Origin of the sequence: Sphingomonas sp. (assembly GCF_025353885.1) — a bacterium.
Classification (GTDB): Bacteria; Pseudomonadota; Alphaproteobacteria; order Sphingomonadales; family Sphingomonadaceae; genus Sphingomonas_O.
Genome location: NZ_JANXNX010000113.1, coordinates 1 through 82,950 on the forward strand (window position 1 = coordinate 1; position 82,950 = coordinate 82,950).

At 60.8% G+C, this 82,950-nt stretch carries 69 protein-coding genes and 1 other RNA gene; 32 read left to right on the plus strand and 38 right to left on the minus strand.

Features of this window, described 5'->3' with window-relative positions; genetic code table 11:
- Nucleotides 1-167: 167 nt before the first annotated feature.
- Nucleotides 168-4,877, plus strand: a complete 4,710-nt coding sequence (locus tag Q0R02_RS12550) for an NAD-glutamate dehydrogenase domain-containing protein (RefSeq protein WP_293883996.1) — start codon at nucleotides 168-170, stop codon at nucleotides 4,875-4,877.
- On the opposite strand, the gene Q0R02_RS12555 is transcribed toward Q0R02_RS12550, so the two are convergent.
- Genes Q0R02_RS12555 through Q0R02_RS12565 form a run of 3 tightly spaced genes read right to left on the minus strand, consistent with a single transcriptional unit; the run spans nucleotide 4,874 to nucleotide 9,734 of the window.
- Nucleotides 4,874-6,049 carry an acyl-CoA dehydrogenase gene (locus Q0R02_RS12555; RefSeq protein ID WP_293883998.1) on the minus strand — a complete coding sequence of 392 codons (1,176 nt, stop codon included), beginning with the start codon at nucleotides 6,047-6,049 and terminating at the stop codon, nucleotides 4,874-4,876. The genes Q0R02_RS12550 and Q0R02_RS12555 overlap by 4 nt on opposite strands.
- A 60-nt stretch (nucleotides 6,050-6,109) precedes the next feature.
- Nucleotides 6,110-7,387, minus strand: a complete 1,278-nt coding sequence (locus Q0R02_RS12560) for a glycoside hydrolase family 130 protein (RefSeq protein ID WP_293884000.1) — start codon at nucleotides 7,385-7,387, stop codon at nucleotides 6,110-6,112.
- Nucleotides 7,287-9,734, minus strand: a complete 2,448-nt coding sequence (locus tag Q0R02_RS12565) for a glycosyltransferase family 4 protein (RefSeq protein WP_293884002.1) — start codon at nucleotides 9,732-9,734, stop codon at nucleotides 7,287-7,289. The genes Q0R02_RS12560 and Q0R02_RS12565 overlap by 101 nt, the downstream gene beginning before the upstream one ends.
- Before the next feature lie 240 nt (nucleotides 9,735-9,974).
- Here Q0R02_RS12565 and Q0R02_RS12570 point away from each other — a divergent pair, with 240 nt between their 5' ends.
- The 9 genes from Q0R02_RS12570 (at nucleotide 9,975) to Q0R02_RS12610 (ending at nucleotide 22,245) form a co-directional block, all read left to right on the plus strand.
- The gene (locus Q0R02_RS12570) at nucleotides 9,975-11,282 is read left to right on the plus strand and encodes a 3-methyl-2-oxobutanoate dehydrogenase (2-methylpropanoyl-transferring) subunit alpha (RefSeq protein WP_293884004.1); all 1,308 of its coding nucleotides are present in this window, start codon (nucleotides 9,975-9,977) and stop codon (nucleotides 11,280-11,282) included.
- Nucleotides 11,283-11,290: 8 nt separating this feature from the next.
- Nucleotides 11,291-12,295 carry an alpha-ketoacid dehydrogenase subunit beta gene (locus Q0R02_RS12575; RefSeq protein WP_293884100.1) on the plus strand — a complete coding sequence of 335 codons (1,005 nt, stop codon included), beginning with the start codon at nucleotides 11,291-11,293 and terminating at the stop codon, nucleotides 12,293-12,295.
- A 2-nt stretch (nucleotides 12,296-12,297) separates the two neighbouring features.
- Nucleotides 12,298-13,587, plus strand: a complete 1,290-nt coding sequence (locus Q0R02_RS12580) for a dihydrolipoamide acetyltransferase family protein (RefSeq protein WP_293884006.1) — start codon at nucleotides 12,298-12,300, stop codon at nucleotides 13,585-13,587.
- 32 nt (nucleotides 13,588-13,619) lie between these two features.
- Complete coding sequence (locus Q0R02_RS12585) at nucleotides 13,620-14,840, plus strand: multidrug effflux MFS transporter (protein ID WP_293884008.1); 1,221 nt, start codon at nucleotides 13,620-13,622, stop codon at nucleotides 14,838-14,840.
- A 10-nt stretch (nucleotides 14,841-14,850) separates the two neighbouring features.
- Nucleotides 14,851-15,261, plus strand: a complete 411-nt coding sequence (locus Q0R02_RS12590; protein WP_293884010.1) for an EVE domain-containing protein — start codon at nucleotides 14,851-14,853, stop codon at nucleotides 15,259-15,261.
- 49 nt (nucleotides 15,262-15,310) lie between these two features.
- Complete coding sequence (locus tag Q0R02_RS12595) at nucleotides 15,311-16,489, plus strand: efflux RND transporter periplasmic adaptor subunit (protein ID WP_293884012.1); 1,179 nt, start codon at nucleotides 15,311-15,313, stop codon at nucleotides 16,487-16,489.
- A 6-nt stretch (nucleotides 16,490-16,495) separates the two neighbouring features.
- Nucleotides 16,496-19,666 (plus strand): efflux RND transporter permease subunit, encoded by a 3,171-nt coding sequence (locus tag Q0R02_RS12600; RefSeq protein WP_293884014.1) that lies wholly within the window; start codon nucleotides 16,496-16,498, stop codon nucleotides 19,664-19,666.
- On the plus strand, nucleotides 19,663-21,123 hold the full coding sequence (locus Q0R02_RS12605) for an efflux transporter outer membrane subunit (protein ID WP_293884016.1): 1,461 nt from the start codon (nucleotides 19,663-19,665) through the stop codon (nucleotides 21,121-21,123). The genes Q0R02_RS12600 and Q0R02_RS12605 overlap by 4 nt, the downstream gene beginning before the upstream one ends.
- A 102-nt stretch (nucleotides 21,124-21,225) precedes the next feature.
- The gene (locus Q0R02_RS12610; RefSeq protein ID WP_293884018.1) at nucleotides 21,226-22,245 is read left to right on the plus strand and encodes a phosphatase PAP2 family protein; all 1,020 of its coding nucleotides are present in this window, start codon (nucleotides 21,226-21,228) and stop codon (nucleotides 22,243-22,245) included.
- A gap of 10 nt (nucleotides 22,246-22,255) precedes the next feature.
- Here Q0R02_RS12610 and Q0R02_RS12615 read toward each other — a convergent pair whose 3' ends face one another.
- Nucleotides 22,256-24,043 (minus strand): ABC-F family ATP-binding cassette domain-containing protein, encoded by a 1,788-nt coding sequence (locus Q0R02_RS12615; protein WP_293884020.1) that lies wholly within the window; start codon nucleotides 24,041-24,043, stop codon nucleotides 22,256-22,258.
- Nucleotides 24,044-24,197: 154 nt separating this feature from the next.
- Here Q0R02_RS12615 and Q0R02_RS12620 point away from each other — a divergent pair, with 154 nt between their 5' ends.
- The 4 genes from Q0R02_RS12620 to Q0R02_RS12635 all read left to right on the plus strand — a co-directional run bounded on the left by Q0R02_RS12620 (nucleotide 24,198) and on the right by Q0R02_RS12635 (nucleotide 28,807).
- On the plus strand, nucleotides 24,198-24,512 hold the full coding sequence (locus Q0R02_RS12620; RefSeq protein WP_293884022.1) for a hypothetical protein: 315 nt from the start codon (nucleotides 24,198-24,200) through the stop codon (nucleotides 24,510-24,512).
- Nucleotides 24,513-24,529: 17 nt separating this feature from the next.
- Nucleotides 24,530-25,195: a response regulator transcription factor gene (locus Q0R02_RS12625; protein ID WP_293884024.1), complete on the plus strand. Its 666-nt coding sequence runs from the start codon at nucleotides 24,530-24,532 to the stop codon at nucleotides 25,193-25,195.
- A 148-nt stretch (nucleotides 25,196-25,343) separates the two neighbouring features.
- Entirely contained in the window at nucleotides 25,344-26,654 is a 1,311-nt protein-coding gene (locus Q0R02_RS12630) for a sensor histidine kinase (RefSeq protein WP_293884025.1), read from the plus strand.
- Between the two features lie 71 nt (nucleotides 26,655-26,725).
- The gene (locus Q0R02_RS12635; protein WP_293884027.1) at nucleotides 26,726-28,807 is read left to right on the plus strand and encodes a M13-type metalloendopeptidase; all 2,082 of its coding nucleotides are present in this window, start codon (nucleotides 26,726-26,728) and stop codon (nucleotides 28,805-28,807) included.
- A gap of 43 nt (nucleotides 28,808-28,850) precedes the next feature.
- On the opposite strand, the gene Q0R02_RS12640 is transcribed toward Q0R02_RS12635, so the two are convergent.
- Complete coding sequence (locus Q0R02_RS12640; protein WP_293884029.1) at nucleotides 28,851-29,129, minus strand: chorismate mutase; 279 nt, start codon at nucleotides 29,127-29,129, stop codon at nucleotides 28,851-28,853.
- A gap of 63 nt (nucleotides 29,130-29,192) precedes the next feature.
- On the opposite strand from Q0R02_RS12640, the gene Q0R02_RS12645 reads away from it, so the two are divergent.
- Genes Q0R02_RS12645 through Q0R02_RS12655 form a run of 3 tightly spaced genes read left to right on the plus strand, consistent with a single transcriptional unit; the run spans nucleotide 29,193 to nucleotide 32,929 of the window.
- Entirely contained in the window at nucleotides 29,193-30,224 is a 1,032-nt protein-coding gene (locus Q0R02_RS12645; RefSeq protein WP_293884031.1) for a polyprenyl synthetase family protein, read from the plus strand.
- Nucleotides 30,225-30,230: 6 nt separating this feature from the next.
- Complete coding sequence (gene hrpB, locus Q0R02_RS12650; RefSeq protein ID WP_293884032.1) at nucleotides 30,231-32,627, plus strand: ATP-dependent helicase HrpB; 2,397 nt, start codon at nucleotides 30,231-30,233, stop codon at nucleotides 32,625-32,627.
- Between the two features lie 20 nt (nucleotides 32,628-32,647).
- On the plus strand, nucleotides 32,648-32,929 hold the full coding sequence (locus Q0R02_RS12655) for an ETC complex I subunit (RefSeq protein ID WP_293884033.1): 282 nt from the start codon (nucleotides 32,648-32,650) through the stop codon (nucleotides 32,927-32,929).
- 35 nt (nucleotides 32,930-32,964) lie between these two features.
- On the opposite strand, the gene Q0R02_RS12660 is transcribed toward Q0R02_RS12655, so the two are convergent.
- Genes Q0R02_RS12660 through Q0R02_RS12675 form a run of 4 tightly spaced genes read right to left on the minus strand, consistent with a single transcriptional unit; the run spans nucleotide 32,965 to nucleotide 35,629 of the window.
- Complete coding sequence (locus Q0R02_RS12660) at nucleotides 32,965-33,456, minus strand: NUDIX hydrolase (protein ID WP_293884102.1); 492 nt, start codon at nucleotides 33,454-33,456, stop codon at nucleotides 32,965-32,967.
- 17 nt (nucleotides 33,457-33,473) lie between these two features.
- The gene (locus tag Q0R02_RS12665) at nucleotides 33,474-34,148 is read right to left on the minus strand and encodes a hypothetical protein (RefSeq protein WP_293884034.1); all 675 of its coding nucleotides are present in this window, start codon (nucleotides 34,146-34,148) and stop codon (nucleotides 33,474-33,476) included.
- Complete coding sequence (locus tag Q0R02_RS12670) at nucleotides 34,148-34,993, minus strand: TPM domain-containing protein (RefSeq protein ID WP_293884036.1); 846 nt, start codon at nucleotides 34,991-34,993, stop codon at nucleotides 34,148-34,150. Before Q0R02_RS12670 ends, Q0R02_RS12665 begins: the two co-directional genes overlap by 1 nt.
- 42 nt (nucleotides 34,994-35,035) lie before the next feature.
- On the minus strand, nucleotides 35,036-35,629 hold the full coding sequence (locus Q0R02_RS12675) for a LemA family protein (RefSeq protein WP_293884038.1): 594 nt from the start codon (nucleotides 35,627-35,629) through the stop codon (nucleotides 35,036-35,038).
- A gap of 173 nt (nucleotides 35,630-35,802) precedes the next feature.
- Between Q0R02_RS12675 and mscL the strand changes: the two genes are divergently transcribed.
- Complete coding sequence (gene mscL / locus Q0R02_RS12680) at nucleotides 35,803-36,234, plus strand: large conductance mechanosensitive channel protein MscL (protein ID WP_293884040.1); 432 nt, start codon at nucleotides 35,803-35,805, stop codon at nucleotides 36,232-36,234.
- Nucleotides 36,235-36,266: 32 nt separating this feature from the next.
- Here mscL and Q0R02_RS12685 read toward each other — a convergent pair whose 3' ends face one another.
- On the minus strand, nucleotides 36,267-36,698 hold the full coding sequence (locus Q0R02_RS12685) for an Rrf2 family transcriptional regulator (protein ID WP_293884042.1): 432 nt from the start codon (nucleotides 36,696-36,698) through the stop codon (nucleotides 36,267-36,269).
- A gap of 68 nt (nucleotides 36,699-36,766) precedes the next feature.
- Here Q0R02_RS12685 and ssrA point away from each other — a divergent pair.
- Together ssrA and Q0R02_RS12695 are read left to right on the plus strand one after the other, a co-directional pair.
- Nucleotides 36,767-37,112: a transfer-messenger RNA gene (ssrA, locus tag Q0R02_RS12690) on the plus strand.
- Between the two features lie 142 nt (nucleotides 37,113-37,254).
- On the plus strand, nucleotides 37,255-37,509 hold the full coding sequence (locus Q0R02_RS12695; protein ID WP_293884044.1) for a hypothetical protein: 255 nt from the start codon (nucleotides 37,255-37,257) through the stop codon (nucleotides 37,507-37,509).
- A gap of 106 nt (nucleotides 37,510-37,615) precedes the next feature.
- Here Q0R02_RS12695 and Q0R02_RS12700 read toward each other — a convergent pair whose 3' ends face one another.
- The 11 genes from Q0R02_RS12700 to rimP form a co-directional block, all read right to left on the minus strand.
- Entirely contained in the window at nucleotides 37,616-38,563 is a 948-nt protein-coding gene (locus Q0R02_RS12700) for a histidine kinase dimerization/phosphoacceptor domain -containing protein (RefSeq protein WP_293884046.1), read from the minus strand.
- 236 nt (nucleotides 38,564-38,799) lie between these two features.
- On the minus strand, nucleotides 38,800-41,193 hold the full coding sequence (gene pnp, locus Q0R02_RS12705) for a polyribonucleotide nucleotidyltransferase (RefSeq protein ID WP_293884047.1): 2,394 nt from the start codon (nucleotides 41,191-41,193) through the stop codon (nucleotides 38,800-38,802).
- Between the two features lie 182 nt (nucleotides 41,194-41,375).
- The gene (gene rpsO, locus Q0R02_RS12710) at nucleotides 41,376-41,645 is read right to left on the minus strand and encodes a 30S ribosomal protein S15 (RefSeq protein ID WP_293884049.1); all 270 of its coding nucleotides are present in this window, start codon (nucleotides 41,643-41,645) and stop codon (nucleotides 41,376-41,378) included.
- The gene (gene truB / locus Q0R02_RS12715) at nucleotides 41,642-42,565 is read right to left on the minus strand and encodes a tRNA pseudouridine(55) synthase TruB (protein ID WP_293884050.1); all 924 of its coding nucleotides are present in this window, start codon (nucleotides 42,563-42,565) and stop codon (nucleotides 41,642-41,644) included. Before truB ends, rpsO begins: the two co-directional genes overlap by 4 nt.
- 106 nt (nucleotides 42,566-42,671) lie before the next feature.
- Nucleotides 42,672-42,947 carry a hypothetical protein gene (locus tag Q0R02_RS12720; protein ID WP_293884051.1) on the minus strand — a complete coding sequence of 92 codons (276 nt, stop codon included), beginning with the start codon at nucleotides 42,945-42,947 and terminating at the stop codon, nucleotides 42,672-42,674.
- Between the two features lie 48 nt (nucleotides 42,948-42,995).
- Nucleotides 42,996-43,316, minus strand: a complete 321-nt coding sequence (locus Q0R02_RS12725; RefSeq protein WP_293884052.1) for an AbrB/MazE/SpoVT family DNA-binding domain-containing protein — start codon at nucleotides 43,314-43,316, stop codon at nucleotides 42,996-42,998.
- Nucleotides 43,300-43,704, minus strand: coding sequence for a 30S ribosome-binding factor RbfA (gene rbfA / locus Q0R02_RS12730; protein ID WP_293884104.1), 405 nt, complete (start codon nucleotides 43,702-43,704; stop codon nucleotides 43,300-43,302). Before rbfA ends, Q0R02_RS12725 begins: the two co-directional genes overlap by 17 nt.
- A gap of 42 nt (nucleotides 43,705-43,746) precedes the next feature.
- Nucleotides 43,747-46,434: a translation initiation factor IF-2 gene (gene infB / locus Q0R02_RS12735; protein ID WP_293884053.1), complete on the minus strand. Its 2,688-nt coding sequence runs from the start codon at nucleotides 46,432-46,434 to the stop codon at nucleotides 43,747-43,749.
- The gene (locus tag Q0R02_RS12740) at nucleotides 46,434-47,258 is read right to left on the minus strand and encodes a DUF448 domain-containing protein (protein ID WP_293884054.1); all 825 of its coding nucleotides are present in this window, start codon (nucleotides 47,256-47,258) and stop codon (nucleotides 46,434-46,436) included. The genes infB and Q0R02_RS12740 overlap by 1 nt, the downstream gene beginning before the upstream one ends.
- Nucleotides 47,239-48,846 carry a transcription termination factor NusA gene (nusA, locus tag Q0R02_RS12745; RefSeq protein WP_293884055.1) on the minus strand — a complete coding sequence of 536 codons (1,608 nt, stop codon included), beginning with the start codon at nucleotides 48,844-48,846 and terminating at the stop codon, nucleotides 47,239-47,241. The genes Q0R02_RS12740 and nusA overlap by 20 nt, the downstream gene beginning before the upstream one ends.
- Before the next feature lie 6 nt (nucleotides 48,847-48,852).
- Nucleotides 48,853-49,374 (minus strand): ribosome maturation protein RimP, encoded by a 522-nt coding sequence (rimP, locus tag Q0R02_RS12750; protein WP_293884056.1) that lies wholly within the window; start codon nucleotides 49,372-49,374, stop codon nucleotides 48,853-48,855.
- A 680-nt stretch (nucleotides 49,375-50,054) separates the two neighbouring features.
- On the opposite strand from rimP, the gene Q0R02_RS12755 reads away from it, so the two are divergent.
- From Q0R02_RS12755 to Q0R02_RS12770, 4 genes are all read left to right on the plus strand, one after another.
- Nucleotides 50,055-50,453 (plus strand): hypothetical protein, encoded by a 399-nt coding sequence (locus tag Q0R02_RS12755; RefSeq protein ID WP_293884057.1) that lies wholly within the window; start codon nucleotides 50,055-50,057, stop codon nucleotides 50,451-50,453.
- A 435-nt stretch (nucleotides 50,454-50,888) separates the two neighbouring features.
- Nucleotides 50,889-51,575 (plus strand): PilZ domain-containing protein, encoded by a 687-nt coding sequence (locus Q0R02_RS12760; protein WP_293884106.1) that lies wholly within the window; start codon nucleotides 50,889-50,891, stop codon nucleotides 51,573-51,575.
- A gap of 426 nt (nucleotides 51,576-52,001) precedes the next feature.
- On the plus strand, nucleotides 52,002-52,403 hold the full coding sequence (locus Q0R02_RS12765) for a hypothetical protein (protein WP_293884058.1): 402 nt from the start codon (nucleotides 52,002-52,004) through the stop codon (nucleotides 52,401-52,403).
- A 493-nt stretch (nucleotides 52,404-52,896) separates the two neighbouring features.
- A complete protein-coding gene (locus Q0R02_RS12770) occupies nucleotides 52,897-53,427 on the plus strand; it encodes a GNAT family N-acetyltransferase (protein ID WP_293884059.1) in 531 nt (176 codons plus the stop codon).
- Nucleotides 53,428-53,787: 360 nt separating this feature from the next.
- Here Q0R02_RS12770 and Q0R02_RS12775 read toward each other — a convergent pair whose 3' ends face one another.
- The 7 genes from Q0R02_RS12775 to Q0R02_RS12805 all read right to left on the minus strand — a co-directional run bounded on the left by Q0R02_RS12775 (nucleotide 53,788) and on the right by Q0R02_RS12805 (nucleotide 64,116).
- The gene (locus tag Q0R02_RS12775) at nucleotides 53,788-55,353 is read right to left on the minus strand and encodes a carboxylesterase family protein (RefSeq protein ID WP_293884060.1); all 1,566 of its coding nucleotides are present in this window, start codon (nucleotides 55,351-55,353) and stop codon (nucleotides 53,788-53,790) included.
- A 108-nt stretch (nucleotides 55,354-55,461) separates the two neighbouring features.
- Nucleotides 55,462-57,501 carry a pyrroloquinoline quinone-dependent dehydrogenase gene (locus Q0R02_RS12780; protein WP_293884061.1) on the minus strand — a complete coding sequence of 680 codons (2,040 nt, stop codon included), beginning with the start codon at nucleotides 57,499-57,501 and terminating at the stop codon, nucleotides 55,462-55,464.
- Nucleotides 57,502-57,564: 63 nt separating this feature from the next.
- Nucleotides 57,565-59,220, minus strand: coding sequence for a hypothetical protein (locus Q0R02_RS12785; RefSeq protein WP_293884063.1), 1,656 nt, complete (start codon nucleotides 59,218-59,220; stop codon nucleotides 57,565-57,567).
- A gap of 129 nt (nucleotides 59,221-59,349) precedes the next feature.
- A complete protein-coding gene (locus Q0R02_RS12790; protein WP_293884065.1) occupies nucleotides 59,350-61,842 on the minus strand; it encodes a TonB-dependent receptor in 2,493 nt (830 codons plus the stop codon).
- Between the two features lie 368 nt (nucleotides 61,843-62,210).
- Entirely contained in the window at nucleotides 62,211-62,843 is a 633-nt protein-coding gene (locus Q0R02_RS12795) for a TetR/AcrR family transcriptional regulator (RefSeq protein WP_293884067.1), read from the minus strand.
- A gap of 147 nt (nucleotides 62,844-62,990) precedes the next feature.
- Entirely contained in the window at nucleotides 62,991-63,389 is a 399-nt protein-coding gene (locus Q0R02_RS12800) for a RidA family protein (RefSeq protein ID WP_293884069.1), read from the minus strand.
- 49 nt (nucleotides 63,390-63,438) lie between these two features.
- Nucleotides 63,439-64,116: a tRNA (guanosine(46)-N(7))-methyltransferase TrmB gene (locus tag Q0R02_RS12805; RefSeq protein ID WP_293884071.1), complete on the minus strand. Its 678-nt coding sequence runs from the start codon at nucleotides 64,114-64,116 to the stop codon at nucleotides 63,439-63,441.
- 122 nt (nucleotides 64,117-64,238) lie between these two features.
- On the opposite strand from Q0R02_RS12805, the gene Q0R02_RS12810 reads away from it, so the two are divergent.
- On the plus strand, nucleotides 64,239-66,335 hold the full coding sequence (locus Q0R02_RS12810; RefSeq protein ID WP_293884073.1) for a catalase: 2,097 nt from the start codon (nucleotides 64,239-64,241) through the stop codon (nucleotides 66,333-66,335).
- A gap of 347 nt (nucleotides 66,336-66,682) precedes the next feature.
- Here the strand turns inward: Q0R02_RS12810 and metK are convergent, their stop codons facing one another.
- Nucleotides 66,683-67,918 carry a methionine adenosyltransferase gene (gene metK / locus Q0R02_RS12815; RefSeq protein ID WP_293884075.1) on the minus strand — a complete coding sequence of 412 codons (1,236 nt, stop codon included), beginning with the start codon at nucleotides 67,916-67,918 and terminating at the stop codon, nucleotides 66,683-66,685.
- Nucleotides 67,919-67,962: 44 nt separating this feature from the next.
- The gene (lnt, locus tag Q0R02_RS12820) at nucleotides 67,963-69,450 is read right to left on the minus strand and encodes an apolipoprotein N-acyltransferase (RefSeq protein WP_293884076.1); all 1,488 of its coding nucleotides are present in this window, start codon (nucleotides 69,448-69,450) and stop codon (nucleotides 67,963-67,965) included.
- Between the two features lie 67 nt (nucleotides 69,451-69,517).
- Here lnt and Q0R02_RS12825 point away from each other — a divergent pair, with 67 nt between their 5' ends.
- Nucleotides 69,518-70,117, plus strand: coding sequence for a hypothetical protein (locus Q0R02_RS12825; RefSeq protein ID WP_293884077.1), 600 nt, complete (start codon nucleotides 69,518-69,520; stop codon nucleotides 70,115-70,117).
- Here the strand turns inward: Q0R02_RS12825 and Q0R02_RS12830 are convergent.
- A complete protein-coding gene (locus Q0R02_RS12830; RefSeq protein WP_293884079.1) occupies nucleotides 70,114-71,034 on the minus strand; it encodes a transglutaminase-like cysteine peptidase in 921 nt (306 codons plus the stop codon). The two genes, Q0R02_RS12825 and Q0R02_RS12830, sit on opposite strands and share 4 nt — an antisense overlap.
- A 159-nt stretch (nucleotides 71,035-71,193) precedes the next feature.
- Between Q0R02_RS12830 and Q0R02_RS12835 the strand changes: the two genes are divergently transcribed.
- The gene (locus Q0R02_RS12835; RefSeq protein WP_293884081.1) at nucleotides 71,194-72,576 is read left to right on the plus strand and encodes an O-antigen ligase; all 1,383 of its coding nucleotides are present in this window, start codon (nucleotides 71,194-71,196) and stop codon (nucleotides 72,574-72,576) included.
- Here Q0R02_RS12835 and Q0R02_RS12840 read toward each other — a convergent pair.
- From Q0R02_RS12840 to Q0R02_RS12860, 5 genes are all read right to left on the minus strand, one after another.
- Nucleotides 72,487-73,113: a hypothetical protein gene (locus tag Q0R02_RS12840; protein ID WP_293884082.1), complete on the minus strand. Its 627-nt coding sequence runs from the start codon at nucleotides 73,111-73,113 to the stop codon at nucleotides 72,487-72,489. The genes Q0R02_RS12835 and Q0R02_RS12840 overlap by 90 nt on opposite strands.
- Before the next feature lie 103 nt (nucleotides 73,114-73,216).
- Nucleotides 73,217-75,343, minus strand: coding sequence for a polysaccharide biosynthesis tyrosine autokinase (locus Q0R02_RS12845; protein WP_293884083.1), 2,127 nt, complete (start codon nucleotides 75,341-75,343; stop codon nucleotides 73,217-73,219).
- Nucleotides 75,344-75,384: 41 nt separating this feature from the next.
- Complete coding sequence (locus tag Q0R02_RS12850; protein ID WP_293884084.1) at nucleotides 75,385-76,749, minus strand: outer membrane beta-barrel protein; 1,365 nt, start codon at nucleotides 76,747-76,749, stop codon at nucleotides 75,385-75,387.
- Nucleotides 76,750-76,751: 2 nt separating this feature from the next.
- Complete coding sequence (locus tag Q0R02_RS12855; protein ID WP_293884086.1) at nucleotides 76,752-77,237, minus strand: hypothetical protein; 486 nt, start codon at nucleotides 77,235-77,237, stop codon at nucleotides 76,752-76,754.
- Between the two features lie 43 nt (nucleotides 77,238-77,280).
- Entirely contained in the window at nucleotides 77,281-77,781 is a 501-nt protein-coding gene (locus Q0R02_RS12860; RefSeq protein ID WP_293884087.1) for a polysaccharide biosynthesis/export family protein, read from the minus strand.
- A 628-nt stretch (nucleotides 77,782-78,409) separates the two neighbouring features.
- Between Q0R02_RS12860 and Q0R02_RS12865 the strand changes: the two genes are divergently transcribed.
- A complete protein-coding gene (locus Q0R02_RS12865; RefSeq protein WP_293884088.1) occupies nucleotides 78,410-79,156 on the plus strand; it encodes a metallophosphoesterase family protein in 747 nt (248 codons plus the stop codon).
- A 102-nt stretch (nucleotides 79,157-79,258) separates the two neighbouring features.
- Complete coding sequence (locus Q0R02_RS12870; protein ID WP_293884090.1) at nucleotides 79,259-79,552, plus strand: hypothetical protein; 294 nt, start codon at nucleotides 79,259-79,261, stop codon at nucleotides 79,550-79,552.
- An 11-nt stretch (nucleotides 79,553-79,563) separates the two neighbouring features.
- Here Q0R02_RS12870 and Q0R02_RS12875 read toward each other — a convergent pair whose 3' ends face one another.
- Nucleotides 79,564-79,971 carry a Rap1a/Tai family immunity protein gene (locus Q0R02_RS12875; RefSeq protein ID WP_293884092.1) on the minus strand — a complete coding sequence of 136 codons (408 nt, stop codon included), beginning with the start codon at nucleotides 79,969-79,971 and terminating at the stop codon, nucleotides 79,564-79,566.
- Between the two features lie 174 nt (nucleotides 79,972-80,145).
- Between Q0R02_RS12875 and Q0R02_RS12880 the strand changes: the two genes are divergently transcribed.
- Nucleotides 80,146-81,168, plus strand: a complete 1,023-nt coding sequence (locus Q0R02_RS12880; RefSeq protein ID WP_293884094.1) for a cell wall hydrolase — start codon at nucleotides 80,146-80,148, stop codon at nucleotides 81,166-81,168.
- Between the two features lie 9 nt (nucleotides 81,169-81,177).
- Here Q0R02_RS12880 and Q0R02_RS12885 read toward each other — a convergent pair whose 3' ends face one another.
- Nucleotides 81,178-81,570, minus strand: coding sequence for a hypothetical protein (locus Q0R02_RS12885; protein ID WP_293884096.1), 393 nt, complete (start codon nucleotides 81,568-81,570; stop codon nucleotides 81,178-81,180).
- A gap of 123 nt (nucleotides 81,571-81,693) precedes the next feature.
- On the opposite strand from Q0R02_RS12885, the gene Q0R02_RS12890 reads away from it, so the two are divergent.
- Nucleotides 81,694-82,800: an S-(hydroxymethyl)glutathione dehydrogenase/class III alcohol dehydrogenase gene (locus tag Q0R02_RS12890; RefSeq protein ID WP_293884098.1), complete on the plus strand. Its 1,107-nt coding sequence runs from the start codon at nucleotides 81,694-81,696 to the stop codon at nucleotides 82,798-82,800.
- A 37-nt stretch (nucleotides 82,801-82,837) separates the two neighbouring features.
- Nucleotides 82,838-82,950 (plus strand): CoA transferase (locus Q0R02_RS12895; protein WP_293884108.1); only part of this gene is annotated, 113 nt, incomplete at its 3' end.

The window sequence follows — 82,950 nt, forward strand, 5'->3', positions numbered from 1 at the left end:
TTTCAGCAACGGGCGCCCGCGACCCGACAGCCGTATAGGCCCCGGCCTCCGCCGGGGTGACGACGGCGATTTTGCAAAGCAACGCCGCTTGAGGTTGTCATTTACCCGGCGCATACACGTCCGGGTTGCGGGACCATCGTCCCGATATGCAAATTCAGGCAGATTTTATGGCGACCGCGCGCGCGCAAGACACTGTGCAAGACAGCAAATCCTCCAAATCCCCTAAGTCGATCGACAAAAAGCTGGTCGACGCGATCGCCCGCGCATTGGTCGCGGGCGCGCTGCCCGGCGAAACCGATGGCTTTGAAAAGGGCGACCGGACGGCGGCGGCGACGCTGGCGCTTGCGGCGCTGGCCGAACGCGCGCCGGGCCGGGTTGCGATGGCATCCGAAACCGGCAATGACGCCAGCGGACGGCGGCTGATGCGCCTCGCGATCGTCAACGACGACATGCCATTCCTGGTCGATTCGATCGCGGCGACGGTGGCGGCGCACGACCTCGACATTTACCGCGTGCTCCATCCCGTACTGGAAGTGAAACGCGACGGCGCGGCGCTGGTTGGCCTGGGGGGAACTGGGGCGAGAGCAGGTTCTGGCAGCAATGCGCGCGAATCGCTCGTCTATCTGGACATCGAACGTGCCGATGCGCGCGGACGTCGCGATCTGCTGGCGGCGGTCGAAACCAATCTGGGCCATGTCCGCGCGGCGGTGCGCGACTGGTCGGCGATGAAGGACGCGATGGCGCGCGACATTGCCGCGCTTGAACACGATGGTGATATTCAGGAGGGCGCGGCGCTGCTGGCGTGGATGCTCGATCGCAACCTGACCCAGCTCGGCCATGTGCGCTTTGCCGCCGATGGGACGATGTCCGACGCGCTTGGCCTGGCATCGCTGATCGGTGATGCCGCGCTTGCTCCCCACTCGCGTCAAAAGGCCATCGACTGGCTGAAGACGCACGACGCGCCCTTGCTCGTCAAATCCAACTTTATCTCGACGGTGCATCGCCGCGCGCCGCTCGACCTCATCATCTTGCCGACCCTCGATGCGAAGGGTCGCGACGGGCTTTCGATCCACATGGGCCTGTGGACCAGTGCGGCCCTGTCCGCGGCACCCGACGAGATTCCCGTGCTGCGCCAGCGGCTTGCCGCGCTCGAGGCGAAATACGGGTTCGATCCCGCGGGCCATGCCGGAAAGGCGCTGACCCATGCGCTGACCGCGCTGCCGCACGACCTGTTGATCGGGATCGGGGCGGACTCGCTTGAAGAGGTCTCGCTGACCGCCATGTCGCTGGCCGACCGTCCGCGCCCCCGGCTGTTGCTCGCACGCGACGCGCTCGACCGCCAGATGTTCGCCTTCGTTTGGCTGCCGCGCGATGAATTGTCGACCGCGCGCCGGGTCGCCATCGGCGATATGCTGGCAGAGGCATGTGGCGGCACGATGCTGAACTGGTCGATCGACCTCGGCGACAGCGGCGTCGCGCTGATCCGCTACACATTCGACCGTCGCGGGTCGCAACTGCGTGCCAATGGCCAGGCGCTCGACCGCCAGCTTGAAACGATGGTGCGCGGCTGGGGACCGTCGGTAGAGGCGAGCCTTGGCGAACGCGGCGATGCCGGTCGGGCGGCGCGGCTTGCCATTCGCTATGCCGGGGCGTTTCCCTTGCCGTATCGGCTCGGTGCCGGGCCGGCAGAGGCGGCGCTCGACATCGAACGGCTGCACGCACTGGCCGACGCGGACCAGCGCGGCGTCCGCATTTACCGTAACGCGGGGGACGCGCCCGACCGGCTGCGGCTGAAACTCTACAGCCTGACGCCGGTCATGCTGTCCGATGCCGTGCCCGCGCTGGAAAATTTCGGGTTTCGCGTGGTGGAAGAGGTTTCGACCGCGCTGGCCGACGACCTGGGCCATATGCACCGCTTTGTCCTCGACCTGGCTGCAGACGTCGCCGCCGATGTCCTGACGCGCGCCGCCATCGTCGAGGTTACCGTTGCGTCGGTGCTGGAGGGGGCGGCGGAGGACGACCGTTTCAACGAGTTGCTGATCGCGGTAGCGCTCGCGCCGAAATCGGTGATCCTGTTCCGCGCGCTGTTCCGCTACCTGCGCCAGACCGGGCTGACCTATGGCCTGTCCACCGTCGCCGATGCGCTGCTTCATGAACCCGATATCGCGCGCGCCATCGTCGACCTGTTCGACGCGCGCCACGATCCCGCGTCGGGCGGCAAAAAGGCTGCGGCTGCCGCAGACGCTGCCGATGCGGTGATCGAGGCTAAGCTGGCGCAGGTCGCCGCCATCGACGAGGATCGCATCCTGCGGCTGTTCCGTGCGGTTGTCATGGCGACGCTGCGAACCAATTTCTTTGCGCCTGCCGCCGCCGAGGCGATTGCCTTCAAGTTCGACAGCGCGCTGGTCCCGGGGTTGCCGGCGCCGGTGCCATGGCGTGAAATCTTTGTCTATTCGCCGCGGGTCGAGGGCATTCACCTGCGCGCCGGGCCGGTCGCGCGCGGCGGCCTGCGCTGGTCCGACCGGCGCGACGATTTCCGCACCGAAATCCTCGGTCTGATGAAGGCGCAGCGCGTCAAGAACGCGGTGATCGTGCCTACGGGTGCGAAGGGCGGCTTTTTCCCGAAGGCGCTGCCCGACCCCTCGACCAATCGCGAACTCTGGATGGCCGAGGGGACCGAAACCTACCGGATTTTCATCCGCACCTTGCTCTCGATCACCGATAACATCGTCGAAAACGTCGTGATTCACCCTGAATCGGTCGTGATATTGGACGGCGAAGACCCTTATTTCGTGGTCGCAGCGGACAAGGGCACCGCCAGTTTCTCCGATGTGGCCAACGCCATCGCCCTCGAACGCAACTTCTGGCTGGGCGATGCCTTCGCCAGCGGAGGCTCGGTCGGCTATGATCACAAGGCAATGGCGATCACCGCGAAGGGGGCGTGGATTTCGGTCCAGCGCCACTTCGCCGAACTGGGCGTCGACGTGCAATCCGAACCCGTTCGCGTGGTCGGCTGCGGCGATATGTCGGGCGATGTCTTTGGAAACGGGATGCTTTTGTCGCACTCGTTAAAAATCGTCGCGGCGTTCGACCACCGCCATATCTTTCTCGATCCCGACCCCGGCCCCGCCGTCAGTTGGAAAGAACGCGCCCGGATGTTCGCGTTGCCGCGCTCGTCATGGGCCGACTATGATGCAAAGCTGATCTCGAAGGGGGGCGGCGTTTTCGCGCGTTCGCTGAAATCAATCAGGATTAGCGAACAAATGCAGAAAGTGCTGGGCGTGACGACTGCGTCGTTCGACCCCGCCGCGCTGATCGTCGCGATCCTGAAAAGCCCGGTCGACCTGATCTGGTTCGGCGGCATCGGCACCTACCTGAAGGCGGCCAGTGAACCCAACAGCACGGTGGGCGATCCTGCCAATGATTCCAATAGGATAAACGCCGAAGACGTCCGCGCGCGGGTAGTCGGGGAGGGGGCAAATCTGGGCGTGACCCAGGCCGCGCGCATCGCATTTTCGCTGAACGGCGGGCGCATCAATACCGATTTCATCGACAATTCGGCGGGCGTCGACTGCTCGGATCATGAGGTGAACATAAAGATCGCGCTCAACGGAGAGGTCGCAAGTGGAGACCTTACCATGCCGCGGCGCAACGCCCTGCTGGTCAAGATGACCGACCAGGTGGCGGGGTTGGTGTTGGAAGATAACCGTTTGCAAACATTGGCACTTTCCATCGCCGAACGCGGCGGGGCAGCGGCGATTCCCTCGCTGATCCGGCTGGTCGAAACCTTCGAATCTTCCGGCCGCCTCGACCGCGCGGTCGAGGGATTGCCTGTCAACGAGATACTCAACCGCCGCGCCCAGGACGGCCACGGCCTCACCCGCCCCGAACTCGCGGTGTTGCTGGCAACCGCGAAACTGGCGTTGCAGGCTGCCATCGAAAACAGCGATGTCGCACTTGATCCCGCGATGATCCCCGAACTGCTCTCGGCCTTCCCGGTCCAGATGCGTAAAGGCGCGCATGCCGTCGCGATCGAACATCATCGCCTGCGCGGTGAAATCGTCGCGACCAAGATCGCCAACCGCCTGATCAATCGCCTCGGCCTGACGCATCCGTTCGAGCTGGCGGAAGAAGAGGGCGCGGCGCTGGGCGACATTGCCGCCGCGTTCGTCGTGGTCGAGCAATTGTACAAGCTGGGTGACCTGTGGTCCGCAATCGATGCCGCCGACACCACCGAAAGCGCGCGCCTGATGCTGTTCGAACAGGTTGCGGTGGAGGTCCGCGCGCAGATGGCCGACCTGTTGCGCAATGCCATCGTCGGTCGCTCAATCGGTGAGGCCGTTACCGCGCTGACCCCGGGTATCGCGCTGCTGGACAAAGGCACCGGCGACCTGATCCGCGACGAACTTCGCACCCAGTCACGCGATTTCGAACGGCGACTAACCGAGGCTGGTGCGCCAAAGAAACTGGTCGATCGCGTCGTCCACCTGGCCGAACTGGATGGGGCGATCGGCCTCGCGTCGCTTGCCAGCCGGGCAGGTGTCGAGACGGTCGCGCTGACGCAGGCCTTCACGCAATTGGGTGCGGCGCTCGGTCTCGACTGGGCGCAGGGGACCGCTATGCGCCTGCAACCGATCGACCCGTGGGAGCGGCTGCTGATCGCGGGGCTCGCGCGTGACTTCCAGCAGATGCGGCTCGAGTTCCTCGCACGCGACACCGGCAATCCGCAGCAGCGGGTCACCGACTGGCTCGCCACCCAGGCTAACCGCGTCCAGCAGTTCAGCCACCTGATCGACCGTGCCCGCATTGTCGCTGCCCCTTCGGCCGCGATGCTTGCCCAGATTGCTGGCCAGGCACGGGTTCTGCTCGGCCGCTAGGAGAAAGCCTGTATTCCGGTGATCGCGCGGCCGAGGATCAGCGCGTGGATGTCATGCGTCCCCTCATAGGTGTTCACCGTTTCCAGGTTTATCATGTGGCGGATCACGTGATATTCGTCGGCGATCCCGTTGCCGCCGTGCATGTCGCGAGCCACGCGCGCAATCGCTAGCGCCTTGCCGCAATTGTTGCGCTTGATCAGGCTGACCTGTTCGGGCGACCAGGTTTCCGCGTCGATGTTGCGACCGACGGCAAGCGCCGCCTGTAGCCCCAGCGCGATCTCTGTCGCTATGTCGGCAAGCTTCAACTGGACAAGCTGGTTGGCGGCTAGAGGCCGACCGAACTGATGCCGGTCCAGCGTATATTGTCGGGCGCGTGCAAAACAATCCTCCGCCGCACCCATCGACCCCCATGCAATACCATAGCGCGCCTTGTTCAGGCAGCCGAACGGCCCGGCCAGACCGCGTACATTGGGCAGGATATTGGCCTCAGGAATGAACACGTCTTCAAGCACGATCTCACCGGTGACCGAAGCCCGCAGGCTCAATTTGCCCTCGATCTTGGGTGTCGAGAAACCGTCCATCCCGCGCTGGACGATGAAGCCGCGAATAACACCGTCCAGCTTTCCCCAAACGATCGCGACGTCGGCAATCGGTGAATTGGTGATCCACATTTTCGCGCCGGTCAGTCGGTAGCCACCATCGGCCACAACCGCACGGGTCTTCATGCCTGCCGGGTCGGAGCCAGCGTCGGGTTCGGTCAGTCCGAAACAGCCAACCAGGTCACCGCTGGCGAGGCCGGGCAGGAACCGTTCGCGCTGCTCGGGCGACCCATAGGCATGAATGGGGTGCATCACGAGGCTCGACTGGACGCTCATCGCCGAGCGATACCCCGAATCGACGCGCTCGACCGCGCGCGCGATCAGGCCATAGGCGACGTGGCTGACCCCGGCACAGCCGTAGCCATCGATGGTCGCACCGAGAAAGCCGAGTGCGCCCAGTTCGCGCATGATCTCCCGATCAAAGCGTTCCTCACGGTTCGCCATCAGGATGCGCGTCTGCAGCTTTTCCTGCGCATATTGTTCCGCCGTGTCGCGGATCATACGCTCATCATCGGTAAGTTGTGCGTCGAGCAGGAACGGGTCGTCCCAGCGAAAGGGTGTGAAATTAGCCATTTCAGGCGTTTAGCAAAGTCCAACGCGTCTCGCTAGGGAGCAGAGCCACGATGCGAGAGGCTAGGACATCGAGGAGAGCAGCCCCTTGATCGGCACAAACGCGAAGGCCACCGACGAATCGGCAACACCATAAGGCATGAACAGGTCGGCCCCGGCACGAATCGCGCCGCAGGTGTAGACCACGTTGGGGACATAGCCCTCGCGGTCCTCGTCGTTGGCAGACAGGATGGGCTGGACCGAACGTCCCAGAACCTTCGATGGATCGTCCTTGTCCAGCAGGACCGCGCCGATCGAATATTTGCGCATCGCGCCGACGCCGTGGGTTAGCAGCAGCCAGCCTTCGTCGATTTCGACCGGAGGGCCGCAATTGCCGATCTGGACCAGTTCCCAGGGATAACGCGGCTGAAGCAGCATTTCGCCCTCGTCCCAATGGCCGAGCGTCTCCGATTTCAGCAGGAACAGGTTTTGCCCATCCTGACGCCCGATCATCATGTATTGGCCGCTCACCTTGCGCGGGAAGAGCGCCATGCCCTTGTTGCGCGCGGCCACCCCTTCGATGGGAACCAGGTCGAAACTCTGGAAATCACTGGTCCGCAACATCTCGGACTGGATCTGGGTGCCCGAATAGGCGGTATAGGTCCCGATCCATTCCTCGCTGCCATCATCGTTGCAGAAATGCGTGATGCGCAGGTCCTCGAGCCCGTTGCGCTGTGCGGCCGTAATCGGAAAAAGCACGGTGCCGGACAGCGAACTATCGGGATGGCGCTGGATCGTCACGGTGCCCTTTTCGCGGTCCGCGCCGACTTGAGACGAATTGGCGGCGGTGGCGAACGGCGGTTCGGGCATTAGCATGATTTCGCGCCCGGCAATGATGCCCTCACGAAACGCGATCGATGAGATATGCCCCTCTCCGACCGCGCGCAGCGACATCACGACGCGGACCGAACCCTTTGCCAGGCCCGACTGATCAGGATGGCGGGTCACACTGGGGTTCATCAGCGCGGCGGCGGCGTAGCTGTATTCGTGGCAGAAATAGGCGCCGATCAGGATTTTCTTTTCCTCACGAATACGACGCCCGTCGAGACCCAATTGTGCCTCGACCTCGTCATAGCGTTGCAGGAAAACCTTGCGGGTCTGCCAGTGGCGCGCCTCAAAATCGCGAAACACCAGCGCCAGTTCGGTGCGCGCCGTTCGCATGTCCATCGCCCTGACCTCATCGACCAGGCGCTGGGCACGGCTAGACGGCTCTTGGCTGTTCCAGGCGAGATGGAATGGACGGACCACGACGCGCGAGGGGTCGGCGTGGAGCTTGAGCGGAGATTGGTGAAGCGATAACATCCAGCGCCTGATGCCTCATTATAGAGAACTCGCCTAGGGTTCGCGTTTCGCTATCGAAACTTTCTGCGAGCAACTGGTTGATCGCATAAGTCGCTATGTGAAACGACAAAACCGACTCCGCCCCCTGATTGCGGTTGATGCCGGTTGGCATCAGTCCATCGCAGCACTCACCCGTTGCCGAATCGGCGATTGCGAGGCCGAGATCGTTTTCACCGAGAAACCAGCGATACGCTTTGATCGCGATGGTCTTCCAATGGTCATCATGGGTCGCCGCGAACGCAGCCTCGCAGGCATCGACCATCGCCCATGCCTCGAGCGGTTGCTGGTCGTAACGGAGCGGCGGGGCGAAGGGGCGGCCGAAACTGTCCGAACCAACGGCGCGAAAATGCCCCTCCGTGGCAGTCTGGCGATCCGAAATCCAGGTCAGCGTTTCCAGACCGCGAACCACGAAATCATTGCGGTCGAGCGCCAGCCCCGCCCGGAGCAGCGCCTCGGGCAGGCGAGCGTTGTCATAAGCAAGCACGGTTTCAAACCAGCACCAGTCGGCGCGCCGTGATCCTTCGAGCTGGGCAATCAGGTCTTCGCCGAATTCGGTCAGGAGAGCCGTCAGCTGGGCATCGCCCGACCGGATCGTCAGCATCGCCGAAGCCGCCAGCATCAGGAAGGCGCGTGTGCGAAGCGACGTGCGCTCGGCAGTTGCCGGCAATGTGGTGTCGAACAGGCCACGTGCCCACTGCCGGATTGCGGGATCTGAGGCTTCGGTGGCGGCAATCGCGAGCGACCACACGGTCCGCGCGCGACTGTCGCACGAGCCGGTGTCTTCAAGCCAAGTCCGGTCGAATCCCATGAAATTGCGGAATGCCTGGGTGTCAGGGTTCCATGCATGCTGAACGAACGCGGCATAGGTGCCAGTCCAACGGGCACGATCGGGTGCCGAAAACCCCGTGTTCCGGCACATCAGGATCAGGGCGCGGGCGTTGTCGTCCACACAATAGCCATGCGCGCGATCGGGGATCGAGAAGACGCTATGCTGCAACATGCCCGTCGCGTCGCTCATCCGTTCGATGGCAGTCAGCGGCAGACGTGCGGGGATCGGGCGCGACCGCGACGGCAGCGGGCGAGGAGTCCGGAGCGCGGGCATCCTGCTAAACTGCGCCAGCGAAACCTCGGCAAAACGCGGCCAGATCATCGTCCGGCCCAAAGCGTAGGTCCGTTCACGCAGCGCCTCCAGCGTGTTCCGGTCGGAAAGCAGGTCGACGATCGCCTTCGCAAAACCGGCACTGTCGCCAAACCCGACGAGGCGTCCATGATCATCGGCCAGCAATTCGCGCGCGTGGACATAGGGTGTGGAAACCACCGGTTTGCCGAGGCCAACGGCATAGGCAAGCGTTCCCGACGTAATCTGCGCGGGATTCAGATAGGGCGTTGCATAAATATCGGCGGCCTCAAGATAGTCGAGTACTTCCGACGTCTCGACGAATGAATCCACCCAGCGGATGTTTGCGCCGACACCGAGCAGTTCGGCTTGTGCCTTCAACTGGTCGCGATAGGACTCACCATCATTGGCGATCGTATGTGGGTGGGTTGCGCCGAGCACGACATACAAAGTCTTTGGAAACTTTGCGACGATGGCGGGCATCGCCTCAATCATCGTCTCAATGCCCTTGCCCTTTGACAGCAGGCCAAACGTCAGGACCACATCGTGACCGGTCAGGCCAAGGCGCTCCTTCATCGGCGCGGTGGGACCGAAGGCACGGTCGGGGATGCCGTGCGGGATGACCGATACGCGCACCGGGTCGGCACCGTAAGTGTCGATCAGGATGCGACGGCCTTCTTCGGCCATGACGATCAACGACTGGCAGCGTTCCACCAGTGCATCCATGACCCGGCGCTGGTCGGCGTCCGGTTCGCTGAGAATGGTATGGAGCGTGACCGCGATCGGGCAGGTCATCCGGTCTAGCAGCGGTAACAGATAATCGCCCGCCGACCCGCCAAAGATACCGAATTCGTGCTGGATCCATAAAAGATCGGCATCGCTTCCCTCGATCTCGCGTGCGGCAGCGCGGTATGATTCGGGATCATTGGCGTTGATGGAGCCACGCACAGCTTCGGGATAAGCATACCGGTTGTCGCCGTCGTTCATCGCCCAGACGTCAACAGCGATATCCGGAAAACGCGATTCAAAGGCATGGTAGATGTCGGTCGTGAATGTGGCGATCCCGCAGCGTCGCGGAAGGAAGTTACCCAGCAAGGCAATCCGTTCGATCAAAGCTGGCGCCGCGTCGGTCCCGGTCGCAGCCTGAGGCGCACCGCGCACGTCATCGTGACTTTGAAACGAGAAATCCATCTACGCGATCCTTGCTGGTGTCGTTCCAGAACGCCCGACTGTCTTAAAAGTTCACTAACCCGCATATTGTGCATCGCAACAAGATGCTGCGTTGCACAAGAGAATGGTGCGTGGTTTGCCAGAAGTCAAATCGCCAGAAAGTGCATCGAGACCAGAGATTGCATTAGTGCGGCCCGTTGAAATATTATAACAACGATCAGGGCGTCAGCATGGGCGCGAATCAGCAGAGGAAGTTCCTAAATGACCAGCGAAACGGAGCGCCGCAATCTGCCGCCGCTATCGCTGCACATCCCCGAGCCTAATTATCGCCCGGGCGATACTGCTGATTTTTCGAACATTGAAATTCCGGCTGCCGGAATAACCCCGCGTCCGGATAGCGCGGCTCCTGCGGGCACAATGCGCGAGATGGTCTACGGACTCGTACGTGTGCTTGATGACGATGGGGTGGCAGTTGGACCGTGGGACCCACGCCTGAAGCCGGAGCGCCTGCGGGCCATGCTGCGCGCATTGGCGCTGACCCGGGCGTTCGATGAGCGGATGTTTCGTGCGCAGCGTCAGGGCAAGACAAGCTTTTATATGAAGTCGACCGGAGAAGAGGCCGTTGCGGTGGCGGCGACGTTCGCGCTCGATCGGGAGGACATGTGCTTTCCGTCGTACCGGCAGCAGGGGATATTGATCGCCCGCGACTGGTCGCTGGTCGATATGATGAACCAGATTTATTCAAACAAGGCCGACCGGTTAAAGGGTCGTCAGATGCCGATCATGTATTCGACGCGGGAGGGGGCGTTCTTTTCGATCTCCGGCAACCTTGCAACGCAATATCCGCAGGCGGTCGGCTGGGCGATGGCGAGCGCGGCCAAGGGCGACACCAAGATTGCAGCAACCTGGTGCGGAGAGGGGTCGACGGCAGAGGGCGATTTCCACTCGGCCTGTATGTTCGCGACCGTCTATCGCGCGCCAGTGGTTCTCAACGTGGTGAACAACCAATGGGCGATTTCGTCGTTTGCCGGTTTCGCGGGCGGCGATGAGACGACCTTTGCCGCGCGTGCCGTGGGCTATGGCATGGCCGGGTTGCGGGTCGACGGGAACGATCCGCTTGCCGTCTATGCCGCAACGGCTTGGGCCGCCGAACGTGCGCGAACCAATCATGGACCAACGCTCATTGAGCATTTCACGTTTCGGGCAGAGGGTCACTCGACCTCCGATGATCCGTCGCAATATCGCTCCGCCGATGAAGGCGCGCACTGGCCCCTGGGCGATCCGATCGCGCGGTTGAAACTGCACCTGATCGGTCTGGGCGAGTGGTCGGAGGAGCAGCACAGCGCACAGGACCTTGAACTGGCCGAACTGGTGAAAGCTTCGGCTAAGGAAGCCGAAAAAAACGGTGTGCTGGGGCACGGGATGCATCAGCCTTTCGAGACGATGTTTGAGGATGTGTTCGAAGAAATGCCGTGGCACCTAAAGGAACAGTCGGCTCAGATGGCGGCTGAACGCACTCGCAAATGGCCTGACAAACAATCTCGGCCAGAGTCGGGGACATCGGTCTGATGGCGCGCATGAATATGATCGAGGCGATCAACTCGGCGATGGACGTTGCGCTGGCGCGTGATGCCAACGTGACGGTGCTGGGCGAGGATGTCGGTTTCTTTGGCGGCGTGTTCCGCGCGACGGCCGGCCTGCAGGCCAAGCATGGCAAAACCCGCGTCTTCGACACGCCGATCACCGAGTGCGGCATTATTGGTGTCGCGGTCGGGATGGCGGCTTACGGCCTGCGCCCGATCCCCGAGATCCAGTTTGCCGACTATATCTACCCTGCGCTCGATCAGCTGGTGAGCGAGGCGGCGCGGCTGCGCTATCGCTCAGCGGGGGAGTTCCCGATGCCGATCACGGTGCGCTCCCCGTTCGGTGGCGGTATCTTCGGCGGGCAGACTCACAGCCAGTCGCCCGAGGCTATTTTTACCCACGTCTCGGGGCTGAAGACGGTGGTGCCGTCCACGCCCTATGACGCAAAGGGTCTGTTGCTCGCTAGTATCGAGGACAATGATCCGACGATCTTTTTCGAACCGAAACGCATCTACAACGGGCCATTCGACGGTCATTACGACCGCCCGGTTTCGCCCTGGGCCAAGCATGAGGGGTCCGAAGTTCCGGAGGGTTATTACACTATCCCGCTGGGTAAGGCGGCCATCGTACGCGAAGGGGCCGATGTCACTATCCTGACCTATGGCACCATGGTCCACGTCGCGCGCGCGGCGGTCGAGGAACTGGGTGTCGATGCCGAAGTGATCGACCTGCGTACACTGGTGCCGCTCGATATCGAAACGATCGAGGCGAGCGTTAAAAAGACCGGGCGTTGCCTGATCGTGCATGAGGCGACGCGGACTTCGGGCTTTGGTGCCGAGCTGGCAGCGATGGTGCAGGAACGGTGCTTCTACCATCTGGAAGCCCCGGTCGAGCGCGTCACCGGGTTCGACACCCCCTATCCGCACAGCCTGGAATGGGCATATTTCCCGGGGCCGATCCGAATCGGCATGGCGCTCGAAAAAGTTATGAAGGACTAGATATGGCGCGCTTTATTTTCCGCCTGCCCGACATTGGCGAGGGCATTGCCGAGGCCGAGATCGTCGCATGGCACGTCAAGGTCGGTGACCGTGTCGAAGAAGACGCGGGCCTGGCCGACATGATGACTGACAAGGCCACGGTCGAGATGGAATCTCCGGTATCGGGCGTGGTCGTCGAGATCGCGGGCGAAGTCGGTGACATGATCGCGATCGGCTCGGCCCTTGCAGTGATTGAGGTCGATGATGAGGGAGCCGGGGACGACGGAGCCAGTGACCTTGGTGCGCAAGCGCCGGTTGAAGAGCAGACCGACGCTGAAAATCCCGATGCCGCGACCGCCGACCGCTTGGATGCTGCTTCCGAACCCGTTGCCCCGGCACCGCGTCCGGCAGCGGCGGCCCCGATCGAGGTCCAGCAGACGTCACGTCCTGGTGAACACGAGTCCGTGTTGGCCTCTCCGGCAGTCCGCGCGCGGGCCAAGGACCTTGCGGTTGACCTGCGCCAGATCAAGGCGCGCGAAGGCGGCCGGGTTCGCCACAGCGATCTGGACGCTTACCTCAGCTACACGCAGGGCTATCGTGCAGGCGCAGCAGCGGTGCGTGCCGACAAGCCGATCAAGGTCATCGGTATGCGCCGCCGCATCGCCGAGAACATGGCGGCGTCCAAGCGCAACATTCCGCACTTCACCTACGTCGACGAATTCGACGTTACCGCACTGGAGGCAATGCGGAGCGACCTGAATGCCAATCGCGGTACGCGACCCAAGCTGACCATGCTGCCTTTGCTGATCGTTGCCATTTGCAAGGCCATCCCCGATTTCCCAATGATCAATGCGCGCTACGATGACGAGGCGGGCGTGGTGACGCGGTATGGGGCGGTGGATCTTGGAATGGCGACCCAGACCGATGCTGGACTGATGGTTCCAGTGATCCGGGGCGCGCAGAGCTTGAACGTCTGGCAATTGGCGGGCGAGATCGTCCGACTGGCGGAGGCAGCCCGTTCGGGAAAGGCCCGATCCGAAGAGCTGTCGGGATCGACATTAACGGTGACATCGCTCGGCCCACTTGGCGGGATAGCGACAACGCCCGTCATCAATCGCCCCGAGGTTGCGATCATCGGTCCAAACAAGATCGTCGAGCGCCCTGTCATCCGCGACGGGGAAATCGCAATTGCAAAATTGATGAATCTGTCGATCAGCTGCGATCACCGGGTTGTCGACGGTTGGGACGCCGCCAATTTCGTGCAGGCCCTCAGGAAATACGTCGAAACACCGGTTTTGCTGTTCGCGGACTAGTGTTTTTGCGCGTTGCAGCATAAAGATTGTTAATGTCTGCTCCTGTCAGGGCGCCCGGGCGCGTCGAGTTCATTACGTTGGTCGCCGGGATCATGATGGTCGTGGCGTTCGCTATTGATTCCATGCTGCCCGCCCTCCCGGCGATTGCCCATACGCTGGGCGTGACGATCCCCAACCATCAGCAGTTCGTAATTACCGCGTTCATGATCGGTTTTGGCATATCGCAGTTTTTCGTGGGGACGCTGTCGGACCTATATGGCCGTCGCGGCCTAATGCTCGGCTCGCTGATCGGCTATTCGATCTTCAGCCTTGCGGCCGCGATTGCGCCGACGTTCGAACTGCTGCTCTTGGCCAGATTTGCCCAGGGGACAGCCGCGGCCGGTGCGCGCGTGCTTGTCGTTTCCGTCGTCCGCGACCAGTTTGAGGGCAGGGCAATGGCGCAGGTGATGAGCCTGGCATCTGTCGTGTTCATGGCCGCGCCCATCCTGGCCCCGACCATGGGTGCACTCATCATCTCCATCGCACCTTGGCGCTGGATATTTATCGTACTGGCGGTCGTTGGCGTGATCCTGTGGACCTGGGTTTTTCTCCGCCTCCCCGAAACGCAGGACGTACAGAATCGTAAGGCGATTTCTCGCGCCCAAGTCTTCGAGAGTTTTGGCACCGTCCTTTCGGATCGCCAGTCGATTGGATACACGATTGCCATGACATTCATGACCGGCGCGGTTTTTGGTTTCCTGAATTCGGTCCAGCAGATATTCGACCAGGTTTTCAGGCATCCGCAATTTCTGGCGGGCGGCTTCGCCGTTATGGCCAGCACTATGGCGGTTGCTTCACTGGTGAACTCGCGGATTGTCATGCGCTGGGGAATGCGGCCGATCGGGCATTATGCGCTGGTCGGGTTTACCTTGGTCGCGGGCATGCATGGATTGGTGGCGCTCTCGGGCCATGAGACGCTGGTCGGTTTCATCGTTATGCAGGCGACCATGATGGGGTGTTTCGCACTGGTGGTGGGTAACTTCGGGGCTCTGGCGATGGAACATGTTGGCGAAGTTGCTGGTACGGCCAGTTCGGTACAGGGCTCATTCTCGACGATATTGGGGGCGGCTGGCGGCGGTTTGGTCGGTCAGTTCTTCAATGGCTCGACCGTTCCGCTCTATCTTGCCTCGACATTGTTCGGGGCGGCAGCGTTGGCCGCCGTCTATATCGCCGAACGGGGCAAGTTGTTCACGTCGCACGTCGTCGCGGCGTAAGGGACAGGTCATGGCATATTGGTTGATCAAGTCCGAACCGCATAAATACTCCTGGCAGGATTTGATGCGCGATGGCCGGACGGTCTGGGACGGCGTCCGTAATCATACTGCAGCGATCAACCTGCGCACGATGAAAGTCGGCGACCAGGCGCTGTTTTATCACAGTAATGAGGGCAAAGAGGCGGTAGGGATCGTCGGGATCGTCCGAGAACATTATCTCGATCCAAGCGATGAAGCCAAACGGTTCCCTGCGGTCGACGTTACACCGGTGAAGACGCTGGCGAACCCGGTCACTTTGGCAGCGATCAAAGCCGACCCATTTTTTGTCGAGTTCGATCTGGTTCGCCAATCCCGGCTTTCGGTGGCATCAGTCGGTCAGGCTCATTGGGACAGGATGATGAAGATGGCCGATGATGTTTGATCGGGACAATCCGATTGAAATCGATGCTGCATCACGGCAAAGGTCGTCGATGCGTTTCCTTCTTCTTGCAAATGTCCTCATGCTCGCGGCGTGCTCAAAGGCTGCTCCGCCGCCGCCGCAAACCCCGCAGGTATCGGTCGTTGCGCCCCTGCAACGGGACGTGGTCGACTGGGACGATTATGTCGGTCGCTTCGAAGCCGTCCAGGATGTCGAGGTTCGCCCGCGAATTTCGGGGAACGTCCAGAGCGTATTGTTCAGGGAAGGGGTCGAGGTTCACAAGGGCCAGGCGCTGTTCGTGATTGACCCGCGCCCGTATCAGGCAGCGCTCCAGCAGGCCCGTGCCGATCTAGCCAAGGCGCAAGCGCTGGTTACCAACAACCGCTCCGAGCTCGCGCGTGCCCAGAAATTGATCGATGCCCAAGCCATCAGCCGCGAGGAGTTTGAGACCAAGCAGGCCAATCTTCGTAGCGGTTCGGCCGACGTCGCGGCCGCGCGTGCGAATGTCGATTCGAAGGCGCTCGATGTTTCGTTCACGATCGTGCGTTCGCCGATCGATGGCCGCATTTCCGACAAGAAAGTATCCACCGGCACCTATGTTGCGGGTGGCACGACTGTCCTGACTCGGATTGTATCGGTTAGCCCGATCCGCTTCGCCTTTGACGGGGCGGAAAGCTTTTATCTAAAGTATATCCGGCAGGCGCGCGAGGGCGAGCGCAAGTCTTCGCGCTACGCTCCCAATCCCGTCGATATCCAGCTTGCCGATGAAAAAGGGTATCGCTGGCACGGCCGGATGCAGTTTGTCGATAATGCCATCGACCCGCAGTCCGGCACCATTCGGGCCCATGCGCTCGTGACAAACCCGGATGGTTTCCTAGTGCCCGGGATGTTCGGGCGCGCACGCCTGCTCGGTTCGGGCAGTTATCACGCGATGCTGGTTCCCGACGAGGCTATCGTGACCGACCAGACCCGCAGGTTTGTTTATGTCATCGGGCGTGACGGCAAGACGGTGCAGCGCCCTGTCGAAACCGGGCCGTTGGTCGAGGGGTTGCGGGTCATTCGCGAAGGCATCGCGCCGACCGATAAGGTAGTGATCGATGGACTGGCACAGTTGCGACCAGGCGTCGCCGTGAAGGCCAACACCGTCAAACTGAAGCCGCGCGCCACCGACGACGCGCCGACGTCGACGCCCCTCAGCACGCCGCCGGCGTCCGAAGCGACGGCGCGTTAAAGCGCCATGAAGTTTCCGCATTTCTTTATCGACCGCCCCATATTTGCGGCGGTGCTGTCGATCCTGATCGTAATCGTCGGCGCGATCGCATACCCCTCGCTGCCGGTATCTCAATACCCGGAAATCGCGCCACCGACGGTCGTGGTGTCGGCGACATATCCTGGCGCAACCGCGGAAACACTGGCCGAAACGATCGCCGCGCCGCTCGAGGAATCGATCAACGGTGTCGAGAACATGATTTATATGCAGTCGTCGTCGACCGGCGATGGCAATGTGGCGATCACTGTCACGTTCAAGGCGGGGACCAACGTCGATCAGGCGCAAGTCCTGGTGCAGAACCGTGTCGCCACCGCAGAGCCCCGGCTGCCTGCAGAAGTCCGCCTGGTCGGCGTTACAGTGCGTAAGAACTCGCCCGACCTGCTGATGGTCATGAACATGTATTCGCCCGATAAGTCGCTGACCCAGCAATATGTCGCAAACTATGCCACGCTTCAGGTTGTCGATCGCCTGAGCCGCGTGCCCGGTGTCGGCGGCGTGCGGATCATCGGCGGACGTGATTATAACATGCGGATCTGGATCGATCCGGATTCCGCGGCGGCGCATGACCTGACCGTCGACGAGATTATCGCCGCTGTTCGCGCGCAGAATGTCCAGGTCGCGGCGGGATCGATCGGGCAGGCTCCCTTCAACCAAGGCGGAACCGCTTTCCAGCTCGGTATCCAGACCCAGGGGCGTTTGACCACGCCCAAGCAATTCGGCGAAATTGTCCTGAAGCGCGACGACCAGAGCCGGATGACGCGACTGCGCGACGTTGCGCGCATCGAACTGGGAGCGCAGGATTATGGTACCAACGCCTATTCCAACGCGTTTCCGTCGGCGGGCATTGCGATTACGCAGTTGCCGGGTTCGAATGCGCTGACGACCGCCGATGCAGTCCAAGAGGAAATGGTCGAAATCGGCAAGAGCTTCCCGCCGGGACTGATTTACAAGATTCCGTACAATCCGACCGAGTATATCAGCGCTTCGATCGATGCCGTCGAGCATACTTTGTTCGAGGCTATCGTGCTGGTGGCGCTCGTCGTTCTTTTGTTTCTGCAAAGCTGGCGGGCGTCGCTGATCCCGATCATCGCCATCCCGATCTCGCTGGTCGGCAGTTTCGCGGCGATGGCGGCGTTCGGATTTTCGCTCAACAACCTGTCGTTGTTCGGGCTAGTGCTAGCTATTGGCATCGTCGTCGATGATGCCATCGTCGTCGTCGAAAACATCGAGCGATTGATGGACGAGGAAGGGCTGTCCCCCAAAGATGCCGCGCACAAGACCATGGACGAGGTTTCGGGCGCACTGATCGCCATTGCCCTGGTGCTGTGCGGCGTGTTCATCCCAACCGCTTTTATCCCGGGGATATCGGGTGCGTTCTACAAGCAATTCGCCCTAACCATCGTCGCGGCTACCGCAATATCGGCCTTCGTATCGCTGACCCTGTCGCCGGCGCTGGCGGCAATTATCCTGAAGCCACAAAGCGAGCATGAGCCCGCCGCGGGATGGCGCGGCGCTCCGGGAAGATTTGCTCGCGGCTTCAATCGTGGATTTGAACGACTGTCGGCCCGTTATGGCAGGCTGACCGCGCGGTTGGTCAGGATGCTGGGCATGATCGCGGTGGCCTATGTCCTGTTGCTGTGCGTAGCGGGGTGGCGTTTCTATGCGACTCCGACCGGGTTTATCCCGGCGCAGGATCAGGGTTACCTGATCGGTGTGGTGCAGTTGCCGCCGGGCAGTTCGCTCCAGCGCACGGACGAGATCGTGCAGAAGGCTGCGGCGATTGCGCGCCAAAACCCTAATGTTAAGGACACGATCGCTTTTGCCGGGTTCGACGGAGCCACCTTTACCACCGCGCCCAATGCGGCGGCGATCTTCGTCACGCTGCAGCCGTTCGGGACGCGCAAGGCGACCGGGGACGCGATCGCCATCCAACTGCGCAAGTCGCTCGGGGCGATCACTGCCGGTAATATCCTGGTGGTCGCACCGCCGCCCGTGCGCGGCATAGGCACCGGCGGCGGCTTCAAGATGATGCTCGAGGACCGGTCTGGCGCGGGCTATCCGGCGCTCGAGCAGGTCGCCTTGAAAATGATGGGCGCAGCGCATGCGGAGCCGGGGCTGACGTCGGTCTTTTCACCGTTCAACACCCGAACCCCGCGCCTGTTCGCGGAGGTCGACCGTGAGCGCGCCGAACAGATGGGGGTGCCGGTCCAGAACGTCTTCTCGACGCTGGGGACCTATCTGGGTTCGTCCTATATCAACGACTTCAACTTTCTCGGGCGCACATTTCGCGTTACAGCACAGGCGGACGCGCCCTATCGCGACGACATCGGGGACATCGGTCGCCTGAAGACGCGGTCGGCAAGCGGGGCGATGGTGCCGCTATCGGCGGTCATGACCCTGAAGAACGACAGCGGCCCCTATCGAGTCGTCCGTTACAACCTGTACCCGGCCGCCGAATTGCAGGGCGACACGACGCACGGTTATTCATCGGGTCAGTCCCTTGCCAAGATGGCAGAGCTGGCAGGCGCCAACCTGCCGTCCGGTTTTACTTACGAGTGGACTGAGCTCGCCTTTCAGCAACAACAGGCGGGCAATACTGCCGCGCTGGTCTTCGCGCTGGCCGTGGTGTTCGTGTTCCTGCTGCTGGCCGCGCAATATGAAAGCCTGGTTCTGCCCCTCGCGGTAATCCTTATCGTGCCCATGTGCCTGCTCGCCGCGATCGTCGGCATCGGGATCATGGGACGCGACAATAATATTTTGACACAGATCGGACTGGTCGTACTGATCGGACTGGCGGCCAAGAACGCTATCCTGATCGTCGAATTTGCGCGGCAGGGCGAGGATGAAGGGCTGGGACCGCGCGAGGCCGCCGAACGTGCGGCGCACCAGCGCCTGCGACCGATCCTGATGACGTCGATCGCCTTCATCCTTGGCGTGTTGCCCCTGGTAATCGCCAGCGGAGCCGGTGCCGAAATGCGGCAGGCTTTGGGAATCGCGGTCTTCTTCGGGATGGTTGGGGTAACTATTTTCGGCCTGTTGTTCACGCCGTCATTCTACATCATCAGTCGCAAGCTTGGCGACCGGGTGAGCGCATGGTCGCGCCGTCGCAAATCTGTCGAAGCGGCGCCAGCAGAATGAAGCGGACAGCGATACTGCCGCTGACGGCGATAGTTGCAGCCTGTAGCGTGGGGCCGAATTACCAGCGTCCCGCGAACCTGCCGGTCGAGCAGGTCCGGCTTCAGGAAGCATTGTCGAGCGGCACCTTTGCGCCGACCCCGTTACCATCGAAATGGTGGAGGGTGTTCGATGATCCCGAACTCGACCGGCTCGTTGAAAAGGCGCTGACGCAGAATACCGACGTGCGGGTGTCGGCGGCCAACCTCCAGCGCGCGCGGGCGTTGCTTTCCGAATCGGGAGCCGCGCGGTTCCCCACAACCGGCGTCTCGGCGCAGGGTACGAGGTCGCGGTCCAGCACGTCGTCGCGGACAGGGCAACAGGGCGGCGGCTCGACCAGTCAGGGGTTCACGACGAACTATTTCACGCTCGGGTTCGACGCGTCCTACGAGCTGGACCTGTTCGGCGGTGTCAGCCGATCAATCGAAGCCGCGCGGGCCGATGTCGGGGCCGCGCAAGCGGCGGTCGATGCGTCGCGCGTTTCGGTCGCCGCAGAAACCGCGCGCGCCTATGCTCAGGCCTGCGGTTACGGCGCACAGTCCGACGTCGCGCGTGAGACCGAAGCGCTGCAGGCGCGCACGCTGGACCTTACGCAGCGCCTGTTTTCAGCCGGACGCGGGACGCGCAGCCAGGTCGACCAGGCGCAGGTGCTGGTCGAACAGGCGCGCGCGCAAATCCCGACTTTCGAGGCAGAGCGCCGGTCTGCACTCTATGCACTGGCGGTGTTGACCGGCGACCCTTCCACGGCGATCGCGGGCACTGCCGCCGCCGCCTGTCGAAAGCTGCCCGTTGCGCGGACGGTCCTGCCGGTCGGTGATGGCGCGGCCCTGCTGGCAAGACGCCCCGACGTTCGCCAGGCCGAACGTCAGCTGGCAGCCGACACCGCCCGCATCGGGGTGGCTACCGCGGCGCTTTACCCATCGATCACCCTGCTGGGCGGCATTACCCTGGGCGGCACGAAGCTTGGCAACCTCGGTAAATCCTCTTCCTTCGGCTATTCGCTGGGGCCACTGATCAGCTGGAACTTCCCTTTCAGCGGTGCGGCGCGGGCGCGTGTGCGTGAGAACGAAGCCATCGCTAACGGCTCGCTGGCGCGTTTCGATGGCGTGACCCTGACCGCGCTCAAGGAAACCGAACAGGCTCTGGCGCGTGCGGGCGGCGCAGCGGAGCGCAAGGCGGCGCTTTTGCGCGCCACCACGGGCAGCAGCGACGCGGCCCGGCTGTCTCGGCTACGTTTCGACTTCGGAGCCGACAGTTTTCTCCAGCTTGTCGACGCCGAACGCCAGCGGGCGACGACGCGCGCCGAACTCGCGCAGGCTCAGGCCGACCTTGCCGATGCCCAGATCAGCATATTCAAGGCGCTCGGTGGAGGATGGGAAGACGCGCCACCGATCGTGTCTAGGTCGACAACCGATCGCTAAATCGCTTGTTACAATTTCATGTCGTTCAGCTAAGAGACAGTCTTTCACCGCTATCATCGAAGATGGAGCGAAAACAGTCTGCTAAGCGGCAAGGAATCGTTTTTGGCTCCATATCGTACCCGAGCGCTGCAAGATCCGGCGACGATTGCGCTAATTGCTCCTGACCAGTGGTTGCCGCATCGCGCTGATTTATCCGGCGACATTGAGGCACCCATCGCGGGACTGTGGATGGTCATCGGGGCGTTACTCAGTCTTTGCGGGGTCGCACTGATGATGAGGCACGCCAACCTTCGGTTTGACTTTTTCGCACCGGTAAATGGGGTCCTTCTATCGGCCGCTCTCCTAGCGGGTTCGATCCGGTTTGCGTATCGCCTGCCGACAACCCGCACCCAAAGAATTGCAAGAGATGCCGCTGAATATCTCGGCCTGTTCACGATGCTCTGCGTGTTGGGCGCGGTGGCAAGTTACCCGGCGGCGGCTGGAACCTCGGGCTATGTCGATGCCACGCTGGAGCGCATCGATCGGATATTCCGGTTCAACTGGGTGGGCTGGTACGACTTCACGGTTGCGCATCGGTCATTGCAAATTCTCGGCGGCATTGCATACGCCAGCATCTATGTGACGCCGATCATCATCCTCTGTTATTATGCCCAGGCCGATCGCAAAGCCGAAGCGCGCGCGTTTATCGCCAGCTTCTGGGTGGCTGCCATCCTGACGCTCGTCCTGTTCATGGCATTCCCGGCCGAGGGTCCGCTGGCATATCTTCTTCACGGCCCCGTCCCCTACATGCCAACCAGCGCGCTGTATCAGTCGCAACTGATTCCCGTCCTGCGCAGCGGCAGTTTGCAAGAGGTCAGCCTTAGTTCGCTACGTGGCCTGGTCTGCGCGCCAAGTTTCCACACTACCAGCGCCGTGCTTTTCATGCTGTTTGCATGGCCCGTCCGATCGCTGCGGTGGCCGTTGATCTGCCTGAACGTAGCGATGCTGCTGTCGATCCCGGTCGAAGGCACACACTACCTTGCCGACATGATCGGCGGTGCGCTTGTGGCGATCGTTGCGTTCACCGCGCTGAAGTTCGTCTCGCGCAAGCTCGTGCTGCGCCGACAGGCCAGCGCTGGCTGATGAGGGTCTATCAGCCCAGCCCCTCTGCTTTTTCTGCAAGCATCAACCAGCGTTCCTCGGCCTTTTCGCGTTCGGCCCGGGCCGTGTCGATCGCTTTGTTCAAAGCAGCAAACTTGGCAGGATTACCGGTGTATAGTTTGGGATCGGCCAGCAACGCCTCGTCGCGGACAATCGCTGCATCGATCTCCTCGATCCGCTTGGGCAGGCCATCGAAATCGCGCTGGTCGATATAGGTCAGCTTGACCTTCGCCTTTGCCTTTGGCACTTCGATCGCCACCGCCTTGGCAGGCTTTTTCTTGAGCCCGACGCCGGCGTTCTCGCTCCGTCTGGCTTCCCAATCGGCATAGCCACCGGCGACGATGTCGACCTTGCCGCTGCCGTCGAGCCCCAGCGTGATCGTCACCGTACGGTCGAGAAAGTCACGGTCGTGGCTGACGATCAGCACGGTGCCCTCATAATCGGCGACAACTTCCTGCAGCAGGTCCAGCGTCTCTAGATCTAGGTCGTTGGTCGGCTCGTCGAGCACCAGCAGGTTCGATGGCCGCGCAAATTCACGCGCCAGCAGCAATCGCGACCGCTCGCCACCCGACAACGTCTTGATCGCGGCGTCGACGATATTGGGCTCGAACATAAACTCCTTGAGATAGCCTTGGATGTGCTTGCGCACGCCACGCACGTCGACCCAGTCGCCGCCGTCGGCCACAACATCCCGAACGCTTTTTTCCGGAGCCATCAGCCTGCGCTGCTGGTCGATCACGACGGCGTCGAGCGTTTTGGCGAGAATAACCTTGCCGCCATCGGGTTGCAGTTCGCCGGTCAGCAGCTTCAGCAAGGTGGTCTTGCCAACGCCATTGCTGCCAACGACGCCGATCCGGTCGCCACGCTGAATCTTCAGCGAAAAGTCACGGATGATTTCGCGGCCGCCGAACGACTTGGAGACATTTTCCGCACGGATCACCGACTTGGTACGGACATCGTCGCTGACTAACCCCAGCTTAGCGGTCCCCGGTGGGCCCATCATCGCAGCCCGTTCGGCGCGCATTTCGCTGAGCTTGGCCAATCGCCCCTGATTGCGCTTGCGCCGTGCCGTCACGCCACGCTCCAGCCAATGAAGCTCCAGCTTCAGCTTGGCGTCGAGCCGCTCGGCATTGCGCGCCTCCTCGGCAAAGACCTGCTCGGTCCACGCATCGAAGCCGCCGAAGCCGATATCCTTGCGCCGGATGCCACCACGATCCAGCCAAAGCGTCGCCCGCGTCAGCCGCGTCAGAAACGTGCGGTCATGGCTGATCGCGATGAAGGCGCCGTTGAACCGCTTCAGCCAATCCTCGAGCCAGTCGATCGCCGCGAGGTCGAGATGGTTGGTCGGCTCGTCCATCAGCAGGACATCAGGATTCATTGCCAGCGCCCGTGCGATACCCGCGCGCCGCCGCTCGCCACCCGAAGCCGAAGCCGCATCGCGCGTCATGTCGATGCCGATCTGATGGGCAATCGCTTCGACTTCATAAATGTCGGGCGCATCGGGGCCGGCCATTGCAAAGTCCATCAAAGTGGCATGGCCGACCATGGACGGCTCCTGGTCCAGCAGCACGACCTTGGTTCCCGGGACGACTGTTCGTCGCCCCTCGTCCGATTCGACGGTCCCGGCCAACAGTTTGAACAAGGTTGTCTTGCCCGCGCCGTTGCGCCCGATCAGCGCCAATCGATCACGAGGCGCGATGTGGATATCGAGATGGCGGAAAAGCCAACCGGACCCCTGAATGATGCCAAGGTCTTCGAATGCGAGAATTGCTGCGGCCATATACTTCTTCTTCCCCCCTCTGGCGTCGAGCAAGAGGGGTAGGGGGAGGGACACTATCTGCGGTGGAGTGCTTTCCGGTCGCCATGCCCGCGTCCGGCCTTGCCCGCAAGTTATTCACAGCCTGTTCAATGCAGCGCCCCTATGCCACAAGCCCATGACAGCGATGAAGTTCATTTTTGCCAGTCTTGCCCTGTTCGGGCTGCCTCCGGTCCCGCACGCTGAAGCGCAGCGTCACCGGGCCGACCAGGACGAGGCTTTTCGTGGGCGGCAGGCCGGCGCCCTGCGTCCGTTGCGCGACATCGAGGGGGGCATCGTTCCACGGATGAAGCAACGCGGTGCAGACTATATCGGTGCCGAATTCGATGGCGGCATGGGCCGTTACCGATTAAAATTCATGCGTGATGGCTCGGTAATCTGGGTCGATGTCGATGGCCGCACCGGTGCGGTCGTCGGCCGTGCTGGCGAATAGAAGCAGGAGAGAAGACTATGCGGTTGCTGATCGTCGAGGACGAGCCGACGCTGGGCACGCAGCTCAAGACGTCGCTGGAGGGTGCGGGCTATGCGGTGGACCTAGCCACCGATGGCGAGGATGGGCATTATCTCGGGTCGACCGAGAGCTATGATGCGATCATCCTCGACCTAGGCCTGCCCGAGATCGACGGGCTGACGGTGCTCGATCGCTGGCGCAAGGAGGGGCGGACGTTTCCGGTGCTCGTGCTGACGGCGCGCGATAGCTGGTCGGACAAAGTTGCCGGGCTCGATGCCGGAGCCGATGATTACCTTGCGAAGCCGTTCCAGACCGAGGAACTGATCGCTCGGTTGCGGGCGCTGATCCGGCGGGCGTCGGGCAATGCGTCCTCCGAGATGACGGCAGGCGATGTTCGGCTCGATACGCGGTCGGGCCGCGTGACGCTGGCGGGTGAGCCGGTCAAGTTGACGGCGCAGGAATATAAATTGCTTAGCTATTTGCTCCACAACAAGGGCAAGGTCGTCAGCCGCACCGAATTGATCGAGCATATCTACGATCAGGATTTCGACCGCGATTCGAACACGATCGAAGTGTTCGTCACGCGTATCCGCAAAAAGCTTGGACCCGATGTGATCACGACCATCCGTGGCCTCGGCTACAGCCTCGATGAACCCATTGGCTGACATCGACGAACATCCCCGTTTCTTACGGGAAGGGGATGGGACGGGGCCGGTTTCCGCAGCCAAGCCTGCTACGCTTTTGAAAAATACAGAACCGGTCCCGCTTCTCCCGCCTAAGGGGAAGGGGTCCACGGGTTCGCTCTCACGCCGCATGATCGGCATCGCGGCGGCGTGGATTCTCATCTTGCTGGTGGGAGGTGGAATCGGGCTCGACCGAATCCTGGCCAATGCGATCACGCAGAATTTCGACGACCAGCTGGACTATATACTGACTGCAATGGTTGCCAGCGCAGAGACCGGTGCCGATGGCGAGGTGCGCCTGAACCGACCGCTCGGCGACCAGCGTTTTCTCGAACCCAATTCGGGCCTCTACTGGCAGATCACGGGCAAGAATCAGGACCCGTTTCCCTCTCGGTCGCTTTGGGACCAAACGCTTTTGCCGGGTGGCGCGCATCGCGACACGGCACCCCATTTCTACGACAGCGTACAGCTCGGTGGCGAAAAATTGCGCATCGTCGAACGCGACGTGCGTCTACCCCTGTCGCCGACGACCTGGCGATTCCAGGTCGCGCAGACCCGTGACGGCATCGACGCCCAGATACTGACGCTGCGCAAGACGCTGATCCGCAGCTTTGCCATGCTGGGGCTGGGCCTGTTGCTGATGGCCACGCTCCAGACATTTTATGGCCTTTGGCCGCTGCGAAAATTGCGTCATGCGATCATTGCGATGCGTGCTGGCCATGCCCAGCGGATCGAACAGCAGCGACTGCCTCAGGAAGTCGCCCCACTGGTCGATGAACTTAATGGTTTGCTGGAACACAATGAAAAGCAGGCCGAAGAAGCGCGTCGTCATGCCGGAAACCTTGCCCATGCGCTGAAAACGCCCTTGACTGTCGTGATGAACGCAGCGACCGCAGGGAGCCCTGACCTGGCCGATACGGTGATCCGCGAGGCATCCACCATGCGCCGCCAGGTCGATCATCATTTGGCTCGTGCGCGCGCGGTCGGACGCCGCGGTCATGCCCATAGCCGGGCCGAGGCGTGGCTGTCGCTTCAGGCGGTAGAACGCGCGGTTGGACGGCTTTATGGCCATGTTCGCATCGACATGGCGGGAGAAAAGAACGCGTCGGTTCACGTCGAGCGGCAGGACCTTGACGAGATGCTTGGCAATTTGATCGAAAACGCGGCGAAATACGGCGGCGGCAGCGTGTTTGTGACGGTCGTTCGCGATGAGAAATTCGTTGAGTTCCAGGTTGAGGACGACGGCAATGGTATTCCCGAGACCGAACGCACGCGGATCTTTGACCGTGGCGTCCGGCTGGACAGTGGCAAGCCCGGAACCGGCCTCGGCCTCGCTATCGTGCGCGATGTCGCCGAAATCTACGGCGGTTCGGTGACGGCCGACGAAAGCGAGGACCTTGGCGGTCTGCTGGTGCGTTTACGATTACCTGTGGTCGCCTGATATCTGTGCCGCGCGCTTGATCGGCGCGGCAGCCGAGAGCAGAAAGCGACTATTCAATTGGAGTCGCAAAATTGAAACATAGTCTTTTTACAGCCGTCTCAATGGTGGCTATCACCGTTTTCGCCACATCGGGACTGTCTGCCAAATCCGCCCCCGTTGCCCTTGCCCCAGCTACCACAGCCCCGCTAGCCGGTCAGCCGCAGTTTGCGCCCTTTGGCGTCGACCTTGCCGCGATGGACAAATCAGTTCAGCCGGGCGACGACTTCTACAGCTACGTCAACGGAACGTGGAACAGGACGACCGAAATCCCTGCCGACCGCTCGAGCTGGGGCGGCTTCAACATCCTGCGCGACCTGTCGGACCAACGCACCCGCGCGGTAATCGAGGACTCGGCGAAAACGCGGAACGCACCGGGCGGCTCGAGTGAGAAGATCGGCGTTGCCTATTCATCATTCATGGACGAGGCCGGCATCGAGGCCAAGGGCGTCAGCCCGCTCCGCCCTCAGCTGGATACAATCGCCGCCATCAAGACGCCGACTGACCTTGCACGGACGTTCGGACGCGACAACCGGACGGGCATATCCGCGCCTCTCGGCTTCGAAGTTCAGCAGGATCTGAAAGACAACACCGTCTATGTCGGATGGCTTGGGCAAAGCGGGCTGGGTCTGCCGGATCGTGACTATTATCTGAAGTCCGACGCCAAATCGGTCGAGATTCAAAGCAAGTATCAGGCGCACGTGGCGTCGATGCTACGCCTAGCGGGCGTGCCGGACGCCAATGCAGCAGCCCAGCGTATTTATGCCCTGGAACGCAGCCTGGCGGAAATTCACTGGAGCCGAGCCGAGCAGCGACAGGTCGAAAAACTGTATAATCCCGTCGCCGTCGCCGATCTGGCCAGGACGATGCCCGGCGTCGACTGGACGACATGGCTGACCACCGTTGGCCTCGGTGCGGAGAAACGCGTGATCGTCGCGCAGCCTTCTGCTGTTGCGGCGACCGCCAAGATTATCGCCGCGACACCGATTGCGACGTGGAAAGACTATCTGGCGTACCACACAATCGCCAACGCAGCGCCATTATTGACCAAGGCCTTTGTCGCAGAGGACTTCGCATTCGACGGCACCGTGCTGAACGGGACACCACAATTGAAGGATCGCTGGAAGCGGGGCGTAGATCAGGTCAACAGCGACCTGGGCGAGGCGGTTGGGGAGCTCTACGTCGCACGCTACTTCCCGCCCGAGGCCAAGGCAAAGGCCGACGAACTGGTGCGCAATATCACAGCGGCTATGGATGCGCGTCTTCAGCGGCTTGTGTGGATGGCCCCTGAAACGAAGGTCAAGGCCCGCGTGAAGCTGGCGGCTTTCACCCCTAAGATCGGCTACCCCACGAAATGGCGCGACTATTCGTCCCTCAAGATCGTGGCAGGCGACGCCTATGGTAATGCTCAGCGCGCCAATGAATTCGAATATCAGCGCGAACTAAACAAAATCGGCAAGCCCGTTGATCGCACCGAATGGGGGATGACGCCGCAGACGGTCAATGCCTACGCCAATCCGCCGATGAACGAGATCGTATTCCCCGCAGCGATCCTGCAGCCACCGTTCTTCGACCCCAACGCCGACCCCGCTGTCAACTACGGTGCGATCGGTGCGGTCATCGGTCACGAAATCAGTCACCATTTCGACGACCAGGGCCGTAAATTCGACCCCAAGGGCAATCTGAATGAATGGTGGACCGCTGCCGACATCGCTCGGTTCAAAGCGCTTACTGACAGCGTCGTTAAACAATATGCCGCATACGAACCGGTCGCAGGTGCACACGTGAACGGGGAACTGACCCTCGGCGAGAACATGGCCGACCTGGCGGGACTGAACGTCGCTTATGACGCCTATCACCTGTCGCTGAAGGGCAGGCCGGCTCCCGTCATCGACGGATACACCGGCGACCAGCGGTTTTTCCTTGGCTTTGGACAGGTCTGGCGTACCAAGATGCGTGAAGCGGCGATACGCAAACAGATCACGACCGATCCGCACACGCCGGGCGCCTACCGTCCGTATGTCGCGCGTAACCTCGATGCCTGGTACGCGGCGTTCAACGTGAAGCCCGGCCAGAAATATTATCTGGCTCCAAAGGATCGGATCAAGGTTTGGTGAGTGATGCCCGGGGGATGGCGGTGCCAGCCCCTCGCGTTGCGATTTATGCCTGCATCCCGGTGTGATGCCGGATGACTTCGTCGATGATGAAACGCAGGAACTTCTCGGTGAAATCGGGGTCTAGTCGGGCATCCTCGGCGAGTTTCCGCAGCCGTGCGACCTGTGCGGCTTCGCGACTGGGGTCGGCGGGGGGCAGGCCGGTCGTGGCCTTGTACGCCCCCACTGCCTGGGTAACCTTAAAGCGTTCAGCGAGCATGAAGACCAGCGCGGCGTCGATATTGTCGATACTTTCACGGAAATATTGTAACTTGTCGTCGGTCATCGGCACCCTCCACGCGTAACGCGCTCTTGCCTTAGCCCAAGCTGGGCGTCACAGGAATTGGCAATGACCGCGACCGTTCACAGCATTTCGAGTGGCCCATCGGGTGACCCGTGTCCCGCACCCTCGCTCGACGCGCTGGTGGCGCTTGTCGCGACCGACCTGGGGCAGGTCAACCAGGTTATTCTTGACCGAATGCAGTCGGAAATACCACTGATCCCCGAACTTGCGGGTCACCTGATCGCTGGGGGCGGCAAGCGGATGCGGCCGATGCTGACTCTCGCCTGTGCACGGCTTCTGGAATACGGCGGTTCGCGTCATCACAAGCTCGCCGCCTGTGTGGAGTTCATTCACACTGCCACGCTGTTGCACGACGACGTTGTCGATGGATCGGGCCTGCGCCGCGGTCGTCGCACCGCTAATATCATATGGGGCAATGCCGCCAGCGTTCTTGTCGGCGATTTCCTGTTCAGCCGCTCGTTCGAATTGATGACCGAAGACGGCAGCCTGAAAGTGTTGCGTATCCTGTCGAACGCCAGCGCCGTCATTGCAGAAGGCGAAGTCAACCAACTGACCGCGCAGCGCCAGGTCGGGCTGGGCGAAGACCGCTACCTCGCCATCATCAGCGCCAAGACCGCCGCCCTTTTTGCAGCCGCCTGCCGTATTGCCGCCATCGTGGCTGAACGTGATGACAGTGTCGAACAGGCGCTTGACGCTTATGGCCGCAACCTGGGGATCGCATTCCAACTGGTTGACGACGCACTTGATTATGCGTCGGATGCCGAGACGATGGGCAAGGGCGTCGGCGACGATTTCCGGGACGGCAAGATGACGTTGCCCGTTATCCTTGCCTATGCGCGTGGTTCCGATGAGGATCGCAAGTTCTGGAAGGACGCGATCGAAGGACGACGGGTCTCCGATGACGACCTCACCATCGCGATCGAGTTGGTCCGCGCCACTGGAGCGATCGACGATACCATCGCCCGCGCGCGCCATTTTGGTCAGCGCGCGATTGACGCGCTGGGACCGTTCACGCGCGGTACCGCGAAATCGGCGTTGACCGAAGCCGTCGAGTTCGCAATCTCGCGCGCCTATTAGGGCACGGTGACGCTTCCGATCCACGCGGCACTGCCTGAACTTCTTGCAGTGTTGCGCGAGGGGTCGAACGCGGTCCTCGTTGCCCCGCCCGGTGCGGGCAAGACCACCGCCGTCGCGCCCGGTTTACTCGATCAGCCCTGGTGCGCCGGCGAAGTGCTGCTGCTGTCGCCCCGCCGCATCGCCGCGCGAGCCGCCGCCGAACGTATGGCAGAACTGCGTGGCGAGGGCGTTGGCGAAACCGTTGGCTATGCGACCCGCATGGACTCCCGGCGGTCGGCGAAAACCCGCATCCTCGTCCTGACCGAAGGTATTTTCCGCAACCGTATCCAGGCCGATCCCGAACTCACCGGCGTCTCGGTGGTGCTGTTCGACGAGGTTCACGAGCGCAGTCTGGACTGCGATGCAGGCCTGGCATTTGCGTTGGACGCCCAGGCCGGGTTGCGCCCCGACCTTCGACTGGTGGCCATGTCCGCGACACTCGACGGTGCGCGTTTCGCCACGTTGATGAGGGCGCCGGTGATCGAAAGCGAGGGGCGCGCTTGGCCGCTCGAGATTAGATATGCGGGTCGCACCTCCGACCGGATCGAGGATGCAATGGCCGCTGCGATTCGCAGTGTGATCGCGACCGAACAGGGTTCGGTGCTTGCCTTTCTGCCCGGCGTGGCCGAGCTCGAACGGACCGCTGGACGGCTCGACCGACTGCCCTCCGATGTCGTGGTCCACACGCTTTACGGCGCGCTGGACCCCGCGGCCCAGCGTGCCGCCATTGCCCCGTCGATCGCGCGCAAGATCGTGCTGGCAACGAGCATCGCCGAATCCAGCCTGACCATCGACGGCGTCCGGATTGTGGTGGATTCAGGGCTCGCCCGCCGTCCCCGCTACGACCGCTCGGCTGGCCTGACACGGTTGGTGACGGAACGCGCATCGCAAGCCGCAGTAATCCAACGGGCAGGGCGGGCCGCGCGGCAGGGCCCGGGGCTGGCCGTACGCCTGTGGGAGGAGGCGGCAACCGGTGGTTTGCCGCGGTTCGATCCTCCCGAGATTCTCGAAGCCGATCTGTCCGCGTTGATGCTCGATTGCGCGCTTTGGGGCGTAACCGATCCTTGCACGCTGCGCTGGATCGACCCACCACCCGGGGCGGCAATGGCCGAGGCGCGAACGCGGCTGCTTGCCCTCGCCGCCATTGATCACGACGGCCGCCCGACCGCGCATGGCAAGGCCATCGCCGCCATGCCGTTGCCGCCACGATTGGCTCATATGCTGATCGCGTCGGAGGACCGGGCGCTGGCGGCAGAGGTGGCGATGTTGCTGACCGAGCGGGGGCTGGGCGGACCCGATGCCGATCTCGATGCGCGGCTGTCCCACTGGCGCGGCGACCGGGGCAGGCGTGCCGATTCGGCGCGGGCAATTGCGCGCCGTTGGACGGAAGGATCGCGGCGGTCGTCGGGCGGGGCGGGGCCGTGCATTGCGCTTGCGTTTCCGGACCGCGTGGCACGGCGCCGGTCCGGCGACGGGGTCGATTGGATCAGCATCGGCGGTCGCGGTTTCCGGCTCGATCCAATGTCCTCCCTGGCGCGCGCCGAGTGGCTGGCGGTCGCCGAAACGCAAGGATCGGCGGCGGGTGCGCGGATTTTGTCGGCGGCAGCGCTGACGCATGCAGAGGTCGAAATGCTGTTTGCCGATACGATCGCGGCCAACGACCTGATCCGTTTCGATCCCGCGACCGGGGGAGTAACGGCCCGCCGGGAGCGCAAGCTGGGGTCGATCATACTGGCCTCCGTCCCGTTCGACGCCGCGCTCGACGTCATCGCGCACGCGCTGGTTGAGGGCGTGCGCGTGCATGGCCTGAAGGTGCTGGAGCCGTCGGACACCATCCGGGCGTTTCAGGCCCGCGCCCGATTTGCACGTGTCGATGGCCTTGATGAAGCCTCTCTGATCGCCCGCATTCCCGATTGGCTGCCTGCGCTCGTTTCGGGCCTTCGACGGCTTTCCGAAATCAATAACGGTGCGCTCGTACAAGCCTGGCTAGGCTTGCTCGACTGGTCGGCGCAACAGGCGCTCGACCGCCGTGCACCGCGGGAATTCGTCTCGCTGGCCGGAACGCGCCACGCCATCGACTATACGGCGTCGGCGGGTCCGACCGTCGAAGTGCGATTGCAGGCGCTATTCGGGATGACGACGCACCCTGTGATCGGCGACAACGTGCCGCTGGTGCTCAGCCTGACGTCTCCCGGATCGAAACCGATCCAGACGACGTGCGACCTGCCGGGGTTCTGGAAGGGCAGTTGGGCCGATGTCGCAAAGGAAATGCGCGGGCGCTACCCCCGCCACAACTGGCCTGACGATCCCACCACCGCCACGGCGTCGCTGAAGACGAAGAACGCGCTTGCGAGGGAACGGTAATTCGGGGCATTGAAACGGGCATGAGCCATGCCCGCATCTTTCAAAAGCCCAAAAACGCCATGCAGTCCGGTCGCGCCGGCACGGACCGCTGGATCTTGGAGTTTGAGCCTGCCGAGGCCAAGCGGTCCGATCCGCTGACCGGATGGGCGGGATCGGGCGACACGCGTGGCCAGGTTGTGTTGAACTTTCCGACCGTCGAGGCGGCGACTTCCTATGCCGACCGTCACGGGATTACCGCGCACGTGATCCCAGCACCCGAGCGATTGTTGAAGCTTCAGACCTATGCGGATAATTTCAGATAGGGTTAGGCGGGGTGGACCAGCTTCTGACCGGCATATTACAAGATCGCCGCGCCCATCAGCAGCAACAGCTTCACGTCAATCACCACACCCTCGCCGCGTTTGGCTTTGATAAACGCAGGCACATCGGCAATCGCAATTCTGTGGACGGTGATGTCCTCGCCCTGCACCCCGCCACCATCGCCGATCCGGGTTAATCCATGCGCCCTGACCAGCGTAAACGTCTCCGACACCATGCCCGGCGAAGAGGCGAAATTGCCGACAATCTCGATTTCACCGGCGCGCCAGCCGGTTTCCTCTTCCAGCTCGCGCGCGGCGGAAACAGCGACATCCTCCCCCTCGGTTTCGTCACCGACCAGGCCGGCCGGCAACTCCAGGCATCGCGCCTGCAGGGGCATCCGATATTGTTCGACCAACAGGACGAAGCCATCCTGCACCGCGACGATCACCGCTGCGCCGATGTTGCGTGCCCGGCTGACATACTCCCACTTCCCGCGCCGTTTTGCGGCGATGTAGCGCCCGACCCACATGATCTCCTCGGGTGCCGTCACAATTCGATGAGCCGGTCGGGAAGTTCATCCACGTCTCCGGCTGCTCTCGGCAGATGGCCCGACAGGATCGCGCCAACCTTGCCAATGGCCGCGATCATGCCGTCGGCGATCCGGCCTTCGCGCACCTCGCCGACCAGTGCCGCCATCGCGTCGCCCCAGTCAGTGGCGGGAACGACGTCGTGGATGGCGCTGTCGGCGACAATCTCTGCCATGCATTCGCCCAATGAAAGGTAGATCAGAATGCCCGTCCGTCCGGCAGTCCTTGCTTCGGTCCCCACCTTGAACAATTCGATCGCCCGCCGCCGCACCCGCCGCCGCCGCGTAGCCTTTGGGGTCAGGGCCAGGCGCAGCGGCATATAGGCCAGCCCGTACCGTACGATCAGGAACAGTGCCGCCAGCACGACCCACAGCGTTGTCAGGATACGCGCCAGCGAAGGGTCCTGAACCCATCCGCCGCTGGCCAGGTCGACCAGGCGCAAATATCTGCCAGGTAAGGCGGCAAAGGCTGCCAGCGCAAGGAAGATCGCAAGGATCGCATAGTGCAGCCCGGCATCGTGGTAACGGTCCGATCGGTCCGCTACGATCGTGACAATCTCACCCGACGTACCGGCTTCGGCGGCATCGACGGCGTCGCTGATGGCCCGGCGCTCGGCCTCGGTGGGGCGACGCATCACCATCCTCCCGACGCTCCGCCACCGCCGCTGGAACCGCCCCCGCCGGAGAAACCCCCGCCCGAGAAACCGCCGCCTGAACCGCCACCGCCGCCCCAGCTCGAACCGCCACCCCCGCGCGTCGCCGCGTCCAGCGCGCTCCACAGGATCACCGAGCCAAGCCCGCTTCCCCCACCATAGCTTCTCCCACCGCGTCTGCGCAGCAGCGGCAGGACCACGAAAAAGAAAATCGCCATGATTGGCAGGACGAAGCCGATACCGGGAAAATCGCTCTCCGCGTTACCGGCCTGCGCTGCGGCCAGCGCCGCTGCGTCCACGCGCGCCTTCGCCTGTTCGGGCGGCAGCTTGATTTGTTCTGCAATGGCATCGACGCCCGCATCGATCCCGCCCGGATAATCATTCGCTTTGAAACGCGGAACAATCTGCGTGTTGATGATGATCCCCGAATAGGCGTCGGTCAGCACCGGTTCCAGCCCATAGCCAACCTCGATCCGCACTTTGCGCTCGGTCGGGGCGACCAGCAGGATGACCCCGTCGTTGACGTCCTTCTTGCCGATCTCCCAGTTGCGCAGCAGCCGATAGCCATAATCCTCAATGGGATAGCCCTGCAGGTCGGGAACGATCGCGACCACCAGTTGATGCCCCGACGACGTCTCTAGCGCCTGTAATTTGCCATCGAGTGCGGCTGTCTGCTCGCCCGACAAAATTTTGGCATTGTCGACTACGCGACCAGTCAACGGCGGGAACGTCTGGGCCATTACCGGCATCGCCAGCAGCGCGACGAACAGCAAAATCAACGCTGTCAGCCAGATGATCCAGCGCTGACCTGATGATTGCACGTGCATGTTACCTCGACGATGAAGGGCAGGAATGTGCGTCGCGCGATCCTAGTTGAAGTCGACCTTCGGTGCATTTTGGGCACCCGGCGAGGTCGCAGTGTATGTCGCCATCGGTTTGGCACCGTAGAATATTTTGGCACCGATCGCCGCCGGGAACGTCCTGATCTGCGTGTTATACGACTGCACGGCGCCGTTATAGTCGCGGATCGCGATGTTGATGCGGTTCTCCGTCCCCTCGATCTGTTGCATGAAGGTCGAAAAATTAGCCTGGCTCTTAAGGTCGGGATAGGCCTCGACATTGGCGAGCAGGCGACTGAGCGAACCACTCAACTGGCCCTGCGCAGCCTGGAACTGGGCCATTTTGGCGGGATCGGTCAAATCGGTCGCACTGACCTGGATCGAGGTTGCCTTGGCCCGCGCCTCGATGACGTCGGTCAAAATCTTGCCTTCCGATGCTGCCGAACCCTTTACCGTCGCTTGCAGATTGGGAATCAGGTCTGCACGGCGCTGGTACGATGCCTGGACGTCGGCCCATTTGGCTTTGGCGTTTTCCTCTGCTGTCGGGATCGAGTTGATCCCGCAGCCGGCAAGCGCGATCGCCGCGATCGGAGCCGTCAGGGCAAGGCGTGAGGGGAAACGCATGGTCGGGCTCTCCAGTCGATGTGTAGTGCGCGGTTAATACACCAGCGATGTAGGACGATGCAATCGGCCACGCAATGCGCCCGGCGGTCCGGCCAGTAATCAGGCCACTAATCATGCTTGCAATTGAACTCGCTTCGCAGGCATTTATGCGCAGTCGGTAACGGGGAAAATTGATGCTTCAGGAGTTCAAGGCATTTGTCACTCGCGGCAACGTGCTCGACCTCGCCGTTGCTGTCATCATTGGCGCGGCTTTTGGCAAGATCGTGACTTCGCTGACCGACGACATCATCATGCCGATCATCGGCAAGCTGCTCGGGGGACTGGATTTCTCGAGCTACTTTCTCGTTCTGGGTAAAATACCAGCAAACTACGTAGGATCGCCGACCGACTATGCCGCACTGAAAAAGGCGGGCGTCGCGCTGCTCGGCTATGGCCAGTTCATTACCCAGGCGGTCAATTTCGTGATCGTCGCCTTTATCATCTTCCTGCTGGTACGCGCCGCGGTCAAAGTCATGAGATTCGAAGCTGTTGTCGCTGGCGACCCTGCCGACGTCGCATTGCTGAAGGAAATCCGCGACGAACTGCGCGCCCGTCCGAAAACTTAGGCGTCCGAGGACTTAAGCGGACGCCGGCGGGTTCAGGCGGCCGCCAGTTCCTGGGCAGTGGCGCCGGCCAGGCTGGTGCCATCCAGGATCCGCGCCGTATCGTCACGGACGATCATCATGGCCCGGCGGATGGCGCAATCGGTCTCGCTCCGGCAGTCGTTGCACCGTTTGTAGGCTGTACGACTGACACAGGGGACTAGCGCCAATGGCCCCTCGATCGTGCGAATGATGTCACCGAACGAAATCAGATGGGCAGGCCGGGCAAGGTGAAATCCGCCGGCCTTTCCCCGCGTCGACAGAACAAAACCCGCGTTGCGCAGTTCGCCGAGGATAATTTCAAGAAACTTGCGCGGAATCACTGCTTCGGTAGCGATCCGGCTCATCGGGACCGGGGGGCCTCCCGCCTGCTCACCGGCGAGGACGAGCATGGCGCGCAGGGCGTAACGGGAGCGTTGCGTCAACATGGATGACCTCATAGCGCCTTCGATATGAACGGCAAGTTGCGGGCGGTTCGCCATGCCATCGACAGCGGGCACTTTTCATTCGGAAAATCGGGGCTATATTGAACGGGTCGGGGTTTCGGCCCTGAATATGGCGATAAATGATGCCGTGAAATAGATGCAGCGGACCCGGGGGCGGTACCCGGCGGCTCCACCAAAATCAGCTTCCTCGGCTGATCCTGATGGGGCCGAACTAGGATCGACGTGTATTGAAAGACGGTATTTTTGCCAGGCCTGAATGCGCCTTAAAACCGTTCAAAACGATAAGTGCCAACGATAACGAGGTACTCGCAATCGCTGCATAACAGAGTCCTTCTGGGATAATGTTATGAAGTGTTAGCGCGGTTCGGGCCGCACCGGGCAACAGAAGCGGAAACCGGCGGTACGGGGAGCACCGAGCAACAGAAGCTCCCCACTTGATTGCCGAAATCGTCCGGGTTACGGAACTAGCGGCAGCTTCGGGAATTGTTGCGTTCTGGAAGCTTGCGCGGGACGCCAGCCTAAACAGGAAGGATTTTTAATGAAGAACCGTATTTTGACGAGCGTTGCGATTGCCGGTCTGATTGCTCTGGGTGCTTGCAACAAGAAGGAAACACCAGCGGCGCAGAACGTTGCCGACAGCTATGAGAATGTTGCTGACAACATTGAGGAAGCTGCCGATAACGCCGTGACCGACAACGGCGAGGAAGCGCTTCAGAATCAGGCTGACGCTGTACGCGCGACTGGCGACAACAAGGCCGACGCTATTGATGCGGCTGCAAAGAACAAGATGTAAATCGAGTTAGCCTAGGGCCTGAGCCAAGGACAAGCCGCGGAGTAGCCTCATATAGGCTATTTCGCGGCTTTTTTATGTCCGCCGTCGGTACCATTGGCGCAAGTGTTTAGGTCGTCAGCGCAAGAACTGCCTGTGTGCCCGAACCGCCTCTCAGCGAAAACTGACCGTTCATCTGCCGCGCAAGCGTGGTTGCGATGCGCAGGCCAAGGCTGTCGGTCTTGGCGATGTCAAATCCCTCGGGCAGGCCATGGCCATTGTCCGTCACGCTCACTTCTAGCCGCTGCCCCGTTTGCGCGATGCGGACGTCGATCCTGCCCCCGCGTCCATCGGCAAAACCATGTTCAATGGCATTGGCTACCGCCTCAGCCACAATCAGCGCCGCCGGAATGGCCGCATCGGGTTCAATCTTCGGTTCACCCTCGGCCGTCACAACGATCGAAACATCGCTGCGACCGCTGGCGTCCAACACGTCGTCGCACAGGCGTGACAACAGGTGATCAAGACCGAGCGCCGCGCCGTTGGGATCATAGAGCGCCCGGCTAATGCGCCCGATCGTCGCCAGCCTGCGCGTCGCCTCATCCAGCGCTGCGGCGGCATCGGGATCCTTGATCGTACGTCGCTGGAGCGAAAGGAGCCCTGCGGCGACCTGCAGGTTGTTCGAAACACGATGCTGCAGCTCGTTGAACATGACTCCGCGACTGGCGGCGAGCGCCTCGCTCTTGCCACGTTCGCGAATCAGTGCTCCGTAGGCGGCCTGCATCAGGCTGATTACAGCCAGTTCGGTGCCGACGACAAAAACATAGAGCAACATCGCGGCGATCGACCCGGCGTTGACTGCATAACCAGCGGCGGGCGCAATGAAGAACCACCATGCCGACATGCCGCTTAGCAGTCCGGCGAGTACGCCGTTGCGTACCCCGAACAGAAATCCCGACAGGATGACTGCAGGAAAAAAAGTGACATAGGGGAAACCCGGCGGAATAAGATGATCGACGGCAAAGCGGATACCCAGGCTTGTTCCAACCAGGGCCAAAGTTCCGAGGGTTTGCGTCACTGGCATGTGGCGCCAAAGCGGGAGACCCGCTATCAATTTCTCACTTTTACCCATGCGATTTCCCAGCCGATGCGCAAGCGCAATGTCCACCGACGGTGCGCCATGCTGTTGCATACATGCGACAGGGGGTTGGCTAAAAGAGTTTTTTTATCCGTTTGATAACGTTCAAGCTGTTGATAACCAAAGAAAGGGGCCGCACTGCTGCGGCCCCTCAATTATATCATCGACTCAAAACATCAGTCGTCGCGGGTCAGGAAAGCCGGAGCAAATTCTGGTGCCGGTCCGTTGTCATCGTCCTGCTTGGCGCGACCACCGCTGTAACCACCAGCGCCTTCGGCGCGAGGCGCACGATCGCCACTGCCTTCGCGACGGGGACCGCGATCGCCGCCGCCTTCGCCGCGCCCGCCACCATCACGTCCGCCGCCATCACGACGGGGACCACGACCACCATCGCCATCGCGGCGCGGGCCACGATCCGAACGCTCTGGACGATCTCCGCGAGGACGCTCTTCGCGGGCCGGACGAGTATCTTCCAGTTCGGCACCGGTTTCCTGATCGACGACGCGCATTGACAGGCGAACCTTGCCGCGCGGATCGATCTCGAGCACCTTGACCTTTACGGCCTGGCCCTCCTTCAGAACATCGGTGACCTTCTCGGTGCGCTCGTTACGGATTTCCGAGACGTGGACGAGACCGTCCTTGCCACCCATGAAGTTTACGAAGGCGCCGAAATCGACCATGTTGACGACCTTGCCGTCGTAAACCTTGCCGACTTCCGCTTCCTGCGTGATGCCGAGGATCCACTGACGCGCTGCCTCAATCTGCGCCACGTCCGACGAGCTGATCTTGATCAGGCCCTCATCGTCGATGTCGACCTTGGCACCGGTTGCCGCGACGATTTCGCGAATAACCTTGCCGCCGGTGCCGATGACTTCGCGAATTTTCGCCTTGTCGATCTGTAACGTCTCGATACGCGGTGCGTGAGCCGAAAGCTCGGTGCGCGTGCTGTCGAGAGCCTTGGCCATTTCGCCCAGGATGTGCGTGCGACCTTCAGCCGCCTGCTTCAGGGCCTGGCGCATGATTTCTTCGGTGATGCCGGCAATCTTGATGTCCATTTGCATCGTGGTGATGCCCTCGGACGTGCCTGCGACCTTGAAATCCATGTCGCCCAGATGATCTTCGTCGCCCAGGATGTCGCTGATGACAGCGAAATCCTTGCCTTCCAGGATCAGGCCCATCGCGATCCCCGAAACTGGGCGCTTCAACGGCACGCCAGCATCCATCATCGACAGCGAACCGCCGCAGACAGTTGCCATCGACGACGACCCATTGCTCTCCGTAATGTCGGACAGCACGCGGATCGTGTAGGGGAATTCGTCCTTCGACGGCAGCACCGGATGCAGCGCCCGCCAAGCGAGCTTGCCATGGCCGATTTCGCGACGCCCGGGGGCACCGAAACGACCGACTTCACCAACCGAATAGGGAGGGAAGTTATAGTGCAGCATAAAGTTCGAATAGCTCAGGCCACCCAGGCCGTCGATCATCTGCTCGGCGTCCTTGGTGCCAAGTGTGGTCGTGCATATCGACTGGGTCTCGCCGCGCGTGAACAGTGCCGAACCATGCGTGCGGGGCAGGAAGCCCACGATCGCTTCGATCGGACGGATCTGCGTGGTGGTGCGACCGTCTATCCGCTGGCCGTCTTTCAGAATGGCGGTACGGACGATTTCGGCTTCGAGCTTCTTAACGAGCTTGCTGGCGGCCATCTGGTCCTGCGGCGTAGCATCGGCAAACGCTGCCTTCGCCTTGGCGCGGGCTTCGTTCAGCGCCGACGAACGCTGCGACTTGTCGGTCAGCTTGTAGGCAGCGATGATGTCCTTGCCAATCAGCTTTTTCAGCTTGGTCTTGGCTTCGGTCAGGTCGGCCTGCGGGGCCATTGCCCAAGGCTCTTTGGCGGCCTGCTCGGCGAGATCAATGATTGCGCCAATGACCGTCTGGATACCGCGATGCGCAAACATGACGGCTTCGAGCATGACTTCTTCCGAAAGCTCCTTGGCTTCCGATTCGACCATCATCACGGCGTCGTGCGTGCCGGCAACGACCAGATCCAGATCACCAGCGGCAACCTGCTCGTCGGTCGGGTTAAGGATATATTCACCCTCGACATAGCCGACGCGGGCTGCGGCGATCGGGCCCATGAACGGCACGCCCGACAGCGTGAGGGCTGCGGATGCCGCAACCATCGCCAGAACATCGGGTTCGTTGACGCCATCATACGACATGACCTGACAGATCACGTTGATTTCGTTATAGAAACCTTCTGGAAACAACGGGCGGATCGGACGGTCGATGAGGCGGGAAACAAGCGTTTCCTTCTCGGTCGCGCCACGCTCACGCTTGAAGAAGCCGCCGGGAATACGACCCGCCGACGAGAATTTTTCCTGATAGTGGACGGTCAGTGGAAAGAAGTCCTGGCCTTCCTTCACCGAGCGTGCGGCCGTCACTGCGCAAAGCACCACCGTTTCGCCAAGCGTTGCCATGACGGCACCATCGGCCTGCCGCGCGACGCGACCGGTCTCGAGCTTGAGGGTCTGTCCGCCCCACTCGACTTCTACTGTTTTCATGTTGAACATTTATATTCCTTCTGACCCGACTGCCCGATGCTGCGGGGGCCTGTAATGGCAGACATCCGGTCTGCGAGCGGTGCGGGCACTGATATGGCCCTGATGCTGCCCGCCGAATTGCGGGACTTGTCGTTCCTCATGTTCCCGACAGAGACCGGGACACGAAAAAGGCCCCGAAACGGGGCCTTTTGTTACTTGCGAAGACCAAGCTTCGTAATGAGTGCGGTATAACGCTCGTTGTCGATGCGCTTCAAATAGTCGAGCAGCGAACGACGCTTGTTGACCAGCATGAGAAGTCCGCGACGCGAATGGTTGTCCTTCTTGTGCGTCTTGAAATGCTCGGTCAGGTTGATGATGCGCGTTGTGATGATCGCAACTTGGACTTCAGGCGAACCCGTATCACCCTCGGCGCGGGCATGTTCTGCAATGACTTCGGTCTTGCGTTCTGCAGTGATCGTCAAATGTCTTCCTTCGCGACATCGGGTTGGATGTTGAAGCCACGCACGACCCGGATTTCACCGAAAATGACCTCCACCAGCGCGACCGGCGTAGCGCCGTCGTTCGCAAGATAGGGGCCGTCGTTTGTGGGGATCCCGGTCAACACGCGCCCCTGTCGGAGTGCGGCTGCCTGCGCCGGTGTAACGGGTAGAGCCGGGATGTCGTCCAGCCCCGCCGTCAATGGCAGGATCACGTCTTCAAGTGTATTGTCCCTAGCGATTACGTCCAGATTGTCCAGCTTAATCGCGTTTTCGAGGGTGAAGGGCCCGGCTGTCGTGCGACGGAGCATCGTGACGTGTCCGACTGTGCCCAACGCCACCGCAATATCGCGGGCAAGCGATCGGATATAGGTGCCCTTTGAAACATTGGCGGTCAGGGTGACCCCAGAGTCGCTCATGTGCCCGATGCCCAGCGCATGGACCGTGATCGCCCGCGTTTTCAGCACGACCTCTTTACCAGCGCGCGCCAGAGCATAGGCCCGTTTGCCATCAACCTTAAGCGCCGAATACGCAGGTGGCATTTGCTCGATAGGCCCGGTAAATTGCGCGAGAATTGCGGCCACCTCGTTCAACGTGGGCCGCACGTCGGAAGTGGCAACTACAACCCCCTCGCCATCAAGCGTATCGGTCTGCGTTCCGAAGCCGATCGTGAAATCATAGGTTTTGCTGGCGTCCAGCATTCGCCCCGCCAGCTTCGTCGCCTCACCAAGCGCAATCGGCAGCACGCCCGTCGCCAGCGGATCGAGGGTCCCGCCGTGGCCGACCTTGACCTTGCCATGCCCACCCTCCCGCAGCGCCCGTTTGACCCAGCTCACCGCCGTCGTGGACCCCAGCCCAAGCGGCTTGTCGATGATCAGCCAGCCGTTCAAAACAGGGGCGGGCATCAGCGTAGATGTTCGACCGAGACGGGAGAGGCGGCCCCGGCGTCCTTTTTCATGCCGCGATCAAAGGTGTGAAATCCCTCGTGCGCCTGTGCTTCGATCAAATGGATCATGTCCGCGAATCCTCCCCCAGACGATAGCGGTCAAGCGCCCAGAGCGCGTCTTCGGGCGTCACCACAACGTTCATTTTCATTGTCGCATCCAGCGCTTCGCCAATCATCATCCGTGAAAATCGATATCGCGCGCTGAGTAGCCAGACCAGTTCCATCCAAACCGACAGGCTGACATAGACGCCGCCACGAATTACATCGTTTGCAATGAGCGTCTGCTCGTCATCGTCGTTCAAGATAAAACGCGCAAGAATATTGGTATCGACCGCACGCACGTTCAAATACCGGACACGACCGGGGGGCGCGGGCAGTCGAAAGCCATTCTAATACCGATCGCTCGTCCGAAACATCTCGTCGATCGCGTCTTTGTCTTCTTGCGCCGAATAGCGTGGCCCGGCATATTTTACGCGCTCCCGGATTCGCGCTGTCGCTTCCTCAAAGGTGAGTTTTTGCGTCGGCGACGCTCGCCGAAACGTAACCGAATCCGCAGTTTCGATGATTTCCAGCGGGGTGCCGGTTTCCAGACGCAAACGGTCGCGGATGTCCTTTGGGATAACAACCTGCCCCTTGGACGATATTCGCGATTGCATGTCCATCACGGTAAAATGCGTCTTACCACGCATGCCGTCAATCCGGAACCGCATCCTTGGCCAAATCCTGAGCAACCTTCGGCGCGCGCAGAAGTGTATCGATGTGACTGCCTTCGTCAAAGCTCTCGTCCGCTAGGAACTTCAGTTTGGCCGCATATTTACTGTTCACCGCCTGCGCGACCGCCTTTTGCAGATAGGCGGTATTCGTCCGGAGAGCCTTGATAACCGCTTCTTCCTCACGCCCCAGCAGCGGCTTTACGAACACCGTCGCATGTCGCAGGTCTGGCGACATCCGCACTTCGGTAACGCTGACCATATGCGTGTCGAGCGTCGCATCGTGCACATCCCCGCGCGCGAGGATTGCCGACAGCGCATGACGCACCGATTCGCCGACACGAAGCAGGCGGACCGACCGCGTTTCGGGCGTTGTGTTCTTCATGATCTCCCTCTCGAGCCCTCTTCCCGAAGAAAGAGGGCTGCCACGTCAAAGCGTGCGAACGCGCTCTTCGACTTCGTAGGTTTCGAGGAAATCGCCAGCCTTGATATCGTTGGTCGCATCGAAGGTGACGCCGCATTCGAGCCCCGCGCGGACCTCTGCGACATCGTCCTTGAAGCGGCGCAGCGAGGTGACGAAACCATTGTAGATGATGACGTCGGCCCGCGTGATACGCGCCTTCAACAGCTTGCGGATGACGCCTTCGGTGACGAGCAGACCCGCCGCCTTGCCATGCTTGCCCGCCGAGAAGACTTCGCGGATTTCGGCACGACCGACGACGTGCTCGATCATTTCCGGCCCCAGCTCGCCCGCCATCGCGCCACGAACCGCATCGGTCAGGTGATAGATGACATCGAAATACTGGAACTCGACCCGGTCGCGCTTGGCCAAAGCTTGTGCCTTGGCATTGGGGCGGACGTTGAAGCCGATGACCGGCGCTCCGGATGCGGCCGCCAGCAGGACGTCGCTCTCGGTGATGCCACCAACGCCCGCGCTCAGCACGCGAACCTTGATGAGGTCGGTCGATATCCGGTTGACGGCATTAACGATCGCCTCGACCGAACCCTGAACATCGGCCTTGACGACGATCGGATATTCCATCGCCTTGACCGCACTCAGATCGGCAAACAGATTCTCCATGTCGATCGGCGCGGAAACGGTGCGCTTTTCGGTTGCGGTCTTGGTGCGATACAGCGCAACTTCACGCGCACGCGCCTCGTTCTCGACCACCGACATCGGATCACCGGCGGACGGCACACCCGACAGGCCGAGGATCTCGACCGGCATCGAGGGACCCGCAACCTTGATCTGCTGACCCTTGTCGTCGATCATTGCACGAACCTTGCCACTTTGGGCGCCGACGACGACGATGTCGCCGACCTTCAGCGTGCCGCGACGGACGAGGATGGTGGCGAGTGGCCCGCGACCCTTGTCCAGCTTGGCTTCGATGACCGTCCCTTCAGCGGCACGTGTTGGATTGGCGCGCAGTTCGAGCAATTCGGCCTGAAGCTGAATTTTCTCGATCAGTTCGTCCAGGCCGGTCTTTGCCGTTGCCGAAACCTCGACATCCTGCACGTCACCCGACAATTCCTCGACGATGACTTCATACTGAAGCAGCGCCTGACGAACCTTGTCCGGATTGGCTTCGGGCTTGTCGACCTTGGTGATCGCAACGATCATCGGCACGCCCGCCTCACGGGTATGGTTGATCGCCTCGATCGTCTGCGGCTTGATGCTGTCATCCGCTGCAACGACCAGCACCACGATATCGGTGACGTTCGCGCCGCGCTTGCGCATTTCGGTAAAGGCTTCATGGCCCGGCGTATCGAGGAAGGTGATGAGATCGCCGCCCTTGGTTGCCACCTGATAGGCGCCGATGTGCTGAGTGATCCCGCCCGCTTCGCCGCGCACGACGTTGGTCCCGCGCAGAGCATCCAGCAGCGAGGTCTTGCCGTGATCGACATGGCCCATGATCGTGACAACAGGAGCGCGCGTGACCATCGTATCGTCGGCATCAACGTCGGCCGACTGGTCGATATCGGCATCGCTGTCCGACACGCGCGTGACGTTGTGGCCGAAATCGGTGACCAGCAATTCGGCGGTGTCCTGGTCGATGCTGTCGCCCATTGCCGACGGCTGGCCCATGTTGAACAGCGCCTTGATCAGATCGCTGCCTCGTTCGGCCATGCGGTTGGCGAGTTCGCCTACCGTGATCTTTTCAGGAACCACGACGTCGCGGATCTGCTTGACCTGCGGCTGGCCGCTGCCATGGGCACGGCGTTCCTTTTCACGGGCACGCTTCAGCGCCGCCAGCGATCGGGCACGCGCGCCCTCGCCATCGGCGTCGAGGGCACGGGTCACCGTCAGCTTGCCTGACTGGCGACGATCGTCACCCTGGCGCGGACGCGTTGCCGGACGCGCAGGCTCTGGGCGACGAATGCCCCCAGGAGCTGCCGACGGCTTGGTGAAACGCTTTTCCTCATCGCGATCCTGGGCGCGCTGGACTTCGGGCTCGACCTGCGGCGCGGGTGCTGGTGGCGGCAGCTTTGCAGCTTCCTCGGCAGCGATCCGTGCAGCTTCTTCGGCCTTGCGATTTTCCTCGGCACGACGCTTTTGGTCCTCGACAGTCTCGACCTTTGCACGGTCGTCCCGGCGGCGGGCGTCCTCTTGCGCGGTCATCCGCGCTTCCTCGGCTTCGCGCAGCAACTTGGTCTGCAATTCCTGGCGAGACATCAGGCTCGACTGCGGAATCGTGCGTGCCGTCGTGGCAACAGGCGCCGGAGCAGGGCGGGAGGAAACCACTGAGGCAGCCGGAGCCACAGCGACCGGAGCAGGAGAAGCGACAGGTGCCGGAGCAACCGGCGCGGCAGGAGCCGCAACCGGGGCTGCCGGAGCCGTAGCAACCGGTGGCGCGACTGGCGCAGCAACAGGAGCCGGGGCCGCAACAGGAGCCGGCGCCGCGACCGGAACCGCCGCAACCACAACCTCCGGCTCGGGAACAACCTCGACAGGCACGGGATCGCCGGGCCGCGCCAGGATGCGCTTTTTCTTGATCTCGACCACCACCGTGTTCGAACGGCCGTGACTGAAACTCTGTTTGACCTGGCCGGTTTCAATGGTGCGCTTTATGCCCAGGGGCGGGCGCGTTCCCAGCTTCGGTTTTTCGCTATCGCTCATTAATCTGACCCGAACCCTTCGTTTAAACCATCAAACGCGCCGCGCGGCCCTGAACCCTGCGAAGGTGTTTCGCAAGGCCAGCCCGTGGGCGCAAATCCTATAAAACCGTGCCACCGGTCGATCGCCGCTGCCACGCGCGTTGCCGCGCGCGCGTCGATCACACCGATATGTACCACATTTTCCCGGCCCAGCGCTACCGACAAGATAGTGCGAGGGACACTTAAAACCAAGCCTTGTCGTCCCGAACCTTCTTGGTCGAGGCCAACCCGCCAAGACTGGTCGAGTTTGCGGTTGCCATCGACCGCGGCGTCGGCGGCATGAAACAGCAAATGCAACTGCCCCTTGCGCCCGGCTTCGTCGATTCGCTCTGAGCCCGTCGTGATCGTCGAAGCCCGCGCTTCCAGCCCCAGCCGGTCGAGTGCATTCCGTTGCAACGCGTCCTCGATCCTTTGCGGCAGGTCAACGGGTATGTTCGCCCCGCCGGTCTTGAATGCCCTGGCCAGCGCGCCCTTTAGTCTGCCCTTGGCGATCGCCAATTCAAGTGCTGGCCGGTCAACACCGATCCAGGCGCCACGTCCCGGTGCCTTGGCACGGACGTCGGGCAAGACCTGGCCGTCTGGCCCGATCGCCAACCGAACTAACGACGCCCGCGGCGCATGCTCGCCCGACAGGATGCAGCGCCGCTCGGGCTCATGCGTTCCCCGTGCCTTACGCGACGTATCGGGACCGCGCGCATCTTCGCCGGTCCCCTCCACGATTTGGTGGAGGGTCTGACTATCGTCGTTACTGTGGTGTGCTACCGTGTCATTGGGAAGGGGCCGCATCAGCGTCTCCCTCACTGACGGCTTCATCCTCGAACCAATGGGCGCGGGCCGCCATGATGATTTCGTTGCCCTGTTCCTCGGTCAGCGAATATTCGGCCAGAATGCCGCCCTTGGGCTCGTCGGACTGCACCGTCTTGCGGCGCGGTTCGACGCGGCGCTTCTGGATCAGCTCGTCGGTCGCCAGATCGGCCAGGTCGTCGAGCGTCTTGATACCCGCCTTGCCCAGCGTGACCAGCATCGCTTCGGTCATGTGTGGCATCTCGGCCAGATCGTCCTCGACACCCAGGCCCCGGCGCTCCTCGCGGCTGGCCTCTTCACGGCGTTCCAAAGCCTCGGTCGCGCGGTTCTGCAATTCGCCCGCGAGTTCGGGGTCGAACCCTTCGATGTCGCTGATCTCGGTCACGTCGACATAAGCCACTTCTTCCAGGCTGGTGAACCCTTCGGCAACCAGCAATTGGGCCAGCGTCTCGTCCACGTCGAGTTCGTTCTGGAACAGCTCCGACCGCTCGACGAATTCGCGCTGGCGCTTTTCGCTGGCGTCGGCCTCCGTCAGTATGTCGATCTGCGAACCGGTCAACTGGCTGGCGAGGCGAACGTTCTGCCCGCGACGACCGATCGCCAGGCTCAACTGGTCATCGGGAACGACGACTTCGATGCGGCCTTCTTCCTCGTCGATAACGACCCGGCTGACCGTGGCAGGCTGCAACGCGTTGACGACGAAGGTCGCGGTGTCGGTCGACCACGGGATAATGTCGATCTTTTCGCCCTGCATTTCCTGAACGACCGCCTGAACGCGGCTGCCCTTCATGCCCACGCACGCACCGACCGGGTCGATGCTGCTGTCACGGCTTATCACGCCGATCTTGGCGCGGCTGCCGGGATCGCGCGCTGCCGCCATGATGGTGATGATGCCGTCGTAGATTTCGGGCACTTCCTGGGCGAACAGCTTTTTCATGAAGTCGGGATGCGCGCGGCTGAGGAAAATCTGCGGCCCCCGCGTTTCGCGAACGACCTTCAGAATCAGCGAACGGATGCGGTCGCCGACGCGAACGACTTCGCGCGGAATCTGTGCATCGCGGCGGATAACGCCCTCGGCCCGGCCCAGGTCGACGACGACATGGCCGAACTCGACCCGCTTCACGACGCCGGTGATGATTTCTCCGGCACGATCCTTGAATTCCTCATACTGGCGCTCACGCTCGGCATCGCGGACCTTCTGAAAGATCACCTGTTTCGATGCCTGTGCGGCGATGCGCCCGAATTCGATGTTCGGCAGGGGATCGACGATGAAGTCGCCCAACGCGGCACCCGGCTGCAGCTTCTGGCCTTCGGTCAGCGATACCTGCTTGAAATAATCCTCGACCTGCTCGACCACTTCGACAACCCGCCACAAACGCAAATCGCCGCTGGTCGTGTCGATCTTGGCGCGAATGTCGTTCTCGGCACCATAACGGGCCCGTGCCGCGCGCTGGATGGCGTCTTCCATCGCCTCGATCACGATTTCGCGATCGATCAGCTTTTCCTTGGCGACCGCATCGGCAATCGCGAGCAGCTCGGCCTTGTTGGCGGAAACGGCGGAACTAGCCATCAGTTCTTATCCTTCATGTATGATCTTGTCGGCACCGTCCGCGATCAGCGGGGCGGTCGCCTTTATGAGTTTGTCGGTCAGCACCAGCTTGGCTGACACGATTGCGTCGAACGGTATCGTCATCGCCCCATGCTTGGCGGTGACCAGCACAGTGTTGTCGGCAGCGCCATCGAGTCGCGCGTCGAACATCTTGCGTCCCTCGATCGGTGCGGTCAGTCGAATGCGCGCCTCATGCCCATTCCAGTCATCGTAATCGGCCAACCGAGTCAACGGACGGTCGATGCCGGGCGACGAAACTTCCAGCCGATAAGCTTCGACGATCGGATCAACTTCATCGAACAAATCCGAAATCCGCCGCGACAATTCGGCGCAATCCTCAAGCGTCAACTGCCGCGTTTCGGGCCGTTCCGCCATGATCTGCAACGTCGGATCAGACTTGCCGCCGTTCATCTGCACGCGCACCAGCCGCAGCCCGAGCGTTTCCGCTTCGGGTTCGATCAATGCAGTCAGTACAGCGATGTCGGCCAACCAAGTCTCCAGGTAAATCCATGCGTCTTGAGCGCCCGGAGCCGATGGCTTCGAGCCCGAACAACGTTACCGATGTAAGGAAGACAACCACTGTATATGCCAAAGCATGGCGGCGGGCAAGTGATGTTGATGTGGATTCTGGCCCGGCCCAGAATCAGGCGTAATCTGATGCTCTGCCACCCGGCCCATGCTTGATGTCTGGTATAAGCTGGCAATCGTCCGCGGCGATCGGGCCGCCGCTGACGATTACAGATTTAAGGTTTCAGACCCGCGAACGACGTGCCCGCATCAAACGTTGAGGCACTGCTTCCAGATGCCACCGACCGTGCCGAACTTTTTACGGTATTCGATCCGGCTGCCTGTGCCCTTAGAGTCCGTTTGGAAAATCAGGGATGAGCATTTCTGCCTAACATGACGCCGCCCATGGCGACCATGATTATGGCCTGTGACAAATGGATGCGTTGCTCGAGTAATGATGACGCTCGAACTGGGCCAACTCGCAACGATCAATCTTTGAACAGGGGGGCACGTTCCGTCAGTTGCTCGGCAAACGTATTATGACAGCTTAGTCATACTCGACAATTCAACGGTTTGTTATACCTCTCAGGGGACAGTGGCGATATTAAAAGCCAACCGTCGGCCAGGGCTCGCCCGCTGACAGACCAATAATGGAGGGTTCAGTGCTTACTGCCGACTTGCGCCAAGTGATCGGAGAGATGCGCGAAACAGTTCAGACCGCCAACGCCGCTCTATTGCAACGGCCGGATCGCTGGCGTAATGAGATCGTTGTAATGCGACTTCAACTAGCGAAGCTACTTGGCTGTCTGGGAAAATTCGTCGCCGCCGCTCCGGCATCCCCCGAACTGGTTAACTTCCGCAGGGCCTTATCGCATTTGCGAGGGACGGTTGCCGAGCTGCAGGCCAATTGGCCTGCTGTATCTCTTGACCCTGACGCACCTGAATTCAAGCGGGCAGCACAGCGCGTTGGCCTCAGCCTCGAAGCGATCCAAAAAGCGGTTGTCGAATTGGAGCGGTTTCCCGACGGGTTTGATCGGTCAGGTAGCTCGGAGACTCGCTAGCCATTTTTCTTTATCGGTCTGGACTTGTGGCGTGAGGCTGCAGTGGTGAACTGATCGATAATCGGGGACGGCGGACCGGCGCCATCAGGTTGGGCGAAATACTACAGCGAGCCCGGCAAGCGGACAGCGCAGCGTATGGCGATCACGCGTGCGCTGATCACCAGGACTTATTCTTGATGAACCGACGTCCGCCTTCGATACGGAGCCAAAGATCCTCGAGGCCAATTCGATATTCGCAGCAGGTCACACGTGCTAGCCATCGCGCCTAGCAAGATTTCGCTGAGGACGCGTTTTTGCGGGTGGCTCCGCAGCAACCAGATATTAAGTGTTCTTGTCCATACTTTGGACTCGGTGGGTGGGGATCCAGCGACGCAGGAGTTTCGGTAATGGCTCATCCCCTCAATTTTGACGCTGGCGGCAGCCAGCCCCATCTCGGTGCTTGAACGTCGACAGGAGTTATGTGACGCTGACGCGAGCCAGGCAGATAACTGCAGCAAAGTCGCCAGATCACCCCGGACCAACTTGTTGCTGTCCGGAGCGATTGAGGCAGGGGACCTGAAGGGTGCTGTAAGAATCAAAAATCTTTCGGAGACTGGTGCCCTGCTGGAGGGTGCGGCGTTGCCTCGTGTCGGCGAACATTTGACTTTAAGGCGATTGGATCTTGAAATCGGTGGCGTGGTTGTCTGGCAGGCGAACGCGCGCTGTGGCGTGAGATTTGAGGGAAGTATTTCGGTGGCCGGTTGGCGCAGGGGCACGTGGATCCCCCAGCTAGCCACCAGCGACCAGGCGCGCGTTGACCAAATTCAGGCATCTGTCCGTGCGGGACAAGTTGTTAGCCCGGCTGCCAACACTTTAAAAAGTGATCCTGCCACGCTTGGGACCAGCAGCAACATCACCATCGCCCGCGAGTTGACGGCTTTGCAAAAACTGCTGGACGATATGGGCGAGCAACTCAGTGATGATGTTGCTGTGTTAAAGACCCATGGAGTGACGTTGCAAAAGTTCGACGTGGCAAGCCAGATACTGGGCCACCTGGCCAACGTATTGTCTTCTGGGGATCGATCCTCGGCTATTGACGCGATCGGAATGAACGAATTACGTTCCAGATTGCTTGAGAGCTAAGCGAGATTTCGCACGCGTATAGGGGATTTTAACTGCTGCCGACGGCGCGAAGCCCTCTCTTGGTGGCTATATTGCGATAAACTCATTTTCGAGTTGCTCTGTTAAATCATAGTGAAACGTTGGCCGAGGTCCACGAAGCGCCATATTCGAGCGCTGAGAAGACGATAAGTCGCTCTCCCGGTTAACCGGATCGGACAGCACGATTTGAACCTTAGGCTCAAAGTCACCCCCCCTTTTACCTTGCATCGTAAAGCGGCGGTGTCGATCACGAGGCAGAAGCATTCGAGGGAGGGCTAGTGCTAGCTACGTTTCGCGGCCTCACCGGCCGCGTGCTACACAGTCCTTCGCGTCGGACCAAGATTCACACGTTATTCGACGCATGATAATGTCCCTTTATCCCGGTATTAATTTTGCTAAGATGTTCTCATGAGTACTCCGGGATACAAAATCGAAGTCGATACGAAAAATCGGTTGGTTAGGCTTACCCTGACGGGTTTTTGGGACCGAGCGACATTCGACCGTTACACAGAAGAAATCGAAGGATTGGCGCAAGAAGCACGCAGAGCGGGAAGGGCGCGGCTGGATTACCGCGTTCTTGTCGACCTCAGAAATCACGGCGTACAGTCGCGTGAGGTGGCGACCAGCATCGAAGCTGGCATGATCCATAACGCTTCTCCCTTACAACGACACGCCGTGCTCATTTCAAATTCAGCGCTCCACAGAAGTCAGGTGCAGCGCCTCGGCGCTTCGACCGACACTCGCCTGTTCGAAAATGAAGAGGACGCACTGGCTTGGCTTCTGGAAGTGCGAGACACGGCTAGTGACTGAACTGTGCGCGAGACTATCGCCTATCGCGCGGTTTACCGATCGAGGACGGAAGACGCAGTATTACTCGCGCGCTTCGTAGCGGTTAAAGCCGATGACGTCCCGGCTGCTTTTCGGGATTACGAAGCGCAGCGATACCTGCGCACCGGTCGTTGTCAGATCATGGCCCGCATATATGGCGGTTTCTACCACGCAGAGGCGTAACCCGCGAATTGGCCACCGGCTTTCTTGCTGGCCCCCCCCCGCGGCCGGCAGCTTTGAAAGTCTGGCCTGGTTATACAACTATGATCCCGGAGCCCTACCGCTCGCTACTGGGCCAAACCGCTGAAGAATAGGTCAGGTCGCCAACGCGGGACTGCGGGATGAAACGACCGTCCATTATGCAGCTTTCCAACTCATTGTCTTATCATCGCGTAAACCCGGACGTCATTCGGTGTGGTTTTCTTGAAGATCACGTGCGACTGGAAACACACGACGTCACCTCGAGGGGTTGCCAATGACTGAAATCATCAGACGGGCGAAACGGGATGATCTCGACAATCTCGCATTGGTTGGATCAGCGACATTTCTTGAAACATTTGCCGGCATTCTCGACGGAAATGCCATCGTCGCACACTGCGCGCGCGAGCATAATGTCGCCACTTACGCTCGCCATCTCGACGAAGGGGCAACGGCGTGGCTGGCCGAAAGTCGGCTGGGTAGCGCCCCAGTCGGTTACGCGCTCCTTTCCAAGGCAACGCTGCCAGGTGCCGACGAGAACGATCTGGAGTTGAAACGTATCTATGTCCTTTCGCGGTTTCATGGCAGGCAGCTGGGTGCCGCGCTCATGAATGCGTCGGTCGCTCATGCCGAGACGATGAACGCCTCCCGTCTGCTGCTCGGCGTCTACGCAGGCAATCACCGGGCCATCGCATTCTACGGGAAAGCGGGATTTAAGCAGATAGGCACCCGTCGATTTCTCGTCGGGGATCGGGAATATGACGACGTCGTATTCGCGCGCCCACTCGCCATGGTGGCCAAGCCATAGTTATCGACCTAAGCCCTTGAGGCTGGTATCGCTGCTGCGGATTCGCAGCTTCGCTACCTGCGATCCTTACTACCATCGTGTTACCGCCTTGCTTCAGAAGCAGAAACGCGGCGCGGGTTGGAAGCACGGACCGGTCAGGTTTACCGCGACTATTTAACGAATTTCGTCCATATTAATTTCTCAAGTCCGCTGAGCTTTTCGGCCGCCAGTTCGAGTGTGCGCGTCTGCTTGCGTCCGCCTGCCGTTCGAAAACGGGTTAACGTGCCCGGAAGCAGAACCAACAATTCCCCGGAATCTTGCAAGATGACAGGCACCTGGTGCTAAGCCACCAAGTAGCGACGTTGCTGCGCGCACCGATTGTCAGGGCGCACCTAAAGCTTGCGCCGCTGCTTTTACGGCGTCGAGTTGCTCGGGGAATAGTGGTGGTCGTACCGTGACACCGGCGTTGCCGATTTCCAATATGGTAGTCTGGCCTGGCGCGTAGGCAGGCCAACGAACGTTCGCCGAGGTTCCTGGCGCGCCGGTCTTGGCGAAATTTGTCCAGTAAGTCTGCATCGCTTCGGCGATCACTCGGTCCTCGGCGCTCGCTGCAGGAATGAGCCGGCCGCCCAAGCGCGTCGCCACGGCAGGCAACGCAGTAAAGACATAGGGCACTTCAGCGCCGTGAACCGCACCGGGTTCGGCGCCTCGCAAAGCTTTGGGGACATACGAAAAATAGTAGCGGAATATCGGCATGCCCGCATCCACGCCTTTATCCGCCAGATAGCGATCCGGCTCAGTCATCAGTGAAACAGTAGCCAGGTTGAACGCCGCCCGCATGGCATCGCCCTCTCCGAACAACTGGATCGCCTTTTCCTGAGAAATCCCGCTACGTTTGAAAACCGCGCTAGGATTGGCACTTATGACCAACGCAAAAAGGCTGGATTCAAAGCTGTTGCCGCCAAGCAGATAAGGAATTTTCATTTGGTGGCCTTTTGCAAAAGCCATATCGGTGCGTTCCCGAATAATGCGTCCGTCGATCATCGGCTTGGGTATGGCTGGATCAAGCAAAGTAACGGCTTCACCCAAAACTGCGTTCGTCGAAAGCGCCCGGAGGGCTGACGCGGTCCCGGCGCCGTCGCCGGTAATTCCTTGTCGAGTTGCAAACGCGATGCCGCTCGCTTCGGCGGTGGCCAGGGATGGCGGATCGGTTCGTCCGAAACCCGACTGGGCGATTGCCTTGACGAACAAACCCCTCGCTTCAGGTGTCGTCATCAAAATATTGACAGAAATCGCGCCCGCCGATTCGCCGAAGATAGTCACGTTCTCGGGATCACCGCCGAACGCAGAAATGTTCTTCTTGACCCATTTGAGTGCCGCAATTTGATCCTGTATTCCATAATTGCCGATTGGCTCGAGATTGGAGCGAACGTCGATTGCCGGGTGCGCGAAAAAGCCGAACCTTCCCAAACGATAATTGAAGCTGACCAGCACCACGTCCCTGCCGACGAACGGCGTGCCATTATAAAAGGGCGAGGCACTGGATCCGACAACGAAGCCACCACCATATATCCAGACCATGACCGGCAAGCGCTTGTGCAAATGATTGCGCTTCGTCCACACATTGGCGGTCAGACAATCCTCGCTCTGGGTGTTTCCTCCATCAAGACCGCTCTTAGCCTGAACGCACGACGCGCCGAACGCGGTGGCAGATCGAATGCCGGACCATTTGACGACCGGCTGTGGCGCTCGCCAGCGGAGCGATCCGACGGGCGGAGCGGCAAACGGAATTCCCTTAAATGCGGCGACGTCGCCTTCGAGCGTGCCCTGAATCGTTCCATCGGCTGTCATCACCCGATCCATCGACAATTGGTCCTTTGCCGAGACTTCCCTTGTCGCCATCGAAAGCACGAACGCGGCGAACCCCAGTCTGATCAGTTTACCCACGTTACTTCCTTCCTGTTACTGACAACGGGCCTTGCGCCGACGATGAGCAAACCACGATAGCCGGAGGCACTGCTTTGCGGTCAACAGACACGTCACCAGACGTGTTTGTCACTTGAGGCTACGCACGGGCAGCGCAAACGCCATGACGGAATCGCCGGTTTTTGTGCCGGTAAAAGCGTGACCTCCAGCAGCAATCACGACATATTGCCTTCCATGATAAATATAGGTCATCGGGGTTGCCTGCCCCCCGGCCGGAAGGCGACCTTTCCATAGCTCCCGGCCATTGGAGACATCGAAAGCGCGAAGATAATTATCGAGTGTGGCGCCCAGAAAGATCAGGCCGCCTCGGGTAATGGCAGGGCCGCCGACATTGGGCGTTCCAAACGGAAGCGCAATTCCCGCGGGGGCAAGGTCCCTCGTGGTTCCTATGGTCCTTCGCCAGACGATTTTTCCGGTCGAAAGGTCTACCCCTGCCATGACGCCCCATGGTGGCGGGCTGCAGGGCAAGCCCAAAGGCGAGGCAAGCATCCCGCGCGACATGGTGTAGGGCGCACCTTCCATTGGGGCCGCTTCTGCGCGGTCGGTAATGGGACCGGTTTTTCTGCGGTCCAACTCTTTCACGTTCAGTCGGGAAAAAGACGCGACATTGCTAAGATTCACCACCATTAAATTGCGACTGGCGTCGTAAGCCGCGCTGCCCCAATTGGCGCCTCCCCCGTAAAAAGGATAGGCCAGTGTGCCCTTGACGGTCGATGGGGTAAAAAGGCCATCGCCTCGCAAGTTCTTGATCTTGTTCGAGCAAGCCAGCTTGTCCCACAAGGTTATGCCAAATGCGTCGGCGGGGTTCAGCCGATCATTGACCAAAAGCGGAGTATTAACCGGGAAAGGCTGGGTCGGCGAGAGGACCTCTCCGGGGACACCGCCTTGCGGAACGGGCCTTTCCTCGACCGGTAGAAACGGTTTGCCGGTATCGCGGTCGAGAACGAAAACCATCCCGGTCTTCGTAACCTGGGCGACAACGTCATGCGCCTTCCCACCGCGCCAAACCTGATAAAGCCCCGGCTGGGCGGGGACATCAAAATCCCATAAATCGTGATGCACCGTCTGGAATTGCCAAATGACTTTCCCCGTTTCGGCATTCAGCGCGACGACGGAATTCGCATAGCGATTGTCACCCACGCGATTGCCGCCATAATAATCCGGGCTCGGGCTGGAGGTCGGAAGGAAAACCATTCCGCGTTCTTCATCCACCGAAATGGTCGACCAAATATTTGCATGACCCGTTCCTCTGGCGGAATTTCCTGCCCAATTGTCCGCTGCGGGGTCATTCGGATCCTGGGGTATAGGATTGAACTCCCATTTCAGGGCACCGGTGCGCGTGTCATAGGCATGAACCGTGCCCAGCGGTGCTTTAGTCCGAACGCTGTCGGTGATCGCCGACCCGGTAATGACGGTATTTCCTATGATGGCGGGCGCCGAGGTGATTTGATATTCTCCCGGCCACACCAAGGGTTCGCTTGGTCTTACTTGGACCTGGCCTTGTTGGCCGAAGTCGGGGCAGGGCTTCCCAGTAATCGCATCAAGGGCAATTAGTCGTGAATCTACTGTGCCCATAAATATCCGTGAGGCACATAGGCTGCCCACGCTGGACTGCGTTCCTTTCCAGTAGGATACGCCTCTGCAATTATACTGGTTGCCTGGTTTGCGGTCGGTCGAGATTTTAGGATCGAACCGCCACAATTCGGTTCCCTTTGCCGGATCGAGTGCAATAACCTGATTAAACTGGGTGCACAGGACAAGCATGTTTTCGACAAGAATGGGCGTGTTTTCGAAAGCCGACGATCTTCTAACATTTTCGTGCCCGCGAAAGGCGCCCGTGTGGAATTCCCAAGCTGTTTCCAGATTTTGGACATTGGCCGGGGTAATCTGGTCGGCCGCCGAAAAACGTGTTCCTTTCCCGTCACCCCCATAGGCTGCCCAGCCTGTGGTGAACCCGCCCGGCAGCGGCCTCACAATCTCAGCCCGGCCGTCGATCGTGAGATCTTTGGTTAGGCCCAACATATTCCAGAATGCCGACCCCCCAAGAAAACTGATGGCAATGAAGGCGCCGACAAGAATGGCGAAGAGTTTGATTCGGGTTCGTTTCATACTGAGACTATCACGATCCGTAGAACCCGACCATTCGAGCCGCGCCGCGCAAAGCCTTGCCCGTCAAAGGGGTTTTATCCGCACGAAAGCGGAACTGCCGCCCTCTATCGTCGCCGAGGGATATTGTGAATAACTGGTCCAAACGGTCCCGTCCTTGCCGAAATTTATTTCGCGGCAAAAGGTGACATGGCTGGGGAGCTGATACGTCACGACTTTTCCCGTTGCCGGATCGAGATGCATCATCGTGTCCGAATTGGTGCCGCAGGCCCAGACGCTATCATCGCGGGGATCGACGGCAAGCGCATAAACCGCGTCTCCCTTGCCCGTCGGCAAATCGAAGCGCGTGAATTTGTTCGCAGCTGGGTCGTATTTGTAGATATTTCCTTCCGCATAGGAGGGGATCCACAAATTCCCCTTCGAGTCCGACCGGAAACGCCGGGGACCGCCAAAGGGCGTACCGATCATTTTAAACTTTTTTGTCTTTTTGTCGAAATAGCCGATGCGGCGACTGTTGAACTGGCTGAACCAGATTTTGCCATCGGGCGTGACGGCAATACCGTAAGGGATAGCGTTAATTTCGTCCTGCGCGGCGATAACATCGTTACCTGCGCGCTGCTTCAGCATCTCCTGCATGGCGCGTGCGGGATTGGCCGCGTCGGCTTGAACTTGTGTGCGCGTTGGCATTGCGTAGAGGACAATCTTGTCCGTTACAGGGTCGATCGTTCCAAGCTGATTCGTATGGCTGACCGTAAACCAAAGCTGCCCGTCTTTGTCGAACCGCATGGTGTGCGGATACAGGCCGGCAGCGTATGACATCTCATACACCTTCATCTTGTTAGTGGTGACGTCTAGGCTCGCAATCATATTGCCCAAGGCATAGGTGAACCACATTTTTCCATCGGGACCCTGCAACACCGTATGCAGCAGCAACGGTGAGCCCTCGGGCCGGTTCTTTGGCCTGAGGTCGGCCAACTCCTTGATCTCGTTGGTTTTCGGATTCAGGCGCCAGATGTTGCTGCCAATTGTGTCTACGCCATAGATATTCCCGTCGGGACCGACGGCAACGTCGTGCATGCTGTGCGTACTGTCTTTCAGTCGCCATTCGGTAATTTCGACGTGGGTGGCCGTGCCGCTCGGCGCGTCGGGGATACGCGGCATCCCCAGCTTTCCCTGATAATCAAACGCGGCGGTCAGCGCATCGGCCATGCCGTCCCGGGTTTCCCGGGTCAGCAGGGCACGCGTGCCCTTGTTTGCCATGCGCTCATAAACGCCAGCCCAATCGGCGCGCCCCTTGTGAATGCGGGTATTGGGATAGCCCATCTGGTGACACATCATGCACTGCACGCGAAACTCCGTATTCATGCGGGCGGTGGGCACGTTGATCCGCTCGGCCCACACGTTCGCTGGCAAGTCCGCGAGCAATTGTTCCTGAGATGCAGGCACCAGGCTTGCCTCAATCTCTTTCATGCCTGGTTTCAGATCGAGCAACTGATCGGCAAAACCGACGTGGCGGACACGAACCTTGTTTTCATCGCTGGCAATTTCGGGAAAACCGACCCGGCCGTCCTTGTCGGTATACCGGGTGGTCAGTCGCAGTTGGCTGTTGTCCACCACGGTTACCAGCGCGCCTTCGAGCGGCGCACCCTTGTCGTCCATGATTTTGGCTATGAATTTGGCATTTGACATTTCGCCGACGCGGCCGGAGCCAGCGTCATTCATGCCGTTTTGACATGCCGCAACGACCAAAAGGCTTGCGCTCGCAAACGCTGTCCAGGGTGTTTTAGTGCGCATTATCAGCTCATCCCGTTTTGATCGTTGCGGAGAGGTCTCCTCGTTCCCGTAGTCAGGTCAGAACTTAAAACGCCCCGTTATTCCGTAGGTTCTCGGGTCGTTTGGATAGCCTGTCACACTGCCAGGCTGCGCAACAGCATCGCCGACCGCAGTGTAATAACGTGTGTTGAAAAGGTTGCGGGCGTAAACAGATAATTCGAATCCGCTGTTCAGCGCGAGCGTTGTTGACGCATTCACCAGATTGACTTCACGAGTGAACATTTTCGCAGCAGCAAACCCGGCGGCTTGTGAGAACCCCGAAAAACCCCGGACGATCTGGACTTTTGACTCGTGCAGATAGTCCATTCGGAGCGACAGCTTGGTGCCGTCGTTGAATTGATGTGTGTAGGATCCGCCAGTCGAAAATGAGAATGTCGGAATGCCGGTCGGCTTCTCTCCCGACAAGTCGCCGTAAGGTGATCCAGTGAAAGAGTCATATCTATTGTGGAGATAGGTCATCGCGAAGAAAAGACTAAGTGGTTTGACTGGATTGACTGTCACATCCAGTTCGGCGCCGCGCGCAGTCCTGCTGCCCGCATTGGTCAACGCAAAACCAGTGCCCGTAAATGCTACGCTTTGAAAACCTTTGATCTGCTGATCAAAGACAGCAAGGTTGAAGGAGCCAAAATGAAAATTGCCCTTCAGGCCAACTTCGAAAACTCTTGAATTTTCAGGACCTGCAAAACGTGTGCCGGTGGTCAGGTTCGGCAACGCAAGACCTGCGTCACGGACGGGGGAAGACGGTGGCGGCGGACTAGACGCCGGCGATCCCGGGATGAATATGGACGCCGGTGGACGGGAATCCTGCGAGACGTTGAATGAACTCGCCTTGAATCCGGTTGCGTATGAAACATAGCCGTTGAGATGGTCGGAAAACTTGTAGGCGGCGCGCGCCGTATAGGACAGCTTGCCGTCCCTTGTCTTGCCGCTCTCCACCGCATTTGGAAAATTCAGGAACGGCGGCAGGAATTGCAGTCCTTGAAGGGGAAGCAGCGGGTTGGCCGAGGTGTTGGCCAACGCCGGCGGCACACCGAGTGCGACTCCCAGCGCAACCAGATCGATCGCCGAAAAGGCATCGGTCGTAATTACGTTGGAAATCGCGTCCTTTTCATCCTTGGTATACGCCAGCCCGCCCGTCAGGGTAATTCGGTCGGTAACCTTGTAATCGACTGTGCCGAACACCGAATAGGTTCGGTCGTTCACGCGATAGTTGTTCGTGTCACCAACGCCGGGCTGCGTGAAGGTGTTGACCGGGAGGCCAAGGATACTCTCTACGGCCCTGATGCCGCCCTGTGATAGTATGTTAAGATAAGGCCTGGCATCCCTGCCAAACAAATTGCGATCTTGGTGCTTTAGTTTTTCATTATAATAAAAACCGCCGACGACAAAATTTAATGGTCCATCGAAATTAGAGACAAGCCGCAGTTCTTGCGAGAATGTATTGATGTTTGTGTCCGTCAGATTGTCACCCAATATGTCAGCCGGGCCCAAGTCGCCGTCGCTGATAGAATTGGATTTGAATTCTCGATAGGCGGTGATTGACGAAATTGTCAGGTGTCCCAAGTCGTAATCGATATGGCCGGAAGTCCCGTAATTCTCGATCAGGTTTCGTGCGACGATGTTGTTGCGGGTGGTATCAGAAAAGGGCATATTCTGAATGATGTGGCCGCCCGAGGCGATGGCGTCGATAGCGGGGCCCGTAGGTCCATAAAGCGCATAGACGGAAATGCAGCAATTTTCGTCTATCTTGTCGTAATCTGCAATTAAACGGATCTTTAAAGCGTCGGTGGGGTGGAACAATAACTGTCCACGAACGCCGTAACGATTGCGATCGTTGAATTTCGCGCGGGTATTCAAGTCGCGTGCATAACCGTCGCGGCTATTGTAATTTCCCGACAGCGAGAATGCTACCTGACTAGTGATCGGCCCGGTCACGTCGCCCTTTAGGACGACTTGGTTGAAGTTGCCGTAGGTTGCGGAAACCGAGCCGCCATACTTGAATTTCGGCTCTTGCGTGATCACGCTGACCACGCCTGCGGAAGCATTCTTGCCGAAGAGGGTGGATTGCGGCCCGCGCAGAACCTCTACCCGCTCCACATTTGGAAGGTCGCTGACCTGAGCGCCTCCGCGCGGCCGATAAACGCCGTCAATGAAAACGCCGACCGACGGCTCGATACCGGGGTTGCTGCCGCCGTTGCCGAAACCACGAATGCTGAAGCTCGTACTGATAAGATTTTCGTTTTGAGATACAGCCAGTGATGGGACAAGCGTTTGAATATCGAGCAAATCGCGAATCTGTGCGTCTTCGATTGCTTTCTTGCCAACGACAGACACCGCTATTGGCGTTTCCTGAAGTGTGGTTTCGCGTTTGGTCGCGGTCACGATGATATCATTAGGGTCGTTGGCTTCGGTGCCTTTAGCGACGCCCGGATTACCTGAATTTTGAGCCAAGGCCGGGCTGCTCACCGCAAGCGCCAGCAACGAGCCTCCCAAAAACTGCGTGATACGCATAATCGTTCCCCTCCCTTTTACGCCACCTGCTCGTTCAGCACGTGGTCATTTTGTAAATCTATTTCATATTCGATATTCTGGAACAAGCTAGAAAAAGCGCCTGACCAATTAATTGCATTTGCGTTTGTGAAGCGGGGGTGAGTGAGAACGTCGCGGCCGTCGCACGATGGGCATTCGGGCAAATCGCGGGTCGTCGTGTATAACGCAGCGAAACCCTAGGTTTTTCAATTCGACGGACGATCCGGCATCTGTAGACCGGCGTAACGGCAAGGTTAGCGACGGTGGAGCGGCGCTCGCAAGATAAGCAGGCTCACTGGCCGGACGCAGGCTGCAGTCCGCCGAACAGCCGAAATGCACTTGATCCTACGCTATGGAGCCAATGCGTTTTGAGGGCGCGCAAGGCTGTTCAAGCTTGCCACACAAATTGAATCCATCAGCCGATCAGATGTCATGCCCTTGATGGAGGGCACCCACTTGGCAAGCCAAATGAGCATTCCCAGGAGAAGTTGCACAACCACCTTTGGTTCGCAGGGGACAACCGTACCGTCGCTGATGCCTTCTTCAAGGAAGCGCTCAAACATGTTCGTTAACCGCTCGATCCATTCGCCGACGTGTTCGCGCTGCGCAACCGCGAGAAAGGAATAGTCCCCGAAGTAGAGCTGCGGTCCGTTATGCTCGGCGTCGTGAAGCATGCCTGCGATGAACAGCTTTAGCTTTGCAAAGCCTGACGTGCCATCAGCTTCGGCCTCGCCGAGTAGGCGTTCGAATATTTCGAGCGAGTGTATCTGGCACGCGTAAGCCAGCGCCTGCTTATTCTCGAAATAATAATAGAGCGTCGCATCGCGAAGATCCAGGCCAGCTGCAATCTCGCTCATTGTCGCTAGCGCGTAGCTCTTGACGTTGATCACCTTGATCGCAGCACGAATGATCGCAGCGCGCTTTCGATCTGACTTTCGCTGTTGATGCGAGATTGCGGGTTTAGGTGAGACGGGCGCGGCCATGCGTGCTCGTAGCCGATCAACTGGCTGCCACAAGCTCCAATTTTCCAGCTGTCATAAATATTTAAGGGCGCAATAGGATTGGTTATTTCGCGACCAACGTCTCGGCCAGCCATTTCAGCGTGCAGACTTGCGCCTCGCGCGTTGCGCTCACGAAGCATCCGCCCTGAACGCGATCGCCTCCACCTCGATCAACCATTCGGGCATTACCAGCGCCGCCACCGCGATCAGCGTCGACGCGGGACGGGCGCCTTGTAGAAACGGCTCACGGATGCTTGCCAGGGATCGCGCATTGCCGATGTCGGTGAGATATGTTGTAATCTTGACCGAGTCATGGATGGTCATGCCGTCCGCAGCCAGGATTGCAACGATGTTGCGCCAGCATTGGCTCGCTTGCTCGGCAAAGGTGCGGGGCGTCTTTCCTTCGAGGCTAATGCCGAGTTGCCCCGATACGTATAGCGTCCGACCTGTGCCGCGGGTTGACACTGCATGGCTGTAGGCACCCAGGGGCGGATGAACGCCCTGCGGCACGATGGCTTGGTTGGTCATGGCTGTTCTCCGATCGCGTGGTTCTCGCGGCGCGAGACATGGCTGGTGATCAAACCCGCAGATACCGAAAATACCACACCTCATGCCCCAGCCGCCGCGCCTTGCGTTCGTAGCGGGTCTCGACCCAGTCATCGGGGCGCGTCAGGAAATCGTGGGCGGCTTCGACCTGCCATGCAAAATCGCGCCGCGCGCCCATGATCATCATCGCGTGGGCGACATAGATCGGGTGATCGGTCCCGAACCGAAACTCCCCGCCGGGTTTCAGCTTGGCGGCAATCATGTCGATCGGGCCGGTGTTCATGAACCGCCGCTTGGCATGACGCGCCTTTGGCCACGGATCGGGGTGGAGCAGATAGACCGTCTCCAGCGACGCATCGGGCAGGCGGTTCAGCACGTCAAGCGCATCCCCCATATGCAGCACGACATTGGTCAGGCCGCGTTCGTCGATATGCTGCAAGGCACCGACCATCCCGTTCAGGAACGGTTCGCAGCCGATAAACCCGCTGCCGGGCCGCATCCCCGCCTGTCCCGCCAGATGCTCGCCCGCGCCAAACCCGATCTCGAGCTCCAGCGGGCGATCGTCACCGAACAGCGCGACCGCGTTCAACGGCCCATCGGGCACCGACAGTTGCGGCAGCAATTCCTCGACCAGCGCCGACTGCCCGCCGCGCAGCTTGTGCCCCATGCGCCGTCCGTACAGCCTGCCGATGGTAAGTGGGTCTGACATCGGTGCGCGTATAGAGCGTGTTGCGCACAGGTCGAGCGCCGCGCCCGAAAACAAATTCCGACCGCCCGGCAACCATGGCCAGACCCCCTCGTTCATCTCATGACTTATGCGAGGAAATCCAGATGGCGACCAAGGACAAGACCCCCCCCAATACCGTTAAAAACACCGTGACCACCACCACCGGCAACGGCGGGGAGACGCACCAGACCAACAGCGGCCCTTATATCACCACCAACCACGGCCTCGCGATTTCCGACAATCAGAACTCGCTGAAGGCGGGCGCACGTGGTCCCGCGCTGCTTGAGGATTTCGTCCTCCGCGAAAAAATCTTTCACTTCGACCATGAACGCATCCCCGAACGGATCGTCCATGCCCGCGGTTCGGGGGCGCACGGCTATTTCGAATGCACCGCCGCCATTCCCCAACTGACCAAGGCCGGCCTGTTCCAGAAAGTCGGCGAACAGGTTCCCGTATTCGCGCGCTTTTCGACAGTGGCGGGCGGCTCGGGTTCGGTCGATACCCCACGCGACGTCCGCGGGTTCGCCGTCAAATTCTACACGCAACAGGGCAATTGGGATCTGGTCGGCAACAACATCCCGGTCTTTTTCATCCAGGACGCGATCAAGTTTCCCGACCTGATCCATTCGGTCAAGATGGAGGCCGACAAGGGCTATCCGCAGGCCGCCTCCGCCCATGACACGTTCTGGGACTTCATCTCGCTGATACCCGAATCGACGCACATGATCATGTGGGCCATGTCCGATCGCACCCTGCCGCGCTCGCTAAGGATGATGGAGGGGTTCGGCGTCCACACGTTCCAGATGGTCAATGCCAAGGGCGACGTTACCTTCGTCAAGTTCCATTGGCGTCCGAAGCTCGGCGCGCAGTCGACCTGCTGGGACGAGGCGGTCAAGATCGCGGGTGCCGATCCCGACTTTCACCGTCGCGACCTGTTCGAGGCGATCGAGCGCGGCGACTATCCCGAATGGGAACTATCGCTGCAGGTCTTCGACGAGGAATTTGCCGCGTCGCTGCCCTATGATGTCCTCGATTCGACCAAGATCATCCCGGAGGAGGTCCTGCCGTTGCAGGTCATCGGGCGCATGGTCCTGAACCGCAACGCCGACAATTTTTTTGCCGAAACCGAACAGGTCGCTTTCCTGCCGACCAACGTCGTTCCCGGCATCGACTTTTCGAACGATCCCTTGTTGCAGGGTCGGCTGTTCTCTTATCTCGACACGCAGAAGTCGCGGCTCGGGACGACCAACTTCCACCAGATCCCGATCAACGCCCCGAAATGCCCGTTCGGCAACTTCCAGCGCGACGGCATGATGCAGACGATGGTGCCGAAGGGCCGGGCGAATTACGAGCCCAACAGCCTTGGCGAAGCGGGTGAGGACGGTGGCCCGCGAGAGGCTCCGCAGACCGGCTTTACGACCGTGCCGACGAACGACGAGCGCAACGACCCGACGCAGAAACTGCGGGTCCGGTCCGAATTGTTCGCCGATCACTACAGTCAGGCGCGGATGTTCTTCCGATCGCAGGCGCCCATCGAACAGGCGCATCTGGCCTCGGCCATCGTCTTCGAATTGTCGAAGGTGGCGCTGGAGCCGGTGCGTTTGCGGATGATCGCCAACCTGCGCAACGTCGACGAGGGTCTGGCGCAGCGCGTTGCCGACGGGCTGGCGATGGACCTGCCCGCCGCATCGAAGGCGGCGCGGGCCCCGTTCGATATGGATACATCCGACGCGCTTTCGATCGTCAAGAAGGGCGACCCAATCATGCCTGGTCGCAAGGTCGGCATCCTGTTCGACGAAGGATCCGACAAAGCCGAGATCGACATGGTGTTCAAGGCGGTCGAGGATGCGGGCGGCAGCGCGCTGCTGATCGCGCCGAAAGTGGGCGGCATCTCGGTCAAGGGCGGCATTCTGAAGGCCGACGGCCAGCTTGCCGGTTCGCCATCGGTCCTGTTCGATGCGGTCGCGATCATCCTGACCGAAGCGGCTGCGGCCAAATTGTCGAAGGAAAGCGCGGCAGTGCAGTTCGTCATGGACGCTTACGCCCATGTGAAGACCATCGGCCACAATAAAGGCGCGCAGGCGTTGCTCGACAAGGCCGGGGTGGAGCCCGACGACGGCGTGGTGGCGCTTAAGGACTTCGCCGACGTCGCCCCAAAACGCCACTGGGATCGTGAGCCCAAAGTGCGGACGCTGGCCTAAGCAAGGGGAGGGTTCTTCCCAACTCTCTCCCCTCGGGGGGAGCGGGTTGGGGCGAGGGTTTTCCTAACGGACAAGCGCCACCCTCAAAAAAGAACCCTCATCCCGCTTGCTACGCAAGTCGCCCTTTCAAGGGGAGAGGGAAGCGGCAGGCCCCGACCTGCACCAAATTGACGACCAAGCTATCACCGTCACCGCGGCGAAGGCCGGGGTCTATACGGGCGTCCGAAAATACCCATCCCTACAAAAATGCGCGCACGTCCAAAAACTTACGCACCCGTCCCCAGACCGTGCACCAAACCCGACAGCCGTATAGGCTCCGGCCTCCGCCGGGGTGACGGATTGGCCGATTACCCCAGTTCAGCCCGCAACTGATCCACCAGATCGGTCTTCTCCCAGCTGAAAAAGTCCCCGTCCGCCTTGCGTCCGAAATGCCCGTAAGCCGCGCTCGGCTGATAGATGGCCTTATTCAGACCCAGATGCGTGCGGATGCCCTTGGGCGTCAGGCGCACCAATTTGGGCAGGGCCGCCTCCAGGACGGCCTCGTCCACGGTCCCCGTCCCATGCAGGTCGACATAGACCGACAGCGGCTCGGCCACGCCGATCGCATAGGACAATTGGATCGTGCAGCGCCGCGCCAGGCCCGCCGCGACCACGTTTTTGGCCAGATAGCGCGTCACATAGGCGGCCGAACGATCCACTTTGGTCGGATCCTTACCCGAAAACGCGCCGCCGCCATGCGGTGACGCGCCGCCGTAAGTGTCCACGATGATCTTGCGCCCGGTAACACCGGCATCGCCATCAGGGCCGCCGATCTCGAACCGGCCGGTCGGGTTGACGTGGATCACCGTGCTGTCGGTGATGAAACCGTCGGGCAGCACGTCCCTGAACACGCCGATCACATAGTCGCGGAGGGTGGCATATTTGGCTTCGTCGCCGCCGCTCTCGCCATCGCTTTCCCACGGCAGGCAATAATCGACCGCGTGCTGCGTCGAAACCACCAGCGCGGTCGCCTCGACCGGCACTTCGTTTTCATACCGCAGCGTCACCTGGCTCTTGGCATCGGGTTCCAGAAAGGGGGCCACGCCCGAATGACGGTCCGCCGCCATCCGCTCCAGGATCTTGTGCGAATAATAAAGCGTTGCGGGCATCAGGTCGGGCGTCTCGTCGGTCGCGTAGCCGAACATAATGCCCTGGTCGCCCGCACCCTCGTCCTTGTTGCCGCTTTCATCGACGCCCTGCGCGATGTGCGCCGACTGCGGGTGGAGGTAGTTTGCGAACTCCAGCGTGTCCCAGTGAAAGCCGTCCTGTTCGTATCCGATTCTTTTGACCGTGGCGCGTACTGCAGCCTCGATCTCGGCGAGTGCCCCATCGGCCCAGTTGCCGTCGGTGTCGATCATCCCGTTGCCGCGAACTTCGCCTGCCAGAACAACGCGTTGCGTCGTCACCAGCGTCTCGCACGCCACGCGCGCCTGCGGGTCCTTGGCCAGGAACAGATCGACCACCGTGTCCGAAATCTGGTCGGCGACCTTGTCGGGATGACCTTCGGAAACACTCTCGGAAGTAAAGAGGAAGCTTGAACGCATGGGGTGTCCTGTGCAGATATAAAGGAAACTTTATGTCCGGCCCTTTAACGACGTCGCCAGCCAATCGCAACGCCCGTCAGTCCCAAGAAAAATGCGAATGCGATGGAGAGAATGTTTCCATATCGCGCGAACGGGGTTGGTGAAATGACTGCGGGGATGGTCGTCTTGATAAAGCCCGCCTTGCCCATCGGCAGCGCGGTGACAATACGGCCATTGGCGTCGATGACCGCCGAAATCCCGGTCGGTGTCGCGCGCACGATCGGCATTCCTTCTTCCAGCGCGCGCATCCGGGCCTGCGCCAGATGTTGCGGCGGCCCCCATGCCCCGAACCACGCATCGTTCGACGGATTGAACAGGAAATCGGGGCGATGGGCGCTGTCCACGACCTGTCCGGAAAAGATGATCTCGTAACAAATCTGCACGCCGATCTTGCCAAAGCCGGGCAGGGGATAGCTCAGCGGGCCGGGGCCGGGCAGGAAATCAAGGTCGCCGGGGACCAGTCGCGACAGGCCGATGGCCGACAATATCGGCCGCATCGGCAGATATTCGCCATAGGGGACCAGGTGCGACTTGTCGTAGCGGGCGATCAGTTTGGCGTCCGCCGTCATCGCAAACAGCGAATTGCTCGCCGCGGTCACGTCGCCCTTGTCGTTATAGACCAGCGCGTCGCCGCCGGTCATGATGACGTCGTTCGGCCCCATCAGTTTGGCGATCCGCTCGCGCGCCCAGCGTTCCTCCTCCAGGAAATAGGGGACCGCCGCCTCGGGCCACAGGATCAGGCGCGGGGTGGCGCCCGGCGGGCCGGTCAGCCGGGTCAGCGCCTGAAAATTACGCGCGTCATAGGCCGGGTCCTGCTTGACCGCTTGGCCGATATTGGCCTGCACCACGCGGATCTGGCGGGTCGTCGTGCCCGGATCGGACACCGTGATGAGCCAGCCGACCAGGGGCAGGGCGACGAGCGTGCCGGCGCCATAGGGCCACAGGCGGCGGCGGTCGTGCCACACCAGCATGGCCAGCCCCGCGACCAGCATGACCAGCCCCGACAGCCCATAGGTCCCGATCCACCGCGCGAATCCCGCCACCGGCGTCGTTAGCCAGATCATGCCGATCGGGTTCCACGCAAATCCGGTAAACATCGTCGCGCGCAGATATTCGGTCAGCACCCACGCAAATGCAAAGAACAGCACGAACGCCACCGGCTGCCTGCGCCCGCGCCACGCCACCCCCGCCGCCATCGCCGGATAGACCGCCAGGTAGAATGCCAGCGCGACGACCGCGACATATCCCAACCATGTCGGCATCGTCTCCTGAAACCGGAACGCACCCGCTATCCAATTGAGACCAATGACAAAATTTCCGAACCCGAACCAATATCCGCGCGCCAGTGCGCCGCGCAGGTTGGGCGCATCGCGGGTCAACGAGATGATCAACCAACCAGCGAACAGCGTCACCGGCCACAGGTTCAGCGGCGCGAATCCGATTGCCGAAATCAGACCGGCGGTCAGCGCGAGAAGCTTTGGATGACGGGTCACAGCAACGCGCTATCGCCGCGAACCGTGACAGGTGCAACTCCTGCCGCACTTCGCTATCAGGCCCCCCATGTCCATCCTCCTCGCCCTTGCCGCCGCCGCGGTGTCGCCCGCCCAGTCCACCGACATCCGCTGTGTCGCCGGGCTTGCCATCGTCGCGAATGAACAAAAGCGCGGGAGCGGGTGGGGTGACTATCCCGACGTCGGCGACGACGGCGCGGACTTTGCCGGCGTGGTTGGCGGGGACGTGATGAAAACCACCGGCAAGACCCGCGAGCAGGTCCGCGACCTGATCCTCGCCGCCGTCGCCGACCTGCAAAAGGCCAAGACCCTCGATCGCGCCGAAATCGACAAATGCGCGATCCGGATGCACGCCCGGATACCGACGCCTCCGGTCCCGACGATGCCACGCTGCGCGGCCATCATGGCACTGGCCTATGAGGCGGTGAAGACCCGCGATGGGCTGACCAAGGATGCCAAGGACCTCGCGACGCTCGCCGCAGTGCTGACCTACCGGGCGAAGGAGGAGGCCATTTCGGTTGGCAGGAGCGAGGCCGAGGCTGACGCGCTGCTGGGCGCCGAGCGCGCCAAGGCAGCGAAAACCGGCGGCGCTCCAGAAGCCGAACTCCGGGCCTGCGCGACCCTCGCCGCCCCGGCCGGAGCCCGCTAGGAAGAGGCGACGATTACCGGCGACGCCTTTTTCAAAACCATCTCATCATTGTCGTGCGTCGGCGTCCCGATCCGTCGCCAGACCCGGGGCGCACCGATGGTCTGTTTACGCAGCCAGACATATTTGACCTTCGCCCACGGCAGGACCCGGCGCGTCATACTGTCGAGCACTCGATCGCCATCGTCGAGCTGCGCGACCAGCACGGTATGAAGCCCAAAGCTGCGGCGATAGGCGACCGCCAGAAACAACCGGTCGGACGGAAACCCACCATCGATCAGCCGCATCCGTTTTTCGATCGCCAGATCCTCGCAGTCACCCACGGGGTTGCGCCCGGGCTCCGGCCGCTGCCACCGTTCTTCGACGCCTGTGGCATCGAAGTCGCTGATCTGTGTGATGTCGTTGTTGACGATGGCATTGATCCGGTCGACCATCTTTTTCTGGAGCTTCGGGCCGATGGCCTCCTTGGCAACGGGGGAAACCGCGGTCCTTACGCAGGGCGTAAAACTTCCGAGGGTGACAACAGGCAGGGGCGCGGCAAAGGCGTCCTTCGGGTTCACCAGCAGTGGCTGCAGGACCGGTCGCCATGTTCCGACACCGGCAGCTACCGGCAATGAGGAAGTGATGCACCCCGCCTGAAAACCGACTGACAGGGCGCGGATTTCGGTTGTGTCGTAAACCTTGCCCGCACCCGGTCGGGTCACCGCGGACTGGGCGGTGATGGTCGCTGGTCGCGCCAGGCCGACATCGCAGAGCGCTGCGTCGCGGAGGCACATGTCCTCGAACCCAAGCGGTGCCTCGGCAACGTCGCCATCGGGCATGAACGTCCCGATCGCCTTAGCCGCCGCCCGGCCCGCTGGCAGCGCTGTGGCCAGCGTCGCCGCAAAAAATCGCACGAATAATTCGGGTTTGAAAGACATTGACTGCTCCGGAAGAACAACTTCGTCCTCCCACAAACCTTCAAAGATTTTGCTAATGCGCGATGAAAATTCGTATCGATCCGGCGGCAAATCACGGGCAAGCGAAATTTCCGAGTTCGCGGCGATATTTACCGTGTAGAGTGGGGCATGGGGAACGAGGTGGTAGCCGGGCGTGTGATCGATACTGGACCGAAGTGGAGCAAAGGCGGGGGGAACTGGATCCCGGTCGGGGCAGTGTTAGCGATTTCCAGCGGGATGCTGTTCAACGGCTATAACAGCGCTTCGGGGCAGGCCATCTCGGCCATCGTCAACTGCGTCCTGTTGATCGTCTTGCTGGTCGTCGCGCCGCTGGATGCCTGCCGCATGAAGCGCACCGTGCCGGTCCTCGTGCTTATCGCGCTGGCCAGCGCATGGGCCGTTTTCGCAAGCGGGTTCCCCGTACTGGGTGCGGGACCCGGGCTGCCCCGACCCTTTACGCCCGATTTCCTTGAGATCGGCGTGCTGAGCCAGATCGGCGGCGTGGCTGCTCTGTATTGCGGCGTGATGATCGCGGGCAGATTGCGATTTCGCCAGCGGGCCATCGACTGGCTGATCATGGTCGCGTGCCTCTACCTGATATTCGGGCTGGCGATCCGGGCGGTCGGGACCGATGGACTGTTGTCATTCTGGACGGTCGAGCGCGATGGCAGGTTTCAGGGAACGATCGGCAACGTCAATGTCACTGCAGCGGTTGCGGGGGTCATCGCGACCCTGGCGCTGTCGCAGCTATTCCTCCTGTTGGCGCAATCGTCGCATCATCTGTTGCGGCGTGGGCTGGCCATCCGGGCGGGGCTATATTGCTTCGGCTTCCTGCTGGCGCTGGGCACGGCCTTTGCCACGGCGTCGCGCTTCACCAACGTGCTGACCATGATCCTGCTGATCGTGGTCGGGGTGCTGGGCGGATTGCGGGCCCGTCATGTGCTGCGACCCCTGCTCCCCATTCTGATCCCGACGGGGGCGGTCGTGCTATTGCTCGTCGCCCGCTTTACCGGATTGTTGGTCGAGCGCCTGGATACGATCTGGGGCGGGATGGGATTGCGGACGATGCTGTGGGGGCACTATCATGATGTCGCGCGGTTATCGCCACTCTATGGCTATGGCTGGGGATCGTTTCCCACGATCAACGGTCACTTTCCCGGCACCATCCAGTTTGCGCAAGCTGCATGGACGGTCAACTCTGCCCACAACATCCTGCTCCAGCTTTGGCTGAATGCCGGTTTGCCCTATCTGCTCCTGATCGTCGCGGCCTTCTTGTGGGGCGCGCGACAGGTCGGCAACGGCTTGGCGGGGAAATGGACGATCGACGAGATTGGCTTGGCAGCGGCCATCGGACTCATCATCGCGTGTTCGATGATCGATATCCTGCTGGATGTTCCCGCCACGATAACATTGGCACTGTTTATCATGGGACTTTTATGGGGTGATGCGATTGTTCGCTCCGAAGTCGGCATCGCCGCCGCGACTGGCGAGCCAGCGCAGGATGAACGGTTTGTACGCCGCTGAACCGCGCGCAAGGTCAAAGACCATCGTGCGCGACTGATCGTCGATCCGGGTGAGCCAGACGGCTTCGTTGATGACGCGCCGCCGGGTTTCGGGATTGAGGGCGAGCCAGTAGCGCAGGCCATATTGGACGCGCCACGCCGCCGCGGTGCGCAGATAGGGGGTCTGGGCATAGCTTTGCTCGAGCGCACGACGGGTCGCAACCGTGTCCTCGCCGTCACGCAAGACATGCACGAACGCCGCGACAATTTCGATTTCCCCCCAGACCGGCCTGACTGACCTGGCCATTGTCAGTTCGGCGCGCGCGCGATCCAAAGCCGCACTACGGTCGCCCGGTGTCCCGGCTGACTGCGCCCCCCGCGCCAGATACAGGGCATCGTTGACGCGCGCGCGGGCAGGATAGGCCGCACCGGCGGGGCGGACCGGGAGCGAGGTAGCAATGCCCTGGCCCGCAAACAGGTGCGACTGACGTTCGACGCGCTGCTGCGACAAGACGACAAGGCTTTCACGATCGATGACGAATGCCGCGCGGCCGATCACGATCAGTAAGCCGAGAATAACGATCGTCCGGGCCGTGCCCAGCCCGACAATATGCCGCGCCAGTGCCGGACTAACGCCCCCCTGTGGGCGCGTCCTCCGGGGATCAGGCCTGCTGGTAATACGAGGAATATTTCTTGGAGTAATACAGCCCACCGATAGCCTCTGCCGATGAGTCGACCATCGTATAGAGCACGCCAACCAAGTTCGCACCATCGGAGCGTAACCACGAAATTGCCGACGATGCGGCGGCGGCGGGGGTCGAATCCCATTTCACCGCCAGCGCCGTAGCATCGGCCAAAACGGCGAGGAACCGACCGTCCGCCAGACCGACCAGCGGCGGAAGGTCGAGCACGATATGCTCATATTTCTGTCGCAGACCGGCCAGCAGCCGTTCGAAATTACCACCACCGAACAGGTCTTCGGAACTGAAATAAGGGGCCAGCACCAGCAAATGATCAAGCCCCGGGACATCGCCCGGCGTGATCGCCTGTTCGACCGCCGCCTCGCCGTGCAGGACTTCGACGATCCCCGCCGTCGTGGCGGGTGTGCCGACCGAGAAGCGCATGGCCGCGCGCCGCACGTCGCATTCGATGAGCAGGGTCTTGGCATTGTTGACCGCTAGGGTGCGCGCAAACGAAAGCGCCGTCGTCGTCTTGCCCTCGCTCGGCAAAGCAGAGGTAATGGCAATAACCTGCGGCGGTTTTGCCGACCGCACGCCCAAAATTGCGGCCCGCGCGATGCGGAGCGACTCGGCAAAAAGCGACGTCGGTCGCTCCAGGAGCAGGTTTGCCGGATTGGTCGTCTTTGGAACCTTCGGAATGGCGGCCAGCACCGGCACGCCAAGCTGGGTCTCGACGTCCTCAGTCGTCCGCAACCCCGTAACCAGCATTTCCTGCACCGCGATGGTTCCGGTTCCGGCACCGAGCGCGACGATCAGCGCTAGCGCAAACAGCAGGGGCTTGTTCGGGGAAGTCGGGGACGGTGGTGGCAGGGCGCGGTCGACGATTTCGGCCTGGGCGAATGAACCTTGCGCCGTCTGCGTGCTTTCAAGCGACATTTGCGACATCCGGTCGAACAGTGCGCGCTTGGCGGTGGCCTCGCGCTCCAGGCTTTCGGCCAGGACAGCGTTGCGGGTGTTGGTCGCCTGTTGCGATTCAAGCTGATTCATCGACCCGGACAAGCTGTTGGAGCGGGCTTCGGCTGCCGACGCGGTGGCGCGCAACGAACCGATGACGCGCGCGGTTTCCTCCTTCAGCTGCGAATCGATCGAGGCCAGCTGATCGCGAACGCGGACGCTTTCGGGATGCCGCTCACCATAGCGCGCCTGAACTTCGCCCATGTTGCGCAGTATCTCGGTGCGCTGGCGGCGCAGGTCGCCGATGACTGGCGAACTCAGCACTTCGGAAACGGCATCCTGTCCGCCGCGTGAAATTTGTCCTTCGGCGGCGGCCAGGTTGGCGCGTGCCGCCGCAGCGTCCGAACGTGCCGTTGCGATCTGTGACGACAGCGGACCGACTTGCTGGTCGGTGATCGTGCCGCCGCCCGAACCGCCGGTGCTGCCCTGGACGATGCCGGCCTGCGCTCGATACTGGGCAACGCGTGCGTCGGCGTCACGCACTTCGTTGCCGACGGCATCGAGCCGGCGCTTGAACCATTCGGACTGGCGTTCGGCTGTTCCGAGCTTCGATCCTGACTTGGTCGAGATATAGCTTTCGGCAAAGGCGTTGGCGATCCGGGCCGATTTCAAGCTGTCGCGAGAGGTGAACTTTACGTTCAGGATATAGGTCAGCTTGTCCCGCCCGACGGACAGTTTCTGAAGCAAGGCATTGGCGACCGCAGCCCTGCGGTCGGGCAAGCTAAGCACAGCGCCAGACTCGCCAATGCCCTTGGTGAATTCTGGATCATTCTCCAGGCGCAGGCGGGTGGCGACGTCGGTCGCGACAGCCACCGAACTCAGGGTAGAGACTTCGGTTTCCAGCGCTTCGGGGCTCAGCGCCTCGCTTTGCGCTTGTGGACTGTTGGCCAGCGGATTGCGCGACGGGTCGATCCGAATCCGCGCGACCGACTGGTATTGCGGAGTCAGCAACAACACCAGCACGACGCTGATCCCGAAGATCGCGGCGGCGACCAGCAGCAGGGTCAACCAGCGGCGGCGGATGGCATCGCGGACGCGCGCGACGAGATCAGACAATTGTCCCTCGTTCATGTCCGACTCGTGCGAAATTTCCATGTCGAATCTGCCCGTAATAGATTTTGAAAGAGCCGCGCTTACTAGCGTTGCAGGACGATGCCGATTTGACCGCGAAGTTCGCTGAAACGATTGCCCACACCGGTGCCATTGCCGACCTGGTTGCCATAGGACGCCTGCGTTTCGATGCCGAAGTTGCGCGACACCATATAACGGCCTCCGCCGATCACCCGGTAGGTATTGGTCCGTGCGGGCGAGTCGATGTAGTTCTGGCGGGCGATTTCGCCGGTGACGTTCAACAACAGGTTACGCAGCAGTTCATGGTCGATCCTGACCGAGGCGCGGTTGTCGAAAAAGGCGTTGGACGACCCGATGCTGGAGTCTTCCAGCACGCGCCGCACAGCCACGGTAACCGTCGTCAATTCGGTCGGAAATACCTCCAGCTTGCTCTCGACCGAGACGCCGCCGACATCCCTGTACAGCGCGCTCTTGTAATTGCGCTGGACGTAGCCGACGCCGATAGTGCCGCGCAGCAGGCCCGCGAGATCGAAATTCACGCCACCGATGACGCGCGCGGCATCGGATCCCCGGTTGGCGAGGCCCGACGACAGCGTCCGGGTATAAGTCGTCCGGCTGTAACCAAGCTGGCCATAGACCGCGAGGCTGGGGGTGAAGGCATATTCACCCTGGCCAGTCACGCGGGCGATGTGGCGGTTACGAGCGGACTGGTCGAGCCGCGCGCCGTTGGCCGCCTTGATCGAATTGAAATCGAACGCCGTGCGATCGACCACAAGCAATGCCCGGCCCTGGCCGAACTGATATTCGGTGCGCAATTGGCCGAAGGTGCGCAGGTAGCTCGACAGCACGGCGAGATTGGACTGAACCTCTCCCGAAAACGGCGATTCGAACTGGCGAGCCACTTGGCCCTCTGCCGTGATCGACAGCGATTCGCTGGCATCGAGCCGACCCAGCGCGCCGAGATTCCAGGCGTTCTCGTTACGCCGCGGCTGGTCGACGAACCGACGAAGCTGGGCGCCGCCGCGCAACAGCACCTGGTGGCGCGACCAGTCGGACTTGGCGCTGAACGACGGATTGACGAAGGCAAAGACGTCGCTGGTCGTGTTCGTGTTCGTCAGGAAAACGTTGTTGGTCGCACCGACGCCGACGTCGACGCGGGGGAAGACATTGAAGCTGTTGACCGTGATTCCGAGCGGGTCATAGTCCGGTCGGGGCCGTGCCAGCACACTGACATTCCGGCCGCGGTCGAAGCCATCGGGGATCGCCGGCTGGATCAGGGTGGTTTCCGACTGCGCGCGTGCCTCTGTTCCATAAGCCATCGCCAGTAGCGAGCAGGTGATCGTGCCGAGCGTCCGACCGTGATCGGTCAGTTTGCGACCACAGACTGTGACGATGGTGGGGCCTTTCGGGCTGGGCTTGCGAAGTCCCATGATCAGGATTTGTAGTTCGAGGAACCACCACCGACACTGACGATCGGAGCAGAAAAACTGCTGCCGCCGCCGAAACCACCGCCACTAAAGCCACTACCACGCGAGGGGATAGCGCCAGTGCCAAGCTTCAGCTTGCGCCGCACCGACGCCATCCGGACATTGGCGACCGCCTGCTTCAGCGTGTCCGACACATTGGGTCCCGTGACGAGCATAGTCAGCGCATTGTCCATGACCAGCGTTGAATAATCATCGTGGCTGAGACCAAAGACGATTACGCCTTCCAGATCCTCGACCGATGCCGTCGCAGGCCGTGCCGCGATATCAGCGCGGATGGACGCAGCCAGCTTGTTGGACAGCGCCATGCCCTCGGCCGGGTCCTTGACCGCTACAGTGCCGGACGAAGTCGCAATAACTGCCAGCGATGGCGCCACCGCGCCTACAAGCGCAATCGACACGGCCAGCCCAAGCCGCTTTGCCTGAATTTTCATAGTCCCGCCTTTTCCCTGTTCGTCTCGTGAAGGACGAGTCGCTCTAAAAATATCGCTCGCCCAATCGTATAGTATCGCCCGGGAACACCCTTAGTTCCGGAGTCAGGGCAAATTCTTCTTCAAGCGCCGATCCGGAACGTCGGATAAAAGCCCTTGTGCGCTTCGATCGGGGGGTGAAACCCTGGGCCGTTGCGATGGCATTCAATACCGTCAGGCCGCTTGCATAGGGGTATTGGCCGGGCGACTTTACTTCGCCGAGGATGAAAAACGGCCGATAGGTGATGACTTCCAGATTAACCTTTGGTTCGCGCAGATAACCGGCGCTGAGCCGCGCCTGCACCAAAGCGGCAATCTCGACGGGGCCCTTGCCAACTGCCTCGACGTCACCAACCAGGGGCAACGACAGCAGACCGCTCGCGGACACCGAAAACTCGCCCGAAAGCGTTGGTTCGTTGAACACGGTCAATTTCACCTTGTCACCAACGCCGAGCCGATAATCCTCGATCTGTGAATTTGCCAGCGAGTAGCGCTCACCGGTCGCCAAAACCTTCGTCTGCGGCGCTGCAGCGCACGATGTCGCGAAAGTAAGACAGAAAATAACGGCAGCCCTAAGAATCACGGCAGAACCCTATCAGCGTTGACTTGAACGCCGGTTTTATCGCTAATACCTATTCCCAACAAGCGCTTAAATTATCGCTTCGGTCGTCGCTTTGTGGGACATAGACGATAAAGTTAACGCACCAAGTGCTTTGCGATTATTGAAAAACAATCTGGAAAACGCAAAAGCATAATTCAGGAAAACATAAGACCAACCCTGAAAAACGATTGAAATTGGTGATTTATTGATAAAGTATCTTCGGCATGTTCTACGCTGCGGTGCAAAAATACATTGCAGCATTATTCGTGATTGTTTGAATGTTATAATGGCGTCCCTGCGTACGATGCACCTCGCGAATGTGCCTTTAATAAAATGATTGCATGCGATGCTTCGTGCTGCGCGACAGCGAGATTGATAAAAAAAGCGCAATGAGTTTACTATCTATCTGCATTTAGGGTTAAAAAGGCGAATCTGGCAGACGGGCGTAAAAGCCAAACTTCTAGTGTATAGTGTCAGATATCTGCAATGAATGGACGTAGCTTAAGTGCGATTTAAGTGGAATGAGCGGTCGGTAATGCGCCCCACCTCAACCCAGAATGGCGAGCGGATCTACGCGATCGGCGACGTTCACGGCAGGCTGGACCTATTGAAGCTGCTGCTCGCGCGGCTTGAGTTGCATTCGGAAACCCTGCCCGACAACCAGAACATGCATTTGATCCTGCTGGGCGACCTGGTTGATCGTGGACCCGATTCGGCGGAGACCCTGCGTTATGTTCGCAATCTGTCGAAACAGAGCGACCAGCTTGTCACCCTGCTCGGCAACCATGAGGAATTGATGCTGCGGGCCTTGAGCGAGGAGCCCGGGATGCTCCGCGCCTGGTCACGGAGTGGGGGCGCCGAAACGCTCCGCAGCTTTGGTTTTGCGCCGCCTGAACGGGGGTGCGACGAGGGTCGCTATATCGCGCAGGTCAAGGCCGCCATCCCGCAAGACTGGCTCACCTGGCTGGCCAGCCTGCCGCTTAGCGCGTCATCGGGAGACTATTTCTTTTGTCATGCGGGCATCCGACCGGGCACGACCTTGAAACGCCAGGCGCGGACCGACCTGTTATGGATCCGCGACGATTTCCTGGACGATAATTCGGACCATGGCGCGGTCATCGTCCATGGCCACAGTATTTCGCGTGAGGTGGAGGTCCGGCAAAACCGGATCGGGATCGATACCGGCGCCTACCAAAGCGATGTTCTGACCGCGCTCTACCTTGAGGGAAGCGTCCGCAAGATCATCTCCAGCGATGCCAGCCAGGCCATCGCCGATGCCTGACAGCTGGGCCTGACAGGCGGCACGAACCGCCACGCAAAATTAAACATTTATACACCCGGCGCCGATACTTTCGCAGGACCAGCCAATTTCGGGTGATCCACCGTGCCACGCCATCGATTCCAACCGCCCGTCGGCACCGATGACCGTGCCGCAACCCAGCAACCGTCAACCCTCGCCAGGCACGATGAGGATTTCACGCACGCACTGGCGAACAACCACGTCGCCGATCTCCAGAACCTTATTTATGCGCGGTTTGCCCTGCCCGACGACCAGATCGGGTTATCGCCGGAAGAGCAGCCGAGTCGCCTTGAAGCCGTCGTCTCGACGCTTTCGCGCTTTGGCGGGGTTGCTGTCCTGATCGCCGCCTTGGCAGCGCTGGCCGTCGCAGTCCTCTGATTGCAGCGGCCTTATCTCGGGGTACGCAACGACGGTTTGGGCGCCGGTGACGGCGCCGATAGTGGCGGGGGAACAGCCACCGCGCACGGATAATGCTGCTTCAAAGCAGCGACGACGACCGAGGCCGCCTGGCCCGATCGATCCAGCGGATGCGTTCCCAGATAATCGATAAAGGTTCGGCGCAGGTCCGATTGCGTGACATTATAGGGCAAGCAGAACTCACGCAGGTGTAACCATTGTTCGTAGGCGCGAACGGTATCGTACACGGCGGCGATGTAGGTAAAGCAGTAGGTCGCCCCGGCAGGCGAAGTCTCTGCGCACCGTAGGGCAAGTTCGCCCGCGCTGGCAAAGCCGATGCGCGTCGGCAGTCTCGGTGCTTCTCCGGCGAGCAATGTCGCGGCAATCAGTGAAATGAACATTTCGGCAGTCAGCCCGTTCCTGAACAGTGCCCGAACTGTCCCGGGCGACCAAATGATTGTAACTAGCGACTCTTGAACGGGCCGCCTATGGGCATATTTAGAAATATGTTGCAGCACGGAAAAACTTTTAATCGCGGCAAGCGCGCGCTCTTCATTTTGGAGAGCATTCGAGTCATGCCTGCCGCTGGACCGCTGATCGTGTTGGCGCTGGCGTTGGTCGCCGTCGTTGCCGCAGCCGCAGCGGCATTTTATCTGACGCGCGCCGAGCCCGCCAAAACTTCGCGCCGCGCCGTCGATGTGGCGGTTGCCGCACCGCCGGTCGTCCTGCCGCAATCCGATCCAAAGGCGCTGCGTCCCCTGACGCATGAACAGGCGGTCGAATGGAACGATGCGATCCCTGTTGCAAAGATCGCCAATCCGATGGCGTCGGCATTTTCCCTGGGGACGGTGAATCCGGGCGACTTTTCACGCTCGCTCGATTGCATGACCGCCGCGATCTATTACGAGGCGGCATCCGAATCGGACGATGGGCAGCGCGCGGTAGCGCAGGTGGTTCTGAACAGGGTCCGCCATCCGGCGTTTCCCCACAGTGTCTGCGGCGTCGTTTTCCAGGGCTATGAGCGTCGGACCGGCTGCCAGTTTTCATTCAGCTGCGACGGGGCGTTAAAACGTCGGGTTTCGCAGGTCGCCTGGAACCGTGCGCGACTGGTCGCCGCCCGAGCCCTAAGCGGCTCGGTCTTTGCGCCGGTCGGCTGGGCCACCCATTACCACACCGATTGGGTTGCGCCTTATTGGTCGAACACTTTGGTGAAGACGGTACAGATCGGCGCGCACATCTTTTATCGCTGGCAGGGACGTTGGGGAACGCCGCCAGCCTTTACGGCGCGCTATGCATCCGCCGAGCCGGTCCTCCAACTTCCCCTTGGAGCGGCGGTGGACGCAACGACCGGACTGGCTGCGATGATGCTCCCCGGGGAAATGGTGACCGTCACGACCGCCGAACGTCCGATCCTGTCTAGCGACCGGGTGCTTGCCAAGGCCGGTTTTGCCACCGGAGCCACTTCGGTTGCTGCCGCATCACCGGCTGCCGCAGCGCCGGTAACCGAACGATCGGTTGCCAGCAGTGAGCGTCCGGTGTTCGGTGCAGGGGGTGCCGGAGTGTCTCCACCGCCAGCTACGCAGGTGTCTAAAAAATAATATCTTTGTTTACCGTGCGCGTCTTGCCGGACGGGCGGTTGGTATAGGGGCCAGCCCCATACTGGCCACGAAAGTCCGATGGGCCTCCATACGCGCCCAGCGTTGGCGTCGATAACGCCCGACGATCACGATCATCAAAGGCCAGAACATCGTCGCCGCAAAATCGGACAGCGTGTTGGGCCAGTTCCAAGAACCCGAATGGAGCCGGTCCATAGTTTCGTTCGCCGCTTCCAGCGCAAAGACCATGGTCAGCGCGTTCAGCGACGCGCGCCGCGTCCGCAACATTAGCTGTGCCAGCAGATAGATCGCCATGCCTGCGTGAATGTGCAGCACGGTGTCCGACAGGCCGGTGGTCGCAATGATCGTGTCGATCATTGCGTGGTAGGTGTCGGCGATTTCCATACCGTCGTCCTATCGCAAAGCTGGTTACCGAATCGTCAGCAAAAACACGCTCAATAAGTTTTGCCGGATCGGCAGCCGATCACTAAAGGACGGCGCGAGTATAAACGCCAGGAGCCTGACACGATGAAGACCCGAGCCGCCGTCGCCTTTGAAGCCAAGCAGCCGCTCGAAATCGTCGAAGTCGATCTGGATGGTCCACGCGCGGGCGAAGTGCTGGTCGAGATTATGGCGACCGGCATCTGCCACACCGATGCCTACACACTTGACGGTCTGGACAGCGAAGGCATTTTTCCGTCGATCCTCGGCCATGAAGGTGCCGGCATCGTCCGGGAAATCGGCGCGGGCGTGACCAGCGTCGCGGTCGGCGACCATGTCATCCCGCTCTACACACCCGAATGTCGCCAGTGTAAGTCGTGCCTGTCGGGCAAGACCAACCTGTGCACCGCGATCCGCGCGACACAAGGGAAAGGCGTGATGCCCGATGGCACCAGTCGTTTCAGCTACAAGGGGCAGCCGATCTTTCACTACATGGGTTGTTCGACATTCTCGAACTTCACCGTGTTGCCCGAGATTGCGGTTGCGACGATCCGTTCCGACGCACCGTTCAAGACGAGCTGCTACATCGGGTGCGGCGTGACGACGGGAGTCGGCGCGGTCGTCAACACAGCCAAGGTGCAGGTCGGTGACAACGTCATTGTGTTCGGTCTGGGCGGCATCGGCCTGAACGTGCTGCAGGGCGCACGACTTGCAGGCGCGGGTATGATCATCGGCGTCGACATCAACCCCGACCGCGAGGAATGGGGCCGCAAGTTCGGCATGACCCACTTCGTCAATCCCAAGAACGTCGGTGACATCGTCGCGCATCTGGTGGCGCTGACCGACGGCGGCGCGGACTACACCTTTGACTGCACCGGCAACACGACCGTCATGCGCCAGGCACTGGAAGCCTGCCATCGGGGCTGGGGCACCAGCATCGTTATCGGCGTTGCCGAAGCGGGCAAGGAAATCAGCACGCGACCCTTCCAGCTCGTTACCGGTCGCAACTGGCGCGGCACCGCGTTCGGGGGGGCCAAGGGGCGCACCGACGTGCCGAAGATCGTCGACTGGTACATGAACGGCAGAATCGAGATCGATCCGATGATCACCCACGTTCTGACGCTCGACCAGATCAACAAGGGCTTTGACCTGATGCATTCCGGGGAAAGCATCAGGTCGGTCGTGGTCTACTGATGGCAGAAACAGCCAGTCTGACATCGCGGCGGTCCTGGTGAGCGCCGCCAAACCGCTCGAGGGGATTCGCGTCCTCGAACTGGCGCGCATCCTGGCGGGACCGTGGGCCGGGCAGTTGCTCGCCGACCTCGGTGCGGAGGTCATCAAGGT

What these genes read in the sequence shown, in the direction of transcription:
- Q0R02_RS12550 (WP_293883996.1), top strand. Translation starts at nt 168, where the DNA reads ATGGCGACCGCGCGCGCGCAAGACACTGTGCAAGACAGCAAATCCTCC.
- Q0R02_RS12555 (WP_293883998.1), bottom strand. Translation starts at nt 6,049, where the DNA reads ATGGCTAATTTCACACCCTTTCGCTGGGACGACCCGTTCCTGCTCGAC.
- Q0R02_RS12560 (WP_293884000.1), bottom strand. Translation starts at nt 7,387, where the DNA reads ATGTTATCGCTTCACCAATCTCCGCTCAAGCTCCACGCCGACCCCTCG.
- Q0R02_RS12565 (WP_293884002.1), bottom strand. Translation starts at nt 9,734, where the DNA reads ATGGATTTCTCGTTTCAAAGTCACGATGACGTGCGCGGTGCGCCTCAG.
- Q0R02_RS12570 (WP_293884004.1), top strand. Translation starts at nt 9,975, where the DNA reads ATGACCAGCGAAACGGAGCGCCGCAATCTGCCGCCGCTATCGCTGCAC.
- Q0R02_RS12575 (WP_293884100.1), top strand. Translation starts at nt 11,291, where the DNA reads ATGAATATGATCGAGGCGATCAACTCGGCGATGGACGTTGCGCTGGCG.
- Q0R02_RS12580 (WP_293884006.1), top strand. Translation starts at nt 12,298, where the DNA reads ATGGCGCGCTTTATTTTCCGCCTGCCCGACATTGGCGAGGGCATTGCC.
- Q0R02_RS12585 (WP_293884008.1), top strand. Translation starts at nt 13,620, where the DNA reads ATGTCTGCTCCTGTCAGGGCGCCCGGGCGCGTCGAGTTCATTACGTTG.
- Q0R02_RS12590 (WP_293884010.1), top strand. Translation starts at nt 14,851, where the DNA reads ATGGCATATTGGTTGATCAAGTCCGAACCGCATAAATACTCCTGGCAG.
- Q0R02_RS12595 (WP_293884012.1), top strand. Translation starts at nt 15,311, where the DNA reads ATGCGTTTCCTTCTTCTTGCAAATGTCCTCATGCTCGCGGCGTGCTCA.
- Q0R02_RS12600 (WP_293884014.1), top strand. Translation starts at nt 16,496, where the DNA reads ATGAAGTTTCCGCATTTCTTTATCGACCGCCCCATATTTGCGGCGGTG.
- Q0R02_RS12605 (WP_293884016.1), top strand. Translation starts at nt 19,663, where the DNA reads ATGAAGCGGACAGCGATACTGCCGCTGACGGCGATAGTTGCAGCCTGT.
- Q0R02_RS12615 (WP_293884020.1), bottom strand. Translation starts at nt 24,043, where the DNA reads ATGGCCGCAGCAATTCTCGCATTCGAAGACCTTGGCATCATTCAGGGG.
- Q0R02_RS12620 (WP_293884022.1), top strand. Translation starts at nt 24,198, where the DNA reads ATGACAGCGATGAAGTTCATTTTTGCCAGTCTTGCCCTGTTCGGGCTG.
- Q0R02_RS12625 (WP_293884024.1), top strand. Translation starts at nt 24,530, where the DNA reads ATGCGGTTGCTGATCGTCGAGGACGAGCCGACGCTGGGCACGCAGCTC.
- Q0R02_RS12630 (WP_293884025.1), top strand. Translation starts at nt 25,344, where the DNA reads ATGATCGGCATCGCGGCGGCGTGGATTCTCATCTTGCTGGTGGGAGGT.
- Q0R02_RS12640 (WP_293884029.1), bottom strand. Translation starts at nt 29,129, where the DNA reads ATGACCGACGACAAGTTACAATATTTCCGTGAAAGTATCGACAATATC.
- Q0R02_RS12645 (WP_293884031.1), top strand. Translation starts at nt 29,193, where the DNA reads ATGACCGCGACCGTTCACAGCATTTCGAGTGGCCCATCGGGTGACCCG.
- Q0R02_RS12655 (WP_293884033.1), top strand. Translation starts at nt 32,648, where the DNA reads ATGAGCCATGCCCGCATCTTTCAAAAGCCCAAAAACGCCATGCAGTCC.
- Q0R02_RS12660 (WP_293884102.1), bottom strand. Translation starts at nt 33,456, where the DNA reads ATGTGGGTCGGGCGCTACATCGCCGCAAAACGGCGCGGGAAGTGGGAG.
- Q0R02_RS12665 (WP_293884034.1), bottom strand. Translation starts at nt 34,148, where the DNA reads ATGCGTCGCCCCACCGAGGCCGAGCGCCGGGCCATCAGCGACGCCGTC.
- Q0R02_RS12670 (WP_293884036.1), bottom strand. Translation starts at nt 34,993, where the DNA reads ATGCACGTGCAATCATCAGGTCAGCGCTGGATCATCTGGCTGACAGCG.
- Q0R02_RS12675 (WP_293884038.1), bottom strand. Translation starts at nt 35,629, where the DNA reads ATGCGTTTCCCCTCACGCCTTGCCCTGACGGCTCCGATCGCGGCGATC.
- mscL (WP_293884040.1), top strand. Translation starts at nt 35,803, where the DNA reads ATGCTTCAGGAGTTCAAGGCATTTGTCACTCGCGGCAACGTGCTCGAC.
- Q0R02_RS12685 (WP_293884042.1), bottom strand. Translation starts at nt 36,698, where the DNA reads ATGTTGACGCAACGCTCCCGTTACGCCCTGCGCGCCATGCTCGTCCTC.
- Q0R02_RS12695 (WP_293884044.1), top strand. Translation starts at nt 37,255, where the DNA reads ATGAAGAACCGTATTTTGACGAGCGTTGCGATTGCCGGTCTGATTGCT.
- pnp (WP_293884047.1), bottom strand. Translation starts at nt 41,193, where the DNA reads ATGTTCAACATGAAAACAGTAGAAGTCGAGTGGGGCGGACAGACCCTC.
- truB (WP_293884050.1), bottom strand. Translation starts at nt 42,565, where the DNA reads ATGCCCGCCCCTGTTTTGAACGGCTGGCTGATCATCGACAAGCCGCTT.
- Q0R02_RS12725 (WP_293884052.1), bottom strand. Translation starts at nt 43,316, where the DNA reads ATGCGGTTCCGGATTGACGGCATGCGTGGTAAGACGCATTTTACCGTG.
- infB (WP_293884053.1), bottom strand. Translation starts at nt 46,434, where the DNA reads ATGAGCGATAGCGAAAAACCGAAGCTGGGAACGCGCCCGCCCCTGGGC.
- Q0R02_RS12740 (WP_293884054.1), bottom strand. Translation starts at nt 47,258, where the DNA reads ATGCGGCCCCTTCCCAATGACACGGTAGCACACCACAGTAACGACGAT.
- nusA (WP_293884055.1), bottom strand. Translation starts at nt 48,846, where the DNA reads ATGGCTAGTTCCGCCGTTTCCGCCAACAAGGCCGAGCTGCTCGCGATT.
- Q0R02_RS12765 (WP_293884058.1), top strand. Translation starts at nt 52,002, where the DNA reads ATGAGTACTCCGGGATACAAAATCGAAGTCGATACGAAAAATCGGTTG.
- Q0R02_RS12770 (WP_293884059.1), top strand. Translation starts at nt 52,897, where the DNA reads ATGACTGAAATCATCAGACGGGCGAAACGGGATGATCTCGACAATCTC.
- Q0R02_RS12780 (WP_293884061.1), bottom strand. Translation starts at nt 57,501, where the DNA reads ATGAAACGAACCCGAATCAAACTCTTCGCCATTCTTGTCGGCGCCTTC.
- Q0R02_RS12785 (WP_293884063.1), bottom strand. Translation starts at nt 59,220, where the DNA reads ATGAATGACGCTGGCTCCGGCCGCGTCGGCGAAATGTCAAATGCCAAA.
- Q0R02_RS12790 (WP_293884065.1), bottom strand. Translation starts at nt 61,842, where the DNA reads ATGCGTATCACGCAGTTTTTGGGAGGCTCGTTGCTGGCGCTTGCGGTG.
- Q0R02_RS12795 (WP_293884067.1), bottom strand. Translation starts at nt 62,843, where the DNA reads ATGGCCGCGCCCGTCTCACCTAAACCCGCAATCTCGCATCAACAGCGA.
- Q0R02_RS12800 (WP_293884069.1), bottom strand. Translation starts at nt 63,389, where the DNA reads ATGACCAACCAAGCCATCGTGCCGCAGGGCGTTCATCCGCCCCTGGGT.
- Q0R02_RS12805 (WP_293884071.1), bottom strand. Translation starts at nt 64,116, where the DNA reads ATGTCAGACCCACTTACCATCGGCAGGCTGTACGGACGGCGCATGGGG.
- Q0R02_RS12810 (WP_293884073.1), top strand. Translation starts at nt 64,239, where the DNA reads ATGGCGACCAAGGACAAGACCCCCCCCAATACCGTTAAAAACACCGTG.
- metK (WP_293884075.1), bottom strand. Translation starts at nt 67,918, where the DNA reads ATGCGTTCAAGCTTCCTCTTTACTTCCGAGAGTGTTTCCGAAGGTCAT.
- Q0R02_RS12825 (WP_293884077.1), top strand. Translation starts at nt 69,518, where the DNA reads ATGTCCATCCTCCTCGCCCTTGCCGCCGCCGCGGTGTCGCCCGCCCAG.
- Q0R02_RS12830 (WP_293884079.1), bottom strand. Translation starts at nt 71,034, where the DNA reads ATGTCTTTCAAACCCGAATTATTCGTGCGATTTTTTGCGGCGACGCTG.
- Q0R02_RS12845 (WP_293884083.1), bottom strand. Translation starts at nt 75,343, where the DNA reads ATGGAAATTTCGCACGAGTCGGACATGAACGAGGGACAATTGTCTGAT.
- Q0R02_RS12850 (WP_293884084.1), bottom strand. Translation starts at nt 76,749, where the DNA reads ATGGGACTTCGCAAGCCCAGCCCGAAAGGCCCCACCATCGTCACAGTC.
- Q0R02_RS12855 (WP_293884086.1), bottom strand. Translation starts at nt 77,237, where the DNA reads ATGAAAATTCAGGCAAAGCGGCTTGGGCTGGCCGTGTCGATTGCGCTT.
- Q0R02_RS12865 (WP_293884088.1), top strand. Translation starts at nt 78,410, where the DNA reads ATGCGCCCCACCTCAACCCAGAATGGCGAGCGGATCTACGCGATCGGC.
- Q0R02_RS12875 (WP_293884092.1), bottom strand. Translation starts at nt 79,971, where the DNA reads ATGTTCATTTCACTGATTGCCGCGACATTGCTCGCCGGAGAAGCACCG.
- Q0R02_RS12880 (WP_293884094.1), top strand. Translation starts at nt 80,146, where the DNA reads ATGCCTGCCGCTGGACCGCTGATCGTGTTGGCGCTGGCGTTGGTCGCC.
- Q0R02_RS12885 (WP_293884096.1), bottom strand. Translation starts at nt 81,570, where the DNA reads ATGGAAATCGCCGACACCTACCACGCAATGATCGACACGATCATTGCG.
- Q0R02_RS12890 (WP_293884098.1), top strand. Translation starts at nt 81,694, where the DNA reads ATGAAGACCCGAGCCGCCGTCGCCTTTGAAGCCAAGCAGCCGCTCGAA.